Genomic DNA, 97,063 nt, shown 5'->3' on the forward strand with positions numbered 1-97,063 from the left:
TGCTTCATGATGTGGTACACCGCATCCTCCACCTTCTTGCGGCTCTCGGCAGCGCGCATGTCGATGAAGTCTACCACGATAATACCACCCATATCGCGCAGGCGCAGCTGGCGGGCTACTTCTTTGGCGGCCAGCAGGTTAATCATGAGGGCAGTCGCCTCCTGGTCGTTTTCCTGGTTGCTCTTCGAGCCCGAGTTTACATCCACTACGTGCAGCGCCTCGGTATGCTCGATAACGAGGTAGCCGCCGCCCGGCACGCTCACCGTTTTGCCAAACAGGGTTTTGAGTTGCTTCTCAATGCCCAGGTGCTCAAACACCTTGGCTTTGTTATTGTGCAGCTTCACCAATCCTAGCTTGTCGGGAGCAATTTTCTGCACGTACTCCTTCATCTCCTCAAAGCGGCCGGGCGTGTCAACCACAATCGAGTCGAACGACTCGTTGAGCATGTCGCGCAGCATTGAAGAAGTACGGCCTAGCTCGCCCAGCATCTTATCGCGGGGCTGCCCCTTGCGCAGGTTCTGGTAAAGCGTATTCCAATTATCGACCATGCTCTGCATGTCGCGGTCGAGTTCGGCTACTTCGTGGCCTTCGGCCACCGTGCGGATAATTACGCCAAATCCCTCGGGCTTAATGCTGGCAATGAGGCGCTTAAGACGGTCGCGTTCGGTCTTGCTAACGATTTTTTTCGATACCGAAATGGTATTCGTAAAGGGCATGAGCACCAGGTAGCGGCCGGCCATCGAAATATCGGTGCTCACGCGGGGGCCTTTGGTTGAGATGGGTTCTTTTACCACCTGCACCAGCAGGTTCTGGCCTTTCTTGAACACGCTGTCGGCCTTACCCACCTTGTCGAGCGGCTCTTCCAGCTTAAAGTTTTCCAGGCCAGCGCTTTGGGCCTGATGCTTCATCACGCTGCCTACCCACTTATTGAGGGAAGGAAACTGTTCGCCCAGGTCGCCATAGTGCAGAAAGGCATCCTTTTCGGAGCCGATATCAACAAAGGCCGCGTTGAGGCCGGGCATCACCTTGCGCACGATACCCAGGAAGATGTCGCCCACCGCATAGTTGGTGTCGTTGCGGTCGAAGTGATACTCAATCAGCCGCTTATCCTGGAGCAAGGCAATCCGCTCCCCCTCGGGGGTGGAATTGATAATTAATTCATTGCTCAACGTAGTAAGTTGGTTAAAGTAGCCTGCCGGGCCCGAAGGCGGCAGTGGCTTGCCCCGAAACCGGCAAAAGGGAAGCCAGGACCAAGAGTGTCCCAGCTTCCCCTCGCGAGCCACGGCCACTGCCCACTAGGGCAGCCCGGCGCACCACGGTAGTCGTCCGCGTGGCGGAGGCTACGTGAGAGATAGGCAGGCACCAGGGCGTTGAGCGCCGCACTGCCTGCCTCTTACTCCGCACTAAGTCAGAAGATTACTTCTTCTTGTGGCGGTTCTTGCGCAGGCGCTTCTTGCGCTTGTGGGTGGCAATCTTATGGCGTTTACGTTTTTTACCGCAGGGCATTGTCGTGAGGAGTTAAAAGGTAGATATGAATGATTTCCGATTTCGGCTTGCTAAGCTGGGGTGCAAAAGTAGCACCTTTCCGGCTAGCCGCCCGACGCCGGGATTAATTTCGAAGTTTGGCCAGTTCCTCATCTACCGACGCGGCCAGGGCCGGGTCAGCGCTGAGGCTCTTAGCTTTCTGGAAAGCCGCGCGGGCCGCGGGCCCTCGGTTGGTGCGAGCCAGCGATACGCCGAGGTAGAATTGACCTTCCACATTTTTGGGGTTCACCTGCACCAGCTGCGCAAAGCGTTCTACAGCTTTGTCATACTGATTGCTCTGGATGGCCAGGATACCTAAGTTGTAGAGAACCTTCTCGTTCTTAGGGTCTTGCTCCAGCACTTCACGCAGCAGTCCAATCCCTTTTACGGGGTTGTCGCTGCTCATGTAAGCCATGCCCAGATTGGTTTTGGCGTCGAGGTTATTGGGGTTAGCTTGCAGCACGTTGTCGTACAGCTCGCGGGCCCGGTCGCCCAGCATTTTCTTGCGCTCAGCCGAAGCCGCGAAGCTATACGCCTGAAAATAAGCGTCGGCCGCCTGCTGCCAGGCTTTTTCGCTGGGCTGCGCCGCCGCTAGGCCCGCCAAATAAAAACCGGCACTATCGAAGCGCTGCACCGTGGCGTAGCGGGCCGCCAGCGTGGTAGCTACCTGGCGGCGGCTGGCCGCGGGGGCCGTGCGATACTGCGCCAGTAGGGTATTAAGCTCCTGGCGCTGGGCCGCAGTGGCCTGGGTATGCGGGGCACTGGCCGTGGCAGCGGGGCTAGCCTCGCCGGCTACGGTGCCGGTTTCGGCCGGGCGCGGGCCCGAAGAAGCATCGGCCTTCGAACCGTTGGTGGCGATGCCGCCGCCGTCGCGCGTGGCCGTGCGCGCCGCATCCTGGTTGAGAGCGGCCTTTCCTTCCTTAGGCTTCACAATGCCTTTGGGCAGCATGTAAAGCCCACCCGCCAGTGCCAGGGCACCGGCCAATAGCAGAATCTGGTGCGTACTGGTAGGGGAGGAGGTCGAAGCCATGCTAAAAAAAGAGGTTGGGCTGGTAAGCGATGGGGTGATAAGGAAGGAACCCGCGACCTGCCTCGCGGCTAGCCGGTCCGCCCTTATCACCCCAACACTTTTCTTACCGTAAGCTGCTTATAATTAAGCTTTTGCTTTTTTAGTGCTCTTGGCAGCCTTCGGCGCTTTATCCGAAGCATCACCAGTAATTTTCTTGCTGGCTTTAATCTTGGCTACAAACGTTTTGCTCGGCTTGAAGCTCGGGATGTAGTGCTCGTCGATGATGAGCGACGTGTTCTTCGAAATATTGCGGGCTACTTTGCGTGCACGCTTCTTGTTGACGAACGAGCCGAAGCCACGAACGTAGATATTGTTGCCCTCGGTCATCGAATCCTTCACTACTTTGAAGAAGGCTTCGACGGTCGTCAGCACATCGGCTTTCTCAATGCCGGTTTTTTGCGAGATTTCGGAAATTACCTCAGCTTTGGTCACGTTGGTAAGGGGGGGTACTAAAAGTGAAAAAAAAATATCGGGCGGATAATCAGCCGTTTTCGACGTAAATCCTTGCCCGGCAGGAGGTTCGTCATTCGAAACGGAGCGCAAAGGTACTCCTTAATTCTTGTTCGGCCAATGGAAACTTCCAAGTTTTTCCAACGGCCAAGATATTCTGCCTCATTATTTTGCTTAAAACTGCATCCACTACGGCCCCGGTTCCATCCCGTTCATTCTTGGCGCAGGCGTTGCTGGCCTGGTACCCGCGGCACCGCCGCGACTTGCCCTGGCGGCACACCCGGGACCCCTACGCCATTTGGCTTTCCGAAGTTATTCTCCAGCAAACCCGCGTGGCCCAGGGCTTGCCCTATTACCTTGATTTTCTGACCTCTTACCCCACGGTGCACGACCTGGCTGCTGCCCCCGAGCAGGAGGTGCTGCGCCACTGGCAGGGCCTGGGCTACTACTCCCGGGCGCGCAACATGCACCACACGGCCCAGCAGGTAGTAAGCGAGTTTGGCGGGCAGTTTCCGGGCACCTACGCTGGCCTGCGCCAGCTGAAAGGCGTGGGGCCCTACACGGCCGCGGCCATCGCTTCATTTGCCTTCGATGAGGCCGTAGCGGTGCTCGATGGCAACGTGTTTCGGGTGCTGGCCCGGGTTTTTGGGCTCCATTCCGACATTGCGGCCCCTAGCTCGCGCAAAGAGTTTCAGGCTCTGGCCGACCAGCACCTGCCGCCCGCCCACGCCGCCGAGTTCAACCAGGCCATCATGGAGTTTGGGGCTTTGCAGTGCACGCCCGCCAAGCCCGATTGTCTGTTTTGCCCCCTGCAAAGCCAGTGCTGGGCCTTTCAGCACGGGCAAGTGGCGCTGCTGCCCATAAAGGCGAAAGCGAAGGCTAGCCGCACGCGCTATTTCCACTACCTCGTGCTGCGCCACGGCGAGCAACTGTACCTGAAAGAGCGCCTGGCCGGCGATATCTGGCAGGGCCTCTACGACTTTGCCCTGGCCGAAACCGACAGTGCCGACCTGCCCGCCGCCGAAATATTACGACACGTAGAAGCGCTAGGGGGGCAATATGATACGAGCCGCGTGGCCGAAGACCGGCCCGCCCCGACTTTGCGCCACGTACTCAGCCACCAGAAGCTGGAGGCCCGCTTCCATGCCGTGTGGCTAGCCGCAGCGTTGCCCGAGGCAACGCTGCGCGATACCGGCCTGCGCGCCTATTCGGCCGCGGAGATTGAGGAATTGCCCAAGCCAGTCCTGATTAGCAATTACCTGGGTAAAATCAACGGCTAGCAGAATTTTTGCTAACATTTTTTGGCAAAATTGCTAATTAAATTTGCATAGGCAATCGCTTATGCGTAATTTTAGGTCGTCGAAAGTCCCGGACTGCCCGTGGCTTTTGATGTCACTTTTTAAACTAGCGAAGACTAGCAAACAACATGGCCGGAGTAAACAAAGTAATTTTGGTGGGCAATTTGGGGAAAGACCCCGAAGTGCGCCATCTCGAAGGAGGCAATAGCGTAGCCCATTTTACGCTGGCTACCAACGAGTACTACAAGGACAAGCAAGGCGCCCGCGTAGAGCGCACCGAGTGGCACAACATCTCGGCGTGGCGCGGCCTGGCCGAGCTGGCCGAGAAATACCTGAAAAAAGGCACGCAGGTGTATATAGAGGGCAAATTGCGCACCCGCCAGTACCAGGACAAGGACCAGCAGACGCGCTACATTACCGAAATTATCGCCGAAGAAATTTCGTTGCTCGGCGGCCGGCCGGCCGGTGCGCCAACTGCCGCCGCTAGCCCCGCCGCCGAGGAAAGCGTGAGCCTGCGGCAGGAGCCGGAACTGGACCAGCTGCCTTTTTAAGGCCTAGTAGCGCGCAGTAAACCAAAGCCCCGGCACCAAGCCGGGGCTTTGGTGCGTTGGGCCGGGTGGCGGCCTGTTAACTTTGGGCTTTGCCTGGCTTTCGTACATGATGAGTTCTTCCCGATTCTGGGGTTTGGCGCTGCTGACCGCAAGCGCCACCGGGCTGCTGGCCGCGTGCGCGTCGGCGCCCGATTTTACGCCCAAGCCCAAAGGCTACAACCGCATCGACCTGCCGCCGCACCGCTACCGCACGCTAGGGCCGGGCCATCCCTACACGTTTCAGTACTCGCAGTACGCCAAGGTCTTGCGCGACTCGTCGTACCTGGCCCAGCCCGACTGGCTCAACATATATTACCCGCAGCTGCACGCCAATGTGCAGATAACCTACACCAACGTGGTGCGCAACCGCCAGCTTTACAACAAGATGATGGAGGACGCGCGCAAACTCACGGGTAAGCACCAGATTAAGGCGACCTCGATTGAGGAAAAGATTCTGCGCACCCCCAACGGGATGCGCGCTTCGGTGTTTGAGTTGGAAGGCGAGGTGCCGAGCCAGTTTCAGTTTTATACTACCGACAGTACCACGCACTTCTTTCGGGCGGCGCTCTACTTCCGCACGGCTACGGCCAACGACTCGCTGGCCCCGGTGATTGAGTACGTGAAGTATGATATGATTCAGCTGCTGAACACGCTGAAATACAATAAGTAAGTAAAATTATTTGTCATGCTGCGCTGCGCTCTGCATGACGAGCGTACTCGGTATTCATGAGTAATTTCTTTCAAACCAAGCTGGAGTATCTGCGCGGCGTGGGCTTGCAGCGGGCGCAGCTGCTGGGCAAGGAGCTAGGCCTGTTTACTTACGGCGACCTCATTCAGCGCTACCCGTTTCGCTACCTCGACCGCACGCAGTTTTATAATATTGTGGACCTGCACGATGACTTGCCCTACGTGCAGGTGAAGGGCGTGCTGCGCGGCCGCGAAGTGATAGGCGAGGGACCCAAAAAGCGCCTCGTAGCCAAGGTGGGCGACGCCAGCGGCGAACTGGAAGTAGTGTGGTTTAAGGGCGTTAACTACCTGGAAAAGGTTGTTAAAAACCATCAGGAATACATTGTTTTTGGCAAGCCGACCATGTTCAACGGCCGCCCCCAGATGGCGCATCCCGAGCTGGAAGAAGTGACCGAGCAGAAGGCGGGCCAGAGCTTTTTGCAGCCGGTGTACAACACCAGCGAGAAGCTCAAAAACTACCACCGCATCGACAGCAAGGCGATAATGCGGATGGTGAGCGACCTGCTCAAAATTGCGCTGCCGCAGGTAACCGAAACGCTGTCGCCGGCGCTCATTCAGCACTACGCCTTGCTCGATAAGGCCACGGCTTTGCAGCAGATTCACTTTCCGCAGACCCCCGAACTGCTGGAAAAGGCGCGGTTCCGGCTCAAGTTTGAGGAGCTGTTTTACATTCAGCTCAAACTACTGCGCCAGAAAGACCAGCGCAAAGTCACGCTGTCGGGGCAGATTTTTAACGAGGTGCCGACCTTGGTGCACTTCTACAAAAACGTGATGCCCTTCGACCTGACGGGCGCGCAGAAGCGGGTTATCCACGAGATTTACAAGGATTTTTTGGCTGGCCAGCAGATGAACCGGCTCTTGCAGGGCGATGTGGGCTCGGGCAAAACTATCGTGGCCTTCATCGCTATGCTGATGGCCGCCGACAACGGCGCCCAAAGCTGCCTGATGGCGCCCACCGAAATTCTGGCCGACCAGCACTACCAGGGCCTGAAGGTGTATGCCGACCAGCTAGGGCTCAACATTGGCAAGCTCACGGGCAGCACCCGCACCAGCGAGCGGCGCGTGCTGCACGAGCAGCTGCGCAACGGCGAGATGCAGATGCTCGTGGGCACCCACGCCTTGCTCGAAGACGTGGTGCAGTTCCGCAACCTGGGCCTGACTATAATGGACGAGCAGCACCGCTTTGGGGTGGCGCAGCGCTCAAAATTGTGGCAAAAAAATCCCTATGTGATACCCCACGTGCTGGTGATGACGGCCACGCCCATTCCGCGCACCCTGGCCATGACGCTCTACGGCGACCTCGATGTGAGCGTGATTGACGAGCTGCCGGCCGGCCGCAAGCCCATCGTGACGGTGCACCGCTACGACGCCAACCGCCTGAAAGTGTTTCAGTTCATTCGCGACCAGGTGGCGCTGGGGCGGCAGGTCTACATCGTGTACCCGCTTATTGAGGAAAGCGAAACGATGGATTACAAGGACCTGACCGACGGCTACGAAAGCGTGAGCCGGGCCTTTCCCGACCTGCAAATCAGCATTGTGCACGGGCGCATGAAGGCCGAGGAAAAGGACTTCGAAATGGCGCGCTTCGTGAAGAAGGAAACCCAGATAATGGTGGCCACCACCGTGATTGAGGTGGGGGTGAACGTGCCCAACGCCTCGGTGATGGTAATTGAGAGCGCCGAGCGCTTTGGCCTGAGCCAGCTGCACCAGCTGCGCGGCCGCGTGGGCCGGGGCGCCGACCAGAGCTATTGCATCCTGATGACGGGCTACAAGCTGAGCAAGGACAGCCGCACCCGCCTCGAAACGATGGTGCGTACCAACAACGGCTTCGAGATAGCCGACATTGACCTGAAGCTGCGCGGGCCCGGCGACCTTATGGGCACCCAGCAGAGCGGCGTGCTCGACCTGCTGATTGCCGACCTGGCCAAGGACGGGCGCATTCTGAGCGAAAGCCGGGCCGCCGCCCAAACTATTCTGGCCGACGACCCCGAATTGGCCCGGCCCGAGCATGCCAATATCCGGCGGCACATCGAAAGCCTGCCTCCCACGGCCGTTAACTGGAGCCGGATTAGCTGAGTAACAGCCCTTTTGGGCATAAAAAAAGCGGTTTCAACTGAAACCGCTTAGCCTTTAAAACCAAGTGAGGGGAAGCTCCTGCTTCTTTCGCTGGTTAACGGGAGTAATGGTATTGGCTTGTTCCTCAGTGGTATAGCTAGTGAGCGCCATGTCAGCCGTGTTGCTAGGGGCAAAAAGGGTAACCGGGGCTTTGGCCAGGCCAGCCGAGGCCGCGGGCTGGGCAAGCTGCATATAGCGGCCAGCAATGATGAGCGCAAATAAGGAGCCGAGCTTTAAGAAAGATTTCATAGGTAATGGATAGTGGCACATACTATCCCAAAATTGGTGCCAATTAGTAGATTATTCCTTGAATATCAGAAAATTAAGCGGTGGGTGGGAAAAGAAAAGCGAGGTGATAGGCCGGTGCTGCGGGTTGCAGCGCGCGCCCATTAAACGGCGGGCAACTGGGATGGTTGCATTTTCGAAAATTAAAGTTCGATAACAAGCGCCAGGAGCAAAGGTACGCCGGCCGAACGCCGGCCGCTGGTAGCCGAATGGCGTCTTTTCTTTAGCGAGGCACCAGCGACTTGGGTTGGCTAGGGTACTTTTGGGGCGGTAAAGGGCACTTGCGCCTTTTTTAACGAGTATTCTACATGCGTTTTTTCTTTGGGATAACTACTCTGGCATTCTGCGGCTTACTAGGGATTGCCCACCCGGCGCAGGCTCAAAAAACGAAGGCTGCTCCTTTCAGCTACCTGCCCGAGCAGGGCGAAGACCGCTACAACCAGCGGGTGCCGCAGAAAACCCTGGCCTTGGCCGATGGCAGCGGCTTCGTCATTCTGGCCCACCAGAGCGGGAGTGCCTACGCGGTAGAGCGCTACGACGCCGACCTCAAAAAGCAGTGGAGCACAACCCTGCCCGTGGCGCCGGGCGAAACGGTGGAGGCCTTTGGGCGCAATGCCGAGCAGGTGTGGGTGGTCATTCACCACGCCGATGAGAGCAGCCAGAGCCTGACCGTGCAGCCCCTGGCCCTGGCCGGCGGCCAGAAGGGGGCGCCCGTAGTAGTAGTAACCGCGCCGGCCCAGGACCGCCGCCCCGTGGTGCGGCTCTCGCCCGATGGCAGCCGCCTGCTGGCCTACCGCTACGTGGCCCGCGAAATGCAGGTGAAAACCCTGGAAGGCACGCTCTACGACCAGAAGCTGAGCAAAATCCTGGACCGCACCTATGACTTCCGCGACCAGGGCGACTTTTTTTCGCCCAACATCCTGCTAGCCAACGATGGCACGCAATACGTGACGCTGCTCGGCGATGGCATGAAGAAGCTGACCGTGCGCCGCTACCCCGCCACCGCCGACCGCGTGGGCGTGGCCACCGCTATTCAGGTAATGGGTGTGCCGGTGGGCGGCACCTTTGGGGGCCAGCCCATTACCATCCGCGATGCCAAGTTCAGCCTCCAGCCCGATGGCCAGCTCTACGCCGCCGCGCTGTGCGCTAATGACCGCACCGGCCAGCTTAGTGGCCTGAAGGTGGTGCGCTTCGACTTTGCCGAGAGCAAGCTGAAGCTGGCCGACGAGCTGCCGTTTGCCCCGGCTTTCCTGGGCGAGATAACCGCCGCCACCGGCACCGAGGTCAAGAACTTAGCTGATATCTACCTGGCTGATATGCTCTTGACCGACAGCAAGAACCTGGTTATCATCGCCGAGCGCCACTTCGAAGAAGGCGGCCCCGAGCTGCCGGTGCACGCCCGCGAGCTGTATCTATTCGGCTACAGCCCGTTTCTGACGCCCACCTGGCACGCCATCGTGGCCAAGGACCAGGTGGCCCCGGCCATCGATAGCTACACGGGTATTGGCTACCGGGCCGCCGTGTTTGGCGAAGACGTACAACTCGTAACGCTGGAAACCATCAGCGGCAAGTCGGACCTCTACCTGCGCAAAGTGCAGGCGCCCACCGGGGTTATCAGCCCCCCGCAACGCCTCAAGCTCAACGTAGCCAACGACCAGCAGCTCGCCTACGTCAAAGACTTCACCGCCTGGCTAGGCCCCAAAACCATCATCGGCATCAGCCGCCCCAGCAAAAAATCGGCGGCGCTCCAGCTGAACGAAGTGAAGCTCAAATAAATCACGGATTACACGGATTTTAGCGGATTTCACGGATTTTGTGGACGATTCGCTAGGGTCAATTCCAACGTAAAAGGCCACCCAACTGGGTGGCCTTTTTTGGTTTGGCAGGTAGAGCAAATGCCGAATACAAACCCTAGTGAACCGTCCACAGAATCCGTGAAATCGTTAGCTTGCGCTGGCTCCACTGTGGGCCGCACGTAGTGAACCGTCCACAGAATCCGTGAAATCCGCTAAAATCCGTGTAATCCGTGATTTTAGTAGCAGTACTCGTTGGCTTCGATGAGCTTGGCGGCTACGCGGCGACGGGCATCTTTCACGTTGAACAGGTCGGGCTTGGTGAAGCGCTTGAGGCCCATGCTGAGCAGGCGCTGCTCGTCGCCCTCGGTCATGCTGGCGATAGCTTCGCGGCCCGATTTCTCGACCAGGTCGATGGCGTCGGAGAGGTACACGCGGGCCATGTCGAGCTGCTGGGCCAGGGCCTCTTCGCCTTTGGCGGCGATTTCCTTTTCTACGCGCAGCAGGGTGCTTTCGGCGGTGTAGGTTTTGATGGCCATGTCGGCAATGTTCATCAGCACTTCCTGCTCCTTGGCGAGCGAGTTCATGTACTTCTGCACGGCCGTGCCGGCTACCATCAGCACCGCCTTCTTCAGGTTGGCAATGGCTTTCTTCTCGCTAGCGAAGGCCGAGTCGTCGCTCTCGCCCATGCTCGGGATGCTCATCAGCTCCTGCTGCACGGCCTGGGCCGGGCCCATAAGGTCGATTTCGCCCTTCAGACCCTTTTTCAGAATCATATCGACGGCCAGCATCCGGTTGATTTCGTTGGTGCCCTCGAAAATGCGGTTGATGCGCGAGTCGCGGTAGTTGCGGTCCATCGGGTAGTCCGACGAGAAGCCGTAGCCACCGTAAATCTGCACGCCCTCATCGGTCACGTAGTCAAGTACTTCCGAGCCTTCTACTTTCAAAATGGCGCACTCCACGGCAAACTCGCGGGCGGCGCCCAGCAGGGCTTCGTTGGTGCCGAGGCCGCTAGCCAGTAGCTCCTGTTCTTTGCGGTAGATGTCCTCGCCGGCGCGGTAAATGGCCGATTCTACGGCGTACATGCGGATGGCCTGCTGCGCCAGCTTGTAGCGGATAGCGCCAAACTTCGAGATGGGGAGCTTGAACTGCACGCGCTCGTTGGCATACTTCACGCTCTGGGTAGCCGTGGCCTTAGCGCCGCCCAGGCAAGCGGCGGCTAGCTTAATGCGGCCGATATTCAGCACGTTGAACGCGATGAGGTGGCCTTTGCCAATCTCGCCCAGCACGTTTTCCTTGGGCACCTGCGCATCGGTCAGGAACACCTGGCGGGTCGACGAGCCGCGGATACCCATCTTGTGCTCCTCGTTGCCGAGGCTCAGGCCGGGCGTGTCCTTGTCCACGATGAAGCCCGTGAACTGCTCCCCGTCAATCTTGGCAAACACGATAAACACGTCGGCAAAGCCGGCGTTGGTAATCCACATTTTCTGGCCGTTCAGCACGTAGTGCGTGCCTTCGGCATTGAGCACGGCTTTGGTTTTGGCCCCTAGCGCGTCGGAGCCCGAGCCTGGCTCCGTCAGGCAGTAAGCGCCCATCAGGGTGCCATCGGTGAGGCCGGGGATGTATTTCTGCTTCTGCGCGTCGTTGCCGAAGTACAGAATCGGCAGCAGGGCGATGCCCGTGTGCGCCGCAAAGGCCACCGGAAACGAGTTGCCGCCGCCCACGCCTTCCGTCACGCGCAGGGCGGTGGGGAAGTCCATGTCCAGGCCACCAAACTGCTCGGGCACGCTCACGCCAAACAGGCCTAGCTGGCCAGCCTTCTCCATCAGGCCGCGCATGAGGCCTTCCTCGTGGTTGTCGAGGCGCTCGAGCAAGGGGTGCACCTCGGCGGCCACAAAGTCCACGCAGGTCTGGTACATCATGTTCTGCTCCTCCGTAAAGTCGGCGGGCGTGAAAACATCCTGAGCTTCAGTAGCCTTGATAATGAATTCGCCGCCTTTCACGGCAGCTTTGTTTGAAGTTTCCATGATGGAAATAAGGTATGGTGGGAAGTGAAACTGTTAGGCGTGCCGACTATTAGGGCAACAACGATTCGGTCATTTTGGTGTTGCAAGATAAGCGAAAAATGTTAGGCGTGCCGACTACTTCGGAAAAAGTAACCGAAAATTTACAACACTAACAACACTGACTAATTCACCTGACTGAGGTGAGTTAGTCAGTGTTGAAATCGGTAAAAACACGTTCGTCATGCTGAGCTTGCCGAAGCATCTTGGCCGCACCGTTGAATTAATCCGGACGGCGCAAGCAAGATGCTTCGGCAAGCTCAGCATGACGAACGTGTTCGAAAGTAGTTTACTAGGCTACTCGGCGCGCAGCTCGGCAGTCTGGCTGGCTAGCCCCGGCGCGGCCAGCGCCACCCGAATGGGCCCCGGCCCGGTGGCCTGCACGTAGAGCAGCAACCGGCCCTGGTAGGCCTTGTGCCGCGGCGCGGCAACCGGTTCGTGGCTGGCGAGGTCGCCGCTCTCGATGCCCAGCAGGCGGGCCGGACCGGTGAGGGTCACGGTTACTTCGTTGGTAGCATCCGTTACCAAGTTGCCGGCTTGGTCCACTACCTGCACTTCAATTTGGGCGAGGCCTTGCGTTTTGGCGGCTAGGGTAGTGCGGTCGGGCTTGAGTTGGAGGGTGCTGGGCGCACCGGTGGTGCGCAGAAGCGTTTCACTCACTGCCTGATTGTTGCGGTAGCCTTTGGCGCGTAGCTCGCCGGTGGCGTAGGGCACGTCCCAGGCGGGCAGGCGGCCGGTTTTTTTGCCCAGCGACTGGCCGTTGAGGAAAAGCTCGGTGGCTTCGTTGTTGGTGAGGGCTACCACGTGCACCTGGCTGGCGGCGGGCCAGTTCCAGGTAGGGGCGAGGGGCGGCTGGCGGGTGCCGGGCTTGCCAGGGGCCTCTGCAGTAGTGAGGTAGAGCATGGGCGCGCTCGTCCATAGGCTTTGGCGGAAGTAAAACTCAGGCTTGGGGAAGCCGGCCATATCGAGCAGGCCGGCGCCGTTGGCGCGTTGCGGCCACTTGCCGGCTTCGCCGAGGTAGTCGATGCCCGTCCATAGGTACTGGGCCGATACGTAGGCGTTGCTATCCACGGCGGCCCAGGCACTGGGGGCCATGCCGTTTTCGCTGCCGTAGATGATGCGCTGGGGGTACTGCTTGTGGTCTTCGGGGTAGCGAAACTCCTGGTAGTTGTAGCCCACGAGGTCGAGGGCGGCGGGGTAGTCGGTGAAGTTCGACATCACCACGCCGGCCAGGGCAGCCGTGATGGGGCGCGTGCTGTCGGCCTGCTTGGCCACGGCCACCAGGCGGCGGGCTAGCGGGCCCATCTCGCTGGCGGGCGGGTGGTCGGGTAGGTAGCCTTTGCCATAAATCTGGGGGTTGCGGCCGGTATTGAGCACCTCGTGGGTGTAGGGGTCGTTGGGGTAATCTATCTCATTCCCAATGCTCCACATGATGATGCTGGGGCGGTTGCGGTTGCGCAGCACCATGTCGCGCAGGTCGCGGTCGCCCCATTCCTTGAAGTACTCGTGCGAGCCGTGCTGGCTAGGGGTGCCCACGTTCCAGCCGGCCACCCACTTGTTTTTGCCGCGCTCCCACTCATCGAAGGCCTCATCCATTACCAGGAAGCCTAGCCGGTCGCAGAGGCGGTAGAAATAGTCGGCGTGCGGGTTGTGGCTCATGCGGATGGCGTTGCAGCCCGCCGCTTTTAGCGTTTTAAGCCGGCGCTCCCACACCTCGGGTGGCACGGCCACGCCGAGCGCGCCCGCGTCGTCGTGCAGGCACACGCCCCGCAGCTTAGTGGGCTGCTCGTTCAGGAAAAAGCCCTGGTTGGCATCGAAGCGGATGGTGCGCACGCCCACTTCCTCGGTCACTTCATCGGTGGGCTTGCCTTGCACGGCCAGGCTCACCCGCAGCCGGTATAGGGTAGGCTGGTCGGCTGACCACAGGGCGGGGTTCCTGATGGGCAGCGTGAGGCTAGCGGTGCCGTCGGCCTTGGCCTTCACATTCACTACTTGCTTGGCCGTGGCCACGGCCTGGCCCCGCGCATTAAGCAGCGTGCTCGTGACCGTAACGGCCGCCGCCGTGGCGCCGGCGTTGGTCAGGGCCACGCTGACTTTGCCCGTGGCGGCGCTTTTCGACACCTGCGGCGTGGTAAAGCCCACGCCCCACTGCCGGATGTGCACCGGCGCGGTGGCCAGCAAATACACGTTGCGGTAAATGCCCGAGCCGGTGTACCAGCGCGAGTCGGCCACCTCGCGGTGGTCTACTTTCACGGCTAGTACATTGGGGCCAGTGGTTGCCAGATAAGGCGTTAGCTCGTACTGAAAGGAGGCGAAGCCGCTGGGCCGCTTGCCCAGGAAGTGGCCATTCAGCCACACTTCGCTGTTTTTATACACCCCGTCGAAGTATACGAATACCTTCTTGCCGCGGTAGCCGGCGGGCAGGGCAAACGACTTGCGGTACCAGCCCAGGCCGCCCGGCAGGTAGGCCGTGGCGCTGGCCCACTGCTCGCTGAACGGCCCCTCGATGCTCCAATCATGCGGCAGGGTCACGGCGCGCCAGGCTTTGTCATCGGCGGTGGGGCGCTCGCTGCCGGGCGCATCACCAAGGTGAAATTTCCAGTCGTTGTTAAATAAAAGCTGCTGGCGCTGGGCCTGGGCGGGCAAGCAGGTAGCTAGCCAGCAAAGGCTGAGCAAAGCCAGGTACTTGCGTAATAAAGTGCTTATAATCATGGCTTACGGCTGATAGGGTTTGCCCAGCACTAGCTTATCGCCCGCCAAGTCGACCGAGAATAAGTGCGGCACGCGGTGGTAGTCGCCTTTAATATCCTGGTGGCTGTGCAGCACCAGCAGGTCTTTGCCTTCGAAGGTGCGGAATAGCATGCCGTGGCCATAGTTGGGCGGCGTGATGGGCGTGGGCTCCTGCGTCCAGGGGCCGGCTAGGGTGCCGCTGGTCGAGTAGGCCACGCCCTGCGTGTACACGTCGTAAATCCAGCTGGTCCAGAGCATCCCGAGCTTCCCGGTTTTGGTGCGAAAAACCCAGGGACCATCGGTTACCTTGTTGGGGCGAGCGGGGCCGGTGCGCGGGTTTTCGCGGCTCCAGGGCGAGTCGCTGGCCCGAAACAGAATCTGGCTAGGGCCGGTGGTGCCGCTCAGGTCGGGCCTGAGGGCGATTTTCTCTACCGTGCCATTCTGGTTTTGTACCCACTCGTGGCAGTAGAGCAGGTAAGGCTGGCTGTTCTCAATCCAGAAAGTACCGTCGAGCGTCGATTTAGTGGCTGGCAGGTACGTTTCGTCGCGCATGGGCCGGTAGGGGCCGGCGGGCTGGTCGCTCACAAGTACGTGCACGGCCCGGCGCTCCAGCGTGCCGCCTTTGTCGGCGTCAAGCTTGCGGGCGCTGTTGGTGAAGGTGGCGAAATAATAGTATTTGCCCTTGTACGGGTGAATTTCGGCGGCCCAAATCTGGGGCGCCGGGCCCATCCAGGAGGCGGGGTCGGGCTGGGCTACCTGGGTGGGGCCATCCCAGCGCTTCAGGTCTTTGCTCTGCCAGAGCAGCCCGCCGGTGCCCGTCATATAGTAGGTGTGCGTGCGTTGGTCGGCCAGAATAAACGGGTCGCTCAGCCGAATAGAATCGAGCGGCACATTCTTACGGCCAGGGGGCAGGGGCCTTTGCTGGGCCAGCGTGGGCTGGCTGCCCAGCAGCAGGCCGCCCGCCAAAATCAACAAAAAGCGGTGCGTGAAGCGCATAGGTGGGAAAGGAAAATGGGAGTGGAAAAGGAGGGCTAGCGCAGCTCGCTCACCAGCGTGGTGATGGAGCGCGGCGCCACGTGCAGCACCGCGCCGGCCGGCACCGCCGGGCCGGGCTGCAAGTCGGCCGTGGCGGCGGTGGTGAAGGGCTGGCTAGCCCCCAGCCGGCGGCCGGCCAGCGCCAGGCGCAGGTCGGCGGGCGCGTCGGCATCGTTCACCACCACCGTGATGAGCTGCCGGCCGTTGGCGCTGCGGTAGGCCGACACCAGCGGCGCGCCGGGGCTAGCCGGTGCGCCATCGAGCTGCGCGGCTACGCGCACCGCGCCGGGGCGCACAAAGCGGCTGTAGTTGCCGAGCGCCCACAGCATTTTGCTGGGGTAGAAGTTGCCATCGGTCTTGTTTTTGTCGATGTACACCAGGCCGTCTTTGTAGTCGTAGGGCGAGATGGCCAGCCACCACTGCCAGGCGGCAGCGTTGGCCACGGCCAGGTCGGTATGGATGACGCGGGCCAGGTACAGGGCCGGGGCCATGCCCAGGTCGCGCGGACCGCCGTTTATTTCGCCCGCATTATCGCCCAGTATGCAATATTCTGATTGCCAGAAGCTAAGCCTAGGCACGCTAGCCACTTTGGCAGCTAGCTGCTGGCGCGTGGCCACGGCCTGCGCCTGAGGCGAGGTGGTGAAATAGCTGTGCCCCGCAATAATGGGCGCCACGCGGGGCAGGTCGCCAACATAAGTCGGCGCGGCTTTATCGCCGAAGAAGGCGGCTATTTGGTCGCCTTGGCCGGGCTTGTCGGCGGCGCTATACAGGTAGTCGAGCTTGCCGGCTTCGGTGAGCAAAATCTGGGTGGGTAGCTTGGCTTTTAGTAAGCTGGCGCTCAGTGCTTTGCTGATGCCCGCAATGTCCTCATTCTGAAAGGGTGTGCCTTCCTGGCCGCCGTCGCTCCAGTCCCACTGCGGCTCGTTCACGGGGCTGAGGTAGGCGAAGGTGATGCCGGTTTTCTGGCGCACGCCTTCGACGATGCGGGCGCAGTAGTCGGCCAGGGCCACGTACTTGTCCGGAGTCAGGTTGGGCTGCTTGGCGGTGGCGTAGGCCTGGCCGTTGCGCGTGAGCGACACCGGCGGGCTATTGAGAAAAGCCAGAAACTGCGTCACGCCGCGCTGGCGGGCCGCCTCCATCAGCCAGCGCTGGCCGGCCAGGCGGTTCCAGTCGTAGGTGCCGGCGGGCGTCAGGAACGACTCAGCGCGGCGCCACTCGTCCCTGATGCCGCTGGCCTCGCCCTGCTCGGCGCTGCCCGCGCCCAGGTTCACGCGCCACAGCGAGAGGCCAATGCCCTGGGGCTGGCCGCCGGGCCCAGCCTTGGTGCTGAAGAGCAGGTCAGCGATGGCCTCCTTTTTAGCTGCCGGCCAGCGGCCCACAAACTGGCCCGCCCAGGCATCGGAGGCGGCAAAGTTGGCGATGGTCTGGTAGGTTTTGGTGGCGTCGATGCGCACCGTAACCACGGCCGGCGCGGGTGCCGACTGGCTGCGGGCCGGGCTAGCCGCCAGCAGCGTCGCGCCCAGCACCCAGCCACTGGCGACCTGTATTAACTGTTTCATAAGCAAAGCGGTACTTAAAAAGCCCCGCCCGGCTACCTGCGGGCAGGCAAACAGGCGGGGCTTGTCAGCAAAAGGCTACGGATAGGATGCTCCGGAATTAGTAGCCAGGGTTTTGGGTAACGGTGCCGCCCGAAAGCTGAATCTGGGGCGTCGGAATCGGAAACAGGTTATTGGTCGCCGAAATCTGGTCCTTCACCTTGCCCTTGTCGTAGGGGTCGGTGCTGGTAAGCTGCGCAGCGTTGAAGGCCTTCATGACTTCTACCAGGCGCTTCTGGCGCACGAGGTCGTAGTAGCGGTGGCCTTCCATGGCCAGCTCCAGGCGGCGCTCCAGCCAGATGTCGCTCAGCAGCTGCGCGCCGGCCGAGGTGCGGGGCAGCACGGTGCCAGGGCTCAGGCGGTTGGCGCGGGCGCGCACCAGGTTGAGCGAAGTCAGCGCTTTGGCATCCTGGCCGAGCTTGTTGGAGGCCTCGGCGTGCATGAGCAGCAGGTCGGCGTAGCGCAGCTCGATGCGGTTGAGCGGCGAGTGGTCAAGCTCGTTGGCCGGGCGGTCGGCTAGCTGCAAAAACATCTTGCGGCTGATGCGGCCCGACTCGTTTTCCGAAGGCTTGGTATCGTAGTTCGAGTAATCGAAGCTCGCCGTTTTGGGCCCCACGTTGTCGCCCTGCTTGATAATGGTCCACTGGCGGCGTGGGTCGTTGCCGAAGGCCTGCTCCAGGTTGCTGCTAGGGGTGTTGAAGCCCCAGCCGCCATCGGCGCGGCTGCGCATTACCACCGTGAGGGCGGTGCCGAGGCCGAAGGTCTGGTCGGCGTTGTAGTTAAGCTCAAAAACCGACTCGACGCCGTTGGGGTTGTTCACGCTCCACACGTTGTTGAAGTCGCCCAGGCTGTACTGGCCCGAGTTGATAACCGTTTCGGCGGCCTGCTGGGCCAGGCTCCACTGCTCGGTAAAGAGGTAAGCTTTAGCCAGGTAGGCGTTGGCGGCGCCTTTGGTGGCGCGGCCTTTATCGGTGCTGGCGCGGGCGTTCTTCTCGGGCAGCACGGCGGCGGCATCCTGAAAATCCTTGATAATCTGAGCGTAGCAATCGGCTGCCGAGGCGCGCTTGATGGTCAGCGACTCGCTCGGCGACACCGGGGTGAGCACCAGCGGCACGCCGCCAAAGCCCTTCACCAGCTCGAAGTAGTTGTAGGCCCTAATGAATTTCACCTCGCCCAGCAGCTGCTGCTTTACCGTGGCGTCGATGGGCGCCTTGTCGATGCCCACCAGCGCGGCGTTGCAGTTGCCGATAGATTGGTAAATGTGGGTGTAGCGGTTGTCGAACCACTCATTATTGGGCAGCCAGAAAAAGCGGGCGAAATCACCAAACTCGCGCTGGTCGCCGGCAATGGAATTGCCCTTCCAGGCGTCGTCCGAACCGGCGTCGCCAAACATGCGGGTGCGGTCTATTTTCCACCAGCCGTCCTGGTCGGCTAGGGCATAGCAGCCCATTACGGCCGCCTTGCACTCGTCGGCGGTGGTGTAGTAGTTATCGGTAGTTTGCTGGCCCTGGGGCGATACGTCGAGGAAAGTTTTGCACGACTGCACGCCCAGGCTCAAGCTCAGGCCCAGCGCCAGGGTAAAAATGCGGGGAAAGGTCTTCATGATACGAGCGGGTGGGAAGGATTAGAAGGCAATGTTGGCGCCCACCAGGTAGGTGCGCATGGTGGGGTAGTTGCCCAGGTCCACGCCCCGGTTCAGGGCCGAAGAAGCGTCGGTGTACGAGCGGCCGTAGCCGATTTCGGGGTCTACGCCGCTGTATTTGGTGAAGGTGAACAGGTTCTGGCCGCTCACGTAGAGGCGCAGGCTAGCCATGTGCAGGGCGCTGGCCAGCTCCTTGCGGAAGGTGTAGCCCACTTGCAGGTTGCGCACCCGGGCGTACGAGCCGTCTTCGACGTAGAAGTTGGAGAAGCGCGTCAGGTTCTGGTTGTTGTCGTTGGCCGTGATGCGGGGCACCGTGTTGGAAGTGCCGGGGCCGTGCCAGGCCAGGTCTTCGAGGCCGGCTATCTTGTTGTAGTTGTAGCTGCCCGAGTACCACCAGCCTTTGTTGGCGTTCACCACGTCGTTGCCGAGGCTGCCCACCAGCGAGGCTTGCAGGTCGAAGCCGCGGTAGCCCAGGTTCAGGTTCACGCCGAAGGTCATGGCCGGCGTGGGGTTGCCAATGTACTGCTGGTCCTTAGCGTCAATCACGCCGTCATTATTGAGGTCAGCAAACTTAAAATCGCCGGGTACGGCGTTGGGCTGAATGAGCGCGCCGCTAGCCGATTTGTACGCGTCGATATCACTCTGGGTCTGGAAGATGCCCGCCGTCTGGTAGCCATAAAAGGCGCCCACGTAGCCGCCTTCTTCCGTTTTGGAAGGCCGGCCGAAGATGGGCGTATTGCCCGAGTACAGCGCCTGGCCGTTGGCTAGGGTGCCAATGCGGCTGATGGCCCGGGTGGCGTTCACGCTCAGGCCGTAGGTGAAGCTGCCTTTGGTTTCGGCGTAGCCCACCGTGAAGTCGAGGCCGTTGGTTTTCATGCTGCCGATGTTGGTTACCGGGCTGTTGTAGCCGTAGCCGGCGTGCGCCGGAATGGCCTGGAACATGAGCATGTCGGTGGTGTTGCGCCGAAACACGTCGAAGGTGGCCGTCAGCTTATTCTGGAAAAAGCCGAAGTCCAGGCCCAGGTCGTAGTCTTCCACGGTTTCCCACTTCACGTTGGGGTTCGGCACATTACTCTGGATAACGGCTACTTGCGCCGCGCGGTCGTCGCCGGTCACGTAGTAGGTTTTCGAGAACGTGCCGGTGTAGGCGGCGTTGGTGAGGCTGCTGATGTTCTGGTTGCCCACGCGGCCCCAGCTGGCGCGCAGCTTCAGGAAGTTCAGGGCCTCAAACGACTTCATGAAATTCTCGTCCGTGATGAGCCAGCCCACCGACAGCGATGGGAAGGTGCCGTAGCGGTTGTTGGTCGGGAACACCGAGGCGCCGTCGCGGCGCACGCTGGCCGACAGCAGGTAGCGGCCCTTGTAGTCGTAGGTTACGCGCCCGATGAGCGAGGCAATCGTGTTCTCATACGTGCGGCCGGTGGCGTTGAAGGCCGCCGTGGCGGCATCGGGGTAGCGCAGGCTAGGGTCGTTGCTGGGGATGGACTGCCCCGAGCCCGACAGCGGCCGGTTGCTGAACTTCTCGAACGTGGCCGCCGCCAGCGCCGTAAAGTTGTGGTCGCCGATTGATTTGTTGTACGTCAGCGTGTTGGTGTTGTTCCAGTACAGGTTGATGTTGTGCTCGGTCGTTACCGTGTTCACCTGGTTGCGCTCGTTGGCGTCGATGGTGTAGAACGGCGAGAAGGCGTTGCGCTCGTAAAAATTGGTGTTCGTGCCGAAGCGCGTTTCCGCAATCAGGCCCGGAATAAACTCGTAGTTGGCGTACACCGTGCCCACCAAAAAGTATTGGTTGCGCTTGTCGTCGTTGCGCTCCACAAAGGCTAGGGGGTTGCCGATATCGGTAGGCGAGGCCCCGTAGTTGTCGTAGGGGTTGCCCGTGTTGTTGTTCACGCGGGGCGAGGTAATGGGGTCATCGTTGAACGCATCCCGGAACAAACTCCCGCTGTTGAGGTAGTTCTGGTTGGTCATCGACAGGTTCAGGTCCTGGCCCACCTTGAGGTGCTTGGCGGCCTGGTACTGGCTTTTCACGCGCAGCACCAGGCGGTCGAAGTCGGAGCCGCGCACCAGGCCGCGCTCCTTGAAGTAGCTCAGGCCGGTAGAGTACAGCACCTTATCGGAGCCGCCCGAGAGGCCTAGCGCGTAGTTCTGCGTAATGCCGCGCTGCTTTATCTGGTCCCACCAGTTGGTGGTTTGGGTGAAGGAGCTAGGGTCGGCGTACACGGCCGGGCGGCCCGAGTTGGTAGCCGCCAGGTTCATGATGCGGGCATACTCGCTGGCCGAGGCCATGCTGGGCACCCGCGTGGGGTTCGACACGCCATACGTAGCATCGAGCGTAATTACGGGCGCGCTCACGGTGCCGGCCTTGGTCGTGATGAGTACCACGCCATTGGCCGCCCGCGAGCCATAGATGGCCGCCGAAGCCGCATCTTTCAGCACCGTAAGGGTGGCGATATCTTTGGGGTTGAGGTAGTTGATGTCGTTCACCGGCAGGCCATCCACCACGTAGAGCGGGCTGTTGCCGTTGATGGTCGAGATGCCGCGAATAAGAATCTGGGGCGTAGTGCCCGGCTCCGAGCCCGCGCCGATAACCGTGACGCCCGCTGCCTTGCCCTGCAGGGCCGAGCCCACGTCGCTCACCGTCAGCTTGGCCAGCTCCGAGCCCTGCACCGTGGTTACGGCGTTGGTTACGGTGCGCTTTTCCTGCGAGCCGTAGCCGATTACCACGGCCTCATCGAGGGCCTGCGCGGCCACGGTCAGGTTCACAGTCAGGGTCGTTTGCTGGCCCACGGCCACCTCCTGGCGGTTGTAGCCCACCGAGGAGATAACGAGCGTGGCGCCCGCCGTGCCGCTCGGAATGCGCAGCGCAAAGCGGCCCTCGCCGTCGGTTGTGGCCCCAATGGAGGTGCCCTTCAGCACGATGGTGACACCGGGCAGGCCCACGCCCTTCTCATCGAGCACGGTACCCGTAATGGGCGTGTCGGCCACGGCCGAGCGCCGGGCCGGAGCGGGCTTGGCCGTGTGGCCAGCACCGGTGGTAGCAGGAGCCGCCGCCACCGCCAACGGCAGCAAGGCCCCACAAAGGAGGATAGATTTAGCTTGCATAAGCAAGGAAAGTAGGCGGCAGGCCGAAGCCTGCCTGGGTGGGGAAAGTGAAATCAGTACAAGGAGCCGGCCACCGGGGGCTAGCCTCAAATAGCCGCCGCAGGGCTATTCGGAAGTGGTGTAAAAGTACTGGCCGCGGGTAGCCGGGAGGGACCCCTTTTCGGGCTAAAAAGGGATTAAAACCTGTCGATAATGACTAATTCGAGCGGCTGGGTCAGCGAGTTGTTAGTCGATAGTAAATTAATTGACAACAAGTTGCGTAATACGGCCGGCCGGCGCCCGGGCTAGAGCGCGCCGCTGGGGCGCAACTCGCTCAGGATGGGATGGTCGAGAAAGGAAAGCGTGCTTTGCTGGGGTTTGAGCAGCTCCAGCACGGTGATGGTGTTCTGGCCTTTCCGGAGCCACTCGGCCGGCACGTACAGCGTTTGCTGCGGGCCGATGGCCCAGTAGCGGCCCAAGTTGTGGCCGTTTACCCACGCCGCGCCCTTGCCCCACTGGCGCAGGTCGAGGTAGGTATCGGTGGGGCTGGCCACCGCGAAGGTGGCCGTGCGCAGGGCCGGGCCGCTGCTGGCCGCCAGGGCCCTGGTGCCGGGGCTAGCCACGGCCGGGGCCTGGTCGAAGGGCAAGCCAAACTGCTGCCAGCCAGTCAGCTCCTTGCCGCCCAACGTTACGCGCTTGGTAATACCCTTATTATTCTGCAACAGGTACTCGCCGAAGTTGACGCGCCCGAGGTTTTCCACCAAAATATCGAGCTGCACCGGGCCGGCGGGCAGCTTCACGAGCAGGCTGTCCTGGCGCTCGCGCCGGTCGAGGGTGCCCACGCGCTGGCCATTCACCAGCACCACGGCGTAGTCGCGCAGGTCGGTTAGCTTCAGTGTTTTGCTGGCTCCGCCGGCCACGGTGGTGCGGTAAAGCACGAAGCCGTAGGCCTGCTTGAGGTTTTCGAAGGTCAGCGGCCGCTGGCTGGCCACGGGCTTGGGCAGCTGGGCCAGCAGGCTGGCGCTTTGCGTGAGCTGCAAAGTGGGCAGGGCCACGCTGGGCTTGGCGGCAGGCACTGGCGGCAGGGCCGGGGCGCCGGCGGGCCGGTACCTGGCAATAACCTCGCGGAAGGCGCGAAACTTGGCGGTGGGGTTGCCGGCCTCGTCAAGCGGGGCGTCGTAGTCGTAGCTGCTCACCTGGGGCTCGTAGTGCGAGGTATCGCCTTTGAAATTGGCTCCGTTCATGAAGCCCCGGGTGGTGCCGCCGTGAAACATGTACATGTTGATGCTCATGCCGGCGCGCAGCACCGAGTCGAGGCCCGGCGTGTAGCGGGCGGCGGGCACGGTGTGGTGCGGGGCGCCCCACCAGTCGAACCAGGCCGGGTACCACTCGGCCACGTAGTAGGGCCCCTGGCCGCCGTGGTTGGCGTTCACGAGCTGGCGAATCTGGCTGGGCTTGTCGGTGCCATTCACGGCGGGCAGCAGGCCATTGAGGTGGCCGGCGGCCACGTCGCGCACCGGGTCGCAGGTATAGAGCAGGCCATCGAAGCCGGCGTTGATGAACAGCTGCTTGTTCTGGGCGAGGTACTGTTTATCAGCCCCATACGAGCCGTATTCGTTCTCGACCTGCACCATGAGCACCGGTCCGCCGTGGTTGACTTGCAGTGGGGCCAGCTGCCGGCCCACGGCTTGCAGATAGCGGGTGTAGGCCGCAATGTACTGGGGCTCCTGGCTGCGCACCTTCAGGCCGGGCACGTTCTGGAGCCAGTAGGGGTAGCCGCCAAATTCCCACTCGGCGCACACATAGGGGCTAGGGCGTAAAATCACCCACAGGCCTTCCTCCTGGGCCATCTTCACGAAGGCCGCCACGTCGTTATTCCCTGTGAAGTCGTACTGGCCCGGCTGGGGCTCGTGCACGTTCCAGAACACGTAGGTGCCGATGGTATTCAGGCCCATGGCCTTGGCCAGCTTGAGGCGGCTGCGCCAGGCCTCGCGCGGAATGCGGGGGTAGTGCAGCTCGCCCGATATCATTTGCAGCGGCTTGCCATCGAGCAAAAACTGATTGGGGCCCAGCGCGAAAGTGTGCGGGGGCGTGGCAGTGTGGCGAGGCGCTGGCTTGGCCTTGGCCGGTGGCTGGGAGGCAGTGAAGCCAGCCAGGCCACCCACGAGGACGGCGGCAGCCAGCACGAGCGCGAGGCGCTGAGAGTAGCGGATTTTGGGCATGAGCAGGGGAGGGGTGGGAAAGGCCGGGCCGGGCTGGTGCCCGCTGCCGGGCGGGCGGCCACGGCGCCGGAGAGCAGTAGGCAACTGCTTGTTTTGCAAGGCAAAAGTAGAAAGAGGGCATCCGGGCCAGGGGGTGCTTTTTCGGCAAAAAGCACCCTCAAATCCTCGCTAGCCTACTTGCCGGGCAGGATGGCGCCGTGCTACCCGGCTGGTTTTTACCTTCGCTTTCGCAAACGGATGCCGCCACTGCGGGCGGCCCTTAGGGCTTTTTTTACGTGCAGCAAACAGCAGGTTTTTGGGGGGCGTGGCGCTGGATGGCGCTGCTGTGGGCGGCCCTGCTAGCCCCGGCCGCGTGGGCGCAGGATGCCGCGCCCAGCGAGTTTCGGTTCGAGCATATCTCCGTCGATGAGGGCCTCTCGCACAGCGATGCCATGGCCGTGGCCCAGGACCACGCCGGCTTTATCTGGATTGGCACCAACCGGGGCCTGAACCGCTACGACGGCTACGCGCTCAAGCAATACCTGCTGCCCGTGAACCCGCGCAATGGTTTGTCGAGCAACCGCATTACGGCCCTGCTGCTAGCCCCCGACCAGCGCCTGTGGGTGGGCGCCGAGCGCTCGGGCCTGAGTTTTTACGACGCGGCCCACGACGCCTTTACCCGCCTCGCTAGCCTGGCCCTGCCCGCCGCCAGCCAGGCGGCCGCCCGGCAGCTGGCCGAGAGCGACGTAACCGCCCTAGTGGCCGATGGCCAGCGCCGCCTGTGGGTAGGCACCGCCCAGGCGGGCCTGTTTGTGCTGAGCTTTGCGGCCAGCGGGCAGTTGGCAAGCCTGCGCCAGCTGCCCGCCACGGCCCCGGGCCGGCCGTCGCTAGCCCGTATTTCGGGCCTGGCCTACGATGCGGAAGGCAACCTCTGGATAGGCTCGCTGGAAAGCGGTTTGCTGGTGCTGCGTGCCAACGCGCCCGGTTGGCCGGTGCTGCCTACGGTGCTGGCGGGCAGCCGCGTGAGTGCGCTGCACCTCGACCGCCGGGGCGACCTGTGGGTGGGTGCCGAGCGCACGCTGTTTTGGATAGCCGCCGCTAGCCGCCGCACCCGGCAGGCACTGGTGCCCCACGCGCTGCCGCACCGCTACTCGCGCATTCAGGCGCTGCGGCTCGACTCGTTTGGCCGGCTGTGGGCGGGTACGCTCCAGGGCTTGTACGTGTGGGAGGCCGGGGCCGTGACGGCCACCGCGCCGCCGCTGCAACCCACGCCCACCCGGTTTTTGCCCCGCGATGGCCAGCCGCACAGCATCAACTCGGAGCGGGTGCACCAGCTTTTCGAGGATGGCCACCAAGTGATGTGGCTAGGGGCCTCGTCGGGCGGGCTCAACAAGGTAGACCTGCGCCAGCGGGCCTTCGGGCGCCTGCGCCACCAGCTCACGGGGCAGGCGGCGCTCAACAATGCCAACAACTACGTCAACGCCATTTACAAGGAAGAGGCCACCAATACGCTGTGGTTTGGCACCCGCAATGGCGTGTCGGCCTACGACCTGGCCCGCCACAGCTACCGCACCTATTTCAGCCAGCCCGCCGATACCGTGCGCGGCATCGATGCGGCCACCATCTTCCGGGCTACCGATGGCACGCTGTGGTTTGGCACCCGCGACCACGGCCTGCTAGCCCTGCGGCGGCCGGGCGGGCGCGAAAAATTCACGACTTACCGCCAATTGCCCGGCGGCTTCGACCTCACCAGCACCAGCCTGGAGCACCTGGCCCAGGATGGCCAGGGCACGCTGTGGATTGCCACATTTTCGAAGGGCCTGCTGCGCCTCAGTGCCGATGGCCAGCGCCTGCTAGGCCACTACACCAGGGCCACGGCCCACTTGCCCAGCGACCAGTTTACCTACTTGCTCTACGATGCGCCGCGCCAGGTGCTGTGGGCCAGCACCCGCGATGCGGGCCTGCTTAAGCTGCGCCCCACCGCCGACTCGCTGCAGCTGCTGGCCCAGTTCAAGTACGCGCCCGGCCGGCCCAACAGCCTGCGCGTCAACTATGTATGGCCGCTGCTGCTGGGCGAGCAGGGCGCCCTTTGGTTTGGCACCATCGGCGGCGGGCTGCACCAGCTCACTACCGATGCCCGGGGCCATGATACGGTGCGGTCCTTCGGCCAGGAGCTGCCCGAAACCGACGTGGAAAGCCTGCTGCCCGACGATGCGGGCAACATCTGGGTGGGCGGCACGGGCCTCTACCGCTTCACGCCCGCCACCCGCCGCTACCTGCGCTACGACGTGGCCGACGGCTTGCAAAGCAACTCGTTCAAGATTGGGTCGGCGGCTAGGGGGGCCGATGGCACGCTGTACTTTGGGGGTGTTAATGGCATTACGTACTTCCAGCCGGCGGCTATTCAAGTCAATCCGTACCCGCCGGTGGTGCAGCTCACGGGGCTACGCCTCGCCAACCAGCCGGTGGCCGTGGGCCGGCCGTTCAATGGCCGGGTAGTGCTGGCCGGGCCGCTCTCGCAGCCCCAGACCATTACGATTAAGCCCTCAGAAAACGACTTTTCGGTTGATTTCGTGGCCCTTAACTATACCAATCCGCAGAAAGACCACTACGCCTACCGCCTGCTGGGCTACAACCCCGCGTGGATTTACCCTGGCCCCGGCCAGCGCACCGCCAGCTTCACCAACCTGCCGCCCGGCCGCTACACCCTACAAGTGAAAGCCGACAACGGCGAGGGCGTGTGGGCCAAAACGCCCGCCACGATGGGCTTTGTGGTGCTAGCCCCCTGGTACAAAACCTGGTGGGCCTACCTGCTCTACGCCGCGGCCCTGGTGGGCGCGGTGGCCCTGTACCGACGCTTCGAAATGGCCCAGCAGGAACTACGTAATAAGCTGACTCTGGAGCAGTTCCAGACCGAAAAGGAGAAGGAGCTGACCAACCTCAAGCTCGGCTTCTTTACCAATGTGAGCCACGAGCTGCGCACGCCGCTCACCCTCATTCTGGGGCCGATGGAGGAGATAATCGGCGCGCACGGCCCCGTGAGCGGCCTGCGCGACAAGGTGCTGCTTATGCACAAGCAAACCCGCAAGCTGCTCGATTTGGTGAATCAGCTGCTCGATTTCCGCAAGGTCGAAACCGGCCACGTGCCGCTGCGTGCCAGCGCCGGCAACGCCGTGCAGTTCGTGGCCGAGCTGTTCGAGGTATTCAGGCAAAAGGCCGAGGAGCGCCGCCTCACCTACACCCTCGACGTGCCCGCCGAGCCGGTGCTGCTGTATTTCGACCGCAGCAAGCTCGAAATTATTCTCACCAACCTGCTGGCCAATGCCTTCAAGTACACGCCCGAGGGCGGCCAGATTACCCTGGCGGCCACGGTGGTGGGCAGCCCGGGCGGCGAGGCCGTATTTCAGAACGGCCAGCTAGCGGGCAATTTTCTGGAAATAAGCGTAGTAGATACGGGCGTGGGTATTCAGCCCGCCGAGCTGGCGCACATCTTCGACCCCTATTACCAGGCCTCGCACACCGATACGCTGCGCATGACGGGCACCGGCATCGGGCTGTCGCTGGTGCGGCAGTTTGCCGAGCGCCACGGCGGCACCATTCTGGTAGAGAGCGTAGTGGAGGCGGGCAGCACGTTCCGGCTGCGGCTGCCCTTCGGCCAGGCCCATTTGCAGCCCGGCGACCTGCTGCCCGAAACCGACCAGCCTACCCTGGCCGAAACCACGCCCGACCTCGACCCCACCGCACTAGCCCTCACCAACGACCCGCTGACCCTGGCTAGCCTGCCGCGCCTGCTCGTAGTCGAAGACAACGACGAGGTGAGCCAGTACCTGCAGCAGCTATTCGCCGCCGACTTTGAGGTGACCGCCGCCGCCGATGGCCTCGAAGGCTGGGAAAAAGCCCTGGCCCAGCTGCCCGACCTCATCATCTCCGATGTGATGATGCCGCGTAGCGACGGCCTGGAGCTGTGCCGCAAGCTCAAGCAGCACCCCAAAACGGCCCACGTGCCGGTGCTGCTGCTCACGGCCCGCACCGCCGCCCTGCACGAGGTAGAGGGCCTCGGCCTCGGCGCCGACGACTACGTGAGCAAGCCCTTCAACCCGCAGGTGCTGCAAGCCAAAGCCGCCGCCCTGCTGCGCAACCGCGGCAAGCTGCGCGAATACTACCAGCGCCAGCTGCTGCTCGAACCCACCGAAATCGTCATCGCCGACGCCGACCGCACTTTCCTGGAGCAGGCCATGCGCGCTGTGGAGCGGCACCTCGACGACCCGGCCTTTGGGGTGCAGGTGCTGGCTAGCGACCTCTGCCTGAGCCAGTCGGTGCTTTACCGCCGCATCAAGCAGATTACCGGCCAAACCACCGTCGAATTCATCCGCGACGTGCGCATGAAGCGCGCCGCCCAGCTGCTCACTCACAGCCAGCTGCGCATCACCGAAGTTGCCTTCCAGGTTGGCGTGGAAAACGTGAAATACTTCCGCAAGACGTTCCAGAAAATCTACGGCATGGCCCCGTCTGAATACGCCAGGCAGCACCGCCCCGAGGCCGAGCACAAGCTGCTGAACTTACTGGATGAGTAGTCTTCCTCTAAACAAAAAACGTCCGTCATGCTGACGAAGGAAGCATCTTGCCAGGGTAACGCAACAGTGGCGCAAGCCTGATAAGATGCTTCCTTCGTCAGCATGACGGCCGAAACGAATAAGGTAGAACCTACTTTAGCAGCTCGTAGATGCCCGCCACGCCCTGGCCGCCACCTACGCAGGCGGTTACCAGGCCGTACTTCTGGCCGCGGTCGCGCAGCTCATCAAAGAGCTGAATGGAGAGCTTGGCGCCCGAGCAGCCCAGCGGGTGGCCTAGCGCAATGGCGCCGCCGTTCACGTTGAGCTTCTCAGTATTAATGCCTAGCTCGCGCACCACGGCCAGCGACTGCGAGGCGAAGGCTTCGTTCAGCTCAATCAGGTCGAGGTCGTCGAGCTTCATGCCGGCTTGGCGCAGGGCCTTCGGCACGGCGGCAATCGGGCCCATGCCCATGATGCGCGGGTCGACGCCCTCGGTAGCGTAGGTGACCATGCGGGCAATGGGCTCCAGGTTCAGCTCCTTCACCATGCGCTCGCTCATCACGAGCACAAAGGCCGCGCCGTCGGAGGTTTGCGACGAGTTGCCGGCCGTGACGGTGCCGGTGGCCGAAAACACGGGGCGCAGGCGGGCCAGCGCTTCTACCGAGGTGTCGGCGCGCGGGCCTTCGTCGGTGTCGACTACGTACGAGCGGTTTTTCTTCTTGCCGGTGGCCTGGTCGAGGTAAGTTTCCTCCACCGTAATCGGCACGATGCTCTTCTTGAATTTGCCTTCGGCGATGGCCTTGATGGCCTTCTGGTGCGAGTTGTAGGAAAATTCGTCCTGGTCCTGGCGGCTGATTTTGTAGTCGTTAGCTACGGCTTCGGCCGTGAGGCCCATGCCCATGTAGTAGTCGGGGTGCTCGGTGGCCAGCTTGTAGTTGGGCACGGTTTTCCAGCCTACGGTGGGCACCATGCTCATGCTCTCGGTGCCACCCGCGATGATGCACTCGGCCATGCCGGCCGTGATTTTGCCCACCGCCATGGCGATAGTTTCCACGCCCGAGCCGCAGTAGCGGTTCACAATCAACCCTGGCACATTAATGGGCAGGGCCAGCAGCGAAATGAGGCGGCCCATTTGCAAGCCTTGCTCGGCCTCGGGCACGGCGTTGCCCACTATCACGTCATCGACGCGGCTAGGGTCCAGGGCGGGCACCGACTTCACGAGGTGCTTGATAACCTCGGCCGCCAGGTCGTCGGGACGGGTAAAACGGAAGACGCCGCGGGGCGCTTTGCCAACGGCCGTGCGAAAGCCGGCCACGATATATGCGGTATTAGCCATAATATGCTGGCGCCAACCTCACCCCCTAGCCCCCTCTCCAAAAGAGAAGGGGAACTAGTTCCTAGGCTAGTTGACTAGTTTTTAGTAAATTAAAAACTCTATTTAAAAGAAAAGAAGCTAGCTTCTAGGATTAGAAACTAGTCCCCCCTCTCTTTTGGAGAGGGGGCTAGGGGGTGAGGTCCGACGTTAATTACGCAGCGGTTTGCCAGTGGTCAGAATCGACTGAATGCGCTCCAGCGTCTTGCGCTCGCCGCAAAGACTCAGGAACGCCTCGCGCTCCAGGTCCAGCAGGTACTGCTCGCTCACCTCGGTGGGGGAGGAGAGGTCGCCGCCGCACATCACGTAGGCGAGCTTGTCGGCGATTTTCTGGTCATGCGCTGAAATGTACTTGCCCTCTTTCATGGCGTACACGCCGGTTTTGAACATGGCCAGCGCGCCCTTGCCGTGCACCTTGATGTTGGTTTTCTGGCTAGGCTGCGAGTAACCCGCGTCGGCCAGCTCGATAGCTGCGGCTTTGGCCTGGGCAATCACGCGGTTGGAATTCACCACAATCTCGTCGCCCCGGCGCAGGAAGCCCAGGTCGAATGCCTCGGCCGCCGAGGTAGAAACCTTGGCCGTGCTGATGGTCATGTACGTGTTGCGCAGCAGGTTGAATTCCGGCTCACCTTCCTCGTACTTGGCTGCCGTGCGCAGGGTCATTTCCTTGGTGCCGCCGCCGCCGGGTATCAAGCCCACGCCAAACTCGACGAGGCCGATGTACGACTCGGCCGAGGCCACCACGCGGTCGCAGTGCAAATTCAACTCGCAGCCGCCCCCTAGCGTGAGGCCGTGCGGCGTGCCCACCACCGGAATGCTGCTGTAGCGCATCCGCATCATGGCCTGCTGAAACTGCTGAATCATCATATTCAGCTCGTCAAACTCCTGCTCCAAGGCTTGCATGTACACGAGCCCGAGGTTGGCGCCGGCCGAAAAATTCGGCGCGTCGTTGCCCACCACGAGGCCGCGGTAGCCGGCTTCGGCCATCTCCACGCCCTTCAGCAAGCCTTGGATAACATCAGTGCCCAGCGAGTTCATCTTGGAGTGGAACTCCACGTTCAAAATGCCGTCGCCCAAGTCAATAACCGACGCCCCGGCGTTCTTCCACAGCACCTTGCCGCTAGCCCGCAGGTTGTCGAGAATAATGAAATTCTCGACGCCCGAAACCGGCTGGTACTGCTTGCTTTCCTTGTCGTAAAACTTGCGCACGCCATTCTCCACCTTATAAAAGGTCGGGTTGCCCGCGGCTAGCATCTCCTCTACCCACGGCGCCACGGTGCGCCCAGCGGCCTTGGCCAAGTCGATGCCGGCCTGCACGCCCAGCGCGTCCCAGGTTTCAAACGGCCCTAGTTCCCATCCGAAGCCGGCGCGCAGCGCGTCATCAATCTTGTAGAGCTGGTCCGCAATTTCGGGAATGCGGTTGCTCACGTAGGCAAACAAGCTACCGAAGCTCAGGCGGTAAAACTCGCCCGCCTTGTCCTTGCCGCCCACCAGCACTTTGAAGCGGTCGGCCAGCTTGTCGATGCTCTTGGTCAGCTCCAGCGTGGCAAACTTTACCTTCTGGCTAGGCTTGTATTCCAGCGTGTTGAGGTCCAGCGCGTGGATTTCCGACTTGCCGCCCTCGCCCTTCACTTTCTTGTAGAAGCCCTGGCCAGTTTTGTCGCCCAGCCACTTGTTCTCGCCCATTTTCTTCACGAAATCGGGCAGCACAAACACGTCTTTGGCCTCATCATCCGGCAAACCCTGGGCTAGCCCATTCGCCACGTTGATGGTCGTGTCCAAACCCACCACATCCGACGTGCGCAGCGTGGCCGACTTGGCGTGGCCGATAACCGGGCCGGTCAGCTTGTCGGTTTCCTCCACCGTCAGGCCCAGCTTCTGCATGGTCTGCATCGCGTCGAGCAGGGCGAATACGCCCACGCGGTTGGCAATGAAGCCCGGCGTATCCTTGGCTAGCACCACCGTTTTACCCAGATACAGGTCGCCGTAGTGCAGCAGGAAATCAACCACTTCCGGCTTGGTTTCCGGTGTCGGAATAATCTCCAGCAGCTTCAAATAGCGCGGCGGGTTGAAGAAGTGCGTGCCCGCGAAGTGCTGCTTGAAATCCTCCGAGCGGCCCTCGGCCAGCAGGTGAATCGGGATGCCCGAGGTGTTGCTCGTAATCAGTGTCCCTTTCTTGCGAAACTGCTCTACGCGCTCGTAAAGGCTCTTTTTAATGTCGAGTCGCTCCACCACAACCTCAATCACCCAGTCGCAGTTCGCAATTTCCTTGAGGTTATCATCGAAGTTGCCGGTCTTGATGCGGCTAGCCTCGCTTTTGCGATAAAGCGGCGAGGGGTTGGCCGCAACGGCCGCCTGCAAGGCGCTGTTCACGATGCGGTTGCGCACGGCGGGCGCGTCCAGTTTCAGGCCTTTTTTCTCCTCATCAGCCGTCAATTCCTTGGGCGCGATGTCGAGCAGCAGCACCGGCACACCGATGTTGGCAAAGTGGCAGGCAATGCGCGAACCCATCACGCCCGAGCCCAGCACGGCAACTTTCTTGATTATGCGTTTCATATAAAGTAGCGCGAACTTTATAGTTCGCGTTGGGTGGGAATAATCTAATAGTCAGCACTAAAGGCTGCCAGCTTACGCCGACGCTTCCTTGCGCAGCGGCTTCAGCTCAAAGTCGTCAAAGAGCGTTTTGCCCTCAATCATGCTCGTAATCTGGCTAGCCACCTTAAAGAAGGTATCGAGCTGATTCTGCGGGATTTTCTCGCGCACTTTCAGGTTGAAGTGCCGTACCGTCTGGCGCGAAACCTCCTTCTTTTCAAGTCCCAACTCAGTCAAAAAGATGCGTACCGAGCGCTTATCCTGCGTATCGGCCTGCTTGTAAATCAGACCCTTTTCCTCCATGCTGCGCAGAATGCGCGTGAGCGAGCGCGTTTCGAGGCCTAGCAGGGGGGCAATTTTGGTGGCCGGCGTACCTAGCTCCTGGTCAATATTGAGCAGCACGAAGCCGATGCTCGTGGTAATATCATACCGAGCCGCCTGCGTGTTGTACATGCGCGAAATCGCGTGCCAGGCCACTTTTATGTTGTAATCGACGGTTTCTTCGGGTTTCATATCGCAGTGAAAGTGCGGTAAACATACGAAGAAATTTGTTAGGCTTGCATACTAGTTCGGCAAAGTGTAGGGTAAGCTTTCGCTTGCCGCGCCGGCTGGCGTGCGGCAAGCGAAAGCTTACCCTACCTCACTTATACAGCCCCTCAATCAGGTCCTTGTTATTTTCGGTTATCACCTTGCGTTTCACCTTCATGGTAGGTGTCATTTCGCCGGTTTCTACGGTCCAGTGCTCGGGCAGCAGCACCGATTTTTTCACCTGCTCCCACTGGGCAAAACCCTGGTTGTACTTCACTACCAAGTCGTGGTAGAGCTTAACTACCTTTTCGTCCTTCACGAGGTCAGCGTTCGACTTGGCCGCGACGCCGTTTTTGCTAGCCCACTGCTTTAGCTCGTCAAACGCCGGCACGATGAGCGCGCCCGGAAACTTCTGGTCGGCGCCCACCACCATCATCTGCTCGATGAGGGGGTCTTCTTTCATCTTATTTTCAATGACTTGCGGGGCAATGTACTTGCCGCCACTCGTCTTGAACATCTCCTTCTTGCGGTCGGTAATCTTGAGAAAACGCCCATTTACAAACTCGCCGATGTCGCCGGTATGAAACCAGCCATCCTTGTCAATGGCCTCGGCTGTAAGCTCGGGCTTGTTGTAGTAGCCCTTCATCACGGACGCCGATTTGGTGAGAATCTCGCCGTCGGCGGCAATTTTCACCTCCATGTTATCGATGAGCGGGCCCACGGCGCCAATCATGTTGTTCTCGCGCTCGTAGCCGTTCACCGCAATCACGGGCGAAGTTTCGGTGAGGCCGTAGCCTTCCATCACCCGGATGCCGGCGGCCCAGAATACGCGGGCTAGCCGGGGCTGCAAGGCGCCGCCGCCGCTCACAATGCAGCGCAGGTTGCCACCCAGCGCCTCGCGCCACTTATTGAAAATAAGCTTGTTAGCCAGCGCCAGTTCGGTATTGTAGATAAAGCCCTGGTCTTGCTGGGTGTCGTATTTCAGACCCAAATCCAGGGCCCAGAAGAAAAGCTTGTGCTTGATGCCGGTTTGCTCGTGGCCCTTGGCCACGATTTTATCATACACTTTCTCCAGCAGGCGCGGCACGGTGGTGAAGATGCTTGGGTGCACCTCGCGCAGGTTGTCGGCAATGGTTTCCATGCTCTCGGCGTAATAGATGCTCACGCCGTGAATCATGTATAAGTACGTTACCATACGCTCAAAAATATGGCACAACGGCAAGAAGCTGAGAGCTTTATCATCTTGGCCCACTGGCACGTAGCGCGCCGAGTTGCGGCAGTTGCTCAGGATATTATCGTGGCTGAGCATCACGCCCTTGGGCGCGCCGGTGGTGCCGCTGGTGTAAATGAGCGTGAGCAGGTCGTCGGGCTGCACGGCGGCTTTCAGCGGCTCCAGGTCGGCGGGGTTGCCCTGGCGGCCTAGCTCCAGCAATTCGCCAAAGTGCCGCGCGCCTTCTACTTTATCGAACGTAAACACATTTTCGGCCGGAATATCGAGGCCCGCCGTGGCCTCCTTCACCTTGTCAAACAGGTGCTTGTCGGCCACAAATACGGCCCGCACGCCGGCATCGGTAAAAATGTACTTGTAGTCCTCCACCGTGATGCTCGGGTACATGGGCACGCTGGTGGCCCCGATTTGGGCAATCCCGAAATCGGCCAGCAGCCATTCGGGCCGGTTCATGCTGATAATGGCGACTTTATCGTCTTTTTTGAGCCCTAGCTTGAGCAAGCCCAGGCTCACTAAATTGGCCTGGTCCTGCACCTCTTGGCTGCTGAACGGCTGATACTGCCCATTAATTTTAGCCGCCAGCGAATCGGGTTGCGGGTATTTTTCGAGTTGGTGAGCTAGGATATCGAAGGAGCGGCGGACGTCCATAAGGCGAGGCGGGGTGCGGTCGGCGTGGGAATAAGGCACTAAAGAAACAGGATTTTTAGCGAAATTGTGCGGGCGACGGCCCAGCGCGCTGCCAAAAACCCAATCTGCCCCGGGCCGGGCGTAAATTTGGCCGCGCCCCGCCGCGCTTGCTTTAATGAACCTGGCCCTCTTTTTCGACCCGCTGCCCGACGAGCTGACTGCCCCCACCGCCGCGCCTACCACCGTGGCGGCCTACGTGGCGCGCTTTGCCGAAGACTTTCCGGACTGGCGCACGGCCGACCTGGCCCTGATAGGCCTTGACGAGTGGCGCGGCACCGTGGCCGGCGCCCCGCCGGCCGGGCAGCACGGCGCCAACCGCGTGCGCGAGCGCTTCTACCAGTTGCAGCGCGGCAACGGCCCGCTGCGCCTCGTCGACCTCGGCAACCTGCGCCCCGGCCTCAGCCTGGAAGACACCTATCAGCGCCTGCGCGAAATAGTGGCTGCCCTGCTGGAAGCCAATACGATACCGCTGCTGCTAGGGGGCGGCCACGACCTCGACTACGGCCAGTTTCTGGCCTACGAGCCCCAGCACGAAGCCGTGCCGGCCATCAATTTTGCCGTCATCGACTCGCGGCCCGACATGGCGATGCCCGGCTACTTTGCCGCGCCCGAAGACAGCCACCTGCGCCGCCTGCTGATGCACACGCCCAACTTCGTGTTCAGCTGCGCGCACCTCGCGCACCAGCAGTACCTCACGCCGCCCGATGTGCTGACGGCCTTCGAGAAGCTGCACTTTGAGATAATGAGCGTGGGCGAGCTGCGCACCGACCGCCGCCTGGCAGAGCCGGTGCTGCGCCAGGCCAACTTTCTGAGCATTGACATTGCCGCCATTCGCTGGCAGGATGCGCCCGGCTATTACCCGGCTAGCCCCTTCGGCCTCAGCAACGAGGATGCCGCCCAGCTGTGCTGGTACGCGGGTCATAATGAGCAGCTTACCTCGGTGGGCTTATACGGCTACCGGCCCGACCACGACCCGCACGGGCTGGCCGCTGCTACACTGGCCACCATGCTCTGGTACTTTATTGAGGGCTATTACCACCGGCGGCCCGAAACGGGTTTTGGTACCTACCGCTTCCTCACTTATACGCTGGTGCTGCCCGGCAACGGCGGCAGCGCGCCCAGCGAGCTGGTATTCTATAAATCGCGCCGCGCCGACACCGATAAATGGTGGATGGAGGTCGAGAGCCTGGCCGACCAATCGGTGAAGCGCATCGTGCCCTGCACCCACCAGGATTACCTGCACGCGGCCCAGGGCGACCTGCCCCAGCGCTGGATTCGGACGCAGGCGCTTTTAAGCTAATGGTATGAGCGACGCGCTTACAACCTACACCAAAAGCCAGCTAGCCCTGCGCAACGGCCAGGACCGCGACGAAATCTGGGTGGCCTACCAGGGCAACATCTACGACGTGACGCGCTCGCGCCTCTGGCAGCGCGGCAACCACTACGAGCACTGGGCCGGCCAGGACCTTACGCGCGAGCTGGATGAAGACGCGCCACACCTGGCCACGGTGTTCGATAAATTTCAGATAATCGGCACCTTAAAAAGCTAGCCGCCCCTCAAAACAACCAACCGAAACGCAGTGACTACCGAAACGCCTTCCTCTTTCAACGACCTCGAAACGCTGCCCACCGCCGCCCTGCTGGCCGGCATGAACCAACTCGACCAGACCGTGCCGCTGGCCGTGCAGCAGGCCTTGCCGCAACTAGAGCGGCTAGTCGAAGCCACCGTGGCGCGGCTGGGCGCGGGCGGGCGGCTGTTTTACATCGGGGCGGGCACCAGCGGGCGGCTCGGGGTAGTTGATGCCTCGGAGTGTCCGCCTACGTTTGGCGTGCCGGCGGGGCTGGTGGTAGGCATTATGGCCGGCGGCGACGGCGCCATTCGCCAGGCGGTGGAGGGCGCGGAAGACAACCCAACCCAGGCCTGGGCTGATTTACAGCAGTTTGGCGCGAATGAGAAGGACGTGCTCGTGGGCATCGCGGCCTCAGGCCGCACGCCCTACGTGATTGGCGGCCTGCAGGCAGCGCGCGCCGCCGGGCTAGCCACCGGCTGCGTAGTGTGCAACGCGGGCTCGGCCGTGGCGGCGGCCTGCGAGTTTCCGGTGGAAGTTGTGACCGGCCCGGAATTCGTAACCGGCAGCACCCGCCTCAAGGCCGGCACCGCCCAGAAGCTGGTGCTCAACATGCTCACCACCGCCACGTTCATCCGGCTGGGCCGCGTGAAGGGCAATAAGATGGTCGACATGCAGCTCAGCAACGACAAGCTGGTGGAGCGCGGCCAGCGGATGCTCATGGACGAGCTGGGCATTGCCCAGCCCCAGGCCGCCGACCTGCTGCGCCAGCACGGCTCGGTGCGGGCCGCGCTGGCGGCCTGGGCTCGGTAGCGACGCGCAGAAACCCACAGAATTTGCGCCTGACAATCAGTCCGCAACCTGTTACCGGCGCCGCCCACCCGAACGATTCGGGCGAGGCCGCGTTTTTGCAACGGGCTGGCCCTAGCTAGCCCCGTTGCTATGCACACCATCGAGCCCCACTACAACTGGATTGAGCAGTATTCGGCTGCCGACGACCCGCGCTCGCCGCTCTTCGGGGCCGAGTATAGCCTGGATACGTATTCCAATACTATTTATGGCTACTACATTCATCCTCAGTGGGATAGTATAGAATCGGATACGCTGTTTATTAAAATTCTCTGGGCCGACTACGAGGAAGGCGGCGCCATTCTGGAGTTTATCGGCGAGTGGAACGATGCCATCGAAAACGACATCATGAACCTGAAGCGCAATATCCTCGACGTGCTGCTGCACGAAGGCATCAGGCGCTTTATCCTCATTGGCGAAAACGTGTTCAATTTCCACGGCTCCGACGACAGCTACTACGAGGAGTGGTTTGAGGAAGTGGAAGACGGCTGGATTGCGGGCGTCAACTTTCAGGACCACGTGCGCCGCGAAATGAGCCAGTACAACCTCGACCAGTACATCAACTTCGGCGGCGAACTCGACGACCTGCCCTGGCGCACCTACGAGCCCCGGCGCCTGTTCGAAACGGTAGGTAGCCTGCTGCAACGCCGCCTGGGCTAGGGCTGCCAATGCAAAAAAGCCCCGCCGGCATACTTGCCGGCGGGGCTTTTTTGTAAGCCAAGTACTTGGCTTACCTACTTTTTCTTCATTTTGCGGTCCTTCTTCGGCGTGTCGCTGGTGTTGTCGTCATCTTTCTCGGCGCCGGGGGCGTCGGTCACGATGCGGCGCTGCTCAGCCACGGTGCCCTTGTACACTTCGGGGCCGTTTTGCTTGCGTGCCTTCCGGATTTGCTTCATTTCCTTGGAGTTCGGCGCCTGGCCTGCGGCCGGGGTCGTTTGGCTGGGAGCGGCGGCCACGGGAGCGGCTACGAAAGCCGTAACACTGCCTAGCAGTGCGGCGAAAAGAATGTTTTTCATGGTTTTAAGATTGGTTGCGGAAAGATAAGGTGCAAATTTCAGCCCAGTAGACGGTACTTAGTTAAAAAAGTTTACTCAAGTCCATATTTTTTAGTACTAATCAGGTTTTAATGAGCCTGGGCAATGGGTTAAACCCGAAGGGTAATGGTACAATTACTGCCTGGCAGCCGAAAAAAAGCTGGGCCATAAAAAAACGCTACCGATTAAAGTAGCGTTTTTTTTGTTAGCAATCTCCCTGGTGGGCTAGCCAGCAGGGAGCAGCCCGAATTACTTGGGGTCTTTAGCGTCAGCAGCGTCGCCGATGGCTTCGCCTTTTTTGTCGGCCGAGTCACGAACGGCATCAGCCTTGTTTTCGAGGGCGTCAGCTTTGGCTTCGCCAGCGTCTTTTACGGCAGTGCCTTGAGCCTCAGCGGCATCTTCTTTCTTGCTGTCGCACGAAGCGAGCGAGAGGGACATGGCGGCTACGGCGAGGAAGAGTACTTTTTTCATGGTGCAGGTTGGAAAGAGGTTTGGATGGTTTCCACTGCTTAATGCCGAGCTTCCAGGTAGGTAACCCAGTCTTCAGCCAAAATTCAGCAAATTTATTTTTTGCGGAAAGCCAGGCCGATAGGCACGCCGGTGAAGTCGAAATGCTCGCGCAGGCGGTTTTCGAGGTAGCGGGCGTAGGAGTCGGGGATGTACTGCGGCAGGTTGCAGAAGAAGGCAAACACCGGGTTGTGCGTGGGCAGCTGCGTGGCGTACTTGATGCGCACCATCTTGCCCTTCTGAATGGGCGGCGGATACTTCTCAATCTCCTTCAGCATCACATCGTTGAGCTGCGAAGTCGGGATTTTGCGGCGCTTGTTGCCGTACACTTCCATGATAACTTCCAGCGCCTTGTGCACCCGCTGCTTGTTCAGCACCGAAATAAACACGACGGGTGGGTAGGCGATGGGCGCAATCTTTTCCTTAATCTTGGCCTCGAAATCGCGGGCCGTGTTGGTTTCCTTGCCCTCGATTAAGTCCCACTTATTCACCAGGATAACGATGCCCTTGCGGTTTTTGTCGGCCAGGGCAATGATGGCCACGTCCTGGGCCTCAATGCCGCGGCTGGCGTCGAGCAGCACCACGCACACGTCGGCGGCCTCCATGGCGCGCAGCGAGCGCATGTTAGAGTAGAACTCCACGTCCTCGTTCACGCGGGCTTTGCGGCGCAGGCCGGCCGTGTCCACGAGCATAAACTCGTGGCCGAACGCGCTGTACTTCGCCTCAATCGAGTCGCGGGTGGTGCCGGCAATGTCGGTCACGATGCTGCGGTCTTCGCCCAGCAGCAGGTTCACAAACGACGACTTGCCCACGTTGGGGCGGCCGATGATGGCAATGCGCGGCAGGTCCGAGTTGGGCTCTTCCTCCCCCACTTCGTCGAAGTGCGACACGATGGCATCGAGCAGCTCGCCGGTGCCCGAGCCATTGGCCGAGCTGATGGCAAACACTTCGGTGTCGCCGAGGCCCAGCGCGTAAAACTCGCCCGAGCCCTGGGCGCGCAGGTTGGTATCGGCCTTGTTAGCAACCAGATAGATGGGCTTTTTGCCGATGTAGCGGCGCAGCACCTGGGCAAATTCCTCGTCGAGGCCGTGCAGGCCCGCGTCGGCATCGACCATAAAGAGAATCACGTCGGCCTCGTCGATGGCCAGCTTTACCTGGCGGTTGATTTCGCTCTCGAAAATATCGTCCGAGTTGTGCACATAGCCGCCCGTGTCAATCACGGTAAAATTGTGCCCAATCCAGTCGCCGTAGCCGTAGTGGCGGTCGCGGGTAACCCCGCTTTGGTTGTCCATGATGGCCTGGCGGCGGCCCACCAGGCGGTTGAACAGGGTGGACTTGCCCACGTTGGGGCGGCCCACTATTGCAATGGTATTCATGTAGTTGGCTCCAGCCGCCGGCCCGACCAATGGCGCGGCAGTACCCGGAGTAATTAGGGTTAAAATGGTCGTTTTTATTGGTCGATAACCGAATAATCGTTGTCATGCTGAGCTTGCCGAAGCATCTCGCGTGCAGCACTGACTTAACCGTTAGACGATACGGGTGAGATGCTTCGGCAAGCTCAGCATGACCGTCTTGTTATAAAGATTACTGGTAGCCGAAGCGGCTCAGCGCCTTGCTATCGGTGCGCCAGTTCTCGTTTACTTTCACGAACAGCTCCAGGAATACTTTTTTCTGGAAGAATTTCTCCATCTCTTCGCGGGCCCAGGTGCCAACCTTTTTCAGCGCCTCGCCCTTGGCCCCGATAATGATGCCCTTCTGGCTGTTGCGCTCCACGTAGATGACGCCGCGAATGCGAATGATATCGTCGTCTTCCTTGAACTCCTCAATCTCCACTTCGGAGCTGTAGGGCACCTCCTTTTTATAGAGCTTGAAGATTTTCTCGCGTACCATTTCGGCGGCGAAAAAGCGCTCGGGCTTGTCGGTAAGCTCGTCTTTGGGATAGTAGGGCGGGTGAATGGGCAGGCTGTCGAGGGCTAGCTGCAACACCTTCTCGGTGCCAAAGGCGTTGAGCGCCGAGATGGGCAGCACGTCGGTAGCATTGGGCAGCTGCTCTTTCCAGTAGGCTAGCTTGGCTTCGACATCTTCCTGGCTGGCCTGGTCTATCTTATTGACTAGTACGTAGATGGGCGTGTCCTCGGTTTTGCGCAGGCGCTCTACCACGGGCTCTTCGTCGTGCTTTTCGTAGATGTCGGTGACGAACAATATCACGTCGGCATCTTCCAGCGACGAGTACACGAAGGCCATCATGGCGTTGTGCAGCTCATATTTGGGCTGGATAATGCCGGGCGTGTCGGAATAAACGAGCTGAAAATCTTCGCCGTTGAGAATGCCCAGGATGCGGTGACGCGTGGTCTGGGCCTTGCTCGTGACGATGCTCAGGCGCTCGCCAACCAAGGCATTCATCAGCGTGGACTTGCCGACGTTGGGCTTGCCGATGATGCTGACGAAGCCGGCACGGTGGGGCTTAGGTTCGGGGTTCACAGGAGATAATGGGGAAGGATAGTTTTGAAAATCAGCCCGCAAAGGTACGGCGCGAATCGGTGGTTAAGGGTTAATAGTTAATGATTAACGATTTTTGCAATTCCATCAAAGCCTAAACCCGTCCTTTTTGGTTAAAGGTGCACTCAACGCAAAGCCGATGGCTAGCGGCTGATGGTTTGTCTGCTAAGGCATTAATCAGTAGCTGCTGCTCCGTAATTCTTCTCCCTAATGCCTACCCCTTCCCGCCGCATTGGCGTCTTGCTGGTTAATCTGGGCACGCCCGACTCGCCCCAGACCGGCGACGTGCGCCGCTACCTCAACGAGTTTCTCACCGACGCCCGCGTGATTGACATGCCGGCCGCCGTGCGCTATCCGCTTTTTCGGGGCCTGGTGGTGCCGCTGCGCGCGCCCAAGTCGGCCAAAATCTACCAGCAACTCTGGGATGCCGAGCGCGGCTCGCCGCTGCTGTACCACGGCCTCGATTTGCAGAAGCTTTTGCAGCAGCAGCTGGGCGAAGGCTACGTGGTGGCCTTCGGCATGCGCTACCAGAAGCCCAGCATCGAAAGCGCGCTGGAAGAGCTGCGCGACGCAGCCGTGGACCGCATTATCGTGCTGCCGCTGTTTCCGCAGTACGCGGCGGCCAGCACCGGCTCGGTGCAGGAGAAGGTAATGGACTTCGTAAAAGATTGGTGGATAGTGCCGAGCATTAACTTCATCAGCACCTTTGCCGACGACCCGGGCTTTATTGCCAGCTTTGTGGCCAGGGGCCAGGCCGAGATGGCTAAGCACGACTACGACCACGTAGTGTTCAGCTACCACGGCATACCCGAGCGGCACGTGCTGAAGGGCAGCTTCAAGGGCTATTGCCAGCTGGGCAAGTGCTGCAATACCTATAATAAGAACAACCGCTACTGCTACCGGGCCCAGTGCTTTGCCACCTCGCGGCTGCTGGCAGCCGGGCTAGGCCTGCGCGACGACCAGTATACCGTGACCTTCCAGAGCCGCCTGCAAAGCCGCCTGCGCGACCCCTGGCTGCAACCCTATACCGACGAGGTTATCAAAGACTTCCCGGCCAAGGGCATCAAGAAGGTGCTGGCCTTCTCGCCCGCCTTCGTGGCCGACTGCCTCGAAACGACCATCGAAGTGGGCGTGGAGTTTCGCGAGCTGTTTGAAGAGAATGGCGGCGAGCACTGGCAGCTGGTGCCCTCGCTCAACTCGGAGCCGCAGTGGGTAAGCGCCGTGGCAACAATGGTGCGGGCTAGCTAGCCATACCCAGAGCCGTGTGCATGGCGCTTTCGAGTTCGGGCGGCAGCATAAAATCGATGAAGAGCGGGTAGTTGCGCACGGTATCGCGGCTGAGGGCCGTAACGAACACGCTACGGCCCTCAGCGTCGAGGTCTACGGCGGAAAGCGGGAGCAGAATGCGCTGGTCGGTGTGGGGGCCGGGGGCCAACATGCCGGGTAGGCCATTTTCAAGCAACACATTGAGGTACAGTACCCGTTGCGAAATGGGGTCGACGAGCAGCTCATCGACGAGGCCGAAGGCGTGGCCATCGCGGCCGCGCACGGCCCAGCCACGCGGGTCGGGGTCGCCGGTGGCCAGCTCAAAGGAGGGCAGGTCGCGCAGCCGCCGCAAAACAGGAGAATTCATAAGGGGCAGAGTTACAAGACATCCCTGGCCGGATAGCTCATGGTATTGAGCAGCGCCTGGAGCTGGGTGAGGTAGGTATGGTTTTGGGCCTGCTCGGCCGGCGTGGCATCGCGGCCCGACAGCTGGCTAGCCTGCAGGGTAAGCGCGTTGGCCTCGGTTTGCAGGTTGGGGTAGCCTTTTTGCTGCACGGCTAGCAGCAGGTTGGCGGCGGCCACCAGGCCGGGGCGCAGGCTGGCCTGCAGGTCGCCGTCGGCCAGGCGGGCGGTGGCACTCGTGAAATTATCGCGTTGCTCGCGAATGCCTGCATCCTCGCGCAGGTCGGCGCGGTCGGCCAGCTGCATGAGGCCCGGGCTGAGCTGGAGCAGGCTAGCCCGGGCGCCCCCCGCCGCTGCCGCCGCCTGGGCAATGCTGGAGTCGGCGGCCGGTGGGGGCGTAGTGGGGGCTGCGGTGGTGTCGGGCGTCGCCAGGCTGTCGGCTGGGGCGGCGGCTACCGGGGTGGTAGCCGGGGCAGGCTCGTCGGCCGGGTCGGGCCGCAGGAAGAAATAGGCCGCCGCGGCCAGCACAAGCGCGGCCAGCGCCACAAGCAGCCAGGGGCTAGGTGATTTTTTCTTGGGTTGAATACGAAGTTCGGCCATACGAAAAGCAAGGTAGTTACCTGAGCTTACGAGCGGCAGCCGGCGGCAGTTGAGCCCTCTGTCCGCCCGGAGCAAGGCTCAGGTGCCGTGGGGCCGGGCTAGCCCGGCCAGTCAGCATAAATCCACGGGGCGCGGGCGGAGTGATGAACGAATAAATAAGGTTTGCCGATGGGTGAGCGCAGTTCTGCAAGCAATGTACTTCTTGCCACGGGCGCCACCCGGCTTGGTTGGGCGCGGGCAGCGGGGCCGATTCTGCCCGACCTTTGTGCGGCCGCCGAAACCTTCCGCCCCGTTCGCACGGTTAGTCTATTCATGTCCGACAATTCCGCTCTGCAAGTGGCCGCCCCGGCCCACGACGAAATCGACCACCTCGACCCGCGCCAGTTTATCGTTATCAAAAACGCTAGGGTCCACAACCTCAAAAACCTGAGCGTGGCGCTGCCGCGCAACAAGTTTATCGTGGTTACGGGCCTGTCGGGCTCGGGCAAGTCAAGCCTGGCGTTTGACACCTTGTATGCTGAGGGCCAGCGCATGTACGTGGAGAGCCTGAGCAGCTACGCCCGCCAGTTTCTGGGCCGCATGGACAAGCCCGACGTGGACTACATCCGGGGCATTTCGCCGGCCATCGCCATTGAGCAGAAGGTCAGCATCAAGAACAACCGCTCGACGGTGGGCACCAGCACCGAGATTTACGACTACCTCAAGCTGCTGTTTGCGCGGGTGGGCCGCACGTTTTCGCCCGTTAGCGGCAGCCAGGTGCGCAAGGATACGGTGGCCGATGTGGTCGATTTTCTGTTCGGCCTGCCGGCCGATACCCGCGTCACCATCCTGGCGCCCCTGCTGCGCACCGAGCCCGGCCGCCCCATGAGCAAGGAACTCGATTTGCTGCTGCAAAAAGGCTATGGCCGCGTGGTGCTGGCCAGTGGTGAAAATGCGTTTATCGAAGACCTGATAGGCGAGGGCAAGCCCGAGGTAGAGGGCGACGTATCCATCCTCATCGACCGCGCCGCCGTGCAGCCCAACGACGAGGACCTGCAATTTCGCCTCTCCGACTCGGTGCAAACGGCCTTCTTTGAGGGCCACGGCACCTGCGTGGTGAAGCTCGACGCCGAGACGCGCACTTTCTCCGATAAGTTTGAGCTGGACGGGATGACGTTTGAGGAGCCAAACGTTAACTTTTTCTCCTTTAACAACTCCTACGGGGCCTGCCACACCTGCGAAGGCTTCGGCTCGGTGCTCGGCATTGACGAAGACCTCGTTATTCCCGACAAAAGCATGACGGTGTTTGAGGGCGCCATCGCGCCCTGGCGCACCGAAAAGCAGGGCGAATGGCTCAAGCCGCTGCTCAAAAATGGCATCCGCTTCGACTTCCCCATTCACCGCCCCTACAACGACCTGAGCGCCGCCGAACAGCGCCTGCTCTGGACCGGCAACAAGTACTTCGAAGGGCTCGACGCCTACTTTAAGTGGGTGGGCGAGCAGACGCACAAAATCCAGTACCGCGTGCTGCAAAGCCGCTACCGGGGCCGCACCACCTGCCCCGACTGCCGCGGCACGCGCCTGCGCAAAGACGCGCAATACGTCAAAATCGACGGCCGCAGCATCACCGATTTGGTATTGCTGCCCATCTCGGAGGCGCTCACGTTCTTCGAAACCCTGAGTTTGAGCGAGCATGAGATGGCCGTGGCCGACCGCCTGCTGGCCGAAATCACCAACCGGCTGGGCTACCTCAACCGCGTGGGGCTGGGCTACCTCACCCTCAACCGCTTGAGCAATACGCTGAGCGGCGGCGAAAGCCAGCGCATCTCGCTGGCCACCTCGCTAGGGTCGGCGCTGGTGGGCTCGATGTACGTGCTCGACGAGCCCAGCATCGGCCTGCACCCTAAGGATGCTGAGCAGCTGATTGGCGTGCTGCGCTCGCTGCAGGAGCTGGGCAACACGGTAGTGGTAGTGGAGCACGAAGAGAAGATGATGGAGGCCGCCGACCAGATTATCGACATCGGCCCCGAGGCCGGCAGCGGCGGCGGCAACCTCATGTTCCAGGGCACTTTCCCGGAGCTGATGCAGGACACGGCCACCTACACCGGCAAGTACCTCAGCGGCGCGCTCGACGTGCCGGTGCCCACCGTGCGCCGCCCCTGGCGCAACGCCCTGGAGCTGACCGGCGCCCGCGAAAACAACCTCAAGAACGTGAGCGTCAAGATTCCGCTAGGGGTGATGACGGTGGTAACGGGCGTGTCGGGCTCGGGCAAATCGACGCTCATCCGGCGCATCCTGGCCCCGGCCCTGATGAAAATGCTGGGCGGCGGCGCGGGCGAAACCACCGGCAAGTTTGACCGCCTGAACGGCGTGAACGGCCAGGTAACGCACGTCGAGTTTGTGGACCAGAACCCCATCGGCAAGTCGTCGCGCTCGAACCCGGTGACCTACGTGAAGGCCTACGATACCATTCGCACGCTGTTTTCGGAGCAGCCGCTGGCCAAGGCGCGCGGCCTCAAGCCCTCGCACTTCTCGTTCAACGTGGAGGGCGGGCGCTGCGAGGTGTGCCAGGGCGAAGGCCAGGTCAAAATCGAAATGCAGTTCATGGCCGACATCTACCTGACCTGCGAAAGCTGCGGCGGCCACAAGTTCAAGCAGGACATTCTGGAAATCAAATTCCAGGACAAGAATATCTTCGAGGTGCTCGACCTGACGGTGGAGGACGCCGTGGAGTTTTTCAAAGGCCAGCCTAAAGTGGCCGAGCGCCTCAAGCCGCTGCTCGATGTGGGGCTAGGGTACATCCGCCTCGGGCAGTCGGCCAACACGCTCAGCGGCGGCGAGGCTCAGCGCGTAAAGCTGGCCAGCTTCCTCACCAAAGGCGCTACGGTTCAGCAAGATAAAATTCTGTTCATCTTCGACGAGCCGAGCACGGGCCTGCACTTCCACGACATTGCCAAGCTGCTGGGCGCCCTCAACGCGCTGGTGGAGCAGGGCAACTCGGTGCTCATCATCGAGCACAACGTGGACATTATCAAGTGCGCCGACTGGCTCATCGACCTCGGCCCCGAGGGTGGCATCAACGGCGGGCACCTGCTCTTCGAGGGCACGCCCGAGCAAATGGTGAAGCTCAAGGATACCAACCACACCGCGCGCTTCCTGGCCGATAAGGTAGGCTAGCAGGTACCAAACCCGCCGTGCGCCGCGGGCGTATGTGAAGGAGTTTGAACCCCTTAGCCTGCTGCCCGATGAAAACTCCGCCCAATCAGCGCCGCGCCGAAGTCTCTCCTGCTCAGTCCAAACCTGCCGCCGTGGCCAAGGGCGCGGCGGCCCTGGGCGCGTTTGCGCTTGGGGCGCTGGCCGTGGGGGCCGTCGCTGTGGGGGCGCTGGCTATTGGCAGCCTGGCCATCGGCCGGCTGGCCGTGGCTAGGGTGCGCATTGGCTCGCTGGAGGTAGACGAGCTGACGGTGCGCAAGCTGAACGTGACGCAGCCCACCGCCGCTTAGAGTATGGCTTTCCGAATAGAGACCTTCAACCATTTGGTGTTGACGGTCAGGGATATAGCGCGCACCTGCGATTTCTATCAGCGCGGGCTGGGGATGGCGGTGCAAACCTTTGGCGACAACCGCAAGGCGCTGCATTTCGGGGCGTATAAGTTTAACCTTCACCAGCAGGGCCACGAGATTGAGCCGAAAGCGGCGCATCCCACGCCGGGCGCGGCCGATTTCTGCCTGATTACAACTACCCCGCTGGCGGAGGTAATAGCCCATTTGCAGCGCGAAAACCTGCCCATCGAGCTAGGGCCGGTGCGGCGCGACGGGGCCACCGGCCCTATTTTATCGGTGTACCTGCGCGACCCCGACCAGAACCTGGTGGAGATTTCCAACCAACTCACCTAGCGGCGGGTTGAGTAAGAAATTGCCCCGCTGCTATGAAGTTGAAATACCTTGCCTTCGCGGCCCTGGCTTTGCTGCTGGGGTGGTTCGTGTTCGACTCGCTGAGCCAGCCGGGCGTGGGTGATTTGCCGGGTGGCTTTCAGGAAGTTGCCACCTACCGCAACGAAAATAATACCGGCCCCATCGTGCGCGTGTACGCCGTGACGGTGGCCGATACGCTGTGGCGCGCAATGCGGCAGTACGGCGACTTTATGCCCTATACCAAGTATGGGAATACCAAGGTGTACTTCTTTCGCCAGGGCCGGCCGGTGCCCAAAACCGTGCAGCCGGGCGCGGTGAGTTTCGGTGCTGAATTCAATCCAAACTGCCTGGCCAGGTACGAAAAGGAAGTGATGGGCAACGTTACGTTTGAGCGCTACCCTCTGCGGTAGAAAAATACAATAGCTGCGGGTCGATAAAAAAGATGAAGCCCAGCGCTAGTGGATATAATATGCCTGTTAGTCAAAGCTTAAACTAGAATATGAATCACACTCAAAAGCCCTTTATTTTTGGATGAATGGCTTTAATTCATGTTTCTTTAATGTAATCGGTGGCTATTTTGTATTACTCAGCCGCCGCGAGCTAGCGCTCGTCGGTCTTTTCCCTCGATTTTGCCCGCCCCGATTTGAAGCAGCCTGGGCACTTTCGCTGACGTTCACTGACTTATCGCCACGCAGGCAGGGTCAATTGCGCAGCTTAAAACCGATATGAATTTGGCTATACCATCTATTTGAGGGTTTTAAACAAGGCCGCCTAGCTATAGGGTTGGCCGGCCTGCGCGCCGCCAGTTGGGTCGGGCGCTTTTTTCGCTAACACATTCCCGGGATTACCAATCACCTAGCATAGTAGTTATGGTTTTGATGAAACGCATGTTCCTGTTGTTTAGCCTGGGCGGCTTGTTTTTTACAGGCTGCTCGCCCAAGCAAGAGGAAAAAGAAGAGCAGATTAAGCTTTTGGTTACCAGTCCTTTGCAAAAAGATACTACTATTACCAAGGAGTACGTGGGCCAGATTCACGCTTACCAGCACATTGAACTGCGCGCCCTGGAAAAAGGCTATCTGCAAAAGATTTTTGTCGACGAGGGACAGTTGGTGCACGAGGGCCAGCCCATGTTTCAGATTACGCCCCTGGTTTACAATGCCGACGTGCAAAAGTCACAGGCCGAAGCCAACTACGTAGGTATTGAGTACAAGAACACGAAAAGCCTGGCTGACAGCAACATCGTGTCTAAGAACGAGTTGGCGCTGGCCAAAGCCAAATACGATAAAGCCAAGGCGGAGGTATCGCTGGCCAAAACGCACTTGCAGTTTACTTCCATAAAGGCGCCGTTTACGGGCATTATGGACCACTTTCAGGGCCGGCTGGGCAGCCTGGTTGACGAAGGCGACCTGCTGACGACGCTCTCCGACAACAGCAAGATGTGGGTGTACTATAACGTGCCCGAGGCCGAGTACATCGCCTATAAGGAGCACGCCAAGGCCGGCGACAGCGAAGTCAGCGTGAAGCTGCTGATGGCCAACAACGAGATATTTCCTTACCCCGGCAAGGTGCAAGCCATTGAGGCTGACTTCAATAACGAGACGGGCAACATCGCCTTCCGCGCCACCTTTCCCAATCCGAAAGGGCTGCTGCGCAACGGCGAAACCGGCAGCGTGCTGATGACCGTGCCGCTGAAACACGCCCTGCTGGTGCCCCAAAAAGCGACGTTTGAAGTGCTCGAAAAGAAGTTCGTGTACGTAGTTGACAAAAACAACATCGTGCACCAGAAGGAAGTGAACGTGGCTTCGGAAATGCCTGACTTGTATGTGATTAAGGATGGCATTGCGCCCACCGATAAGATTCTGCTCGAAGGCATCCGCAAGGTGAAGGATGGCGATAAAATCAGCTACACCTACGAGGCCCCGGAGAAGGTGCTTCCCAAGCTGAAAGTATACTCGGAGTAGGTCTGTCCGTCAATTTATTAGCGTGAATTATGTTCAGTAAATTCATTCGTAGGCCGGTATTTGCCATCGTGATTTCGGTGGTGATTGTGTTCATGGGCGTGCTGGCCATCAAGACCCTGCCCACCTCGCAGTTTCCGGAGATTTCGCCGCCCATGGTAATGGTGAGCTGCGCCTATCCGGGGGCTAGCGCCAAGGTGCTCACCGAGTCGGTACTCATTCCGCTGGAGCAGGCCGTGAATGGCGTGCCGGGCATGAAGTACATGACTTCCGACGCCGTGAGCGCCGGCGAGGCCAACATCCAGATTGTATTCAACCTGGGCACCGACCCCGAGCAGGCGGTAGTAAACGTGAATACCCGCATTGCGCAGGTGGTGAACCGCCTGCCGGTGCTGGTGCAGCGCGAGGGCCTCATTGTGAACCGCGTGGTGCCTAACATGCTGATGTACGTGAACTTGTATAGCAAAGACAAGAACACGGACATGAAGTACCTGTTCAACTACGCCGGGGTGAACATGATACCCGAGATTCAGCGCATCGACGGTATTGGGCGGGCTAGCATCCTGGGTAGCCGGCAGTACGCCATGCGCATCTGGCTGAAGCCTGACCGTATGCGGGCCTACAATATCTCGGCCGACGATGTGATGAAGGCGCTGGGCGACCAGAGCGTAATCGGTTCGCCGGGCCGCATCGGCCGCTCGGATGGCGGCCGTGCCGAAGCGCTGGAATACGTGCTGACGTACCAGGGCCGCTTCAACGACGTGGACCAGTACAAGAACGTCATTCTGAAGGCCAACCCCAATGGCGAGATGCTGCGCCTGAAAGACGTGGCCGATGTGTCGCTAGGGTCGGAATTCTACGACATCTACTCCAACCTCGATGGCTACCCTTCGGCGGCTATCATGCTGAAGCAGACCTACGGTAGCAACGCCAGCGACGTGATTGCCAGCGTAAAGGCCAAACTGCAAGAGCTGAAGAAAACCATGCCGCCCGGCATGGACTACAAAATCAGCTACGACGTGTCGAACTTCCTCGACGCCTCGACCGAGAACGTAATTCACACCCTGCGCGACGCCTTTATTCTGGTGGCCATCGTGGTGTTCCTGTTCCTGGGCGACTGGCGCTCGACGCTCATCCCGATTATTGCCGTGCCGGTGTCGCTCATTGGCGCGTTCACGGCCATGCAGGCATTTGGGTTGACTATCAACATGATTACGCTCTTCGCGCTGGTGCTAGCCATCGGTATTGTGGTGGATGACGCCATTGTGGTGGTGGAAGCCGTGCACGCCAAGATGGAGGAAAAGCACCTCTCGCCTTTTGGCGCGGTACGCGAGGTAATCGGCGAAATCAGCGGCGCCATCATTGCCATCACCATCCTGATGACGGCGGTGTTTGTGCCGGTAGCTTTCATGAGTGGCCCAGTGGGTATTTTCTACCGCCAGTTTTCGATTACGATGGCCACGGCCATTGTGATTTCGGGGGTAGTGGCCCTCACGCTCACGCCGGTGCTGTGCGCTATGATTCTGAAAAACACGCACGGCCAGCCGCGCAAGAAAACGCCCATTAACCGCTTTATTGACTGGTTCAACCGCGGGTTTGAGAAGCTGACTGGCCGCTACACCAACCTATTGGAAAAAGTGGTTGACCGCCGCGTGTTCACCTTCGGTATCCTGATAATTTTCGCGCTCGGCATCTTCGGCATCTCAACCAAGCTGCCGTCAGGCTTCATCCCGGCCGAAGACCAGGGTATGCTTTACGCCATCATTCAGACGCCGCCCGGCTCGACGCTGGAGCGCACCAACGCTATTTCGCAGCGCTTGCAGCAGCTGGCCAAGGACGTGCCGGGCATCGAAAGCATCTCGACCCTAGCTGGCTACGAAGTACTCACCGAAGGCCGCGGCTCGAACGCCGGAACCTGCTTGATTAGCCTCAAGCCCTGGAGCGAGCGCAAGGAGTCTATCCACGACGTGATTGAATCCTTGGAGAAAAAGGCCAAGGAAATCCCCGGCGCGACCATCGAATTCTTCGAGCCGCCGGCAGTGCCGGGCTACGGCGCGGCGGGTGGTTTCCAGCTGCAATTGCTCGACAAAACCAACACCGGTGACTACAAAGCGCTGGAAAAGGTGAACGAGGAATTCATGGCTAACCTGAAAAAGCGCAAGGAGCTGGCCGGCCTGTTTACCTTCTTCTCGGCCAACTACCCGCAGTACGAGCTGAAGATTGACAACGACCTAGCCATGCAAAAGGGCGTGAGCATCGGCAATGCCATGAACACGCTGAGCATCATGATTGGCTCGACCTACGAATTGGGCTTCATCAAGTACCAGCGCTTTTTCAAAGTGTACGTGCAGGCTTCGCCCGAATACCGCCGCCTGCCCGAGGACATCCTGAACATGTGGGTGAAAAACGAGAAGGGCGAGATGGTGCCGTTCTCGGCCTTCATGCACATCGAGAAGACCCAGGGCGCCAACGAAATCAACCGCTACAACATGTACACCACGGCGAGTATCCGGGGCGATGCGGCCCAGGGCTACAGCTCGGGCGAGGCCATCAAGGCGGTGCAGGAAGTGGCGGCTAAGACGCTGCCCCGCGGCTACGACATCGACTGGGGCGGCTTGTCGAAGGACGAGTCGTCGCGCGGCAACGAGGCCATCTACATCTTCCTCATTGTGTTGGCGTTCGTGTACATGGTGCTGGCGGCGCAGTACGAAAGCTTTTTGCTGCCGCTGGCGGTCATCTTCTCGCTGCCGGCCGGCATTTTCGGCGCCTTCCTCTTCATCAAAGTGCTGGGGCTGGCCAACAACATCTACGCCCAGGTGGGCCTCGTGATGTTGGTAGGCTTGCTGGGTAAGAACGCGGTGCTGATTGTGGAGTTTGCGGTGCAGGAGCACGAGCAAGGCATGAGCGTGCGCGCAGCGGCCATTGCCGGCGCCAAGGCCCGTTTCCGCCCCATCCTGATGACCTCGTTTGCCTTCATCGCCGGCCTCATTCCGCTGGTGATTGCCACGGGTGCCGGTGCCATCGGCAACCGCACCATCGGCACGGCGGCGCTAGGGGGTATGCTGTTCGGTACCGTGTTTGGGGTAATTATTGTGCCGGGCCTGTACTACATTTTTGGCACGATGGCCGCCGGCCGCAAGCTGATTGACGACGAAAATGAATATCCGGTCAGCGAGGGTTTTGAGCCGCGCGTTTTAGTCGAAGAAGAAGTAGGAAGTCATGTTTAAAAGACGCCTTTACCAAGGCCTGACCGCCGCCGGCCTCGCGCTGGCGGTGGCAGCTTGTAAAACGCCCGAGTTGGTGCAGCACAACGTGAACCGTGCGGTGCCCGCCACTTATAACAACAGCGCGACCGACACGCTGAGTACCGCTAAGCTGCGCTGGCAGGATTTCTTTAGCGACCCCAACCTGAAGGCGCTGATTGACACGGCCTTGCAACGCAACCAGGAGCTGAACATCACGCGCCAGGAGCTGCAGATTGCCCGCAACGAGGTGCAGATTCGCAAGGGCGAGTACATGCCTTCGGTATCGCTAGGGGCCCGCGCCGACATGGAGAAGCCCGGCCGCTACACGCTGCAAGGCGCTACTGAAGAGGCCATTAATATCCAGCCCGACCGCCGCACGCCCACGCCGCTGGCCAACTACCAGCTAGGCGCCTTTGCCAGCTGGGAGGTGGACATCTGGCACAAGCTGCGCAACGCCCGCAAGTCGGCCGCCACGCGCTACCTGGCGTCGGTCGAGGGCCGGAACTTCACGATAACCAACCTGATTGCCGAAATCGCCAACTCGTACTACGAGCTGCTGGCGCTGGATAATCAGCTGGCTATTATCAGGCAGAACATCGAGATTCGGGAAAACGCCCTGCGCATTGTGCGTCAGGAAAAGGAAAACGCCCGCGTTACCGAGCTGGCCGTGAAGCGTTTCGAGGCCCAGGTGCAGAACACCATCAGCCTGCAATACACCACGCAGCAGCGCATCACCGAAACTGAGAACCGGATTAATTTCCTGCTGGGGCGCTACCCGCAGCCGATTGCCCGCGACGACCAGGCGTTCAACGGCCTGGTGCCGCCGACCATCCAGACGGGCATTCCGGCGCAGCTGCTCAGCAACCGCCCCGACATCCGGCAGGCCGAGCAGCAGCTCGTGGCCGCCAAGCTCGACGTGCAGGTGGCCAGGGCCAATTTTTACCCGTCGCTGGGCATTTCGGGCGGGGTGGGCTTCGAGGCCTTCAAGCCGGGCTTGCTGTTCAATACGCCCGAGTCGATTTTGTACAACCTGGCCGGCGATTTGTCGGCCCCGCTCGTCAACCGCATTGCCATCAAGGCCCTGTATTCTACGGCCAATGCGCTGCAAATTCAGGCGGTGTACAACTACGAGCGCACCGTGCTCAATGCCTATCTGGAGGTATCCAACCAGCTAGCCAACATCAGCAACCTGCAGGGCAGCTACGACGCTAAGCTGAAGGAAGTGCAGGCCCTGAACCAGTCTATCCGCATCTCCAACAGCCTCTTCAAAGCCGTGCGGGCCGACTACACCGAAGTGCTGCTAACCCAGCGCGACGCCCTGGAGTCGAAATTCGACCTGACCGAAACCAAGATGCGGCAGCTCAATGCCACGGTGAACATTTACCGGGCCTTGGGCGGCGGCTGGAACTAGCGCTAGCCCTAACGCGAAACCCCACCCCCGGCCCCTCCCCTTCGGGAGAGGGGCCGGGGGTGGGGTTTTGCGTTAGGCAGCCGCCAGCGCCGGGCGCTGCTTAGGCTTTTTGTGGCGCCGGCCCCACCACAGCACCGCGCCCGTAACGGGCAGGCTAGCCGCGATAAGGCTGACGATGAAGGCGATAACCTTGCCGCCGAGGCCCAGAATGAGGCCGGTGTGCAGGTCGTAGTTCATGTCGGCCAGCTTCTTGCCGTTGCTCTTGCTGTTGTGCAGCTGGGCTAGCAGCAGCTGGCCGGTGCGCGGGTGAAAGCGGTACTCGTCGCGGTGGTAGTAGTGCAGCGACTTGGCGTAGGCGGTGCACCACACCGGCGCAGCAGCATCGGCCGTGGGCCCGATGAGCAGCATCTCGGCCCGGGGCGACTGCTGCCGCATGCGGGCATACGCCACATCGACTACCGGGCTGGCGGGGCGCGCCGTGCGCAGCGTATCGACCTTGGGCTCGGCGTTTTCGGCGGCGATGGAGCGGCCGCCGTTGGCCAGGGCGCCCACGCCCTCCATGAGCCACTCGTAGCTGATGCACAGGCCAGAGAGGGCTAGCACCAGGGCTAGCGCGCTGGCATAGAAGCCCAGCACACTGTGCAGGTCGTAGTTGCGGCGCTTGGGCGAGGCGTCCCACTTCACCGAGAAGCGCTGCTTGCGGGCGGCCTTGTTGCGCGGCCACCACAGCACCAGCCCCGAAAAAAGCATCACTACAAACGTGATAACGGCGATATCGACCACCCACTTGCCGATGGCGGGCGGCAGCAGCAGGTACATGTGCAGGCGCTGCACCAGGGTAAAAAAGTCCGTGCTCAGGTTTTGCACCTTCAGCAGCTGGCCGGTGTAGGGGTTCAGGAAGGCGTAGTACACCTCCTCGCCCTTGCTCAGGTACACGGCCGTGGAGCGGTCGGGGCCGTTGTAGGTGGTCCAGGACGCTACAAAGCCGGGCCTGGCCCGCGCGGCCGTGGCTTGCAGCACCGAGGGCGGCAGCATGGGCCGGGCCTGCACCGCTACCTTGCGCCAGGGCTGGGTCAGGTCCCGGATATCATCCTGAAAGACAAACACCGCGCCCGATAAGCTCACAACGAGCACCACCAGCCCCGAGCCGAGGCCTAGCCACAAGTGCAGCTTGCCGACGAGTTTGCGAAAGGTCATGGGAGAAAGCTAGGGGTAAAAACACGCGTCATCGCGAGCGGCGCGCCGCCACCGCCCCAGCGCAAAACCGTGTGAGCGGTAACGCTACGAGTGATGATTACGCGCCGCCGGCAAAGACAGATGAGGCAGGCTGCGGGCCGGGAGCCTAAAACTTAAGCGCCACCTGCCCGATAATGCTGCGCAGCTTTTGCGGGTTCATGCTGCCGTAGCCAATCCAGTAGTGCGTGTTCGTGAAGTTGTCAGCTTTCACCGAGAGGCGGTAGCGCGGCTGGTCGTAGAATGCGCTGGCATTCAGCACCACAAAGCTTGGTAGCGTAAACTGGCCGAAGTAAGCATCGTTGGTTACCATGTTGTCGCTGGCGTAGTTGCCGCCCGCACCCAGGCCCAGGCCCCGTAGCGGCCCGTTGCTGAGGCGGTAGCTCAGCCACAGGTTGGCTAGTGCCGGCGAGCCGGCGGTGCTAGGGCGGCGGCCCTGCACGTCGGCCGTTGCATTGGTTAGCTCCGAGTGGTTGTAGGCAAAGCCGGCCACCACGTTGAAGCCCGTAAAGGGGTTGGCAATAAGGTCTACTTCTACGCCGCGGCTCACTTGCTCGCCATTTTGCACCTGCGCAAACAGCGCCGCACCCCGGGGGTCGGAATCGGTGCGCAAAATGTTCTTCACGTTGATGTTATACACGCTCAGCGTGGCTGTGAAGCGGCCGCCCAGGCGGTCAAACTTCACGCCGGCCTCCACTTGGTTGGCTTGCTCTAGCTTGGCCGTCAGGGGCGCCGTCAGGGTGTTCGTGGTGGCGTTGTAGCCGTAGTAGGTGCCCCGGTTGGAAAAGGAATTCTGGTAGTTGGCGAATACCGACAGCTGCTCGGGTACCAGCTGGTACACGGCCCCAAACTTGGGCGAGGCCGCCGTCTGGTTGTACCCGGCATTGGCGCCGTCCGCGCCTTTGTTGGCGAAGCGGTCGACCCGCACGGCGGCCAGCACATTGAAGCGGTCGGTCAGGTTCAGCACATCCGACAGGAAGGCGCTGTAGGTATTTGTCTCATTATAAACCGGGTACGTATAGCCCGGAGGCGTAGTGGCGTATAGCCGGCTCATGTTAGCCCCGTTGAAGCTGGCGTAGTTGTAGGTGGGCGAGCTGATGGGCACCTTGGCATACGTGCTGCCGAAGAAGAACTGGTCGTTGCGCACGTGCAGAAAATCTAAGCCCAGCACCACGCGGTTGCGCAGGCTACCCAGCTGGAAATCGCCGTTGAACAGCTGCTGAATTTCCTGCAGGCGGCCGTGGCTGTTGCGGGTCGACTGGTCAGACTGGAGCAGCGAATCCTGGCCGATGCCCCGGCCATTGCCCGTGATGCCGAAATAAGGCCCAAAACCGTCGGAGTAGCTCTGGCTCGACGCGAAATTGGTGGACGAGCGGAAGGCCGGCGACAACTGGTAGTTTACTTGCGCAAACAGATTAGTAGCCCGGCTAGCGGTCCAGAGCCCCTCGCCCGAATACGTTTTGCGGTAGTCGATGGGCAATTCGTCGGCGCGGTTGGTGCCGAGCTGGCTCACCGGCACGTTGGGGAAAAAGAAGGTGCGCCCCGTGGCAGTGGCCCACTGAAACTCCCCATCGAGCGTGATGCTCAGCTTCTCGGTGGGCCGAATAGTGAGGGTAGGCGCCAGGGCATAAGTGCGGCTGAAGCCCACATCCTGAAAGCTCTTCTCGTAGTTCCAGGCCCCGTTTACGCGGAAAAGCACCGTTTTGGCCGCGTTAAGCGGGGTGTTCAAGTCGAGCGTAGCGCGGTTGAAATTATAGCTGCCCCCCGCGTAAGCTACCTGCCCGCCAAAATTGTCGTAAGCCCGCTTGGTTACGCGGTTGAGCAGGCCACCGTAGGAGGTAAGCGAGCTGCCGTAGAGCGTGCCCGACGGCCCTTTGATAACTTCCAGCTTATCGAGGTTAACGGCGTCGATGGTCGTGGCGACGTTGCCCGTCAGGCCATTGCGCAGCTGGGCTTGCGTCACGAAGCCGCGCATGGTGTAGTAGCTGCCGCCGTCGCCGGCGCGGCCCGTCGATTCCCACATGCGCTGGATGCCCGGCACGTTGCGCGTGGCATCGTCGGCCGTAAACACCAGCTGCTCAGTCAGTAGCTCCTTGGTCACGGTGCTGTACACCTGCGGGTTTTCCACGTTTTTGAGCGGCATCTTGGCCACGTCCACGCTGTTGGTGCGGCTGAAGCGGTTGGTACGGTTGCCGCTCACCACTACTTCCTTCAGCTCAGCCGCGCTCTCGGCCAGCGTCACCTTCACCGTGGTCGTTTGCCCGGCCGTCACGGTCACTTGCTGCTCTTCGGTTTTGAGGCCTACCGCCGACACTACCAGCGTGTAGGTGCCCGGCGCCACGCGCCGAATCTGGAAGCGTCCCTGCTCGTCGGTGATATCACCCATCGGCTGGCCCTGTAGGCCTACGCTCACCGCCTCCACAGCTCCGCCGCTGCTATTGGTAATGCGGCCCTGCACGGTGCCAGTGGTTTGGGCCTGGGCCGTTGCGGTCAGTGCGCAGGCGGCTAGCGGAAAGAGAAGGTAGCGGCTACTAGTCATGGGTGTTTATCTATTTAGACAAAATCTAAAGATTACGCAAAGTAACCACCCATAGCAGCCAGCCTCAAAATTTATTTAGAATTAATCCACATAAAAAAAGAGGCCGGTTGTGCTAACCGCCTCTTTTTTAGTGCGCCCTTACCGGCCGGCGCGGGCCTTTTAGCTCAGCTTAAGCTAGGCTGGTCACGGGCCGAATGCCCGCCACAAACTCCCGAATGGCAGCGTCGCGCCCTGCGGCCGGTGTGTTTTGCAAAAGCCGGATAAACGCGCTGCCGATGATGGCGCCGGTAGTGTGCCGGCTGGCCGCCGCGAAGCTGGCCGCATCGCTGATGCCGAAACCCACCAGGGTAGGGTTGCGCAGGCCCAGCGCCCTGGTGCGGCTGAGGTAGGCGTCCACGTCGGCGTTCATGTCGGTTTGGGCGCCGGTGGTGCCGGCAGCGGCCACGAGGTAGATAAAGCCGTCGGCAAGGGCATCGAGCTGGCGCACGCGGGCGGCGCTGGTTTGGGGCGTTACGAGGAACACCACTTGCAGGCCGTATTGGGCAAACAGCGGCCGGTACTCGCGCTCATATACTTCGAGGGGCAGGTCGGGCAAAATCAGGCCATCGACGCCCACGGCCTGGCACTGCTGGCAAAATTTCTCAACCCCAAACTGCACCACCGGGTTGAGGTAGCCCATGAGCAGGATGGGCACCGTAATGCCTTGCTGGCGAATGCCTTGCAGCTGCTCGAAAAGCGTGGCCACGGTCATGCCGTTGTCAAGGGCCTGCTGGTTGCTGCGCTGAATGGTTTCGCCGTCGGCCACTGGGTCGGAGTACGGCATTCCGATTTCGACGAGGTCGGCGCCGGCGTCTTGCAGGGCCTTGAGAATGGGCACGGTGTCATTCAGTTGCGGAAAGCCGGCGGTGAAGTAGACGTTGAGCACGTCCGAGGTTTTGCGTTGGAATAGGTGGGTGAGACGGTTCATGGTAGTAAAGACAGAATAAAATGCGTCTGTCATGCTGAGCTTGTCGAAGCATCTCGCGTGGCATAGTAATTCTCTGCGTTAGCAATGAAGCGAGCGAGATGCTTCGACAAGCTCAGCCTGACAGATGCTGGAAAGGCTAGGCAGCGTATTCGTCCAGGTGCTTGGTATAAGTGGCCAGGTCCTTGTCGCCGCGCCCCGAGAGGCAGACCACTACCACGTCGTCCTTTTTGGCCCCGATAAGCGGCAGGCAGGCTAGCGCGTGGGCCGTTTCGAGGGCCGGAATAATACCTTCGAGGCGGCTGAGCTGGAAGGCCGCATCGAGCGCCGCTTTATCGGTAATGGCCATAAACTCGGCCCGGCCGGTAGCAAACAGCTGCGCGTGCTGCGGCCCGATGCCGGGGTAGTCGAGGCCCGCCGAAATGGAGTAGGGCTCCGTCACCTGGCCGTCCTCGGTCTGCATGAGAATGGTGCTGGCGCCGTGCAAAATACCGGGCTTGCCCAGCGCCGTGGTGGCGGCCGAGTGGCCGGTGTTCACGCCCTGGCCGGCGGCCTCGGCGGCAATCAGGCGCACGCTGGGCTCGTCGAGGTAGTGGTAGAAGGCGCCCGCCGCGTTGGAGCCGCCGCCCACGCAGGCCAGCACAAAATCGGGGGTGGCGCGGCCGGTTTGCTGCAACAGCTGGCTGATGGTTTCGGCCGAAATAACGGATTGAAACCGGGCTACCATATCGGGGTAAGGGTGCGGGCCCACCACCGAGCCGATGATGTAGTGCGTGTCGGTGGGGTTGGAAATCCAGTGGCGCATGGCCTCGTTGGTGGCATCCTTGAGGGTTTTGCTGCCGCTCCTGGCGGGCACCACTTTGGCCCCTAGCATGCGCATACGGTCCACGTTGGGCTTCTGGCGCTCCATGTCAATCTCGCCCATGTACACAATGCACTCCAGGCCCATGAGGGCGCACACCGTGGCGGTAGCTACGCCGTGCTGGCCGGCGCCGGTTTCGGCCACAATGCGCTTCTTGCCCAGGCGCTGGGCCACCAGAATCTGGCCGATGGTGTTGTTGATTTTGTGCGCCCCGGTGTGGCACAAATCCTCGCGCTTGAGGTAGATGGTGGTGCCGATTTCCTGCGACAGCCGCTGGGCCAGAAACAGCGGCGTGGGCCGCCCCACGTAGTCGGTGAGCAGCTGCGTAAACTGGCGCTGAAACTCGGGGTCTTCCGTGATGCGCAGGTAGTTATCGCGCAGCTCCTCCACATTGGGATAAAGCATTTCGGGCACGTAGGCGCCGCCAAAGGTGCCGTAGTAGCCGGCCGCATCTACGCGGTAGGGGGAGGGGGCAGTGAGCGTCATAAAGTAAGTATGAAGTATGAATTAGAAGTTGGCCGGCTGGTTGTGCAGGCGGGCTAGCAGCTGGCCGGTAGCTTCCTCATCTTTGAGGCCGGGCGCAGTTTCGAGCAGGCTGTTAAAGTCGTAGCCTACTAACTGCGGGTGATGAAAGCGCAGCAAATCAGCTACATTGGCCGGACCCAGGCCACCACTCAGCAAAAAGGGCGTAGGGCCGTGGTAGCTGTTCAGCAGCTGCCAGTCGAAGAGGTGGCCATTGCCGCCGGGGTGCTTGCCCTTGGTATCAAACAGGAACAGCTCGCAAGCCGGCGCATAGGCCGCTAGGGTTCCAAAATCAAAGGCAGTATCTACGGCAAAGGCCTTGATTATCCGCAGGCCCTGCTCGCGCACGGCCTGGCAGTAGGCGGGGGTTTCGTGGCCGTGCAGCTGCACGTAATCGAGGCTGTAGTGGGCGGTGGTGGCCAGCAGCTCGGGCAGAGGGGCATCGACAAAAACGCCCACTTTGCAAATCGACTCGGGCAGGCTGCGCAGCATTTCCGTGTCGAGCGCCTCGCCCGCATAGCGTGCCGATTGCTGGTAGAAGATAAACCCCAGAAAATCGGGGTTAAAGTCGGCCACCGCCAGAATATTGGCCGCTTCGCGCATGCCGCAGATTTTGACTTTCATAGTGGCCTAAGAAGTCGGAAGGGCCGCAGATAGTTCGGCCACGAGGCCAGCCAGCGCCGCCGCCGGGTCGGGCGTTTTCATAAACGTTTCGCCGATGAGAAAGCCCTGGTAGCCTGCCTGCCGCAGCGCCGCAATGGTGCTGGCGTGTTGCAGGCCGCTTTCGGCCACCTTCACAAACGTGGAGGGAATGAGGCTGGCCAGCCGCGTCGAGGTGTCTACGTCGGTCACAAACGTGGCCAGGTTGCGGTTATTCACGCCCACCAGGTCCACACTGTTGGCGAGGTGGCTGCGCAGCTCGGCCTCGTCGTGCACCTCCAGCAGCACTTCCAGCCCTAGCGAGTGGGCGTATTTGCTGAGCTGCACCACCTCGGCCGGCGTGAGGCAGGCGGCGATGAGCAAGACAAAATCGGCCCCCAGCGCCCGCGCCTCCGCAATCTGATACTCGCCGATAACAAAATCTTTGCGCAAGATGGGCGTGCCCGGGCACGCCGTGCGGGCCGCCTGCAAGTCGGCGGGCGTGCCGCCAAAAAACGGCTCGTCGGTGAGCACCGACAGGCAGGCCGCGCCCGCCGCCACGTAGCCGGCCGTGGTAGCGCCCGCCTCGGCCGAGCCATTAATAACGCCCTTGGATGGCGACTGCCGCTTGAACTCGGCAATGATGCCCGACGAGCCGGCGGCGGTGAGCGCCGCCCGCGCCGACAGCACCGAGCGGGTAAATAGCGGCGCCTTTTGCAGCTCGGCCAGGGGCGTTTCGGCCTCGCGCCGGGCTACTTCCTGGCGCTTTTCAGCAATTATTTTATCGAGGATGGTCATACTAGCAAGTGGTGTCTACGGTCGTCATGCTGAGCTTGCCCAAGCATCTTGCTCGCACCGTTGAACTGTGTTTGATTACTGCGCCACGCGAGATGCTTCGGCAAGCTCAGCATGACGACCTTATTTGGTTTGCGATAATTAGCCCAGCGCCAACAATTTCTCGAACGCCTGCCGCGCCCGGCCGCTGTCGAGGCTCTCGGCGGCCTGGGCTAGCCCCTCGGCGGCGGTAGCGGCGCGGCCGGCGGTGCGCAGGGCCAGCGCGGCATTGGCCAGCACGGCATTGCGGTGGGCGGCGGGCGCTTCGTTGCGCAAAACCTTTTGGAAAATGGCGGCCGCCTCGGCTACCGTTTCGCCGCCAAACAGCGCCTCGGGCGTGGTGGCCGGCAGGCCCAGGTCGCTAGGGCTCAGCAGCTCCTCGCCCTGGCGGCTGATGAGCTTCACCGGCCCGGTCAGCGAGACTTCGTCGTAGCCATCGAGGCTGTGCACGATGAGAAACTCGCGGCCCGCCTCCTGCTGGTGCAGGTAGGCGTAGAGCCGCGCCAGCTCCAGGCTGAACACGCCCACCAGCTGCAAGCGCGGCCTGGCCGGGTTCACCAGCGGCCCCAGCATGTTGAAGAAGGTTTTGACCCCCAGCTCTTTGCGCAGCGGCGCCACGTTTTTGAGCGCCGGGTGAAACAGCGGCGCGTGCAGAAAGCAGATATTAGCCTCATCGAGCTGGCGCCGCAGGGCGTCGTTATCGGCCGTAAACTTCACGCCCATGTGCTCCAGCACCGTGCTGCTGCCGCTGATGCTCGACACGCCGTGGTTGCCGTGCTTGGCCACCGGCTGCCCCGCGCCGGCCACCACAAACGCCGATAAGGTGGAGATGTTGAAGGTATTGCGGCCGTCGCCGCCGGTGCCGCACACATCCATGGCGTCCACGCCGCCCAGGTCTACGGGGCGGCACAGCTCCAGCAGCGCGTTGCGGAAGCCGGCTAGCTCTTCTACCGTCACGCTGCGCATGAGGTACACGGTGAGGAAGGCGGCAATCTGGGCCGGGTTGTACTGGCCCTGCGCAATGCCCAACACCACGCGGTGCGCCTCATCCTGGGGCAGCGTGCGGTAGGCAAACAGGTGGTTGAGCGTGTCTTTCAAGGAATTATGAATTATAAATCGTTTGTCATTGCGAGGAGGAACGACGAAGCAATCTTTCCTTGTCGTTCGCGGAAGTTGGCCACGCGTGAAGGAAAGATTGCTTCGTCGTTCCTCCTCGCAATGACAGACTAGTTGTTTCTACCCATTGACCCAATTGGCCAGCATGGTTTTGCCATGCTCGGTCAGCACCGACTCGGGGTGAAACTGCACCCCCAGCACGTCGTAGTCGCGGTGGGCGAGGGCCAGCACCTGGCCATTCTCGTCGAGGGCCGTGATGCGCAGCTCGGCCGGCACGCCCTCGGGTGCGATGGTCCAGGAGTGGTAGCGGCCCACGCGCACCTCGTTGGGCACATCGTTGAAGAGGCGGTTATCGGCCGCCGCCGCCGTCTGGTGCAGGGTGTGGGCCACGCCGTGGTGCACCTCGCCGAGGTTGGCCAGCTGGCCACCAAAGGCTTCGCCGATGGCCTGGTGGCCCAGGCACACGCCCAAAATGTGCTTGCTAGGGGCGTAGCGCTTGATAAGCGCGGGCATAATACCCGCCTCGCTCGGAATGCCGGGGCCGGGCGAGAGCAAAATGTGCGAGTAGTTATCGACCTCATCGAGGCTGATTTTATCGTTGCGAAATACGTCTACTTCCTGCCCTAGCTCGCGCAGCATATACACGAGGTTATAGGTGAAGGAGTCGTAGTTGTCGAGAACCAGGATAGCCATTTTATAAAGCTTTTTTGTTAACGGTTGTTATGCTGACGAAGGAAGCATCTTGTCAGAGTAGAGTTAACTAGGCCTGCGAGCACTCAACGAAGCGAGCAAGATGCTTCCTTCGTCAGCATGACAGGCGGTTTTGGGAATGCTTCGTGTTTACACTCGCTCGGCCTGCTGCATTGCGGCGCGTAGCGCGCCCAGCTTGTTGTGCACCTCTTGCAACTCGCTGGCCGGCACCGACTTAGCTACCACGCCCGCGCCGGCCTGGTAATACAGCGTGTTGTCCTTGCTGAGGAAGGTGCGAATCATGATGGCATGATTAAAGTCGCCGCCGAAGTCGAGCGCCCCGATGCAGCCGCCGTAGAAGCCGCGCTGCGTGCTTTCGTATTCATCAATAAGCTGAATGGCGCGGTACTTGGGTGCGCCCGAGAGCGTGCCGGCCGGGAAGGTTTCGCCCACCACATCGAGCGGCTCGGTAGCGGCCCCTAGCTGGCCCACCACTTTAGAAACCAGGTGAATGACGTGCGAGTAGTACTGAATTTCCTTGAAGCGCTCGACCTCCACCACGTCGCAGCGGCGGCTGAGGTCGTTGCGGGCCAGGTCCACGAGCATCACATGCTCGGCGGTTTCCTTGGGGTCGTCGAGCAGCTGCTGGGCTAGCCGGGCATCGGCCGCGTCGTCGCCGGTGCGGCGGAAGGTGCCCGCGATGGGGTAAAGCACCGCCTGGCCTTTGTTCACCACAATCTGCGACTCGGGCGAGGAGCCGAAAATCTTGTAGCTGCCGTAGTCGAAAAAGAACAGGTAGGGCGAGGGGTTGAGCGAGCGCAGCGCCCGGTACACGTTAAACTCATCGCCCTGAAATCCTTGCTGAAAGCGGCGCGAGAGCACAATCTGAAACACGTCGCCGCGCTGGCAGTGGTGCTGCCCCAGCCGGATAAGCTCCAGGTACTGCGCGTCGGTCACGTTCGACGTTTCCTCGCCCGTGAGGTGGAAGCCGTGGGTGGCGAAGTTGCGGTTCTGAATGAGGGTTTCGATGTAGTCGAGCGTATCGGGCGCCGGCGCCTCGCCCTCGGCCAGGTACTGGTGCTCAAATAAATACAGCTCGTCTTTGAAGTGGTTGATGGCAATGACGTAGCGAAACGCCTGGTACACAATGGCCGGTACCGTGCTGTCGGCGGGCTTGTCGCGCAGCGTCACATCCTCAAAATACTGCACCGCCTCGTAGGCCATGTGCCCAAACAAGCCATTGGTGATAAACGGCAGCCCCGACGGCGCGGCCGGCTGAAAGCTAGCCCGAAACGCCCGCAGGTGGGCTAGCGCCTGGCGCGGGTCGGCCAGAACTTCGGTGCTGGCGGGCTGGCCCGGGCGCTGAGTTGTGAGTTGGTTCTTATCCAACTCAAAGCGTGCTACCGGGCTGAAGCACAGGTACGAAAAGCTGTTATTGTTGCCGTGGTAGTCGGAGCTTTCGAGCAGCAACGTACCCACAAATTGGTCGCGCAGGCGCAAATACAGGCTCACTGGCGTGAGGGTATCGGCCAGCAGGCGCCGGTGGCGGCTGTGCACGATGGTGGCGGAAGGAGTGGCGGTAGCGGCCGACATGGCAAAGAAAACGGAAAGACAAGGACAACAAAAAAGCCCGCTGCGGTGAGCAGCGGGCTTGGAGAAACGCTAGGGGTTCAACCAACTATAATGCCTAATGCTCAGCCTCTTGGGAAGGTTGAGTGCCACCAGCTTTGCGAAACGGTTGCGAAGAAAGACATTACGTGGGAGTCGGTTTGCGGGGGCAAAGGAACGACGCTTTTGAGAAAAAGCAAATTTTTAAGGCGAAAATCTTTGGTGCCCGCCGTGCGGCGTTGCCACTGCGAACAGTAAAGAGACGCACGGATTCACCGCAGCTAGTCGAGGCCAGCCAGGCGGGTTTCTTCCGGGGCCAGCGCTACTAAGCCTTGCTTATAGAGCGAGCCCAACGCCTTTTTGAAGACCTTTTTGCTGATACCCAGGCGGCGGTACACATCGTCGGCCAGGCTCTTATCGCCCAGGGGCAGGCGGCCGTCGGGGCGCTGGCGCAGGGCAGCCAGCACGAGGTTAGCCGCAGTTTCGACCTCATCGTAGCCAGCTTGGCCGAGGCGCACATCGAGCTTGCCATCGGGCCGAACCTGGCGCAGGTGGGCGGGTAGCAGCTCGCCCACGCGCAGCGGCCTAAAAACTTCATTATGATAGAGTAAGCCCAAGTGCGTGCCGTTTACAATAACGGAGTAGCCTAGCGGTGTTTCCTCGGCAATGAGCACCTGCACGGCCTCGCCCACGGCCCCTGCAAACGGCTCGGGACTGAGAAACTTTTGCCACTTGGCCGAAGCCACGAGGCGGTCAGTAGCCTCGTCGAGGTACACGTACACGAGCACCCGCTCGCCCACGCGCACTGCCTGGCGCTGGTTGGCGTGGGGCAGCAGCAGGTCTTTTTCGAGGCCCCAGTCGAGGAAAGCGCCGGGTGGGCCCACGTCGCGCACGGTGAGGGCGGCAAAGCTATCGACCACGGCCAGCGGCTCCAGGGTGGTGGCAATAAGGCGGTCCTCGGAGTCGCGGTACACGAACACCCGAATAACGTCGCCCACGTGCGCGCCCACCGGGCGGTACTTCTCGGGCAGCAGTAGGTCGCCGTCGTCGCTGGTCAGGTAAAAGCCAATGCTGACTTCGCGGGCTATTTCGAGGTCATTAAAATCGCCGAGGCGCATAGGAGGGAGGCGGCAGGCGCCCGAGGTTAAGGAAGGCGAAGGTAGGGCGCAGAAATATTGCCCGGAGAGGACAATCCGAAAAGAAGATTTTTTAGTATAATCAAAAGAATCGGTTGGGCTAGCGGAAAAATAATATTACAGACCCACCCAGGCGTCGTAAATTTGAACAGCTAGAACTCTATTGTTGACCACCTATTATACCATACTGATTATGAGTATTCGATACGCTTGGGTAGTAGTAATAGCGGGCCTTGGGCTGCCGGGCTTAGCCGTGGCCCAAGGGCCTGGCCGGGCCAGCTTAGCTGCGGTAGTGGCCCCTAGTGCAGCTTCCAGTGGGGGAAATGGCAAAGCCAGCGCGGCGCCTACGCAGGCATTCAGCCCCGACTCCATATTCGTAAACCCCGATGTGCGGCCGCAGTTTGCCGGGGGCGACGCGGCGCTGGCGGCCTACATGGCCAAGAATATGCGCTACCCCGAAGCCGCGCGCCTGAAGAAGACCACGGGCAAGGTGTATATACGTTTTGTCCTAAGTGCCGCCGGCCGCGTTACCGATGCCTCGCTGGTGCGCGGCCCCGGCAGCGGCCTCAACGAAGAGGCCCTGCGCCTGGTGTGGCTGATGCCGCCCTGGCAGCCGGGCTACCAGCGCGGCCAAGCCGTGCGCGTGGTGTGCACCATGCCCATTGAGTTTCAGCTGTGAGAGTTGGTTAGAAAGTGTCAGTTGTTGAGTGCCAGTTATTAAAAAGCTGCCCTGTTTCAACAATTAATACTTAACAACTGCCACATACTAGCCCACCTACTGATACCCATACTGCACCACGCTGGGCTGGCCAAAGCTGAAATCGGAGAAATTATACGAGTCGCGGTTGCTCTCAAACAGGCGCGTGCCATTGGCGTTGAGCTGGCCGCGCGGGTAGTAGCCCAGCAGAATCTGGAAGGTGCGCAGCACCGTCAGCTCGTTGCGGAAGCGCAAACCCAGGCCGAAGCCCGTGTAGGGTGCATCGCCGCCGAAGGGCGAGCCGCCCCCGATGCGCTCGTTTACCACGGCCATATCGGCAAAGGCGAGGATGGCCACCCGGAAACCCAGCAGCGAAAGCGGCGTGTACACGGTGCCCTCGTAGTTGGCCAGCAGGCGGCTGGTGGCCAGTATCTGGCCGGTGGGCTGAAAGCCGCGCACGCCGTCGGGGTTGCTGTTGATGCCCGAGAGCAGCACCTCGGCCGGGTAGCGGTTGAAGCCCGCCGTAACGCGGGTGCTCAGCAGGTGGCGGCTCTGGTAGTTGCCCATGCGGTAGCGCCGCGTGAAGTACAGAAACTGCCCGCTCAGCAGGCCCTGCTCCCAGCCGCCATCGTTCACGCGCTGAAACGTGCCAAAGTCGAGGCTGCCGTAGAGATAGCCCTGGCGCTCGGAGTAGCCAGCCGCCGCAATGCGGGCATCAACGTAGCGGCGCGGGCCCGACGTATTATTCTCAAGCCCCGCCGTGAGGCTGAGCAGCGTGCCGGCCGGCACGTCTTCGGTACGGCCAAAGCCAAAGAGGTACTTATCCTTGTAGTAGCGGCGCACCGAGTAGCCCACCGCCCCTAGCACCAGGGTACGGGTGCGGTCGTCGGGGCTGCCGGCGGGGTTTTCGGGGGTAGCGGTGGGGTTGGTGGTGTGGTTTTCGTGGGCCACGCTGGCCGCCACAATGAGGCGGCCGGGGTTCTCGTAGCCCAGGTCGTAGGAGCGCAGTCGGAAGGCGCGACCTACCCACAGGCTCTGGCTGGTGAAGGAGCGCACCCGAAAGTTAGGCAGCTGGTTGGGCAAAGGGGGCGCGTCGCGGGGCAGCACAATGCGCAGGTTGTTTACATCGGCCGTAAAAGCGCCGGCCCAGCGGGCGCTGGGGGAGTAGAAGTCGCGCCGCACCGACAGGCCGCCCGAGTGCGACTCAAACTCGTTGAAATAATGCCCCTCGGCGTACACGAAGTTGCGAAACGGCACCCGGTAGTTGGCCTCGTAGCCCCAGGTCTGGGGCAAGTCGCGGCCGTATTGGTAGCGGTTGTCGAGGCGGTGGCCCAGCCCCAGAAAATTCTGGTCGCCGAGCGTCACGATGGCCTGGTTGGGGCCGCCGCGCAGCTCGTAGCCCGCCGTAATGCTGAATACATCGGTGGTATAGACCTGAATGTCCACGCTGTCGCGGGTGGCAGTGCGCTCGTTCACGAGCACCCTGGCGTCCAGAATCTCATCGGTTTGGCGCAGCAGGCGCTCGCTTTCGGCCAGAGCCTGGGGCAGCAGCGGCTGGCCCGGCCGAAACAGCAGCACCTGCCGGATGCGCGAGCGCGCCGTGCGGATGTGCAGCGCATTGCCCGACTTTTCGAGAAAGGTGCGCGGCTGGCGCAGCGAGTCGTTGAGGCTGTAGCCAAAGGCATCGAAAGGCGTGATAGTGACGCGGCGCACAATCTTGAAATTGTGCTGGTCGAACTGCCGGTTCAGCAGCACCGCGTCGAGGCCGTGGTCTTCTTCCCGCGGCTTGGTAAGCCGGAAAAAAGCCTGCAATGCCTTGCCCATAATGGTTTTGCGCTGCGTGTAGCGCTGCAAGCTCAGGCGCACGCGCTCCTCGTCGAAGCGCCGGCCCAGCGAGTCGGCGGGCGGGCCAGTGGTGCCCCGGGCCGCGTGCAGCGAATCGGGCGGCACGGCCGCGCGCGGGCTAAAGGTCGGCGTTTGGGCCTGCGCACGGGCTAGCCCGCCAAGCAGCAGCCAGCCAAGCAACACCAATAAGCGACGGGCAGAAATAGTAAGCATCGGGCGCAGCAGCACTACGCGCAAGATACGGCGCCGGGGTGAGGTTTGGGGTGCTACGGGCCTGGCTAGGTGCCGGAAGAAGTAAGCCGGACAGGAAACTTTTTCTAAAAAAATTAGCTTATCAAAAGCTTGCTCATCTCAATAGCCAGCGCTACTTTTACCCCCGCTAACCCCCTTCGCTAACATGAACGAGCGCATTCAGGAAAAGCTAAGCATCTTAGCCGACGCCGCCAAGTACGACGTGTCGTGCAGCAGCAGCGGCGGCAAGCGCAAAAACGAGCAAAAAGGCCTCGGCAACGCCGAGGGCATGGGCATTTGCCACAGCTTTACCGAGGATGGCCGCTGCGTGAGCCTGCTGAAAATTCTGCTCACCAACCATTGCATCTTCGACTGTGCCTACTGCGTGTCGCGCCGCTCGAACGATGTGAAGCGCGCCGCCTTCACGGTGGAGGAAGTAGTGGATTTGACCATCAACTTTTACCGCCGCAACTACATTGAGGGGTTATTTTTGAGTAGCGGCATTTTCTCCTCGCCTGATTACACCATGGAGCGCCTCGTGCGCATTGTGCGCACGCTGCGCACCGAGCACAATTTCAACGGCTACATCCACGTCAAAACCATTCCGGGCGCCTCGCCCGAGCTGATTGCCGAAGCCGGCCTCTATGCCGACCGCCTGAGCGTGAACATTGAATTGCCTTCGGAGCTGGCCTTGCAAAACCTGGCGCCGGAGAAAAACTACGCTGAAATTCTGACCCCGATGGGCCAGATTCGGGATGGCATTATTCAGAACAAGGAGGAAAAGGCGCTCTTCAAGAAAGTGCCGCAGTTTGCTACCGCCGGCCAAAGCACGCAGCTCATTGTGGGGGCTAGCGACGAGAACGACCTGCAGATTATCAAGCTCTCGGATAGCCTCTACCAAGGCTATGGCCTGAAGCGCGTGTACTACTCGGGCTACGTGCCCATTACCGACGATGCACGCCTGCCGCAGGTGACCCAGCCGCCGCTGGTGCGCGAGCACCGCCTGTACCAAACCGACTGGCTGATGCGCTTTTACGGCTTCGAGGCCGACGAAATACTCGACCCTGCGCACCCGTACCTCGACCTCGAAATTGACCCCAAGCTGGCCTGGGCGCTGCGCAACCGCCACCTGTTTCCGGTGGATGTGAACGTGGCCGACCGGGCCATGATACTGCGCATTCCGGGCGTAGGCGCCCGCTCGGCCGAGCGCATTGTGCAAGCCCGGCGCTTCACGAGCCTCACGGCCGAGCACCTTATCCAGTTTGGGGTGGTGATGAAGCGGGCCAAGCACTTTCTCACGGCTAGGGGCATGGCGCCGGCCCGGCTGGGCGAGCTGGATGCGCAGGCCGTGCGCCGCCAGATTTTGTTCGGGGGCAAGGCTTCGCGCTCGGCCCTAATTACGCAGCAGCTCGATTTATTTGCCACTGCCAGCTAGGGCGGTGGGCGGCGCAGGGCCGGCCATCCGTCGAGTAAACCAGGTTGAAACAGGTAAGTAGTTGGTACTTCGGGCCAACCCTTTTTGCGCCCGATGGCTTTTGTCTCTATGAAAAATTACGTGTTTGCCGCCCTGGCCCTCGGGGCTACCAGCTGCCTGAATGTGGGCCCCGACACCTGCAATACCACCCTGCTGACGCCCGTAACGAGCGTGAGCGGCCCCAAAACGATTGCCGTCAACCAGCCGGCCGTGTACTCGCTTGTTTATGCGCCGGCCGGCGGCTGCGGCACGCTGGCCAACGTAGCGGAACAAGCTGCCGGCAACGTCCGCGCGGTGAGCGTCAATGTCAACTACGCCAGCTGCACCTGCGCCACAACAGCCACCCTGGCCCAGGCTACCTACACATTTCAGCCCAGCCAGGCTGGCACGTACTACCTCAAGTTTGTGGGCAATAACAGCTACCTCATCGATACGCTGGTGGTGCAGTAGCCACCCGCGCTAGGCTGCCGGGGGCGGTTGCGCCCGGAATTTCAACTGGTTCATTTTCACTCATGAAAATCACCCATCGCGCACTCGCCGACGCGTCGGCACCCGTTAGTATCGCGGCCGAACCGGCGGGCAGTTCTGCTGCCCTAGCGGGTAGCCCCGACAAGGCCCCGCGCTTGTCGTGCTGCTGCCGCATTTCGGAGCTGCTGCCGCTGGTGCGCCAGCTGCACGATGCCGCCCGCGCCGCCCGGCAGGCCAGCGAGGCTCAGCCCGGCGTGGCCGCCTGAGAAGCTTCACAACCTTTGGCCCAGCGGCTAGGGTATAAGCACCATGCAGTACCCGCTTACGCACCACTACGTGCCCACCAATGGCCTGCGGCTGCACGTGGGGCAGGCTGGCCCGGCCGATGGCCCGCTCGTGGTGCTCCTGCACGGCTTTCCTGAGTATTGGGCCAGTTGGCGGGCGCAGCTGGGGGCACTCGCAGCCGCTGGCTACCGCGTGTGGGCCCCCGACCAGCGCGGCTACAACCTGAGCGATAAGCCGCTGGGTATCGCATCCTACGCCTTGCCGACCCTGGCGGCCGACGTTATAGGCCTGCTCGATGCGGCGGGCGTGGCGCAAGCCAGCATCATTGGCCACGACTGGGGCGGTATTGTGGCGTGGTACCTAGCTGCGCATTACCCTAGCCGGGTGGCGTGCACCACCATCATCAATGTACCGCACCCGGCCGTGGTGCTGCCCAATCTCTGGCGGGTGCCGGGCCAGCTGGCGCGCAGTTGGTACATCGCCTTTTTCCAGCTGCCGGGGCTGCCCGAGCGCCTGGCGCGGCGGCGCAACTGGCGCTTTGGCGAGCAAGCGCTGCGGGGCACCAGCCGGCCTGGCACCTTCAGCGCCGCCGAGGTGGCGCGCTACAAGGTGGCCTGGGCGCAGCCCGGCGCGCTCACGGCTATGCTCAACTGGTACCGGGCGCTGCGGCTGCCTGCTGCGGGGCCGTGGCCGCGCATTCGGGGGGCGGTGCAGATTATCTGGGGCCGGCACGATGCTTTTCTGGATGCCCGGCTAGCCCGGCTCAGCCTGCGCGAGTGCGCGCACGGCCAATTGCACTACTTCCCGCACGCTACCCACTGGGTGCAGCTCGAAGAAGCGGCGGCAGTGAACGACCTGCTTTTAAAATTCTTAGCCCAGCCTTTGCCGGCTAGCGCCTGATTAACAGCCTATTCGCGTGAGCCGACTTACTCCTCTTCGCCGCCCGGCGGCCAGCACGGCCGTGGGCCCGGTAGCCGCCCGCCCGCCCGCGCCCGAGCTGCACAACCCACCCGCCGACTATACCTACGACGGTAGTTTCGAAGGCCTGCTCACGGTGCTGTTTCGCATCTACGACCGCCGCTCGGCCCCCAATAGCATTCAGCCCGCAGGCACCGCACAAGGGGGCTTGTTTGCCCAAACCGTGGCCATCGACACCGACGAGGCCCTGGCCACCCGCACCTGGGATGGCCTGCTGCGCTTTATGCCCGAGCCGGCCCGGGCGCGCCTCTACCACGTGTTTTTGAGCGAGGATGCGGAGCGCGAGCTGCTCATTTTTCGCTACGCCGACCTGGCCCTGCGCACGGGCCGCGACATCTCGGAAAACTACGCCGATGCCACCGTGCGCCGCTGCCAGCGCCTGGCCCAGCAGCTCTTTCGCGAAAAGCACCGTATGGAGGCCTTCGTGCGCTTCGAGAAGGCGCACGACGGGCTGTTTCACGCCACCATCGAGCCCGATTTTGACACCTTGCCGCTCATCGCCAGCCACTTCACCAAGCGCTACGCCGACCAGCGCTGGCTGATTTTTGACCGCCGCCGCCACTACGGCCTGTACTATGACCTCACCCACACCACCATCGTGGAGTTTGAAGCCAGCGGGGGGGCTAGCCCCCGCCGGGGCGAGGTGTCGGCCACGGTGCTCGACGAGCGCGAGCCGCTCTTCAAAATCCTGTGGCAGGCATACTTCGACCACGTCAACATTCCGGAGCGTAAAAACCTCAAGCTGCACCAGCGCCACATTCCGAAGCGCTATTGGAAGTACTTGAGCGAGAAGCAGCCCCGCGAGCGCCGCTTCGAGCCCATCAAGAACAAGCGCCCGCCCGGGCCGCCTGCGCTGCCCGGCTAGCCTTACCTTGCGGCCCGAACAACGCGGCTCGCTGTGGGCTACTATTTTTAATGCAGACAACGCTGGTATTTGGGGCCTCGGGCCAACTAGGGCAGTGCCTGGCGCACGTGGCGCAGGAAAAAGGACTGAGCGGACTGGTTTTTCCGCCCGAAGCCCAGGCTAATATCCTGGACCCTGGCGGCCTGCGCGCGCTGTTTGAGCAGCACCGCCCGGCCTACGCCATCAACTGCGCCGCCTACACGGCCGTCGACAAGGCCGAGGACGAGTTGGCCCTGGCCCGCCGTGTAAACCGCGACGGCGCCGAGAATCTGGCCCGGCTCTGCGGCGAATTCAACGCCACGCTCATCCAGATTTCGACCGACTTTGTGTTTGCCGGCACCGGCAACCAGCCGCTGGTGGAAACCGACGAGGCCGCGCCCATCAGCGTGTATGGCCTCACCAAGCTGGAGGGCGAGCAGGTAATTCCGGCCCTGGCGCCTCGCTATTTCATCTTGCGCACCAGCTGGCTGTACTCCGAGTTTGCGGGCAACTTCGTGAAAACCATGCTCAAGCTGGGCCGCGAGCGCGACGAGCTGCGCATTATCTGGGACCAGGTGGGCACGCCCTGCTACGCCATCGACCTGGCCGGCTGCATTCTGCACATTATCGAGAGCGAAAGCTCGGCCTACGGCCTCTACCACTACAGCAATGAGGGCCTGACCTCGTGGTACGACTTTGCCACGGCCATTTTCGAGCTGGCCCACCTGCCGGTGAAAGCCGTGCCCATCCGCACCGCCGAGTACCCCACCAAAGCTTCCCGCCCGGCCTACTCCGTACTGGATAAAAGCAAGGTGAAGCAGGCGCTGGGGGTGGCCATTCCGCACTGGCGCACGAGCCTGCAAACCTGCCTGGCGCGGTTGATGTAAGCCGGGCGGATAGCCGGTAGCTTGTGTATGCTTCTGAAAAGCAGAAGGATGACTTGCGGCCGGGAGCGGGCTGCTTGCCTGCCCGCATCCTGCCGGGGTGAAGTTGCCGGGTAACGCGGGCGGGAGCGTCTTCAGGTCAGTTTTTTATAAATAAGCGCTGATTAACGCCGGGCGCTTCATTCGCTGCCGCGCCGCGTTATCTTCGCCGGCGACTTTGCTTTTTGCCCTATGTCCCTCTACCACCTCATTTACGAAAGCCGCGCCACGCAGTCGTTTACAGACCGCGATTTGCTGGAGCTGCTGCGCCACTCGCGGGGCTTTAATGCGCAGCGAAACCTCACGGGCTTGCTGCTGTACTCGCCCGGCGGACGCTTTTTGCAGGTGCTGGAAGGGGCACAGGCCGAGGTGGAAGCCGTGTACCAGCGCATCAGCCAGGATGCGCGCCACACGGCCTGTGTGGTGCTGCTGGCGGGGCCGCTGGCCACCCGGCGCTTTGCCGAGTGGCGCATGGGCTTCCGGGCCACGCGCCACCTCACCGACCTGGCCGCCCTGCTAGGCCACGTCGATACCGCGTCGCCCGATTTCCTGCTCCCCCTGCTGCCCAAGCTGTCAACTTCGCTGCTAGACCGGATTTTCGACTACGTGCACCACGTGCCGGTGCACGCGCTGCTGGAAGAGCAAGCCGCATAGCGCCGGCGCCACCGCTCAATAAGTGGGCCTACGCGCCCGGCTCGGGGCGCCGCGCCAGCACCACCAGCAGGATAATCTGGTGCGCATCTTTAGGCGAAAGCTTGTTCTCAAACGTGTCGAGGTCATAGCCCCTGGCCAGCCAGGCTTTCACTTCGGGAAAGGCCAATATCTCGGCTTTGGTGAAGGGCGGGGGCGTTACCGGCTGTTTGGGTTCGGAAAGAAAAGTAAGGAGCTTAGTGTCTGGCAGTGAAGTAGTAGCCATGTTGAATGGAGGGCTTATTGTAAGGTAGAGTGCGTGGCTCGGTAGGCGGGTGCCGGCCCCGAGCGGGCCTAGCGTGCAGCAGCCACCGGCTGGCGGCCGTAGCTGCGGTGCACTGCCAGGGCCAGGGCCACAAACGCGCCGCCCACGGCGCACACGCCCGGCCAGCCAAAGTGCGTCCAGGCCAGCCCGCCCATCACAGAGCCCAGCGAGCCGCCCGTGAAGTAGCCCGTCATGTACACGGTATTGAGGCGGCTGCGAGCCTCGGGGCGCAGCGAAAATACGAGCGTCTGGTTGGAGATGTGGGCCGATTGCACGCCCACATCAAGCAGAATAACGCCGATGACCAGCCCCGCCAGCCAGCCGCCGGCCAGCCCCAGCAGCACGAAGGAAGCCAGCGCCAGCCCAATGCCCGCCGTGATGGCGTAGCGTGGCCCGCGCTTATCGGCCAAGCTGCCGGCCAGCGGGGCGGCCAGCGCGCCCACGGCTCCAATCAGCCCAAAAAATCCCGCTACATCGCTGCCATAGTGGTAAGCCGGGCTTTCGAGGTAGAACGCCAGCGTAGTCCAGAACACGCTGAAGGCCGCGAAAATACTGGCCCCCACCAGCGCCGAGCGGCGCAGCGGCGGCAGCTCGCGCACCAGCGTGCCCAGCGATTGCATCAGCGAGGCGTAAGTGCCCGTGAAGGTGGGCCGGTCCTGGGGCAGGCGCCAGGCCAGCAGCGCGGCCAGCGCCAGCATCAGGGCAGCCGCCCCTTCAAATACTACGCGCCAGCCCAGGTGGGCGCCCACGTAGCCGCTGGCCGTGCGCGAGAGCAGAATACCGATGAGCAGCCCGCTCATAATGCGGCCCACAATGCGGCCGCGGTCGGCCTCGGGGGCGAGGTGCGCGGCCATCGGCAGCAGCAGCTGCGGCACCGCCGAGCAGATGCCGATGAGCACGCTAGCCCCCGCCAGCAGCGCAAAGGTGGGCGCCAGCGCGGCCCCGCCCAGGCACACGGCCGCGCCCAGCAGCATCCAGAGCATGAGGCGCTTGCGCTCCAGCATATCGCCGAGCGGCACTATCAGCAGCATACCCAGCGTGTAGCCCACCTGCGTGGCAGTGGCGATGAGGCTGGCTTGGCTGTCGCGGACGTGAAACGTGCGGCCGATGGCGGCCAGCAGGGGTTGGTTGTAGTAGATATTGGCCACCACCAACCCGCAGGTGAGGGCCATGAGCCAGACCAGGGCATTATCGAGGCGGTGGGTAGTGGGGGCAGCTGGAGGAGCTAGTAACTCAGGCATCAGGAATAGCGCGAACGAATCGGGATAATGGTAGCGGCGAAATAGCCTGGGTTAACCACTGAAGTACCCGAAGGGTTGCAAAACCCAGGCACAACCTGCCGGCCCGGCCTGCGTTTGCCCCCCATGAGCCGAGGATTTGTAAAGGAAGACGATGCCCAAACGCCGCCCCTGGTGCCCCCGCGCGCGGCCCTGCCGCCCGGCACCCCCAACTACGTGACCCCCAGTGGGCTAGCCCAGCTGCGCACCGAGCTAGCCGCCCTCGAAGCCGAGCGCAGCCAGGCCGAAGCCGACCATTCGGGCCTCGACCTTGACCGCAGCCACCGCCTTTCGTTGCTAAATGGCCGGCTGGCCCTGCTGACCGAGCGCCTGGCTAGCGCCAAAGTCATTGACCCCGCCGCGCAGCCGCCGCAGGAAGTGCGCTTTGGGGCCACCATAGCGCTGCGCACGGTGGGCGGCAGCCGGGCCGGTGCCGAGCGCACGTTTACGCTGGTGGGGGTGGATGAGGCCGATGTGGCGGCCGGCAAGCTAGCCTTCGTGGCCCCGCTGGCCAGGGTGCTTATCGGGGCGAAGGTGGGCAGTCGGGTCGTGCTGCCGCTCGGCAATCAGCCCGAAACCGTGGAAATTATTCGGATAAGCTATTGAGCCAGCTTCTTATACGCGCCCGGTGTCAGGCCCTCGTGCTTTTTGAATAAGGCTTGGAAGTAGGAGAGATTATTGAAGCCCGCCCGCAGGCACACCTCGGCCACGCTGGCTAGCGGCTGGCGCAGCAGGCGCTTGGCCTCGGCTAGCCGCTCGCGCACAATGTACTCGACCGGCGTCAGCCCAAACTCGCGCTTGAATACCCGAAAGAACGTGGCTTTGCTCATGCAGGCCAGCGCGCTCAGCTTGTCTACCGATAGGTTATCGGCTAGGTGCTCCTTGATGTAGTGCACCACCGCCGCGAAGCGGTGCGTGGTAAGGTGGCGGGCGTAGTCATTGAAAATCAGCTCCCTGGCCTGGGTTTGCATGAGGCGCACCAGCAGCTCTTGCAGGGTGAAGCCAGCCAGCACATCCTTGGCCGCGTCGGTGGTGCGCGATACGGCCACCAGGCGCTCCAGGGTGCCCGTTAGCTCGGGCGTGTTGGTGAGGTGGGCGTACTCGGGGCCGGCCAGCGCCCAGGGCGCGTGGGTTTCGGCGCGGGGGTAGCGTTCGTTCAGTAAGTCAACGGTTTGGCGAATAGTATCGGGGGCGATAGCCACGGCCAGGCACTGCGTGGGCTGGCACAAACAAGCCTCCGGAAAGTCGATTTCCATCAGCTCATCCTCGCCCACTACCACTGTTTCGCCGGGCAGGTAGTCGAAGGCCGGGCGGTCGGGCAGGTGCATCACCTTTTTGCCCCGCAGCATGGTGGTGAGGGCTAGCCCTTCCAGACGTAGCGGCACGCGTAGGGCGGCTTGGTGCGTTTCAAAAATATTCAGCTCAAAGGCGTCGAGGGCGAAAACCGTGCGGTTTTCAACCAGCGAATGCAGCCGGTTTAGCGCCAGCGGGGGCACGGCGGCGGGCAAGTGAACGCGGGTGGGCATGAGGAGCTGAGTGAGGACTTACTAACGCAAGTTGCGACAATTTCGGCATTTTTTGCGACAATACCACAACCCGGTCAGCTTACTAAAAAGCCACCTTTGTCGTGTTCTCCCACCTAGCTAAATTTTTCTTTTTATCATGGCAGAAACGCTCGAAGCGCCGACCACAATAGTGGCCCGCCCCCAGTTTAAGTCGCACTACGACAACTTCATCGGTGGCAAATGGGTAGCCCCGGTCAAGGGCCAGTATTTTGACAACCCGTCGCCCATCGACGGCAAGAATTTCACCAAAGTAGCCCGTTCCAGCAAGGAGGACATCGACCTGGCACTCGACGCGGCCCACGCTGCCTTCAAAACCTGGAGCAAGACCTCGGCCACCGAGCGCAGTAATATCCTCAACAAAATTGCCAACCGCATCGAGGAAAACCTGCCCATGCTGGCCGCCGTGGAGTGCGTCGAAAACGGCAAGGCCATCCGCGAAACCACTTACGCTGACCTGCCGCTGGTGGTCGACCACTTCCGCTACTTCGCCAGCGTGATTCGGGCCGAGGAAGGCAGCGCTACCGAGCTGAACGCCACCACGCTGTCGCTCAATATCGACGAGCCGCTAGGGGTCATCGGCCAGATTATTCCCTGGAACTTCCCGCTCCTCATGGCTACCTGGAAGCTGGCCCCCGCCATGGCCGCCGGCTGCACCGTAGTAATGAAGCCCGCCGAGCAAACCCCGGCCAGCATTATGGTGCTGATGGAGCTGCTCGAAGACCTCATTCCGGCCGGCGTGGTGAATGTGGTAAACGGCTTCGGCCTCGAAGCCGGCAAGCCGCTGGCCTCGTCGCCGCGCATCGCCAAGGCGAGCTTCACGGGCGAAACGACCACGGGCCGCCTCATTATGCAGTACGCCGCCGAAAACCTCATTCCAGTGACGATGGAGCTGGGTGGCAAGTCGCCCAACGTGTTCTTCAAGAGCGTAATGGATGCCGACGACGACTTCCTCGACAAGGCCATCGAAGGCGCGGTGATGTTTGCCTTGAACCAGGGCGAAATCTGCACCTGCCCCTCGCGGATGCTCATTCAGGAAGACATTTATGATGAGTTTATTGCCCGCGTCATTGCCCGCGTGAAGGCCATCAGGCTCGGCAACCCGCTCGACATGGAAACCATGATGGGCGCCCAGGCCAGCAACGACCAGTACGAGAAAATCCTGAGCTACCTCGAAATCGGCAAGGCCGAAGGCGCCGAGGTACTCGTGGGCGGCGAGGCCTATTCGCAAGCCGACGGCGCGCTAGGGGAGGGCTACTACATTCAGCCCACCATGTTCCGGGGGCACAACAAGATGCGCATTTTCCAGGAGGAGATTTTCGGGCCGGTAGTGTCCGTTACAACCTTCAAAACCGTGGAGGAAGCCATCGAAATTGCCAACGACACGCTCTACGGCCTCGGCGCCGGCGTATGGACCCGCGATGCGCACGAGCTGTACCAGGTGCCGCGCGCCATCCAGGCCGGCCGCGTGTGGGTGAACTGCTACCACGACTACCCGGCCGGCGCGCCCTTCGGCGGCTACAAGGCCTCGGGCTTCGGCCGCGAAAACCACAAAATGATGCTGGCTCACTACCGCCAGAACAAGAATATGCTGATTTCTTACAGCGAGAAGGCGCTGGGCTTCTTTTAGCAGTTAGCTTCCAGCATACCAACTAAGTACGTCATGCTGAACAACGTGAAGCATCTCGCTCGAATCGTTAGGAAAGTGACCCTAGCGGCGCGAGCGAGATGCTTCACTGCGTTCAGCATGACGTGCTTGTATATTTTGAAATCAATTAGCTAGTTCCCACCTCATGCCCACTGCCCGCGTACTCAGCACCACCGCCGCCGATGCTACTATTGACCTGCTCCGCGACGAGCACGGCCCGCTTATGTTTCACCAGAGTGGCGGTTGCTGCGACGGCTCGTCGCCCATGTGCTTTGCCAAGGGCGAGTTTCGGGTGGGGGCCAACGACGTGTGGCTAGGTCAGATTCACGGCTGCGATTTCTTCATGAGTGCCAGTCAGTTTGAATACTGGAAACACACCCAGCTCACGGTAGATGTGGTGAAGGGCCGGGGCGCCAGCTTCTCGCTCGAAATTCCGCTAGGGGTGCGGTTTCTCATCCGCTCGCGGCTGTTCACCGAGGCCGAGGAGCAGGATATGGCGCCGGTGTTGGATGGCGAAACGGCGCTGGCCAACGGCTAGGGCTACAGCTGCCGCACCAGCACGCGTACCTCCACGGTGCGGCCGTGGTCGTCGGCGCACGATATTTTGACCTCGCCCGGCGGCGGCCGGAAAAAGACCCTGGCCGTGGCCGGCGCCGCTTTCAGAAACTGGTCATTCACGTACCAATACACCTGGCGCACCTCGCCCGCCGCCGCGCAGGCCAGCAGTAGCTGCTGCTTTTCGGTGGCATCGAGCACGTACTCGGCGTGGGCGGCGGGCGAGGTGATGGCCAGCAGCGGGGCGGCCTCGGGGCCGGCGGCTCCGCTAGCCTCGGCACCGTGCACGAGGCGGCAGGCGGGGTTGTGGGGCGGCAGGCGGCGCGCGGGCAGGCCCTGGCTTTCGCGAAAGGCCAGCACTTCGGGCCGCAGGTTGGGGAACAGCGCGCGCCGGTAGCCGCTGGCCGGCGCGCAGGCACGGCAGTAGCTCACCTGGCCATCGGCCGAAAGCAGCACCTCCTGCACGTGCTGGCAGCGCTGGCCGCCCGAGGCGCCGGGCAGGTAGTAGTCGAGCAGCTGGTTGGGGCAATGCTCGCCGGGTACCAGGCCGGTTTCGGCGCACACCAGCCGAAAATCGAGGCTGGCCGGCGGCGCAAACCACTCGGCCCGGCCATTGTAGGCCAGGGCATTAAATAAGTCGAAGAGCAGGGGCGAGGCCACCTCGGCCCCGGTGAGCGCGGGGCTGCCCTGCCCATTGAAGTTGCCCAGCCACACCCCAATGGTGTACTGGCGGTTGTAGCCGATGCTCCAGGCATCGCGGCGGCCGTAGCTGGTGCCGGTTTTCCAGGCTATGCGCGGCAGGTGGCGGCTAGCGGCCGCATCTATGGGCAGGTCGGGCCGGGTGCGCTGGGCCAGAATATCGGTGAGCAGGTAGGCCGCGCCGGGCGAAAGAAGCGGCTTGGTTGCCCCTGGCCCAGTGGGAGGGGTAAGCGCTAGCGGAGCATAGCGGCCAGCATTCGCCAGCGCGCTATACAGGCCCGTCAATTCTTCCAGCGTGGCGCCGCAGCCGCCTAAAACGGTGCTCAGGCCCAGCCTGGGCGCATCGCGCGCCACCTGCCGAAAGCCTCCCTGCCGCAGCGTGCTGGCGAAGTGCGCGACCCCCACTTCCGACAGCACCCGCACGGCCGGGATGTTGAGCGAATACGTGAGCGCCCGCTCCATCGTCACCTCGCCCTGGCAGTGCTTGTCAAAATTCTCGGGCCGGAAGCCCTGAAAATTGGTGGGCACGTCGGGCAGCACCGTCTTGGGCGTCACGAGGCCTTGGTCGAAGGCTAGCCCATAGAGCAGCGGCTTAAGCGTGGAGCCCGGCGAGCGCACCGCCCGCACGCCATCGACCTGGCCCTGCGCGCCCGGGTTCTGAAAATCGACCGAGCCTACGTAGGCCTCCACGGCGTGGGTCTGGTTGTTCACCACCAATACGGCGGCTTGCGAGATGCCCAGCGTGGCTAGCCGGCGCACGTAGTTGCGGGCCAGGTCCTCGGCCCTGGCCTGGGTAGCCGGGCGCAACGTGCTACGAATGAGGGCCTGGCCGGGGCTGGCCAGCACCAGCCGCCGCGCCAGGTGCGGCGCCAGGGTAGGGGCGGGGTGGCGCTGGGCCGCCAGCGGCTCCAGCAGGGCGTCGGCAACGTCCTGGGCCGGAAACAGCTTTTGGCGCCCGAAATACCGCAGCCAGCGGTTGCGCTCCTGCAAAATCTGCGGGTTATTCCTGCCCAAAACCAGCCCGCCCGGCCGGTTCGGAATAATGGCCAGGGTTACCGTTTGGGCCAAAGACAGGTAGTCGGGCGGCTGCTGGAAATAGAGCAGCGCCGCCGACTTCACGCCCTCAATGTTCGAGCCGTAGGGCACCAGGTTGAGGTAAAGCTGTAAAATCTCGGCCTTGCTCAAATGCGCCTCCAGCTGCACGGCGCGCAGCATTTCGCGCAGTTTGCTGCCCACGGTGCGCTCTTTGGGCTCCAGCAGCCTCGCCACCTGCATGGTAATGGTGCTCGCCCCGGTGGTGCGCCCGTGGCCCAGCAGGTTGCGCCCCGCCGCCTGCACAATGGCCAGCGGATTTACGCCAAAATGGTAGCGAAAATACCGGTCTTCCTTCTCAATAATGGCCGTTTGCAGCGCGGGCGTAATCTCCGCCAGCTCGGTTTTCATCCGCCATTTCTGGGTGGGGTTGAGGTAGGCGTGCAGCACGGTGCCATCGGCGGCCAGCACCAGGGGCGAGTACTGCGGCGCGGGCGGCAGCGGCCACAGGCGGTCGGCGGCCAACGCCAGGCCCAGCACCAGGGTTAGCCCGAGTAGTATGCGAAACAACCTGCGGCGCACCATAAAGCGAAGGTACTACCCGCGCCCCGCGGCCGAAAAATGCCCTGCCATCTGAGCAGGCTGGCGAGGGCGTCTTTTAAAGCCTGTTCTTCGTACTTTCGAAACAGCAGTAGGCCTTGAAAATGAGTCACAAATCTACGCTTATGGATACTATATACGCCGCCAATGGATTGACCATTTATGCCGACGCCGCGCAGCGGTGCCTGCTGATAGACTGGCAGGGCAAGCACAGTGGGCCGGAAAAGGAGGCGTGCTGCCAGCATATCGTGCAGGCCATCCACCGCACTCAAAGCACCAAAATGCTGGTCGATGGCAGCCATGACCTGGATACCTGGGCCGAGGCCGTGCACTGGATAGGCCACGAGTACTACCACACCCTGCTTGCCAGCAGCCTGGAGGCAGTAGCCTGGGTGTTGCCCCGCAACGTGCGTGCCCTGGCCGATGTCAACCGGGTGCTGAGCATTGTGCACCACCTGAAAAACCGTCCCAATCAGCAGCTGGTCATCGATACTTTTCACGATATCGAATCGGCGCACGCCTGGCTGCACCGCTTGGTCGGCGCCTAATATCTGCGGGTGCCGAAGGGGGTGGCCTGGCCCGGCCTCAGCTTTCGGCTAGGTACTTAATCTCTTGCAGGCCAAATCGCTGCACCTCGTCGCCGTCGAGCTGAACGGCCAGGCGGCCGTCGGGCTCCACGCCTACTATCTGGCCGCGGCGGCGGCGGCCGGCTACCTCGTAGTCGTGCCACTCCTGGTAGCGGTAGAGGGCGGCCAGGTAGGCGCGCCGCAGCTCGCCTACCTGGCCGGCGCGCAGCTGCAGGTAGCGCTTTTCCAGGCATTCGAGCAGGCGGGCGGCCAGGGCCTCGCGCTGAAAGTAGCGCCCCGTGAGCACCCCTAGCGAGGTAGCGGTGGGCACGGCAAAGTGCCGCTGGTTCACATTTAAGCCAATGCCCACCACGCTGGACTGAATTTTTGCCCCGCTCAGGCTGTTCTCGATAAGAATTCCCCCAAACTTCTGCGACCCAAAATACAGGTCGTTGGGCCACTTCAGCCGGAGCTTATCCGAGGGGTGCAGCAGCGCGGCGGCCCAGTCGTGCACGCCCAGCGCCACGGCCTGGCTCAGCAGAAACTGCTGGCCGGCCTCCAAAAAAGTGGGTAGCCACACGATGGATAGCGTCAGGTTTTCGCCCGGCGCGGCCAGCCACTGGTTGCCGCGCTGGCCGCGGCCGGCAAACTGGTCGTCCGTTATGACGGTACACCCTTCGCTGGCGCGGTTTTCGCGCAACAGTTGCTGGGCTTCCGAGTTAGTAGAAGCACAGGCGGGCAGCCAAATGAGCTGCCGGCCGGTAAATAAGGTAGTTGGGCTGATGACCACGGGGGTTAGCAGTCGTATATTAGCTAGTAAACAACGTAAACTTACTCTATGAAGAGCACCTTGGTTCGACAGGATTCGGACACATTGGCAGAAGTAGCCGTGCGCGGCCTCCAAGACCGCAAAGGACAGGACATTGTGGTGATGAACTTGAAAGAGTTGAAAAACGCCGTGGCCGATTATTTTATCATCTGCTCGGCCTCGTCCGATACCCAGCTCGATGCCCTGGCTCGTTCGGTAGAAGAAGAAGTAGAAAAAGTGACCGGCCAGGCGCCCTGGCAGAGCGAAGGCCGCACTAATCGCGAGTGGGTACTGTTGGATTATGTGGACGTAGTCGTGCACGTGTTCCTGCGCGACCGCCGGCAGTTTTACGCGCTGGAGGAGCTGTGGGGCGATGCTGACATTACGTACATCGAAGACACCGCTGACGTGGCCCAGCGTTAAAGTATCGGGCTGCTGGCTGCGTCTGGGGTAAGCATTGGCAACAACGCTATCCCGGCGCGGTTGCACTTGAGTCCATTACAATTAAGTCAATTTTTTATGTCTGATACGACGCCCACCAAACGCCGCAAGCCGACGCTGCCCAATCCCACGCCCCGGCCGGGAGTGCAGATGTGGGTAATGGCGGGGCTGCTGGTGCTATTCATCGGTATGTTCTGGTTTCAAAAGCAGGATAGTGCCATTAAAATTAATCAGCAAAAATTTGAGCAGATGCTGGCTGCTGGCGACGTGCACGACGTGTCGCTGGTAAACAGCACCCGCACGGTAGAAGTAGGCCTGACGGCGGCTGCCCTGCAAAAGCCCGAGTATGCCCGCGACCTGGCCGCCCGCCGCGGCCCGTTTGCCGACCACGGCGCGCAGTACTATTTCCCTATCTTCGACGCCAAATACTTTCAGGAGCAGCTGGATAAGCTGCAGGCTAACAAGCCCCGCGAGCAACGCCTGCAGCTAGAGCCGGTAGACCGCGTTACGCTGGGCGAAATAATCAGCAGCTACGGCCTGATTATCCTGAGCATCATCCTGTTCGTGTTTCTCATGCGCCGCATGAGCAGCGCGGGCGGCCCCGGCGGCCAGATTTTCAACATCGGTAAAAGCCGCGCGGCCCTCTTCGAAGGCGGTGATAAAGTAAAGATTACGTTCAAGGACGTAGCCGGCCTGGAAGAAGCCAAGGAAGAGGTACAAGAGATTGTGGAGTTCTTAAAGAACCCTAGCAAATTCACCATTCTGGGCGGTAAAATTCCCAAGGGCGCGCTGCTGGTAGGCCCTCCCGGCACCGGCAAAACTTTGCTGGCCAAGGCCGTAGCCGGCGAGGCCGACGTGCCGTTCTTCTCGCTCTCGGGCTCCGACTTCGTGGAGATGTTTGTGGGGGTAGGCGCGGCCCGCGTGCGCGATTTGTTCAAGCAAGCCAAAGCCAAAGCCCCTTGTATCATCTTCATTGATGAGATTGACGCCGTGGGCCGCTCGCGCAGCAAAGGCTCGATGCCCGGCGGCAACGACGAGCGCGAAAACACCCTGAACTCGCTGCTGGTGGAGATGGATGGCTTCGGCACCGATTCGGGCGTTATCATCCTGGCCGCTACCAACCGGCCCGACACCCTCGACTCGGCCCTGCTGCGCCCCGGTCGTTTCGACCGTCAGATTAGCATCGACAAGCCCGACATCAACGGCCGCACTCAGATTTTTCAGGTGCACCTCAAGCCCCTGACGCTAGGCCCCGACGTGGATGCCAAAAAGCTGTCGGCCCAAACGCCGGGCTTTGCGGGCGCCGAAATCGCCAACGTCTGCAACGAGGCTGCCCTTATTGCCGCCCGCCGCGACAAGAAGTTCATTACCAACCAGGATTTCACCGACGCTATCGACCGCGTAATCGGCGGCCTGGAGAAGAAGAACAAGATTATCAGCCCCGGCGAGAAGCGCATCGTGGCCTACCACGAAGCCGGCCACGCCATCGCCGGCTGGTTTCTGGAGCACACCGACCCGCTGGTGAAGGTATCCATCGTGCCGCGTGGGGTAGCTGCGCTCGGCTACGCCCAGTATTTGCCCAAGGAGCAGTTCTTGTACAATACTGAGCAGCTGATTGATGAAATGTGCATGGCCCTGGGTGGCCGCGCCGCCGAAGAGCTGGTGTTCGGCAAAATATCGACTGGCGCCCTTAGCGATTTGGAGCGCATCACCAAGATGGCTTACAGCATCGTGACGATGTACGGCATGAATACCAAGCTCGGCAACGTGTCATTCTATGATTCGAAAGGTCAGAATGAGTACGGTTTCTCGAAGCCCTATTCGGAAGCTACGTCGCAGATGATTGACGAAGAAGTTCGTACCATCATCGACCAGGCCTACACCCGCACCAAGGAGCTGCTGACCGAGCGCCGCCACGAGCTGGAGGTAATCGCCAAAGAGTTGCTGGAGAAGGAGGTGCTGCTGCAAGACGACCTGGAGCGCCTCGTAGGCAAACGCCCCTTTGGTGGCCAAACCAACTACCAGGCGCACATGGCCGGCACCGACCGCTCGGAAACCGCCAGCGAGCGCCACGCCGAGCACCCCGAGGAGCCCACCAGCGACCTGCCGGCGCTGCACCTGCCCGGCCAGCCCGAAACCGAAACGGTTTAACACCTTGCCGAGGGGCCTAGCCCCTGGCAGCTAAAAAGGCCAGCCGCGAGGCTGGCCTTTTTTATGTCCGCTACCTTTGCCACATGCTTTCACCTCGCGATAAATTGCTGGGCCGCATCCGCACGGCGCTGGCGGCCGGGCCCGCCCCGGCGCCGCCCGTGCCCGATTGGGCCGCGCCGGTGCATCCGCTGCTGCCGCCCGCCGACTTGGCCGCGCTGTTTGCCGAAAACTTCCGGCGCATCGGGGGCGAGTTTTTTTACTGTGAAAACCACGCGCAGCTAGGCTCCGAGCTGCGGGCCTGGCTAGCTGAGCGCCTGCCCGGCGGCCAGCAGTTTTATGTGTGGGAGCCCGCCATGCAGGCGCACCTGCAAGCTGCCCAAGTGCCTTTTCAGGCTACGGAGGCTGATTTCCGGGCGCAGGCCGCCGTGGGGCTCACCTCGTGTGAGGCCCTGGTGGCGCGCACGGGCAGCCTGGTAGTAGCGCCGGCCACGGCCAGCGGGCGGCGGCTCAGCATCTACCCCGACCAACACGTTGTGCTGGCCCGCCCCAGCCAAGTGGTGGCCGAAATAGGCGATGCGCTACGCCTGGTGCAGGCCCGCTACGGCGACCACTTACCCTCTATGCTTTCGCTCACCACCGGCCCTAGCCGCACGGCCGACATTGAGAAAACCCTCGTGCTGGGCGCCCACGGCCCGCGCCGCCTCAGCTTGTTTTTATTGGAAGATGACGCCTAAACTGCTGCCTGAGCTGCCGCCGCTAGCCCTGGCGCCGGGCCAGCGCGTGTACCTCGCCTCCGATTTTCACCTAGGCGTGCCCGATGCCGAAACCTCGCGCGAGCGCGAGCGCCGCATTGTGCGCTGGCTCGACATGGCCGCCCGGGATGCCGCCGCCATCTATCTGCTGGGCGATGTCTTCGACTTCTGGTTTGAGTACAAGCACGCTATTCCGCGTGGGTTTAGCCGCCTGCAGGGCAAGCTGGCCGAGCTGACCGACGCGGGGTTGCCCATCACGCTTTTCACCGGCAACCACGATATGTGGATGTTTGGCTACTTCACCCAAGAAATGGGCATTCCCATCCTGCGCAACCCGGTGAGCCAGCGCATGGGCGACAAGCTCTTTCACATCGGCCACGGCGACGGGCTGGGGCCGGGCGACTTTGCCTACAAGCGCCTGATGAAGCCCGTGTTTAACTCGCGCTTCACGCAGTGGCTGTTTGCCCGCCTGCACCCCAACCTGGGCATCGGCATTGCCAACCGCTGGAGCCGCCGCTCGCGCCTGCAAAACGGTGCCGCCGATGCTACGTACTTTGGCGAAGACGAATGGCTGCTGGTGTACTGCCGCGAGCTGGAAAAGCGCCAGCACCACGACTACTACGTGTTTGGCCACCGCCACCTGCCGCTCGATGTGGCCGTGGCACCCGGCAGCCGCTATGTCAACCTAGGCGAATGGGTCAATTATTGTTCCTACGGTGTGTATGATGGCAGCGAGCTGGTTTTGCGCGAGTTTGAGAAGTAGCGCGCTAGCCGTGCTTGTGGCGCCGGCCATTGCCTTGGCCCAGAACACCGTGCCCAGCGCGGCCTCAGTGGCGCCCGCCGCGCGCGTAGCGCCGGTAGAAGCCGCCCCGGCCGAGAAAACAGCCAGCCTGAATGGGCCAGCGCCTGCCGCCGGCGCCTGGACGCTGGCAAAAACCCTGGCGCTGCCCAATACCGGCGCGGCCTCACTCGACCGCCGGGGCACGCTCTACCTGGCCGACCAGGACAATAACCTGCGCCAGCTAACCCGCGATGGCCAGCCGCTCAACACTTACTCGCCGGCCCAGCCCGGCCACGTGGCGGTAATAGAGGCCTGGAACCAGAATAGCCTGCTGGTTTTTTACGACGACCGGCAGCAGGTGCTGCTGCTCGACCGCTTTCTGGCCCCGCTGAGCGAAATCAGGCTGGCCGATTACATCGATGGCACGGTGCGCACGGCCACGCTGGCCCCCGACGGCCTGCTGTGGCTGCTCGACGAAAGCGCCCTCACGCTGCGCGAGTTTGACCCCCAGGCCCTGCGCGTGGTTCAGAGCACGCCGCTCGACCTTATCATCGGCCGCAGCCGGCCCGACTTCCGCTTTCTGCGCCAGTATCAGAACAATGTGTACCTGGTAGACCACACCAGCGGCATCTTCGTGTTTGATAACCTGGGCAATTACCGCAAGAAATTGCCCTTTACGGGCCTGGATTTCATTACGTTCCGGGGCGATGAGCTGGCGTATATCAGTGGCGGCCAGCTCCATTTCTTTCACCTGTATACGCTCACGGAGCGCACCCAGCCGCTGCCTGCCGGCCTCGATGCAACGACCGTGCGCCAGGTGCTGCTGGGCGACCAGCTAGCTTACTTCTTCACAACCAAGGGCATCAGCATCTATCAATTGTAATTAAGTGAGGGAGTGGCTGAATGTGAGCCTCCTGCAACAGGCTATTGGTGGCGCTTGCCGGCCCGCCGGCCGGGCTTAATCAGCTAATTGTAACTAAGTTGCATAGTAAGGGAAAGGTAGGGTTTAACGCAACCGCTGGCACGGCGCGCCGTTAGCTAAGGCAAGTTCTTCCACCCACTTTTATCCTTTTCCATGAAAGCATTAGTGTTTCACGGCCCCCGCAATGTGAGTGTCGATACCGTTGACGACCCCACGCTGAAAGACTCGCGCGACGCCATTATTCGCGTCACGAGCACGGCCATCTGCGGCTCCGACCTGCACATCTATAATGGCTCGCTGCCCACTACGCCCATGGTGCTCGGCCACGAGTTTATGGGTATTGTGGAGGAGGTGGGCAAGGGCGTGGGCAACCTCAAGCGCGGCGACCGTGTGGTGGTGCCTTTCCCGATTGCCTGCGGCCACTGCTTTTTCTGCGACCACTCGCTGCCCGGCCACTGCGAAAACTCCAACCCCGAGCACTACGGCCCCGAAGGCGGCCTGCTGACCCAGAAAGGTGGCGCGCTCTTTGGCTACACCGACCTCTACGGCGGCTACGACGGCGGCCAGGCCGAGTACGTGCGCGTGCCCTACGCTGACTTTGGCCCGCGCAAAGTGCCTGATTTTCTGACCGATGAGCAAGTACTGTTTCTGACGGATATTTTCCCGACCGGCTATTCGGGCATCGACTGGGCCGAGGTGAAGGGCGGGGAGTTTGTTGCTATTTTTGGGGCGGGCCCGGTGGGCATTATGTGCGCCAAGAGCGCCTGGCTGCGCGGCGCGGCCAGGGTCGTTATTGTTGATACCCAGCAGTATCGCCTCGATAAAGCCAAGGAAACGACCCGGTGCGAGACCATCCTGTGGGAAGACGGCAACGATGTGATTAAGCAAATCCGGGACATGAGCCAGGGGCGCGGGGCCGACGTGTGCGTCGATTGCGTGGGCTTTGAGCCCGACCGCAACCTGCTCGACCGTGCCAAGGCCGTTATTAACCTCGAAAAAGGCTCGCCCAAGATTATCGAAGCCTGCATGAGTGCCGTGCGGCGCGGCGGCGTGGTATCGGTGCTAGGGGTGTATGCTACCACCAACGATAACTTCCCGGTGGGGCAGTTTTTCGATAAGGGCATCAAGCTGGTGGGTGGCCAGGCGCCGGCCCACAAGCACATCGACAAGCTGTTGCAGCACATTATCAAGGGCGAAGTGGTGCTTGATGACATCATTTCGCACCGCCTGCCCCTGAGCCAGGCCGCCCACGGCTACGACATTTTCCGTCACAAAAAAGATAACTGCGTGAAAGTGGTGCTCAAGCCGGGCGAATAATGCCGGCTGGCAGCTGCTTTGGTACGGCCCGGCCGCTCGCCCCGAAGAGGGGATGAGCAGCCGGGCTTTTTTGGGGTGCTGCGTACCTTGCCAGCCCGGAAGAGCCGGGAACTGAAAGGCTGTTAATAGTGCAAAAATTGATGCTAAGGGTATACTCTGAGCTGCTGGCCGTTAGGCTGCTAGGGCTGCTGGCGGGCCTTGGGCTGCTAGCCCTGCCGCTGCGGGCGCAGGTGGCAGCCGGTACTAAGCTGGCCCCCGGCGTGGCGCGGGCCGCGGGCCGCGCCGGCAGCCGCCAAACGGTGCGCGTGCAGGTGCGCGACGCGGCGGCCTTTCGCCAGTGGGCAGGCCTGGCCCTGCCTGCCATGCAGGTGACGGGCCCCGCTGGCGCGAGTAAGCTGCTGACCATCAGGCTGGCCAGCCCGGCGCAGCTAGCCGCGGTAGCCGCTTCGCCGCTGGTCGAATTTGTGGATGTGCCCAACCGCCCGGCCCACGACGAGCGCCTGCTCAACAGCGCCGACCTGACGGTGAACAACCTGCGGGCCGTGCAGCGCCGCTACCCCGCGCTCACCGGGCAGGGGCTGGTGGTGAGCATCAAGGAAAACCCGCTGGACCCCACTGACCTCGACTTTCGGGGGCGGCTGCTGAATACGCCGGCGGGCACGGTCATCGAGTCGGCCCACGCCAGCATTATGGCCACGCTCATTGCGGGCGGCGGCAACTCGGGGCCGGCCGGCGAGGGCGCGGCGCGGCAGGCCGGCATTGCCTCCTCCTCCTACGCCAACCTGCTGCCCGATGCCAACGCCGACCTCACCCGGCTGAGCGTGAGCGTGCAAAACCACTCCTATGGTACGGGCATCGAAAATTACTATGGCCTCGAAGCCCTGGGCTACGACCAGCAGGCGCGGCAGCTGCCTGCGCTGCTGCACGTTTTTTCGGCCGGCAACTCCGGCAACCTAGCCAGCCCCGATGGCCCTTATAAAGGCCTGGCAGGCGTGGCCAACCTCACTGGCCAATTCAAGATGTCGAAAAACTCGCTGGCCGTGGGCGCTACCGATGCGCTAGGGCAGGTGGCGCCGCTTAGCTCGCGTGGGCCGGCCTACGATGGCCGCGTGAAGCCCGAGCTGGTGGCCTACGGCGACGCCGGCTCGTCCGATGCTTCGGCGCTGGGCTCGGGCGGGGCGCTGCTGGTGCAGCAGGCCTATCGCGACCAGACCGGCACGCTGCCCGCCGCGGCGCTGGTGAAGGCAGCGCTTATAAACAGCGCCCGCGATGTGGGCCGGCCGGAGGTTGATTTTGTAGCCGGCTTCGGGCAGCTCGATGCCTTGGGGGCCGTGCGCACGGTGCTGGAAAAGCGCTACCGCAATGGCGCCGTGGCCCAGGGGCAGGAGCAGCTGTTTGACCTGGCCGTGCCTGCCGGCACGCAGCAGGTTAAAGTGACGCTGACCTGGACCGACCCCGAAGCCGCCGCCAACGCTGCCCAGGCCTTGGTGAATGACCTTGACCTTGAGGTGCTGGGGCCTGGGGGCAGCCGCTGGCTGCCCTGGACGCTGAGCACCTACCCAAGCCTGGACTCGCTGGGCCGCCCGGCGCGGCGCGCGGCCGACCACCTGAATAATGTAGAGCAGGTAACCATTACCTTGCCTGCGGCAGGCACTTATCAGGTGCGGGTGCGGGGCTACGCGGTGCCTGCCGGCCCGCAGGCTTTCAGCCTGGCCTATGCCGTGGTGGCGCCCGGCTTCGAGTGGCTGGTGCCGAGCGCCCTCCGCAACGTGCGGCCGGCCCAAACCACGCTGCTGCGCTGGAGCTACGCCGGCCCGGCCACGGCCGCCCGGCTCGAATACCGGCCGGTGGGCCGCGCCGCTTGGCGCCTGCTAGGGGCAACTGTTGACCCCACGCAGCGCACCTTTGCCTGGGCCGCGCCCGACACGACCACGCTGGCCCAGGTGCGCTGCGTTATTGGCAGCCAGGCGTATGTGTCCGATACCTTCGCGCTGGCCAGGCCCTTGCCGGTGCACGTGGGCTACATCTGCCCCGATGCCACGCTGCTAAGCTGGCCCGCTACGCCGGGCGCCACGCAGTATCAGGTATATCGGCTAGGGGCCACTGCGCCCGAACCCTTTAGGCTAGTGGCCGATACGCTGCTACAGGTGACTCCTGCCCAACAGGCCGGGCCTTATTTTGCCGTGGCCCCGGTGCTGGGCGGCAAGCTGGCCGAGCGCGGCGCCACCATCAACCTGGCCGAGGCCGGCGTGCGCTGTTACATCCGCTCTTTCCTGCCGCGTTTCCCTATTGCCGATACGGCCCAGCTGCTGCTGTCGCTGGGCACGCTGTATCAGCTGCAAGCCGTGCAGCTGCAGCGCCTCGGCCCAGCGGGCTTCCAGACTATTCAGACCCTGAGCCCCGTTGCCCGGCTCACCACCACCTTCACCGACCCCGGCGCTACCATTGGCCTGAACCAATACCGGGTAGTGGGCCAAACCACCACGGGGCGCACTTTCTTCAGCGATACCGTAGCGGTGCAGCTGGTGCGCCGGGGCGAGCTGCTAGTGTTTCCGGTGCCCGTGGTGGTGGGCCAGGCCCTGCAGGTGGCCGGCGAGCCGGGGGTGGCCCTGCTGCTGGGCCTCTACGATGCGCTGGGCCGCCTTGTGCGCACCAGCCGGGTCGAAGGTGCCCTTAACCCGTTTGATACCAGTGGCTTGCGCCCCGGCGTGTACCTGCTGCGGGCCACGCCCGCCACGGGCGGCGGCCCGGCCCGCACGCGCCGCGTGCTGCTGGCCAACTAGCCCCGGCGCCAGCAAAAAGCCCCCGGCCTGCTTAGCGGGCCGGGGGCTTTTTGCTACAGGTTGTAGCCTCTAGTAGAGGTAGTTGAGCGCAATAACGTCGTTCGCATTAAACGGGCGGTCAACGTTGGTGCCCACACAGGCCAGCATCCACGAATTAGGGTCGGGGGCCGACGGCGTACCCGGAATCAGGATGGCGCCCACCCCGGCCGTGCCCTCGTTGTTGCCCTGGCCCTTGCGGCCGCAGCTGTAGGCGCGGTTCATGTAATCGGTGTGGCGGAAGCCGATGCAGTGGCCCATCTCGTGCGCCATAATGGTGGCGATAGCATTGGTAGTCTGGTTGCCAATCACGCTAGGCACCAGCGTGAAGCCGGGGGCGGGGTTGCCGCCGCTCGGGAAGCCGCCCGACTGGCCCAGCACGCCCGGCCCGAGGTCAGCAGAATATTTCACCGGCAGGTCGGCCGTGCCCGAGGTAATGCGGGTGAAGGTGAGCTGCAGGCCGGCGGCGTTGTAGCGGCGGATAGCCTCATCAATAGCCGTAACGTAGGAAGCCGGAAACTCAGTCGATAAGCTCACGGTGAGCACGCGGGGCAGGCCCGTTACGAGGTTGGTAGTGCGGTACTGCTCATCGGCACCTACGCGCAAAAACTTGCGCTCGGGCGTGCTGGCCAGCAGCTCCGGCGTAATCAGCATATCGCCCTCGGCCAGGTAGCCGCCCGTGGTGGCTTTCAGGTCGCTGGTGTCAAAGCCTAGCGCCGCCACCTTGGCCGTTACCTCCGCAGAAATGGCAGCAGGCTGAGCAGCAGTGTCCTGGCTCTTCTGGCACCCGGCCAGCGAAAGGGCAGCGCCAGCCCCAAAGGCCAGCAAAGTAGTGAGTTTAAGCATCAGTCTGGTTTGGGAAAAGAATGTAAAATGAACCTTGGCCAAATGTGCTGTTAATTCTTTGTGAAGTCGCTAGGCCTTACCCCAAATAACAGAATCTTACACTCTTTCTGACGAGTTTCTGAGGCAATTTGATAGGCTTGCCCAGCAAAGCGCCGGCTGATGGTATAAAAAAAAGCACCCCGGCTTGCACTAAGCCGGGGTGCCTTATAGGAGAGTTAAACGCGCCTAGTACAAATAGTTGAGCGCGGTTACGTCGTTGGTGTTAAACGGACGGTTTACGCCGTTGCCCACGCAGGCCAGCATCCAGGAGTTGGGGTCGGCCGAGGCCGGCGTGCCGGGAATCTGGATGGCACCCACGGTGCTAGCCCCTTCGTTGCTGGCCGAGCCGCCGCAGCTGTAGGCGCGGTTCATGTAGTCGGTGTGGCGGAAGCCGATGCAGTGGCCCATCTCGTGCGCCATGATGGTGGCGATGTAGTTGATGTTCGAGCTGTTAATCACGTTGGGCACCAGCGTGAAGCCGGGGGCGGGGTTGCCGCCGCTCGGGAAGCCGCCCGACTGGCCCAGCACACCCGTGCCGAGGTTAGACGAGTACTTCACCGGCAGGTCGGCCGTGCCCGAGGTAATGCGGCGGAAAGTCAGCTGCAGGCTGGCGGCATTGTAGCGGCGGATGGCCTCGTCGATAGCCGACACGTAGGTCGAGTTGAACTGGCTTGAGATGCTCACGGTGAGCACGCGGGGCAGGCCCGTTACGAGGTTGGTGGTGCGGTACTGCTCATCGGCACCTACGCGCAGCATTTTATAGTCGCTTTTGCTAGCCAGCAGCTCGGGCGACAGGAAGATGTCACCTTCTACCACGTAGCCGCCATCCACGGCTTTGAGGTCGCTGGTGCCGAAGCCCAGGGCTTGAACCTGGGCCTTTACGTCGTTCGAGACGGCGGTGGGCTGGGTGGCAGTATCCTGGGCTTTCTGGCAGCCGGCCAGGGAGAGCATTGCGCTGGCCCCCAGGACCAAAAGGGAAGAGAACTTGAACATTGGTTTGGTTTGGAAAAGGATGAATGAGAGGTGAAAACTGTGAGCCAAATGTGAAGAGAAAATTTTACCTAACAACTGTAAGTATCGTAAATGCCTAAATATTACACGTTTGTGTAACATTGTTGCTACAAAATTATAGCAAGATTTAATATGATTTTTTAGGTATGAGGCGAGCATAAAATTGGCCTGCCGTCGCCTGGAAGCCACTCGCAAGGCTGGGTGGCCGGGCCGCTGCCGGACCACTAAAAATCGACTCGTAAAAACCGGACGTCATTGACTGTCGGTCTGGCAGGCGCTGGTAAAAGGGGCTGCCTGCGCTAGCTGCCGGTAGCCTTGGCGAGGGTGGGGCCGCCTGGTTTTACCACCCATAAGTGCCAGCCCGGCCGCCTGCGCAGGGCGCCTTCCGGCCCAAACCTTTCGGCTTGCCGAATCGGTTATCTTTGCTAGATTCCCCCTTTCGTGCGGCCCGGTAAGCGGCCGCCTCATCTATAGATTTTTCAGCCTTATGGCTTGTACTACTTGTTCATCCGGCGGCGGCTGCTCGACTTCGAAGGTCGGGGGCTGCGGCTCCAAGGGTGGCTGCTCTTCGGGCGGCTGCACCCGGCTCAATGTCTTCGACTGGCTCGCCGATGTCGACATGCCCTCTGATTTTCGGGGCTTCGACTGCGTCGAAATTCGCTTTAAGGGCGGTCGCAAAGAGTTTTTTCGCAACGATAAGCACCTGCCCCTGGTAACCGGCGACGCCGTGGTGGTGGAGGCTGCCGGCTCGGGCTGGCACCTGGGCCACGTGAGCCTGAAGGGCGAGCTGGTGCGCCTGCAAATGCGTAAGAAGAAGGTACCTACCGACTCGCGCGACATCCGCCCCATTCTGCGCGTGGCCACGCCCGACGATGAGGCGCGCTGGCAGGCCGTGCGCGACCTCGAAAACGGCACCATGTTTCGGGCCCGGGCTGTGGTTGATGAGCTGCGCCTCAAAATGAAGCTCTCCGACGTGGAGTACCAGGCCGACCGCACGCGGGCGCTCTTCTACTACTCGGCCGAGGACCGCGTTGATTTTCGGGAGCTTATTCGGCGGCTGGCCGATGAGTTTCGGGTGCGCGTGGAGATGCGCCAGATTTCCTTGCGCCAGGAGGCCGGCCGTATCGGCGGCATCGGCGTGTGCGGCCGCGAGCTGTGCTGCTCTACCTGGCTTACCGACTTTAAGGCCGTGAGCACCACCGCCGCCCGCTACCAGAACCTGAGCCTCAACCCCCAGAAGCTGGCCGGCCAGTGCGGCCGCCTCAAGTGTTGCCTCAACTACGAGCTTGACGCTTACCTCGATGCTCTCAAGGATATTCCGCAGGTGCAGCGCCCGCTGCAAATAGCCACGGGCGAGGCGTTTTTGCAGAAAACCGACATCTTCCGCAAGCGCATGTGGTTTGCCTTCCGGGGCGATAACAACTGGGTGATGCTCAGCGCCGAGCGCGTGCGCGAAGTGCTCGAAATGAACAAGCGCGGCGAAAAGCCCGATGCCTTGCTAGCCCCCCGCCAGGAAGAAGAAGTGGCCCCCGCCGTTTCGACCCTCATGGAAGGCGACCTTGACCGCCTCGACGACCAGATAAAAGCCGGCAGCAAGCGCGGCAAGCGCAAGCGCAAGGAGCGCCCCGACCGCCCCGAGGCCAGCGCTAGCCCCGCCGGCACCCCCGAGGTGCGCGAGCCCCGCGAAGGCCGCGAGCCCCGCCGCCGCGAGCGCATTGAAGGCAGCCGGCCGCCCCGCCCCGAGAGTGGCCAGCGCCCCGCCCGTGCCGAAAGCCTGCCCGCTGCCCCCCGCGCCGAGGGCACCCCTGGCCCCCCTGCTGCCCCCGCCGAAAATGCTGCCGAGCAGCGTGGCCGCCGGGGTGCCGCCGCCCGCCCGCTCAACCGCCGGGGTGGCCGCGGCCACCGTGAGGGCGGCGAAGGCAGCCCGCCCCGCCCCGACCAGGAG

77 protein-coding genes (1 of these 77 only partly in view) are annotated in these 97,063 nt (G+C 61.8%); 38 read left to right on the top strand and 39 right to left on the bottom strand.

Annotated elements, in window-relative coordinates; translation table 11 throughout:
* From Q5H89_RS10525 to Q5H89_RS10535, 3 genes are all read right to left on the bottom strand, one after another.
* Window positions 1–1,169: the 5' portion of an Rne/Rng family ribonuclease gene (locus Q5H89_RS10525; protein ID WP_305019267.1), read on the bottom strand. Its footprint begins 442 nt before the window's first position; 1,169 of the gene's 1,611 nt are visible here — the first part of the coding sequence; the start codon lies at window positions 1,167–1,169; its stop codon lies off the left edge, out of view.
* 440 nt (window positions 1,170–1,609) lie between these two features.
* The gene (locus Q5H89_RS10530; RefSeq protein ID WP_305019268.1) at window positions 1,610–2,554 is read right to left on the bottom strand and encodes a tetratricopeptide repeat protein; all 945 of its coding nucleotides are present in this window, start codon (window positions 2,552–2,554) and stop codon (window positions 1,610–1,612) included.
* Window positions 2,555–2,677: 123 nt separating this feature from the next.
* On the bottom strand, window positions 2,678–3,025 hold the full coding sequence (locus tag Q5H89_RS10535; protein WP_305019269.1) for an HU family DNA-binding protein: 348 nt from the start codon (window positions 3,023–3,025) through the stop codon (window positions 2,678–2,680).
* Window positions 3,026–3,261: 236 nt separating this feature from the next.
* Between Q5H89_RS10535 and mutY the strand changes: the two genes are divergently transcribed.
* The 4 genes from mutY to recG all read left to right on the top strand — a co-directional run bounded on the left by mutY (window position 3,262) and on the right by recG (window position 7,754).
* Window positions 3,262–4,323, top strand: a complete 1,062-nt coding sequence (gene mutY / locus Q5H89_RS10540; protein WP_305019270.1) for an A/G-specific adenine glycosylase — start codon at window positions 3,262–3,264, stop codon at window positions 4,321–4,323.
* A 146-nt stretch (window positions 4,324–4,469) separates the two neighbouring features.
* Complete coding sequence (locus Q5H89_RS10545) at window positions 4,470–4,892, top strand: single-stranded DNA-binding protein (RefSeq protein WP_305019271.1); 423 nt, start codon at window positions 4,470–4,472, stop codon at window positions 4,890–4,892.
* Window positions 4,893–5,001: 109 nt separating this feature from the next.
* Window positions 5,002–5,601 carry a gliding motility lipoprotein GldD gene (gene gldD / locus Q5H89_RS10550; protein ID WP_305019272.1) on the top strand — a complete coding sequence of 200 codons (600 nt, stop codon included), beginning with the start codon at window positions 5,002–5,004 and terminating at the stop codon, window positions 5,599–5,601.
* Between the two features lie 56 nt (window positions 5,602–5,657).
* Window positions 5,658–7,754, top strand: a complete 2,097-nt coding sequence (recG, locus tag Q5H89_RS10555) for an ATP-dependent DNA helicase RecG (RefSeq protein ID WP_305019273.1) — start codon at window positions 5,658–5,660, stop codon at window positions 7,752–7,754.
* A 54-nt stretch (window positions 7,755–7,808) separates the two neighbouring features.
* Here the strand turns inward: recG and Q5H89_RS10560 are convergent, their stop codons facing one another.
* A complete protein-coding gene (locus Q5H89_RS10560; RefSeq protein ID WP_305019274.1) occupies window positions 7,809–8,042 on the bottom strand; it encodes a hypothetical protein in 234 nt (77 codons plus the stop codon).
* Between the two features lie 344 nt (window positions 8,043–8,386).
* Between Q5H89_RS10560 and Q5H89_RS10565 the strand changes: the two genes are divergently transcribed.
* Complete coding sequence (locus tag Q5H89_RS10565) at window positions 8,387–9,853, top strand: hypothetical protein (RefSeq protein ID WP_305019275.1); 1,467 nt, start codon at window positions 8,387–8,389, stop codon at window positions 9,851–9,853.
* Between the two features lie 257 nt (window positions 9,854–10,110).
* On the opposite strand, the gene Q5H89_RS10570 is transcribed toward Q5H89_RS10565, so the two are convergent.
* From Q5H89_RS10570 to Q5H89_RS10600, 7 genes are all read right to left on the bottom strand, one after another.
* Window positions 10,111–11,898, bottom strand: coding sequence for an acyl-CoA dehydrogenase family protein (locus tag Q5H89_RS10570; protein ID WP_305019276.1), 1,788 nt, complete (start codon window positions 11,896–11,898; stop codon window positions 10,111–10,113).
* Between the two features lie 333 nt (window positions 11,899–12,231).
* Entirely contained in the window at window positions 12,232–14,646 is a 2,415-nt protein-coding gene (locus Q5H89_RS10575) for a sugar-binding domain-containing protein (RefSeq protein ID WP_305019277.1), read from the bottom strand.
* A gap of 3 nt (window positions 14,647–14,649) precedes the next feature.
* Window positions 14,650–15,660, bottom strand: a complete 1,011-nt coding sequence (locus Q5H89_RS10580; RefSeq protein ID WP_305019278.1) for a glycoside hydrolase family 43 protein — start codon at window positions 15,658–15,660, stop codon at window positions 14,650–14,652.
* A gap of 35 nt (window positions 15,661–15,695) precedes the next feature.
* The gene (locus Q5H89_RS10585; protein WP_305019279.1) at window positions 15,696–17,258 is read right to left on the bottom strand and encodes a glycoside hydrolase; all 1,563 of its coding nucleotides are present in this window, start codon (window positions 17,256–17,258) and stop codon (window positions 15,696–15,698) included.
* Between the two features lie 97 nt (window positions 17,259–17,355).
* Entirely contained in the window at window positions 17,356–18,897 is a 1,542-nt protein-coding gene (locus Q5H89_RS10590) for a RagB/SusD family nutrient uptake outer membrane protein (RefSeq protein WP_305019280.1), read from the bottom strand.
* A 21-nt stretch (window positions 18,898–18,918) separates the two neighbouring features.
* Window positions 18,919–22,038: a SusC/RagA family TonB-linked outer membrane protein gene (locus Q5H89_RS10595; protein WP_305019281.1), complete on the bottom strand. Its 3,120-nt coding sequence runs from the start codon at window positions 22,036–22,038 to the stop codon at window positions 18,919–18,921.
* Window positions 22,039–22,322: 284 nt separating this feature from the next.
* Window positions 22,323–24,239, bottom strand: a complete 1,917-nt coding sequence (locus tag Q5H89_RS10600) for a glycoside hydrolase family 35 protein (protein WP_305019282.1) — start codon at window positions 24,237–24,239, stop codon at window positions 22,323–22,325.
* Between the two features lie 275 nt (window positions 24,240–24,514).
* Between Q5H89_RS10600 and Q5H89_RS10605 the strand changes: the two genes are divergently transcribed.
* Window positions 24,515–28,792 (top strand): hybrid sensor histidine kinase/response regulator transcription factor, encoded by a 4,278-nt coding sequence (locus Q5H89_RS10605; protein ID WP_305019283.1) that lies wholly within the window; start codon window positions 24,515–24,517, stop codon window positions 28,790–28,792.
* Window positions 28,793–28,922: 130 nt separating this feature from the next.
* Here Q5H89_RS10605 and Q5H89_RS10610 read toward each other — a convergent pair whose 3' ends face one another.
* The 4 genes from Q5H89_RS10610 to Q5H89_RS10625 all read right to left on the bottom strand — a co-directional run bounded on the left by Q5H89_RS10610 (window position 28,923) and on the right by Q5H89_RS10625 (window position 35,139).
* The gene (locus Q5H89_RS10610) at window positions 28,923–30,107 is read right to left on the bottom strand and encodes an acetyl-CoA C-acyltransferase (protein ID WP_305019284.1); all 1,185 of its coding nucleotides are present in this window, start codon (window positions 30,105–30,107) and stop codon (window positions 28,923–28,925) included.
* A gap of 186 nt (window positions 30,108–30,293) precedes the next feature.
* Window positions 30,294–32,699 carry a 3-hydroxyacyl-CoA dehydrogenase/enoyl-CoA hydratase family protein gene (locus tag Q5H89_RS10615; protein ID WP_305019285.1) on the bottom strand — a complete coding sequence of 802 codons (2,406 nt, stop codon included), beginning with the start codon at window positions 32,697–32,699 and terminating at the stop codon, window positions 30,294–30,296.
* A 72-nt stretch (window positions 32,700–32,771) separates the two neighbouring features.
* A complete protein-coding gene (locus Q5H89_RS10620; protein ID WP_305019286.1) occupies window positions 32,772–33,248 on the bottom strand; it encodes a MarR family winged helix-turn-helix transcriptional regulator in 477 nt (158 codons plus the stop codon).
* A 127-nt stretch (window positions 33,249–33,375) separates the two neighbouring features.
* Window positions 33,376–35,139: an AMP-dependent synthetase/ligase gene (locus Q5H89_RS10625; protein ID WP_305019287.1), complete on the bottom strand. Its 1,764-nt coding sequence runs from the start codon at window positions 35,137–35,139 to the stop codon at window positions 33,376–33,378.
* A gap of 154 nt (window positions 35,140–35,293) precedes the next feature.
* On the opposite strand from Q5H89_RS10625, the gene Q5H89_RS10630 reads away from it, so the two are divergent.
* The 4 genes from Q5H89_RS10630 (at window position 35,294) to Q5H89_RS10645 (ending at window position 38,255) form a co-directional block, all read left to right on the top strand.
* Entirely contained in the window at window positions 35,294–36,478 is a 1,185-nt protein-coding gene (locus Q5H89_RS10630) for a formimidoylglutamase (RefSeq protein WP_305019288.1), read from the top strand.
* A gap of 4 nt (window positions 36,479–36,482) precedes the next feature.
* Entirely contained in the window at window positions 36,483–36,728 is a 246-nt protein-coding gene (locus Q5H89_RS10635) for a cytochrome b5 domain-containing protein (protein ID WP_305019289.1), read from the top strand.
* 30 nt (window positions 36,729–36,758) lie between these two features.
* Complete coding sequence (murQ, locus tag Q5H89_RS10640) at window positions 36,759–37,559, top strand: N-acetylmuramic acid 6-phosphate etherase (RefSeq protein ID WP_305019290.1); 801 nt, start codon at window positions 36,759–36,761, stop codon at window positions 37,557–37,559.
* Between the two features lie 129 nt (window positions 37,560–37,688).
* Window positions 37,689–38,255 carry a hypothetical protein gene (locus Q5H89_RS10645; RefSeq protein ID WP_305019291.1) on the top strand — a complete coding sequence of 189 codons (567 nt, stop codon included), beginning with the start codon at window positions 37,689–37,691 and terminating at the stop codon, window positions 38,253–38,255.
* A gap of 74 nt (window positions 38,256–38,329) precedes the next feature.
* Here Q5H89_RS10645 and Q5H89_RS10650 read toward each other — a convergent pair whose 3' ends face one another.
* The 4 genes from Q5H89_RS10650 to era all read right to left on the bottom strand — a co-directional run bounded on the left by Q5H89_RS10650 (window position 38,330) and on the right by era (window position 41,617).
* On the bottom strand, window positions 38,330–38,611 hold the full coding sequence (locus tag Q5H89_RS10650; RefSeq protein ID WP_305019292.1) for a hypothetical protein: 282 nt from the start codon (window positions 38,609–38,611) through the stop codon (window positions 38,330–38,332).
* Window positions 38,612–38,878: 267 nt separating this feature from the next.
* A complete protein-coding gene (locus Q5H89_RS10655; RefSeq protein WP_305019293.1) occupies window positions 38,879–39,100 on the bottom strand; it encodes a hypothetical protein in 222 nt (73 codons plus the stop codon).
* Window positions 39,101–39,192: 92 nt separating this feature from the next.
* Entirely contained in the window at window positions 39,193–40,512 is a 1,320-nt protein-coding gene (gene der / locus Q5H89_RS10660; protein WP_305019294.1) for a ribosome biogenesis GTPase Der, read from the bottom strand.
* A 208-nt stretch (window positions 40,513–40,720) separates the two neighbouring features.
* A complete protein-coding gene (era, locus tag Q5H89_RS10665) occupies window positions 40,721–41,617 on the bottom strand; it encodes a GTPase Era (protein WP_305019295.1) in 897 nt (298 codons plus the stop codon).
* 228 nt (window positions 41,618–41,845) lie between these two features.
* On the opposite strand from era, the gene hemH reads away from it, so the two are divergent.
* Window positions 41,846–42,883: a ferrochelatase gene (hemH, locus tag Q5H89_RS10670; protein WP_305019296.1), complete on the top strand. Its 1,038-nt coding sequence runs from the start codon at window positions 41,846–41,848 to the stop codon at window positions 42,881–42,883.
* On the opposite strand, the gene Q5H89_RS10675 is transcribed toward hemH, so the two are convergent.
* A complete protein-coding gene (locus Q5H89_RS10675) occupies window positions 42,876–43,268 on the bottom strand; it encodes a hypothetical protein (RefSeq protein ID WP_305019297.1) in 393 nt (130 codons plus the stop codon). The two genes, hemH and Q5H89_RS10675, sit on opposite strands and share 8 nt — an antisense overlap.
* 11 nt (window positions 43,269–43,279) lie before the next feature.
* Window positions 43,280–43,903: a hypothetical protein gene (locus Q5H89_RS10680; protein WP_305019298.1), complete on the bottom strand. Its 624-nt coding sequence runs from the start codon at window positions 43,901–43,903 to the stop codon at window positions 43,280–43,282.
* 312 nt (window positions 43,904–44,215) lie between these two features.
* Between Q5H89_RS10680 and uvrA the strand changes: the two genes are divergently transcribed.
* The 7 genes from uvrA to Q5H89_RS10715 all read left to right on the top strand — a co-directional run bounded on the left by uvrA (window position 44,216) and on the right by Q5H89_RS10715 (window position 54,410).
* Window positions 44,216–47,059, top strand: coding sequence for an excinuclease ABC subunit UvrA (gene uvrA / locus Q5H89_RS10685; RefSeq protein ID WP_305019299.1), 2,844 nt, complete (start codon window positions 44,216–44,218; stop codon window positions 47,057–47,059).
* 68 nt (window positions 47,060–47,127) lie between these two features.
* Entirely contained in the window at window positions 47,128–47,385 is a 258-nt protein-coding gene (locus tag Q5H89_RS10690; RefSeq protein WP_305019300.1) for a hypothetical protein, read from the top strand.
* Between the two features lie 3 nt (window positions 47,386–47,388).
* Entirely contained in the window at window positions 47,389–47,778 is a 390-nt protein-coding gene (locus Q5H89_RS10695) for a VOC family protein (RefSeq protein ID WP_305019301.1), read from the top strand.
* Between the two features lie 32 nt (window positions 47,779–47,810).
* On the top strand, window positions 47,811–48,206 hold the full coding sequence (locus Q5H89_RS10700; protein ID WP_305019302.1) for a hypothetical protein: 396 nt from the start codon (window positions 47,811–47,813) through the stop codon (window positions 48,204–48,206).
* Window positions 48,207–48,674: 468 nt separating this feature from the next.
* A complete protein-coding gene (locus Q5H89_RS10705; RefSeq protein WP_305019303.1) occupies window positions 48,675–49,757 on the top strand; it encodes an efflux RND transporter periplasmic adaptor subunit in 1,083 nt (360 codons plus the stop codon).
* A gap of 29 nt (window positions 49,758–49,786) precedes the next feature.
* Entirely contained in the window at window positions 49,787–52,981 is a 3,195-nt protein-coding gene (locus Q5H89_RS10710) for an efflux RND transporter permease subunit (protein ID WP_305019304.1), read from the top strand.
* Entirely contained in the window at window positions 52,974–54,410 is a 1,437-nt protein-coding gene (locus Q5H89_RS10715; protein ID WP_305019305.1) for a TolC family protein, read from the top strand. The genes Q5H89_RS10710 and Q5H89_RS10715 overlap by 8 nt, the downstream gene beginning before the upstream one ends.
* 72 nt (window positions 54,411–54,482) lie before the next feature.
* Here the strand turns inward: Q5H89_RS10715 and Q5H89_RS10720 are convergent, their stop codons facing one another.
* From Q5H89_RS10720 to Q5H89_RS10765, 10 genes are all read right to left on the bottom strand, one after another.
* On the bottom strand, window positions 54,483–55,607 hold the full coding sequence (locus Q5H89_RS10720) for a PepSY-associated TM helix domain-containing protein (RefSeq protein ID WP_305019306.1): 1,125 nt from the start codon (window positions 55,605–55,607) through the stop codon (window positions 54,483–54,485).
* Window positions 55,608–55,752: 145 nt separating this feature from the next.
* The gene (locus Q5H89_RS10725) at window positions 55,753–58,182 is read right to left on the bottom strand and encodes a TonB-dependent receptor (protein WP_305019307.1); all 2,430 of its coding nucleotides are present in this window, start codon (window positions 58,180–58,182) and stop codon (window positions 55,753–55,755) included.
* 169 nt (window positions 58,183–58,351) lie between these two features.
* Window positions 58,352–59,149 carry a tryptophan synthase subunit alpha gene (gene trpA / locus Q5H89_RS10730; protein WP_305019308.1) on the bottom strand — a complete coding sequence of 266 codons (798 nt, stop codon included), beginning with the start codon at window positions 59,147–59,149 and terminating at the stop codon, window positions 58,352–58,354.
* Window positions 59,150–59,285: 136 nt separating this feature from the next.
* Entirely contained in the window at window positions 59,286–60,494 is a 1,209-nt protein-coding gene (gene trpB, locus Q5H89_RS10735; protein ID WP_305019309.1) for a tryptophan synthase subunit beta, read from the bottom strand.
* Window positions 60,495–60,515: 21 nt separating this feature from the next.
* Window positions 60,516–61,154: a phosphoribosylanthranilate isomerase gene (locus Q5H89_RS10740; RefSeq protein ID WP_305019310.1), complete on the bottom strand. Its 639-nt coding sequence runs from the start codon at window positions 61,152–61,154 to the stop codon at window positions 60,516–60,518.
* Window positions 61,155–61,160: 6 nt separating this feature from the next.
* Complete coding sequence (gene trpC, locus Q5H89_RS10745) at window positions 61,161–61,967, bottom strand: indole-3-glycerol phosphate synthase TrpC (protein WP_305019311.1); 807 nt, start codon at window positions 61,965–61,967, stop codon at window positions 61,161–61,163.
* A 138-nt stretch (window positions 61,968–62,105) separates the two neighbouring features.
* Entirely contained in the window at window positions 62,106–63,101 is a 996-nt protein-coding gene (trpD, locus tag Q5H89_RS10750; protein WP_305019312.1) for an anthranilate phosphoribosyltransferase, read from the bottom strand.
* A gap of 138 nt (window positions 63,102–63,239) precedes the next feature.
* Window positions 63,240–63,812: an anthranilate synthase component II gene (locus Q5H89_RS10755; protein WP_305019313.1), complete on the bottom strand. Its 573-nt coding sequence runs from the start codon at window positions 63,810–63,812 to the stop codon at window positions 63,240–63,242.
* A gap of 147 nt (window positions 63,813–63,959) precedes the next feature.
* Window positions 63,960–65,402, bottom strand: a complete 1,443-nt coding sequence (locus tag Q5H89_RS10760) for an anthranilate synthase component I family protein (protein ID WP_305019314.1) — start codon at window positions 65,400–65,402, stop codon at window positions 63,960–63,962.
* A gap of 296 nt (window positions 65,403–65,698) precedes the next feature.
* On the bottom strand, window positions 65,699–66,535 hold the full coding sequence (locus tag Q5H89_RS10765) for a CvfB family protein (protein WP_305019315.1): 837 nt from the start codon (window positions 66,533–66,535) through the stop codon (window positions 65,699–65,701).
* A gap of 211 nt (window positions 66,536–66,746) precedes the next feature.
* Here Q5H89_RS10765 and Q5H89_RS10770 point away from each other — a divergent pair, with 211 nt between their 5' ends.
* Window positions 66,747–67,232: an energy transducer TonB gene (locus Q5H89_RS10770; protein WP_305019316.1), complete on the top strand. Its 486-nt coding sequence runs from the start codon at window positions 66,747–66,749 to the stop codon at window positions 67,230–67,232.
* A 96-nt stretch (window positions 67,233–67,328) separates the two neighbouring features.
* Here the strand turns inward: Q5H89_RS10770 and Q5H89_RS10775 are convergent, their stop codons facing one another.
* A complete protein-coding gene (locus tag Q5H89_RS10775) occupies window positions 67,329–69,308 on the bottom strand; it encodes a hypothetical protein (protein ID WP_305019317.1) in 1,980 nt (659 codons plus the stop codon).
* A gap of 184 nt (window positions 69,309–69,492) precedes the next feature.
* Between Q5H89_RS10775 and Q5H89_RS10780 the strand changes: the two genes are divergently transcribed.
* The 7 genes from Q5H89_RS10780 to Q5H89_RS10810 all read left to right on the top strand — a co-directional run bounded on the left by Q5H89_RS10780 (window position 69,493) and on the right by Q5H89_RS10810 (window position 74,991).
* A complete protein-coding gene (locus tag Q5H89_RS10780; protein ID WP_305019318.1) occupies window positions 69,493–70,761 on the top strand; it encodes a putative DNA modification/repair radical SAM protein in 1,269 nt (422 codons plus the stop codon).
* 108 nt (window positions 70,762–70,869) lie between these two features.
* Window positions 70,870–71,250, top strand: coding sequence for a hypothetical protein (locus Q5H89_RS10785; protein ID WP_305019319.1), 381 nt, complete (start codon window positions 70,870–70,872; stop codon window positions 71,248–71,250).
* A 62-nt stretch (window positions 71,251–71,312) separates the two neighbouring features.
* The gene (locus Q5H89_RS10790) at window positions 71,313–71,534 is read left to right on the top strand and encodes a hypothetical protein (protein WP_305019320.1); all 222 of its coding nucleotides are present in this window, start codon (window positions 71,313–71,315) and stop codon (window positions 71,532–71,534) included.
* 43 nt (window positions 71,535–71,577) lie between these two features.
* Window positions 71,578–72,453: an alpha/beta fold hydrolase gene (locus Q5H89_RS10795; protein ID WP_305019321.1), complete on the top strand. Its 876-nt coding sequence runs from the start codon at window positions 71,578–71,580 to the stop codon at window positions 72,451–72,453.
* Window positions 72,454–72,469: 16 nt separating this feature from the next.
* The gene (locus Q5H89_RS10800; protein WP_305019322.1) at window positions 72,470–73,396 is read left to right on the top strand and encodes a TIGR03915 family putative DNA repair protein; all 927 of its coding nucleotides are present in this window, start codon (window positions 72,470–72,472) and stop codon (window positions 73,394–73,396) included.
* Window positions 73,397–73,446: 50 nt separating this feature from the next.
* Window positions 73,447–74,301, top strand: coding sequence for a dTDP-4-dehydrorhamnose reductase (rfbD, locus tag Q5H89_RS10805; RefSeq protein WP_305019323.1), 855 nt, complete (start codon window positions 73,447–73,449; stop codon window positions 74,299–74,301).
* A gap of 228 nt (window positions 74,302–74,529) precedes the next feature.
* The gene (locus Q5H89_RS10810; RefSeq protein WP_305019324.1) at window positions 74,530–74,991 is read left to right on the top strand and encodes a BLUF domain-containing protein; all 462 of its coding nucleotides are present in this window, start codon (window positions 74,530–74,532) and stop codon (window positions 74,989–74,991) included.
* A 28-nt stretch (window positions 74,992–75,019) separates the two neighbouring features.
* On the opposite strand, the gene Q5H89_RS10815 is transcribed toward Q5H89_RS10810, so the two are convergent.
* Both Q5H89_RS10815 and Q5H89_RS10820 read right to left on the bottom strand, forming a co-directional pair.
* On the bottom strand, window positions 75,020–75,253 hold the full coding sequence (locus tag Q5H89_RS10815) for a hypothetical protein (protein ID WP_305019325.1): 234 nt from the start codon (window positions 75,251–75,253) through the stop codon (window positions 75,020–75,022).
* Window positions 75,254–75,321: 68 nt separating this feature from the next.
* Window positions 75,322–76,533, bottom strand: coding sequence for an MFS transporter (locus tag Q5H89_RS10820; protein WP_305019326.1), 1,212 nt, complete (start codon window positions 76,531–76,533; stop codon window positions 75,322–75,324).
* 123 nt (window positions 76,534–76,656) lie between these two features.
* Here Q5H89_RS10820 and Q5H89_RS10825 point away from each other — a divergent pair, with 123 nt between their 5' ends.
* Complete coding sequence (locus tag Q5H89_RS10825; RefSeq protein ID WP_305019327.1) at window positions 76,657–77,175, top strand: GreA/GreB family elongation factor; 519 nt, start codon at window positions 76,657–76,659, stop codon at window positions 77,173–77,175.
* Here Q5H89_RS10825 and Q5H89_RS10830 read toward each other — a convergent pair.
* Window positions 77,169–78,095, bottom strand: coding sequence for an AraC family transcriptional regulator (locus tag Q5H89_RS10830; RefSeq protein WP_305019328.1), 927 nt, complete (start codon window positions 78,093–78,095; stop codon window positions 77,169–77,171). The two genes, Q5H89_RS10825 and Q5H89_RS10830, sit on opposite strands and share 7 nt — an antisense overlap.
* Window positions 78,096–78,231: 136 nt before the next feature.
* Here Q5H89_RS10830 and Q5H89_RS10835 point away from each other — a divergent pair, with 136 nt between their 5' ends.
* A complete protein-coding gene (locus Q5H89_RS10835; RefSeq protein ID WP_305019329.1) occupies window positions 78,232–79,761 on the top strand; it encodes an aldehyde dehydrogenase family protein in 1,530 nt (509 codons plus the stop codon).
* Window positions 79,762–79,924: 163 nt separating this feature from the next.
* A complete protein-coding gene (locus Q5H89_RS10840) occupies window positions 79,925–80,317 on the top strand; it encodes a DUF779 domain-containing protein (RefSeq protein WP_305019330.1) in 393 nt (130 codons plus the stop codon).
* A gap of 2 nt (window positions 80,318–80,319) precedes the next feature.
* On the opposite strand, the gene pbpC is transcribed toward Q5H89_RS10840, so the two are convergent.
* Window positions 80,320–82,650, bottom strand: a complete 2,331-nt coding sequence (gene pbpC, locus Q5H89_RS10845; protein ID WP_305019331.1) for a penicillin-binding protein 1C — start codon at window positions 82,648–82,650, stop codon at window positions 80,320–80,322.
* Window positions 82,651–82,790: 140 nt separating this feature from the next.
* Between pbpC and Q5H89_RS10850 the strand changes: the two genes are divergently transcribed.
* A complete protein-coding gene (locus Q5H89_RS10850) occupies window positions 82,791–83,213 on the top strand; it encodes a hypothetical protein (RefSeq protein ID WP_305019332.1) in 423 nt (140 codons plus the stop codon).
* Window positions 83,214–83,250: 37 nt separating this feature from the next.
* Here Q5H89_RS10850 and Q5H89_RS10855 read toward each other — a convergent pair whose 3' ends face one another.
* A complete protein-coding gene (locus Q5H89_RS10855; RefSeq protein WP_369810657.1) occupies window positions 83,251–84,021 on the bottom strand; it encodes a biotin--[acetyl-CoA-carboxylase] ligase in 771 nt (256 codons plus the stop codon).
* 48 nt (window positions 84,022–84,069) lie between these two features.
* Between Q5H89_RS10855 and rsfS the strand changes: the two genes are divergently transcribed.
* The 7 genes from rsfS (at window position 84,070) to Q5H89_RS10890 (ending at window position 93,186) form a co-directional block, all read left to right on the top strand.
* Entirely contained in the window at window positions 84,070–84,462 is a 393-nt protein-coding gene (gene rsfS, locus Q5H89_RS10860) for a ribosome silencing factor (RefSeq protein ID WP_305019333.1), read from the top strand.
* 96 nt (window positions 84,463–84,558) lie between these two features.
* Window positions 84,559–86,631 (top strand): ATP-dependent zinc metalloprotease FtsH, encoded by a 2,073-nt coding sequence (ftsH, locus tag Q5H89_RS10865; protein ID WP_305019334.1) that lies wholly within the window; start codon window positions 84,559–84,561, stop codon window positions 86,629–86,631.
* An 83-nt stretch (window positions 86,632–86,714) separates the two neighbouring features.
* Complete coding sequence (locus Q5H89_RS10870; RefSeq protein ID WP_305019335.1) at window positions 86,715–87,365, top strand: LutC/YkgG family protein; 651 nt, start codon at window positions 86,715–86,717, stop codon at window positions 87,363–87,365.
* Complete coding sequence (locus Q5H89_RS10875) at window positions 87,355–88,146, top strand: UDP-2,3-diacylglucosamine diphosphatase (protein WP_305019336.1); 792 nt, start codon at window positions 87,355–87,357, stop codon at window positions 88,144–88,146. Before Q5H89_RS10870 ends, Q5H89_RS10875 begins: the two co-directional genes overlap by 11 nt.
* Window positions 88,136–89,047: a hypothetical protein gene (locus Q5H89_RS10880; protein WP_305019337.1), complete on the top strand. Its 912-nt coding sequence runs from the start codon at window positions 88,136–88,138 to the stop codon at window positions 89,045–89,047. The genes Q5H89_RS10875 and Q5H89_RS10880 overlap by 11 nt, the downstream gene beginning before the upstream one ends.
* A gap of 192 nt (window positions 89,048–89,239) precedes the next feature.
* On the top strand, window positions 89,240–90,403 hold the full coding sequence (locus Q5H89_RS10885) for a zinc-dependent alcohol dehydrogenase (RefSeq protein WP_305019338.1): 1,164 nt from the start codon (window positions 89,240–89,242) through the stop codon (window positions 90,401–90,403).
* 140 nt (window positions 90,404–90,543) lie between these two features.
* Window positions 90,544–93,186, top strand: a complete 2,643-nt coding sequence (locus Q5H89_RS10890) for a S8 family serine peptidase (RefSeq protein ID WP_305019339.1) — start codon at window positions 90,544–90,546, stop codon at window positions 93,184–93,186.
* 69 nt (window positions 93,187–93,255) lie between these two features.
* Here Q5H89_RS10890 and Q5H89_RS10895 read toward each other — a convergent pair whose 3' ends face one another.
* Window positions 93,256–94,068 (bottom strand): M57 family metalloprotease, encoded by an 813-nt coding sequence (locus Q5H89_RS10895; RefSeq protein ID WP_305019340.1) that lies wholly within the window; start codon window positions 94,066–94,068, stop codon window positions 93,256–93,258.
* Between the two features lie 225 nt (window positions 94,069–94,293).
* Complete coding sequence (locus Q5H89_RS10900) at window positions 94,294–95,100, bottom strand: M57 family metalloprotease (RefSeq protein ID WP_305019341.1); 807 nt, start codon at window positions 95,098–95,100, stop codon at window positions 94,294–94,296.
* A gap of 505 nt (window positions 95,101–95,605) precedes the next feature.
* On the opposite strand from Q5H89_RS10900, the gene Q5H89_RS10905 reads away from it, so the two are divergent.
* Window positions 95,606–97,063, top strand: a 1,458-nt coding sequence (locus Q5H89_RS10905; protein WP_305019342.1) for a PSP1 domain-containing protein, incomplete at its 3' end; no start/stop codon positions are given.

It is taken from the genome of Hymenobacter cheonanensis, assembly GCF_030581075.1.
Taxonomy (GTDB): Bacteria; Bacteroidota; Bacteroidia; order Cytophagales; family Hymenobacteraceae; genus Hymenobacter.

Bases quoted from the DNA above. Each gene is read 5' to 3' on its own strand.
- Q5H89_RS10780 (WP_305019318.1), top strand. From the start codon at position 69,493: ATGAACGAGCGCATTCAGGAAAAGCTAAGCATCTTAGCCGACGCCGCC.
- Q5H89_RS10770 (WP_305019316.1), top strand. From the start codon at position 66,747: ATGAGTATTCGATACGCTTGGGTAGTAGTAATAGCGGGCCTTGGGCTG.
- Q5H89_RS10885 (WP_305019338.1), top strand. From the start codon at position 89,240: ATGAAAGCATTAGTGTTTCACGGCCCCCGCAATGTGAGTGTCGATACC.
- Q5H89_RS10580 (WP_305019278.1), bottom strand. From the start codon at position 15,660: ATGCGCTTCACGCACCGCTTTTTGTTGATTTTGGCGGGCGGCCTGCTG.
- Q5H89_RS10635 (WP_305019289.1), top strand. From the start codon at position 36,483: ATGAGCGACGCGCTTACAACCTACACCAAAAGCCAGCTAGCCCTGCGC.
- Q5H89_RS10795 (WP_305019321.1), top strand. From the start codon at position 71,578: ATGCAGTACCCGCTTACGCACCACTACGTGCCCACCAATGGCCTGCGG.
- Q5H89_RS10815 (WP_305019325.1), bottom strand. From the start codon at position 75,253: ATGGCTACTACTTCACTGCCAGACACTAAGCTCCTTACTTTTCTTTCC.
- Q5H89_RS10575 (WP_305019277.1), bottom strand. From the start codon at position 14,646: ATGATTATAAGCACTTTATTACGCAAGTACCTGGCTTTGCTCAGCCTT.
- uvrA (WP_305019299.1), top strand. From the start codon at position 44,216: ATGTCCGACAATTCCGCTCTGCAAGTGGCCGCCCCGGCCCACGACGAA.
- Q5H89_RS10835 (WP_305019329.1), top strand. From the start codon at position 78,232: ATGGCAGAAACGCTCGAAGCGCCGACCACAATAGTGGCCCGCCCCCAG.
- Q5H89_RS10560 (WP_305019274.1), bottom strand. From the start codon at position 8,042: ATGAAATCTTTCTTAAAGCTCGGCTCCTTATTTGCGCTCATCATTGCT.
- Q5H89_RS10585 (WP_305019279.1), bottom strand. From the start codon at position 17,258: ATGAAACAGTTAATACAGGTCGCCAGTGGCTGGGTGCTGGGCGCGACG.
- Q5H89_RS10830 (WP_305019328.1), bottom strand. From the start codon at position 78,095: ATGCCCACCCGCGTTCACTTGCCCGCCGCCGTGCCCCCGCTGGCGCTA.
- der (WP_305019294.1), bottom strand. From the start codon at position 40,512: ATGAATACCATTGCAATAGTGGGCCGCCCCAACGTGGGCAAGTCCACC.
- Q5H89_RS10890 (WP_305019339.1), top strand. From the start codon at position 90,544: ATGCTAAGGGTATACTCTGAGCTGCTGGCCGTTAGGCTGCTAGGGCTG.
- Q5H89_RS10760 (WP_305019314.1), bottom strand. From the start codon at position 65,402: ATGTCGGCCGCTACCGCCACTCCTTCCGCCACCATCGTGCACAGCCGC.
- Q5H89_RS10790 (WP_305019320.1), top strand. From the start codon at position 71,313: ATGAAAATCACCCATCGCGCACTCGCCGACGCGTCGGCACCCGTTAGT.
- trpB (WP_305019309.1), bottom strand. From the start codon at position 60,494: ATGACGCTCACTGCCCCCTCCCCCTACCGCGTAGATGCGGCCGGCTAC.
- Q5H89_RS10655 (WP_305019293.1), bottom strand. From the start codon at position 39,100: ATGAAAAAAGTACTCTTCCTCGCCGTAGCCGCCATGTCCCTCTCGCTC.
- Q5H89_RS10870 (WP_305019335.1), top strand. From the start codon at position 86,715: ATGCTTTCACCTCGCGATAAATTGCTGGGCCGCATCCGCACGGCGCTG.
- pbpC (WP_305019331.1), bottom strand. From the start codon at position 82,650: ATGGTGCGCCGCAGGTTGTTTCGCATACTACTCGGGCTAACCCTGGTG.
- Q5H89_RS10875 (WP_305019336.1), top strand. From the start codon at position 87,355: ATGACGCCTAAACTGCTGCCTGAGCTGCCGCCGCTAGCCCTGGCGCCG.
- Q5H89_RS10705 (WP_305019303.1), top strand. From the start codon at position 48,675: ATGAAACGCATGTTCCTGTTGTTTAGCCTGGGCGGCTTGTTTTTTACA.
- hemH (WP_305019296.1), top strand. From the start codon at position 41,846: ATGCCTACCCCTTCCCGCCGCATTGGCGTCTTGCTGGTTAATCTGGGC.
- Q5H89_RS10700 (WP_305019302.1), top strand. From the start codon at position 47,811: ATGAAGTTGAAATACCTTGCCTTCGCGGCCCTGGCTTTGCTGCTGGGG.
- Q5H89_RS10710 (WP_305019304.1), top strand. From the start codon at position 49,787: ATGTTCAGTAAATTCATTCGTAGGCCGGTATTTGCCATCGTGATTTCG.
- Q5H89_RS10765 (WP_305019315.1), bottom strand. From the start codon at position 66,535: ATGCGCCTCGGCGATTTTAATGACCTCGAAATAGCCCGCGAAGTCAGC.
- Q5H89_RS10545 (WP_305019271.1), top strand. From the start codon at position 4,470: ATGGCCGGAGTAAACAAAGTAATTTTGGTGGGCAATTTGGGGAAAGAC.
- trpC (WP_305019311.1), bottom strand. From the start codon at position 61,967: ATGACCATCCTCGATAAAATAATTGCTGAAAAGCGCCAGGAAGTAGCC.
- Q5H89_RS10785 (WP_305019319.1), top strand. From the start codon at position 70,870: ATGAAAAATTACGTGTTTGCCGCCCTGGCCCTCGGGGCTACCAGCTGC.
- Q5H89_RS10625 (WP_305019287.1), bottom strand. From the start codon at position 35,139: ATGGACGTCCGCCGCTCCTTCGATATCCTAGCTCACCAACTCGAAAAA.
- trpA (WP_305019308.1), bottom strand. From the start codon at position 59,149: ATGAACCGTCTCACCCACCTATTCCAACGCAAAACCTCGGACGTGCTC.
- Q5H89_RS10900 (WP_305019341.1), bottom strand. From the start codon at position 95,100: ATGTTCAAGTTCTCTTCCCTTTTGGTCCTGGGGGCCAGCGCAATGCTC.
- Q5H89_RS10715 (WP_305019305.1), top strand. From the start codon at position 52,974: ATGTTTAAAAGACGCCTTTACCAAGGCCTGACCGCCGCCGGCCTCGCG.
- Q5H89_RS10610 (WP_305019284.1), bottom strand. From the start codon at position 30,107: ATGGCTAATACCGCATATATCGTGGCCGGCTTTCGCACGGCCGTTGGC.
- gldD (WP_305019272.1), top strand. From the start codon at position 5,002: ATGAGTTCTTCCCGATTCTGGGGTTTGGCGCTGCTGACCGCAAGCGCC.
- Q5H89_RS10825 (WP_305019327.1), top strand. From the start codon at position 76,657: ATGAGCCGAGGATTTGTAAAGGAAGACGATGCCCAAACGCCGCCCCTG.
- Q5H89_RS10680 (WP_305019298.1), bottom strand. From the start codon at position 43,903: ATGGCCGAACTTCGTATTCAACCCAAGAAAAAATCACCTAGCCCCTGG.
- Q5H89_RS10850 (WP_305019332.1), top strand. From the start codon at position 82,791: ATGGATACTATATACGCCGCCAATGGATTGACCATTTATGCCGACGCC.
- Q5H89_RS10695 (WP_305019301.1), top strand. From the start codon at position 47,389: ATGGCTTTCCGAATAGAGACCTTCAACCATTTGGTGTTGACGGTCAGG.
- Q5H89_RS10650 (WP_305019292.1), bottom strand. From the start codon at position 38,611: ATGAAAAACATTCTTTTCGCCGCACTGCTAGGCAGTGTTACGGCTTTC.
- Q5H89_RS10570 (WP_305019276.1), bottom strand. From the start codon at position 11,898: ATGGAAACTTCAAACAAAGCTGCCGTGAAAGGCGGCGAATTCATTATC.
- Q5H89_RS10645 (WP_305019291.1), top strand. From the start codon at position 37,689: ATGCACACCATCGAGCCCCACTACAACTGGATTGAGCAGTATTCGGCT.
- rfbD (WP_305019323.1), top strand. From the start codon at position 73,447: ATGCAGACAACGCTGGTATTTGGGGCCTCGGGCCAACTAGGGCAGTGC.
- Q5H89_RS10810 (WP_305019324.1), top strand. From the start codon at position 74,530: ATGTCCCTCTACCACCTCATTTACGAAAGCCGCGCCACGCAGTCGTTT.
- Q5H89_RS10840 (WP_305019330.1), top strand. From the start codon at position 79,925: ATGCCCACTGCCCGCGTACTCAGCACCACCGCCGCCGATGCTACTATT.
- Q5H89_RS10775 (WP_305019317.1), bottom strand. From the start codon at position 69,308: ATGCTTACTATTTCTGCCCGTCGCTTATTGGTGTTGCTTGGCTGGCTG.
- Q5H89_RS10690 (WP_305019300.1), top strand. From the start codon at position 47,128: ATGAAAACTCCGCCCAATCAGCGCCGCGCCGAAGTCTCTCCTGCTCAG.
- Q5H89_RS10590 (WP_305019280.1), bottom strand. From the start codon at position 18,897: ATGAAGACCTTTCCCCGCATTTTTACCCTGGCGCTGGGCCTGAGCTTG.
- Q5H89_RS10740 (WP_305019310.1), bottom strand. From the start codon at position 61,154: ATGAAAGTCAAAATCTGCGGCATGCGCGAAGCGGCCAATATTCTGGCG.
- Q5H89_RS10620 (WP_305019286.1), bottom strand. From the start codon at position 33,248: ATGAAACCCGAAGAAACCGTCGATTACAACATAAAAGTGGCCTGGCAC.
- recG (WP_305019273.1), top strand. From the start codon at position 5,658: ATGAGTAATTTCTTTCAAACCAAGCTGGAGTATCTGCGCGGCGTGGGC.
- Q5H89_RS10600 (WP_305019282.1), bottom strand. From the start codon at position 24,239: ATGCCCAAAATCCGCTACTCTCAGCGCCTCGCGCTCGTGCTGGCTGCC.
- Q5H89_RS10615 (WP_305019285.1), bottom strand. From the start codon at position 32,699: ATGAAACGCATAATCAAGAAAGTTGCCGTGCTGGGCTCGGGCGTGATG.
- rsfS (WP_305019333.1), top strand. From the start codon at position 84,070: ATGAAGAGCACCTTGGTTCGACAGGATTCGGACACATTGGCAGAAGTA.
- Q5H89_RS10595 (WP_305019281.1), bottom strand. From the start codon at position 22,038: ATGCAAGCTAAATCTATCCTCCTTTGTGGGGCCTTGCTGCCGTTGGCG.
- Q5H89_RS10675 (WP_305019297.1), bottom strand. From the start codon at position 43,268: ATGAATTCTCCTGTTTTGCGGCGGCTGCGCGACCTGCCCTCCTTTGAG.
- ftsH (WP_305019334.1), top strand. From the start codon at position 84,559: ATGTCTGATACGACGCCCACCAAACGCCGCAAGCCGACGCTGCCCAAT.
- Q5H89_RS10565 (WP_305019275.1), top strand. From the start codon at position 8,387: ATGCGTTTTTTCTTTGGGATAACTACTCTGGCATTCTGCGGCTTACTA.
- Q5H89_RS10755 (WP_305019313.1), bottom strand. From the start codon at position 63,812: ATGGCTATCCTGGTTCTCGACAACTACGACTCCTTCACCTATAACCTC.
- Q5H89_RS10725 (WP_305019307.1), bottom strand. From the start codon at position 58,182: ATGACTAGTAGCCGCTACCTTCTCTTTCCGCTAGCCGCCTGCGCACTG.
- Q5H89_RS10630 (WP_305019288.1), top strand. From the start codon at position 35,294: ATGAACCTGGCCCTCTTTTTCGACCCGCTGCCCGACGAGCTGACTGCC.
- Q5H89_RS10720 (WP_305019306.1), bottom strand. From the start codon at position 55,607: ATGACCTTTCGCAAACTCGTCGGCAAGCTGCACTTGTGGCTAGGCCTC.
- Q5H89_RS10530 (WP_305019268.1), bottom strand. From the start codon at position 2,554: ATGGCTTCGACCTCCTCCCCTACCAGTACGCACCAGATTCTGCTATTG.
- Q5H89_RS10820 (WP_305019326.1), bottom strand. From the start codon at position 76,533: ATGCCTGAGTTACTAGCTCCTCCAGCTGCCCCCACTACCCACCGCCTC.
- Q5H89_RS10895 (WP_305019340.1), bottom strand. From the start codon at position 94,068: ATGCTTAAACTCACTACTTTGCTGGCCTTTGGGGCTGGCGCTGCCCTT.